General features: G+C 72.9%; 102 protein-coding genes, 1 tRNA gene and 2 pseudogenes (2 of these 105 running past the window's edge). 49 read left to right on the top strand and 56 right to left on the bottom strand.

The features are described 5' to 3' along the window. The 9 genes from hypD to ACIP4Y_RS31750 all read right to left on the bottom strand — a co-directional run. Positions 1 to 434 carry the 5' end (the start) of a hydrogenase formation protein HypD gene (gene hypD, locus ACIP4Y_RS31790; protein WP_358638773.1) on the bottom strand. Its footprint begins 712 nt before the window's first position, so 434 of the gene's 1,146 nt are visible here — the first part of the coding sequence; it begins with the start codon at positions 432 to 434; the stop codon falls past the left edge of the window. Next, a complete protein-coding gene (locus tag ACIP4Y_RS31785) occupies positions 431 to 721 on the bottom strand; it encodes a HypC/HybG/HupF family hydrogenase formation chaperone (RefSeq protein WP_358638775.1) in 291 nt (96 codons plus the stop codon). Before ACIP4Y_RS31785 ends, hypD begins: the two co-directional genes overlap by 4 nt. A 3-nt stretch (positions 722 to 724) precedes the next feature. Beyond that, the gene (gene hypF, locus ACIP4Y_RS31780; RefSeq protein ID WP_401399085.1) at positions 725 to 3,082 is read right to left on the bottom strand and encodes a carbamoyltransferase HypF; all 2,358 of its coding nucleotides are present in this window, start codon (positions 3,080 to 3,082) and stop codon (positions 725 to 727) included. Then, positions 3,079 to 3,807: a hydrogenase nickel incorporation protein HypB gene (gene hypB / locus ACIP4Y_RS31775; protein WP_401399083.1), complete on the bottom strand. Its 729-nt coding sequence runs from the start codon at positions 3,805 to 3,807 to the stop codon at positions 3,079 to 3,081. The genes hypF and hypB overlap by 4 nt, the downstream gene beginning before the upstream one ends. A gap of 76 nt (positions 3,808 to 3,883) precedes the next feature. Beyond that, positions 3,884 to 4,447, bottom strand: a complete 564-nt coding sequence (locus tag ACIP4Y_RS31770; protein ID WP_401399082.1) for a hydrogenase maturation protease — start codon at positions 4,445 to 4,447, stop codon at positions 3,884 to 3,886. After that, positions 4,444 to 6,153, bottom strand: a complete 1,710-nt coding sequence (locus ACIP4Y_RS31765) for a hydrogenase maturation protein (protein ID WP_401399081.1) — start codon at positions 6,151 to 6,153, stop codon at positions 4,444 to 4,446. The genes ACIP4Y_RS31770 and ACIP4Y_RS31765 overlap by 4 nt, the downstream gene beginning before the upstream one ends. A 65-nt stretch (positions 6,154 to 6,218) precedes the next feature. Continuing rightward, positions 6,219 to 6,587, bottom strand: a complete 369-nt coding sequence (locus ACIP4Y_RS31760) for a low affinity iron permease family protein (RefSeq protein ID WP_401399080.1) — start codon at positions 6,585 to 6,587, stop codon at positions 6,219 to 6,221. A gap of 71 nt (positions 6,588 to 6,658) precedes the next feature. Next, complete coding sequence (locus tag ACIP4Y_RS31755) at positions 6,659 to 7,183, bottom strand: hypothetical protein (RefSeq protein WP_401399079.1); 525 nt, start codon at positions 7,181 to 7,183, stop codon at positions 6,659 to 6,661. 111 nt (positions 7,184 to 7,294) lie between these two features. Beyond that, a complete protein-coding gene (locus ACIP4Y_RS31750) occupies positions 7,295 to 8,575 on the bottom strand; it encodes an FAD-dependent oxidoreductase (RefSeq protein WP_401399078.1) in 1,281 nt (426 codons plus the stop codon). 234 nt (positions 8,576 to 8,809) lie between these two features. Here ACIP4Y_RS31750 and ACIP4Y_RS31745 point away from each other — a divergent pair, with 234 nt between their 5' ends. The 3 genes from ACIP4Y_RS31745 to ACIP4Y_RS31735 all read left to right on the top strand — a co-directional run bounded on the left by ACIP4Y_RS31745 (position 8,810) and on the right by ACIP4Y_RS31735 (position 11,124). After that, a complete protein-coding gene (locus tag ACIP4Y_RS31745) occupies positions 8,810 to 9,244 on the top strand; it encodes a DUF2267 domain-containing protein (RefSeq protein ID WP_358638791.1) in 435 nt (144 codons plus the stop codon). A gap of 148 nt (positions 9,245 to 9,392) precedes the next feature. Next, entirely contained in the window at positions 9,393 to 9,785 is a 393-nt protein-coding gene (locus ACIP4Y_RS31740; protein WP_401399077.1) for an ANTAR domain-containing protein, read from the top strand. Between the two features lie 166 nt (positions 9,786 to 9,951). Then, on the top strand, positions 9,952 to 11,124 hold the full coding sequence (locus ACIP4Y_RS31735) for an AI-2E family transporter (RefSeq protein WP_401399076.1): 1,173 nt from the start codon (positions 9,952 to 9,954) through the stop codon (positions 11,122 to 11,124). Positions 11,125 to 11,151: 27 nt separating this feature from the next. Here ACIP4Y_RS31735 and ACIP4Y_RS31730 read toward each other — a convergent pair whose 3' ends face one another. After that, entirely contained in the window at positions 11,152 to 11,709 is a 558-nt protein-coding gene (locus ACIP4Y_RS31730; RefSeq protein ID WP_401399075.1) for a TetR/AcrR family transcriptional regulator, read from the bottom strand. Between the two features lie 92 nt (positions 11,710 to 11,801). Here ACIP4Y_RS31730 and ACIP4Y_RS31725 point away from each other — a divergent pair, with 92 nt between their 5' ends. Continuing rightward, a complete protein-coding gene (locus tag ACIP4Y_RS31725) occupies positions 11,802 to 12,968 on the top strand; it encodes an FAD-dependent monooxygenase (protein WP_401399074.1) in 1,167 nt (388 codons plus the stop codon). 43 nt (positions 12,969 to 13,011) lie between these two features. Here the strand turns inward: ACIP4Y_RS31725 and ACIP4Y_RS31720 are convergent. The 3 genes and pseudogenes from ACIP4Y_RS31720 to ACIP4Y_RS31710 form a co-directional block, all read right to left on the bottom strand. After that, positions 13,012 to 13,374: pseudogene (locus ACIP4Y_RS31720) on the bottom strand (IS701 family transposase); the annotation flags it as partial. Positions 13,375 to 13,398: 24 nt separating this feature from the next. Further along, a complete protein-coding gene (locus ACIP4Y_RS31715) occupies positions 13,399 to 13,938 on the bottom strand; it encodes a DUF1772 domain-containing protein (protein ID WP_401399073.1) in 540 nt (179 codons plus the stop codon). Next, a complete protein-coding gene (locus ACIP4Y_RS31710; RefSeq protein WP_401399072.1) occupies positions 13,935 to 14,597 on the bottom strand; it encodes a maleylpyruvate isomerase family mycothiol-dependent enzyme in 663 nt (220 codons plus the stop codon). Before ACIP4Y_RS31710 ends, ACIP4Y_RS31715 begins: the two co-directional genes overlap by 4 nt. Before the next feature lie 71 nt (positions 14,598 to 14,668). Between ACIP4Y_RS31710 and ACIP4Y_RS31705 the strand changes: the two genes are divergently transcribed. Together ACIP4Y_RS31705 and ACIP4Y_RS31700 are read left to right on the top strand one after the other, a co-directional pair. Then, the gene (locus tag ACIP4Y_RS31705) at positions 14,669 to 15,631 is read left to right on the top strand and encodes a LysR family transcriptional regulator (protein WP_401399071.1); all 963 of its coding nucleotides are present in this window, start codon (positions 14,669 to 14,671) and stop codon (positions 15,629 to 15,631) included. 111 nt (positions 15,632 to 15,742) lie between these two features. Next, a complete protein-coding gene (locus ACIP4Y_RS31700) occupies positions 15,743 to 16,849 on the top strand; it encodes an aromatic acid exporter family protein (RefSeq protein WP_401399220.1) in 1,107 nt (368 codons plus the stop codon). A gap of 46 nt (positions 16,850 to 16,895) precedes the next feature. On the opposite strand, the gene ACIP4Y_RS31695 is transcribed toward ACIP4Y_RS31700, so the two are convergent. Then, complete coding sequence (locus ACIP4Y_RS31695) at positions 16,896 to 17,405, bottom strand: molybdenum cofactor biosysynthesis protein (protein WP_401399070.1); 510 nt, start codon at positions 17,403 to 17,405, stop codon at positions 16,896 to 16,898. A gap of 103 nt (positions 17,406 to 17,508) precedes the next feature. Further along, positions 17,509 to 18,336 (bottom strand): alpha/beta fold hydrolase, encoded by an 828-nt coding sequence (locus tag ACIP4Y_RS31690; RefSeq protein WP_401399069.1) that lies wholly within the window; start codon positions 18,334 to 18,336, stop codon positions 17,509 to 17,511. A gap of 57 nt (positions 18,337 to 18,393) precedes the next feature. Between ACIP4Y_RS31690 and ACIP4Y_RS31685 the strand changes: the two genes are divergently transcribed. Next, positions 18,394 to 18,888 carry a MarR family winged helix-turn-helix transcriptional regulator gene (locus tag ACIP4Y_RS31685; protein ID WP_401399068.1) on the top strand — a complete coding sequence of 165 codons (495 nt, stop codon included), beginning with the start codon at positions 18,394 to 18,396 and terminating at the stop codon, positions 18,886 to 18,888. A 13-nt stretch (positions 18,889 to 18,901) separates the two neighbouring features. Here the strand turns inward: ACIP4Y_RS31685 and ACIP4Y_RS31680 are convergent, their stop codons facing one another. The 8 genes from ACIP4Y_RS31680 to ACIP4Y_RS31645 all read right to left on the bottom strand — a co-directional run bounded on the left by ACIP4Y_RS31680 (position 18,902) and on the right by ACIP4Y_RS31645 (position 28,583). Continuing rightward, entirely contained in the window at positions 18,902 to 19,741 is an 840-nt protein-coding gene (locus ACIP4Y_RS31680) for a lysozyme (RefSeq protein ID WP_401399067.1), read from the bottom strand. 85 nt (positions 19,742 to 19,826) lie between these two features. Then, positions 19,827 to 21,680, bottom strand: a complete 1,854-nt coding sequence (locus ACIP4Y_RS31675) for a M1 family aminopeptidase (RefSeq protein WP_401399066.1) — start codon at positions 21,678 to 21,680, stop codon at positions 19,827 to 19,829. A gap of 251 nt (positions 21,681 to 21,931) precedes the next feature. Beyond that, positions 21,932 to 22,588 (bottom strand): 1,4-alpha-glucan branching protein, encoded by a 657-nt coding sequence (locus ACIP4Y_RS31670; protein WP_401399065.1) that lies wholly within the window; start codon positions 22,586 to 22,588, stop codon positions 21,932 to 21,934. 147 nt (positions 22,589 to 22,735) lie between these two features. Then, positions 22,736 to 24,343 carry an adenosine deaminase gene (locus tag ACIP4Y_RS31665; RefSeq protein WP_401399064.1) on the bottom strand — a complete coding sequence of 536 codons (1,608 nt, stop codon included), beginning with the start codon at positions 24,341 to 24,343 and terminating at the stop codon, positions 22,736 to 22,738. A 199-nt stretch (positions 24,344 to 24,542) separates the two neighbouring features. Then, complete coding sequence (locus ACIP4Y_RS31660; protein WP_401399063.1) at positions 24,543 to 25,910, bottom strand: carotenoid oxygenase family protein; 1,368 nt, start codon at positions 25,908 to 25,910, stop codon at positions 24,543 to 24,545. Positions 25,911 to 25,965: 55 nt separating this feature from the next. Continuing rightward, entirely contained in the window at positions 25,966 to 26,406 is a 441-nt protein-coding gene (locus ACIP4Y_RS31655) for an SRPBCC family protein (RefSeq protein WP_401399062.1), read from the bottom strand. A 44-nt stretch (positions 26,407 to 26,450) separates the two neighbouring features. After that, on the bottom strand, positions 26,451 to 27,899 hold the full coding sequence (locus ACIP4Y_RS31650) for an MFS transporter (RefSeq protein ID WP_401399061.1): 1,449 nt from the start codon (positions 27,897 to 27,899) through the stop codon (positions 26,451 to 26,453). A 117-nt stretch (positions 27,900 to 28,016) separates the two neighbouring features. Continuing rightward, a complete protein-coding gene (locus ACIP4Y_RS31645; RefSeq protein WP_401399060.1) occupies positions 28,017 to 28,583 on the bottom strand; it encodes a TetR/AcrR family transcriptional regulator in 567 nt (188 codons plus the stop codon). Between the two features lie 121 nt (positions 28,584 to 28,704). Between ACIP4Y_RS31645 and ACIP4Y_RS31640 the strand changes: the two genes are divergently transcribed. Both ACIP4Y_RS31640 and ACIP4Y_RS31635 read left to right on the top strand, forming a co-directional pair. Beyond that, the gene (locus ACIP4Y_RS31640) at positions 28,705 to 28,977 is read left to right on the top strand and encodes a DUF5133 domain-containing protein (RefSeq protein WP_401399059.1); all 273 of its coding nucleotides are present in this window, start codon (positions 28,705 to 28,707) and stop codon (positions 28,975 to 28,977) included. 166 nt (positions 28,978 to 29,143) lie between these two features. Beyond that, positions 29,144 to 30,061, top strand: coding sequence for an SGNH/GDSL hydrolase family protein (locus ACIP4Y_RS31635; RefSeq protein WP_401399058.1), 918 nt, complete (start codon positions 29,144 to 29,146; stop codon positions 30,059 to 30,061). 45 nt (positions 30,062 to 30,106) lie between these two features. Here ACIP4Y_RS31635 and pgm read toward each other — a convergent pair whose 3' ends face one another. The 3 genes from pgm to proP all read right to left on the bottom strand — a co-directional run bounded on the left by pgm (position 30,107) and on the right by proP (position 34,380). After that, positions 30,107 to 31,747: a phosphoglucomutase (alpha-D-glucose-1,6-bisphosphate-dependent) gene (pgm, locus tag ACIP4Y_RS31630; protein WP_401399057.1), complete on the bottom strand. Its 1,641-nt coding sequence runs from the start codon at positions 31,745 to 31,747 to the stop codon at positions 30,107 to 30,109. A 163-nt stretch (positions 31,748 to 31,910) separates the two neighbouring features. Continuing rightward, on the bottom strand, positions 31,911 to 32,750 hold the full coding sequence (locus ACIP4Y_RS31625; protein ID WP_401399056.1) for a chitosanase: 840 nt from the start codon (positions 32,748 to 32,750) through the stop codon (positions 31,911 to 31,913). A gap of 142 nt (positions 32,751 to 32,892) precedes the next feature. After that, positions 32,893 to 34,380: a glycine betaine/L-proline transporter ProP gene (gene proP / locus ACIP4Y_RS31620; RefSeq protein WP_401399218.1), complete on the bottom strand. Its 1,488-nt coding sequence runs from the start codon at positions 34,378 to 34,380 to the stop codon at positions 32,893 to 32,895. A 263-nt stretch (positions 34,381 to 34,643) separates the two neighbouring features. Here proP and mgrA point away from each other — a divergent pair, with 263 nt between their 5' ends. The 5 genes from mgrA (at position 34,644) to ACIP4Y_RS31595 (ending at position 38,476) form a co-directional block, all read left to right on the top strand. Then, a complete protein-coding gene (gene mgrA, locus ACIP4Y_RS31615) occupies positions 34,644 to 35,687 on the top strand; it encodes an L-glyceraldehyde 3-phosphate reductase (RefSeq protein ID WP_401399055.1) in 1,044 nt (347 codons plus the stop codon). A 124-nt stretch (positions 35,688 to 35,811) separates the two neighbouring features. Then, a complete protein-coding gene (locus ACIP4Y_RS31610) occupies positions 35,812 to 35,994 on the top strand; it encodes a hypothetical protein (protein ID WP_358638830.1) in 183 nt (60 codons plus the stop codon). A gap of 110 nt (positions 35,995 to 36,104) precedes the next feature. Next, complete coding sequence (locus tag ACIP4Y_RS31605) at positions 36,105 to 36,590, top strand: TrkA C-terminal domain-containing protein (RefSeq protein WP_358638832.1); 486 nt, start codon at positions 36,105 to 36,107, stop codon at positions 36,588 to 36,590. A gap of 5 nt (positions 36,591 to 36,595) precedes the next feature. Then, on the top strand, positions 36,596 to 37,831 hold the full coding sequence (locus tag ACIP4Y_RS31600; protein ID WP_401399054.1) for a cation:proton antiporter: 1,236 nt from the start codon (positions 36,596 to 36,598) through the stop codon (positions 37,829 to 37,831). Between the two features lie 24 nt (positions 37,832 to 37,855). Beyond that, positions 37,856 to 38,476 (top strand): DedA family protein, encoded by a 621-nt coding sequence (locus ACIP4Y_RS31595; protein WP_358638836.1) that lies wholly within the window; start codon positions 37,856 to 37,858, stop codon positions 38,474 to 38,476. Between the two features lie 71 nt (positions 38,477 to 38,547). Here ACIP4Y_RS31595 and ACIP4Y_RS31590 read toward each other — a convergent pair whose 3' ends face one another. Then, positions 38,548 to 38,718: a DUF5670 family protein gene (locus ACIP4Y_RS31590; protein ID WP_361472186.1), complete on the bottom strand. Its 171-nt coding sequence runs from the start codon at positions 38,716 to 38,718 to the stop codon at positions 38,548 to 38,550. 157 nt (positions 38,719 to 38,875) lie between these two features. On the opposite strand from ACIP4Y_RS31590, the gene ACIP4Y_RS31585 reads away from it, so the two are divergent. Continuing rightward, positions 38,876 to 39,049 (top strand): CsbD family protein, encoded by a 174-nt coding sequence (locus ACIP4Y_RS31585; protein WP_358638838.1) that lies wholly within the window; start codon positions 38,876 to 38,878, stop codon positions 39,047 to 39,049. Between the two features lie 250 nt (positions 39,050 to 39,299). Continuing rightward, the gene (locus ACIP4Y_RS31580) at positions 39,300 to 39,749 is read left to right on the top strand and encodes an ATP-binding protein (RefSeq protein ID WP_401399053.1); all 450 of its coding nucleotides are present in this window, start codon (positions 39,300 to 39,302) and stop codon (positions 39,747 to 39,749) included. A gap of 21 nt (positions 39,750 to 39,770) precedes the next feature. Here the strand turns inward: ACIP4Y_RS31580 and ACIP4Y_RS31575 are convergent, their stop codons facing one another. Continuing rightward, positions 39,771 to 42,116, bottom strand: coding sequence for a SpoIIE family protein phosphatase (locus ACIP4Y_RS31575; RefSeq protein ID WP_401399216.1), 2,346 nt, complete (start codon positions 42,114 to 42,116; stop codon positions 39,771 to 39,773). Positions 42,117 to 42,258: 142 nt separating this feature from the next. Continuing rightward, entirely contained in the window at positions 42,259 to 46,521 is a 4,263-nt protein-coding gene (locus ACIP4Y_RS31570; RefSeq protein WP_401399052.1) for a HAMP domain-containing protein, read from the bottom strand. A 397-nt stretch (positions 46,522 to 46,918) separates the two neighbouring features. Between ACIP4Y_RS31570 and ACIP4Y_RS31565 the strand changes: the two genes are divergently transcribed. From ACIP4Y_RS31565 to fdh, 3 genes are all read left to right on the top strand, one after another. Continuing rightward, the gene (locus tag ACIP4Y_RS31565; RefSeq protein ID WP_401399051.1) at positions 46,919 to 47,860 is read left to right on the top strand and encodes a 4Fe-4S dicluster domain-containing protein; all 942 of its coding nucleotides are present in this window, start codon (positions 46,919 to 46,921) and stop codon (positions 47,858 to 47,860) included. After that, positions 47,857 to 48,870, top strand: coding sequence for an NrfD/PsrC family molybdoenzyme membrane anchor subunit (gene nrfD, locus ACIP4Y_RS31560; protein ID WP_401399050.1), 1,014 nt, complete (start codon positions 47,857 to 47,859; stop codon positions 48,868 to 48,870). Before ACIP4Y_RS31565 ends, nrfD begins: the two co-directional genes overlap by 4 nt. Positions 48,871 to 49,003: 133 nt before the next feature. After that, on the top strand, positions 49,004 to 52,273 hold the full coding sequence (gene fdh, locus ACIP4Y_RS31555; RefSeq protein WP_401399049.1) for a formate dehydrogenase: 3,270 nt from the start codon (positions 49,004 to 49,006) through the stop codon (positions 52,271 to 52,273). A 6-nt stretch (positions 52,274 to 52,279) separates the two neighbouring features. On the opposite strand, the gene selD is transcribed toward fdh, so the two are convergent. Beyond that, entirely contained in the window at positions 52,280 to 53,293 is a 1,014-nt protein-coding gene (gene selD / locus ACIP4Y_RS31550; protein ID WP_401399048.1) for a selenide, water dikinase SelD, read from the bottom strand. Between the two features lie 37 nt (positions 53,294 to 53,330). Between selD and ACIP4Y_RS31545 the strand changes: the two genes are divergently transcribed. Continuing rightward, a tRNA-Sec gene (locus tag ACIP4Y_RS31545) sits at positions 53,331 to 53,423 on the top strand. Positions 53,424 to 53,440: 17 nt separating this feature from the next. On the opposite strand, the pseudogene ACIP4Y_RS31540 reads toward ACIP4Y_RS31545, so the two are convergent. Next, positions 53,441 to 55,195 (bottom strand): annotated as a pseudogene (locus ACIP4Y_RS31540) (SelB C-terminal domain-containing protein); the annotation flags it as partial. Further along, complete coding sequence (selA, locus tag ACIP4Y_RS31535; protein ID WP_401399047.1) at positions 55,195 to 56,571, bottom strand: L-seryl-tRNA(Sec) selenium transferase; 1,377 nt, start codon at positions 56,569 to 56,571, stop codon at positions 55,195 to 55,197. The pseudogene ACIP4Y_RS31540 and the gene selA, both read right to left, overlap by 1 nt. Before the next feature lie 132 nt (positions 56,572 to 56,703). Here selA and ACIP4Y_RS31530 point away from each other — a divergent pair, with 132 nt between their 5' ends. Next, positions 56,704 to 57,054: a hypothetical protein gene (locus ACIP4Y_RS31530; protein WP_401399046.1), complete on the top strand. Its 351-nt coding sequence runs from the start codon at positions 56,704 to 56,706 to the stop codon at positions 57,052 to 57,054. A gap of 11 nt (positions 57,055 to 57,065) precedes the next feature. Here the strand turns inward: ACIP4Y_RS31530 and ACIP4Y_RS31525 are convergent, their stop codons facing one another. The 3 genes from ACIP4Y_RS31525 to ACIP4Y_RS31515 all read right to left on the bottom strand — a co-directional run bounded on the left by ACIP4Y_RS31525 (position 57,066) and on the right by ACIP4Y_RS31515 (position 59,437). Next, complete coding sequence (locus ACIP4Y_RS31525; protein WP_401399214.1) at positions 57,066 to 58,079, bottom strand: MASE1 domain-containing protein; 1,014 nt, start codon at positions 58,077 to 58,079, stop codon at positions 57,066 to 57,068. 97 nt (positions 58,080 to 58,176) lie between these two features. Next, positions 58,177 to 59,007, bottom strand: coding sequence for a PP2C family protein-serine/threonine phosphatase (locus tag ACIP4Y_RS31520; protein ID WP_401399045.1), 831 nt, complete (start codon positions 59,005 to 59,007; stop codon positions 58,177 to 58,179). Between the two features lie 109 nt (positions 59,008 to 59,116). Beyond that, complete coding sequence (locus tag ACIP4Y_RS31515; protein WP_358638859.1) at positions 59,117 to 59,437, bottom strand: hypothetical protein; 321 nt, start codon at positions 59,435 to 59,437, stop codon at positions 59,117 to 59,119. Positions 59,438 to 59,654: 217 nt separating this feature from the next. Here ACIP4Y_RS31515 and ACIP4Y_RS31510 point away from each other — a divergent pair, with 217 nt between their 5' ends. Then, positions 59,655 to 59,969 carry a hypothetical protein gene (locus ACIP4Y_RS31510; protein ID WP_358638862.1) on the top strand — a complete coding sequence of 105 codons (315 nt, stop codon included), beginning with the start codon at positions 59,655 to 59,657 and terminating at the stop codon, positions 59,967 to 59,969. 37 nt (positions 59,970 to 60,006) lie between these two features. On the opposite strand, the gene ACIP4Y_RS31505 is transcribed toward ACIP4Y_RS31510, so the two are convergent. From ACIP4Y_RS31505 to ACIP4Y_RS31495, 3 genes are all read right to left on the bottom strand, one after another. After that, positions 60,007 to 60,699: an alpha/beta fold hydrolase gene (locus tag ACIP4Y_RS31505; protein WP_401399044.1), complete on the bottom strand. Its 693-nt coding sequence runs from the start codon at positions 60,697 to 60,699 to the stop codon at positions 60,007 to 60,009. A 105-nt stretch (positions 60,700 to 60,804) separates the two neighbouring features. Beyond that, on the bottom strand, positions 60,805 to 61,422 hold the full coding sequence (locus ACIP4Y_RS31500) for a hypothetical protein (protein WP_401399043.1): 618 nt from the start codon (positions 61,420 to 61,422) through the stop codon (positions 60,805 to 60,807). Between the two features lie 310 nt (positions 61,423 to 61,732). Beyond that, positions 61,733 to 62,959: a hypothetical protein gene (locus tag ACIP4Y_RS31495; RefSeq protein WP_401399042.1), complete on the bottom strand. Its 1,227-nt coding sequence runs from the start codon at positions 62,957 to 62,959 to the stop codon at positions 61,733 to 61,735. Between the two features lie 156 nt (positions 62,960 to 63,115). Between ACIP4Y_RS31495 and ACIP4Y_RS31490 the strand changes: the two genes are divergently transcribed. Then, entirely contained in the window at positions 63,116 to 64,561 is a 1,446-nt protein-coding gene (locus tag ACIP4Y_RS31490) for a glyceraldehyde-3-phosphate dehydrogenase (RefSeq protein ID WP_401399041.1), read from the top strand. A gap of 76 nt (positions 64,562 to 64,637) precedes the next feature. Here the strand turns inward: ACIP4Y_RS31490 and ACIP4Y_RS31485 are convergent, their stop codons facing one another. From ACIP4Y_RS31485 to ACIP4Y_RS31475, 3 genes are all read right to left on the bottom strand, one after another. Then, positions 64,638 to 66,590: a collagenase gene (locus ACIP4Y_RS31485; RefSeq protein ID WP_401399040.1), complete on the bottom strand. Its 1,953-nt coding sequence runs from the start codon at positions 66,588 to 66,590 to the stop codon at positions 64,638 to 64,640. Between the two features lie 158 nt (positions 66,591 to 66,748). Then, entirely contained in the window at positions 66,749 to 67,702 is a 954-nt protein-coding gene (locus tag ACIP4Y_RS31480; protein WP_401399039.1) for a LysR family transcriptional regulator, read from the bottom strand. A 240-nt stretch (positions 67,703 to 67,942) separates the two neighbouring features. Continuing rightward, complete coding sequence (locus tag ACIP4Y_RS31475; protein ID WP_401399038.1) at positions 67,943 to 68,830, bottom strand: NAD(P)-dependent oxidoreductase; 888 nt, start codon at positions 68,828 to 68,830, stop codon at positions 67,943 to 67,945. Positions 68,831 to 68,910: 80 nt separating this feature from the next. Between ACIP4Y_RS31475 and ACIP4Y_RS31470 the strand changes: the two genes are divergently transcribed. From ACIP4Y_RS31470 to ACIP4Y_RS31455, 4 genes are all read left to right on the top strand, one after another. After that, positions 68,911 to 69,279 carry a winged helix-turn-helix transcriptional regulator gene (locus ACIP4Y_RS31470; protein WP_401399037.1) on the top strand — a complete coding sequence of 123 codons (369 nt, stop codon included), beginning with the start codon at positions 68,911 to 68,913 and terminating at the stop codon, positions 69,277 to 69,279. 103 nt (positions 69,280 to 69,382) lie between these two features. Beyond that, positions 69,383 to 69,589: a substrate-binding domain-containing protein gene (locus ACIP4Y_RS31465; protein WP_401399036.1), complete on the top strand. Its 207-nt coding sequence runs from the start codon at positions 69,383 to 69,385 to the stop codon at positions 69,587 to 69,589. An 81-nt stretch (positions 69,590 to 69,670) separates the two neighbouring features. Continuing rightward, the gene (locus ACIP4Y_RS31460) at positions 69,671 to 70,243 is read left to right on the top strand and encodes a TetR/AcrR family transcriptional regulator (protein ID WP_401399212.1); all 573 of its coding nucleotides are present in this window, start codon (positions 69,671 to 69,673) and stop codon (positions 70,241 to 70,243) included. Positions 70,244 to 70,266: 23 nt separating this feature from the next. Beyond that, on the top strand, positions 70,267 to 71,433 hold the full coding sequence (locus ACIP4Y_RS31455) for a GDSL-type esterase/lipase family protein (RefSeq protein ID WP_401399210.1): 1,167 nt from the start codon (positions 70,267 to 70,269) through the stop codon (positions 71,431 to 71,433). Between the two features lie 16 nt (positions 71,434 to 71,449). Here the strand turns inward: ACIP4Y_RS31455 and ACIP4Y_RS31450 are convergent, their stop codons facing one another. Both ACIP4Y_RS31450 and ACIP4Y_RS31445 read right to left on the bottom strand, forming a co-directional pair. After that, complete coding sequence (locus ACIP4Y_RS31450; protein ID WP_358638886.1) at positions 71,450 to 72,112, bottom strand: class F sortase; 663 nt, start codon at positions 72,110 to 72,112, stop codon at positions 71,450 to 71,452. A 154-nt stretch (positions 72,113 to 72,266) separates the two neighbouring features. After that, positions 72,267 to 72,863: a hypothetical protein gene (locus ACIP4Y_RS31445; protein ID WP_401399035.1), complete on the bottom strand. Its 597-nt coding sequence runs from the start codon at positions 72,861 to 72,863 to the stop codon at positions 72,267 to 72,269. A 618-nt stretch (positions 72,864 to 73,481) separates the two neighbouring features. Between ACIP4Y_RS31445 and ACIP4Y_RS31440 the strand changes: the two genes are divergently transcribed. Next, positions 73,482 to 74,348: a hypothetical protein gene (locus ACIP4Y_RS31440; protein WP_401399034.1), complete on the top strand. Its 867-nt coding sequence runs from the start codon at positions 73,482 to 73,484 to the stop codon at positions 74,346 to 74,348. Between the two features lie 440 nt (positions 74,349 to 74,788). Here the strand turns inward: ACIP4Y_RS31440 and ACIP4Y_RS31435 are convergent, their stop codons facing one another. Continuing rightward, positions 74,789 to 76,000: a cytochrome P450 gene (locus ACIP4Y_RS31435; protein WP_401399033.1), complete on the bottom strand. Its 1,212-nt coding sequence runs from the start codon at positions 75,998 to 76,000 to the stop codon at positions 74,789 to 74,791. Continuing rightward, positions 75,997 to 76,707, bottom strand: coding sequence for a tRNA-dependent cyclodipeptide synthase (locus ACIP4Y_RS31430; RefSeq protein WP_401399032.1), 711 nt, complete (start codon positions 76,705 to 76,707; stop codon positions 75,997 to 75,999). The genes ACIP4Y_RS31435 and ACIP4Y_RS31430 overlap by 4 nt, the downstream gene beginning before the upstream one ends. Before the next feature lie 218 nt (positions 76,708 to 76,925). Between ACIP4Y_RS31430 and ACIP4Y_RS31425 the strand changes: the two genes are divergently transcribed. The 4 genes from ACIP4Y_RS31425 to ACIP4Y_RS31410 all read left to right on the top strand — a co-directional run bounded on the left by ACIP4Y_RS31425 (position 76,926) and on the right by ACIP4Y_RS31410 (position 79,991). Further along, positions 76,926 to 77,762 carry a fructosamine kinase family protein gene (locus ACIP4Y_RS31425; protein ID WP_401399208.1) on the top strand — a complete coding sequence of 279 codons (837 nt, stop codon included), beginning with the start codon at positions 76,926 to 76,928 and terminating at the stop codon, positions 77,760 to 77,762. Positions 77,763 to 77,863: 101 nt separating this feature from the next. After that, entirely contained in the window at positions 77,864 to 78,055 is a 192-nt protein-coding gene (tgmA, locus tag ACIP4Y_RS31420) for a putative ATP-grasp-modified RiPP (RefSeq protein ID WP_358638898.1), read from the top strand. 17 nt (positions 78,056 to 78,072) lie between these two features. After that, entirely contained in the window at positions 78,073 to 79,056 is a 984-nt protein-coding gene (gene tgmB, locus ACIP4Y_RS31415) for an ATP-grasp ribosomal peptide maturase (RefSeq protein WP_401399031.1), read from the top strand. A gap of 47 nt (positions 79,057 to 79,103) precedes the next feature. Beyond that, positions 79,104 to 79,991: a Gfo/Idh/MocA family protein gene (locus ACIP4Y_RS31410; RefSeq protein WP_401399030.1), complete on the top strand. Its 888-nt coding sequence runs from the start codon at positions 79,104 to 79,106 to the stop codon at positions 79,989 to 79,991. 298 nt (positions 79,992 to 80,289) lie between these two features. On the opposite strand, the gene ACIP4Y_RS31405 is transcribed toward ACIP4Y_RS31410, so the two are convergent. Further along, on the bottom strand, positions 80,290 to 82,761 hold the full coding sequence (locus ACIP4Y_RS31405) for a SpoIIE family protein phosphatase (protein WP_401399029.1): 2,472 nt from the start codon (positions 82,759 to 82,761) through the stop codon (positions 80,290 to 80,292). Positions 82,762 to 83,048: 287 nt separating this feature from the next. On the opposite strand from ACIP4Y_RS31405, the gene ACIP4Y_RS31400 reads away from it, so the two are divergent. Then, a complete protein-coding gene (locus ACIP4Y_RS31400) occupies positions 83,049 to 85,115 on the top strand; it encodes a SpoIIE family protein phosphatase (RefSeq protein ID WP_401399028.1) in 2,067 nt (688 codons plus the stop codon). 64 nt (positions 85,116 to 85,179) lie between these two features. On the opposite strand, the gene ACIP4Y_RS31395 is transcribed toward ACIP4Y_RS31400, so the two are convergent. Continuing rightward, positions 85,180 to 85,371 (bottom strand): hypothetical protein, encoded by a 192-nt coding sequence (locus ACIP4Y_RS31395; RefSeq protein ID WP_401399027.1) that lies wholly within the window; start codon positions 85,369 to 85,371, stop codon positions 85,180 to 85,182. A gap of 206 nt (positions 85,372 to 85,577) precedes the next feature. On the opposite strand from ACIP4Y_RS31395, the gene ACIP4Y_RS31390 reads away from it, so the two are divergent. Beyond that, positions 85,578 to 86,144: a CGNR zinc finger domain-containing protein gene (locus tag ACIP4Y_RS31390; RefSeq protein ID WP_401399026.1), complete on the top strand. Its 567-nt coding sequence runs from the start codon at positions 85,578 to 85,580 to the stop codon at positions 86,142 to 86,144. Positions 86,145 to 86,241: 97 nt separating this feature from the next. Here the strand turns inward: ACIP4Y_RS31390 and ACIP4Y_RS31385 are convergent, their stop codons facing one another. Together ACIP4Y_RS31385 and ACIP4Y_RS31380 are read right to left on the bottom strand one after the other, a co-directional pair. Continuing rightward, positions 86,242 to 86,433 (bottom strand): hypothetical protein, encoded by a 192-nt coding sequence (locus ACIP4Y_RS31385; protein WP_401399025.1) that lies wholly within the window; start codon positions 86,431 to 86,433, stop codon positions 86,242 to 86,244. A 106-nt stretch (positions 86,434 to 86,539) separates the two neighbouring features. After that, positions 86,540 to 86,965, bottom strand: coding sequence for an organic hydroperoxide resistance protein (locus ACIP4Y_RS31380; RefSeq protein WP_401399024.1), 426 nt, complete (start codon positions 86,963 to 86,965; stop codon positions 86,540 to 86,542). Positions 86,966 to 87,405: 440 nt separating this feature from the next. On the opposite strand from ACIP4Y_RS31380, the gene ACIP4Y_RS31375 reads away from it, so the two are divergent. Beyond that, entirely contained in the window at positions 87,406 to 88,482 is a 1,077-nt protein-coding gene (locus tag ACIP4Y_RS31375; RefSeq protein WP_401399023.1) for an alpha/beta fold hydrolase, read from the top strand. A 76-nt stretch (positions 88,483 to 88,558) separates the two neighbouring features. Next, a complete protein-coding gene (locus ACIP4Y_RS31370; RefSeq protein ID WP_401399022.1) occupies positions 88,559 to 89,665 on the top strand; it encodes a PP2C family protein-serine/threonine phosphatase in 1,107 nt (368 codons plus the stop codon). Between the two features lie 19 nt (positions 89,666 to 89,684). Here the strand turns inward: ACIP4Y_RS31370 and ACIP4Y_RS31365 are convergent, their stop codons facing one another. Together ACIP4Y_RS31365 and ACIP4Y_RS31360 are read right to left on the bottom strand one after the other, a co-directional pair. Beyond that, entirely contained in the window at positions 89,685 to 90,125 is a 441-nt protein-coding gene (locus ACIP4Y_RS31365) for an Lrp/AsnC family transcriptional regulator (RefSeq protein WP_358639021.1), read from the bottom strand. Between the two features lie 38 nt (positions 90,126 to 90,163). Beyond that, positions 90,164 to 91,513, bottom strand: coding sequence for a transaminase (locus ACIP4Y_RS31360; RefSeq protein WP_401399021.1), 1,350 nt, complete (start codon positions 91,511 to 91,513; stop codon positions 90,164 to 90,166). Between the two features lie 337 nt (positions 91,514 to 91,850). Between ACIP4Y_RS31360 and ACIP4Y_RS31355 the strand changes: the two genes are divergently transcribed. Continuing rightward, positions 91,851 to 92,318, top strand: coding sequence for a hypothetical protein (locus tag ACIP4Y_RS31355; RefSeq protein ID WP_401399020.1), 468 nt, complete (start codon positions 91,851 to 91,853; stop codon positions 92,316 to 92,318). Positions 92,319 to 92,322: 4 nt separating this feature from the next. Here the strand turns inward: ACIP4Y_RS31355 and ACIP4Y_RS31350 are convergent, their stop codons facing one another. Then, on the bottom strand, positions 92,323 to 92,532 hold the full coding sequence (locus ACIP4Y_RS31350) for a hypothetical protein (protein WP_358638924.1): 210 nt from the start codon (positions 92,530 to 92,532) through the stop codon (positions 92,323 to 92,325). Positions 92,533 to 92,855: 323 nt separating this feature from the next. On the opposite strand from ACIP4Y_RS31350, the gene ACIP4Y_RS31345 reads away from it, so the two are divergent. The 6 genes from ACIP4Y_RS31345 (at position 92,856) to ACIP4Y_RS31320 (ending at position 99,203) form a co-directional block, all read left to right on the top strand. After that, positions 92,856 to 92,990, top strand: a complete 135-nt coding sequence (locus tag ACIP4Y_RS31345; protein ID WP_401399019.1) for a hypothetical protein — start codon at positions 92,856 to 92,858, stop codon at positions 92,988 to 92,990. Positions 92,991 to 93,158: 168 nt separating this feature from the next. Next, positions 93,159 to 94,394 (top strand): serine hydrolase domain-containing protein, encoded by a 1,236-nt coding sequence (locus tag ACIP4Y_RS31340; RefSeq protein ID WP_401399018.1) that lies wholly within the window; start codon positions 93,159 to 93,161, stop codon positions 94,392 to 94,394. A gap of 116 nt (positions 94,395 to 94,510) precedes the next feature. Beyond that, entirely contained in the window at positions 94,511 to 95,743 is a 1,233-nt protein-coding gene (locus ACIP4Y_RS31335) for a cytochrome P450 (RefSeq protein WP_401399017.1), read from the top strand. 539 nt (positions 95,744 to 96,282) lie between these two features. Next, on the top strand, positions 96,283 to 96,903 hold the full coding sequence (locus ACIP4Y_RS31330; protein WP_208030248.1) for an L-threonylcarbamoyladenylate synthase: 621 nt from the start codon (positions 96,283 to 96,285) through the stop codon (positions 96,901 to 96,903). Positions 96,904 to 97,053: 150 nt separating this feature from the next. Further along, positions 97,054 to 97,809 (top strand): dienelactone hydrolase family protein, encoded by a 756-nt coding sequence (locus ACIP4Y_RS31325; protein WP_401399016.1) that lies wholly within the window; start codon positions 97,054 to 97,056, stop codon positions 97,807 to 97,809. 194 nt (positions 97,810 to 98,003) lie between these two features. After that, positions 98,004 to 99,203 carry a glycoside hydrolase family 64 protein gene (locus ACIP4Y_RS31320; protein ID WP_401399015.1) on the top strand — a complete coding sequence of 400 codons (1,200 nt, stop codon included), beginning with the start codon at positions 98,004 to 98,006 and terminating at the stop codon, positions 99,201 to 99,203. 58 nt (positions 99,204 to 99,261) lie between these two features. Here ACIP4Y_RS31320 and ACIP4Y_RS31315 read toward each other — a convergent pair whose 3' ends face one another. Further along, positions 99,262 to 101,664, bottom strand: coding sequence for a M4 family metallopeptidase (locus ACIP4Y_RS31315; protein WP_401399014.1), 2,403 nt, complete (start codon positions 101,662 to 101,664; stop codon positions 99,262 to 99,264). Positions 101,665 to 101,952: 288 nt separating this feature from the next. Between ACIP4Y_RS31315 and ACIP4Y_RS31310 the strand changes: the two genes are divergently transcribed. Further along, positions 101,953 to 102,768, top strand: coding sequence for an SAM-dependent methyltransferase (locus tag ACIP4Y_RS31310; protein ID WP_401399013.1), 816 nt, complete (start codon positions 101,953 to 101,955; stop codon positions 102,766 to 102,768). Positions 102,769 to 102,822: 54 nt separating this feature from the next. On the opposite strand, the gene ACIP4Y_RS31305 is transcribed toward ACIP4Y_RS31310, so the two are convergent. Next, positions 102,823 to 103,077 (bottom strand): TetR-like C-terminal domain-containing protein, encoded by a 255-nt coding sequence (locus tag ACIP4Y_RS31305; protein WP_401399012.1) that lies wholly within the window; start codon positions 103,075 to 103,077, stop codon positions 102,823 to 102,825. A 382-nt stretch (positions 103,078 to 103,459) separates the two neighbouring features. Between ACIP4Y_RS31305 and ACIP4Y_RS31300 the strand changes: the two genes are divergently transcribed. After that, positions 103,460 to 104,962: a metallophosphoesterase family protein gene (locus ACIP4Y_RS31300; RefSeq protein WP_401399011.1), complete on the top strand. Its 1,503-nt coding sequence runs from the start codon at positions 103,460 to 103,462 to the stop codon at positions 104,960 to 104,962. 67 nt (positions 104,963 to 105,029) lie between these two features. Next, the gene (locus tag ACIP4Y_RS31295; RefSeq protein WP_401399010.1) at positions 105,030 to 106,061 is read left to right on the top strand and encodes an LLM class flavin-dependent oxidoreductase; all 1,032 of its coding nucleotides are present in this window, start codon (positions 105,030 to 105,032) and stop codon (positions 106,059 to 106,061) included. Positions 106,062 to 106,130: 69 nt separating this feature from the next. Here the strand turns inward: ACIP4Y_RS31295 and ACIP4Y_RS31290 are convergent, their stop codons facing one another. Next, a complete protein-coding gene (locus tag ACIP4Y_RS31290; protein WP_401399009.1) occupies positions 106,131 to 107,105 on the bottom strand; it encodes a TauD/TfdA dioxygenase family protein in 975 nt (324 codons plus the stop codon). Then, on the bottom strand, positions 107,102 to 108,715 hold the full coding sequence (locus ACIP4Y_RS31285) for a glycoside hydrolase family 32 protein (protein WP_401399008.1): 1,614 nt from the start codon (positions 108,713 to 108,715) through the stop codon (positions 107,102 to 107,104). The genes ACIP4Y_RS31290 and ACIP4Y_RS31285 overlap by 4 nt, the downstream gene beginning before the upstream one ends. A gap of 151 nt (positions 108,716 to 108,866) precedes the next feature. Between ACIP4Y_RS31285 and ACIP4Y_RS31280 the strand changes: the two genes are divergently transcribed. The 3 genes in view from ACIP4Y_RS31280 to ACIP4Y_RS31270 are tightly spaced (at most 14 nt apart) and all read left to right on the top strand, a layout consistent with a single transcriptional unit that may run on beyond the window. Then, entirely contained in the window at positions 108,867 to 110,276 is a 1,410-nt protein-coding gene (locus tag ACIP4Y_RS31280; protein WP_401399007.1) for an extracellular solute-binding protein, read from the top strand. Further along, the gene (locus tag ACIP4Y_RS31275; RefSeq protein ID WP_401399006.1) at positions 110,273 to 111,223 is read left to right on the top strand and encodes a carbohydrate ABC transporter permease; all 951 of its coding nucleotides are present in this window, start codon (positions 110,273 to 110,275) and stop codon (positions 111,221 to 111,223) included. Before ACIP4Y_RS31280 ends, ACIP4Y_RS31275 begins: the two co-directional genes overlap by 4 nt. A gap of 14 nt (positions 111,224 to 111,237) precedes the next feature. Next, a protein-coding gene (locus tag ACIP4Y_RS31270; RefSeq protein WP_401399005.1) for a carbohydrate ABC transporter permease crosses the window boundary here: on the top strand, positions 111,238 to 111,242 show its start. The gene runs 850 nt beyond the window's last position; the window shows 5 of its 855 coding nt (coding positions 1–5); it begins with the start codon at positions 111,238 to 111,240; its stop codon lies beyond the right edge, outside the window.

Here is a 111,242-nt window from a genome sequence, read left to right as displayed (position 1 = left end):
GGGGCGGTCGTCTCGAAGCCGATGGCGAAGAACACCACCTGCCGGTCGGGGTGCTTGCGGGCCAGGTCCACGGCGTCCAGCGGCGAGTAGACCACCCGGACGTCACCGCCCTCGCCCTTGACCCGGAACAGGTCCCGGCCGGTGCCGGGCACGCGCAGCATGTCCCCGAAGGAGCAGAAGATCACCTCGGGGCGTGCGGCGATCGCCAGTGCCTTGTCGATGACGTCGAGGGGGGTCACACAGACCGGACAGCCCGGGCCGTGGATCAACTCCACCTCCTCCGGGAGGAGTTGGTCGATGCCGTGGCGGATGATGGAGTGGGTCTGGCCGCCGCAGACCTCCATCAGTGCCCAGGGCCGGGTGACCGTTGACCGGATCTCGTCCAGCAGCCGGCGCGCCAGTTCCGGGTCGTTGAACTCGTCGATGTACTTCACCGGGCCTCACTTCCGCTCTCCTGCCGTGCCGCCTGCTCCCAGGCGTCGCCGAACTCCTCCTCCAGTAGCCCGAGTTGTCCGAACAGCTCCAGGGAGGCCCGGGCCGACTCCTCGTCCAGGCGCTGCAGCGCGAAGCCGACGTGGACGATGACGTACTCCCCCACCCGGATGTCGGGGAGGTACTCCAGGCAGGCCTGTTTGCGTACGCCGCCGAAGTCGATCAGGCCGGTGAGCGGGTCGGCGCGGTGGTCGATGGACACGACCTTGCCGGGCACTGCCAGACACATGGGTCACTCCGTCTCGTGGTTGACTGCTGTTCCCGCGACCATCAGCTGGCCGAGTGCCAGACCGCCGTCGTTGGGGGGGACTTCGCCGTGCCGGAGGACCGTGAAGCCGGCCGTGGTGAGCAGTGCGGCGGCCTCCTCCTCCAGCAGGGCGTTGGCGAAGACACCGCCGGTGAGGGCGACGGTGGTACGGCCGGTTTCCGCGCGGGCCCGGCAGCAGATGTCCGCCACGGCCCGCGCGACGCCCCGGTGGAAGCGGGCGGCCAGGACGGGTACGGGGGTGTGACGGGCCCGGTCGTCCAGCAGTGCGCGGAGGGTGGGGGCGGGGTTCATCTCCCACGGCAGCCGCCCGGAGGTGATCCCGAACGGGTAGGCCCCCGTGTCCGCGTCCCGCGCCTCGAGCGCCGCCGCCTCCAGTTCCAGGGCCGCCTGTGCCTCGTAGCCGGCGCGGTGGCACAGTCCCACCAGGGACGACACGGCGTCGAAGAGCCGGCCCATGCCGGAGGTCGGCACACAGGCCAGCTGGCGCGTCAACTGCCGTTGCAGGACGGTGCGTTCGCGCTCGGTGCACGCCTCCACGCTCGGCAGGCCCGGTGTCCACGGCAGTCCCGCCGCCCACAGCCGGGCCAGGGCCAGACGGCAGGGGTTGGCCACGCCGGCGTCACCGCCGGGCAGCGGGGCGGGGGTCAGGCGGGCGAGGCGCCGGTAGCCGGTGTAGTCGGCGAGCAGGACCTCGCCGCCCCACACGGTGCCGTCGTCGCCGTACCCGGTGCCGTCGAAGGCGACGCCGATCACGGGCTCGCTGCCGTCGAGGCCGTGTTCGGCCATCGCGGCGGCGATGTGGGCGTGGTGGTGCTGGACGGACACCGGCCTGCGCAGCCCGAGTTGGGTCGCCCGGCTGCGGGCCCGGCGGGTCGAGTGGTAGCCGGGGTGGCGGTCGGCGGCCACCCGCCGCGGGTTGACGCCGGTGAGGCGGGCGAGGTGCCGTTCGGCCCGCTCCGCGGCCTGCAGCGTGGCGAGGTCCGCCATGTCGCCGATGTGCGGACCGAACCAGGCCTGGTCGGCCTCGCCCAGGCAGAGGACGTTCTTCAGGTCGCCGCCGACGGCCAGGGTCGGCCGGACGGGGAGCGGGAGGCGCAGCGGGCGGGGGACGTAGCCACGGGAGCGGCGCAGGACCTGTTCGGTGCCGTCGGCGCGGACGCGCAGCAGGGAGTCGTCGCAGGGGCAGGCGATGGGCCGGTCGTGGGTGAGCCAGGCGTCGGCGATGCCGGCCAGCCGGGTCAGCGCCTCGGTGTCGTCGGTGACGATGGGCTCGCCGGAGCGGTTGCCGCTGGTCATGACCAGCAGCCGGGGACCTGGCGGATCGCCGGCCAGCCCGAACAGCAGGGTGTGCACGGGGGTGTAGGGCAGCAGCAGGCCGACGTGCGGGCTGCCCGGGCAGACCTCGCCGGCCAGACGGGGCCCGTCCCCGGGGGTGCGTCTGCGCAGCAGGACGATGGGGCGGCGGGCGCCGGTGAGCGCGGCCCGCTCCGCGGCGGAGAGCACCGCGATCCGCTCCGCCGTGCCGAGGTCGGCGCACATCACCGCGAAGGCCTTGCCGCCCCTTTCCTTGCGAGCGCGCAGGGTGGCGACGGCCCGGGCGTCGGTCGCGTCGCAGGCCAGGTGGTAGCCGCCGACACCCTTGACGGCGACGATCCGCCCGGCGGCCAGCAGCGCCCGTGCGGCGGCGAGGGCCTCGGCGTCCCGGGCCGCGCGGACGCCGAGGCCCGCGGCCGGTACGAGGGCGAGACGCGGGCCGCAGTCGGGGCAGGCGACGGGCTGGGCGTGGAAGCGGCGGTCGGCGGGGTCGCCGTACTCGCGGGCGCAGGCGGAACACATCGGGAAGCCGGCCATGGTGGTGGCCGGCCGGTCGTACGGCATGCCGGTGGCGATGGTGAACCGGGGGCCGCAGTGGGTGCAGGTGACGAAGGGGTGGCGATGCCGGCGGTCGCCCGGGTCGGCGAGTTCGCGCAGGCAGTCGGCGCAGGTCGCGGTGTCGGGCGGGAGCTGGGTGCGGCCCGCGGACCGTTCGGTGGGGCGGATGGTGAAGGGGCCGGTGGCGCCTGTGGCGGGGACGTCCTCGCAGCCGACGCCGGTCACGGACGCCAGCGGGGGCGGCTGCTCGGTCAGCAGGCCGGAGAACCGGTCCACTTCGTCCGGCGGGCCCTCGACCTCGATGAGCACGCCGTCGGCGGTGTTGCTCACGAACCCGGCCAGCGCGAGGCCGGCGGCCAGACGGTGCACGTAGGGGCGGAAGCCGACACCCTGCACCGTGCCGCGCACGGTGATCCGGCGGCGGACCGAGCCGGTGGCGGGCGCGGTCACGAGACGGGGGCGGACGCCGGGTGGTGGTCGTCGGAGTGCGGGTGCGGGGCGAGCGGCGGGCGGTGCGCCGGGGCTCGGTCGCGGGCGGCGAGGGCGTGGTCGAGGAGGGTGCCGACACCCGTGCCGGTGCGGGCGCACGACCGTACGATCTCCACGCCCGGGTTGACCTGGTGCACGTTTTCGTGGAAGAGGCTCTCGTCGAAGCCGGCCGGCCCGGCCAGGTCGGTCTTGGTGATGACGACGAGATGGGCGGAGCCGAACGCGGTGGGGTACTTCAGCGGCTTGTCCTCGCCCTCGGTGACCGCCATCAGCACGATCCGCAGGGTCTCGCCGAGGTCGTACGAGGCCGGGCAGACCAGGTTGCCGACGTTCTCCACGAAGAGCACGGAGGTGTCCGGCGGCAGCCAGTCCGCCAGGCCGGCGCGGACCTGACCGGCCTCCAGGTGGCACAGTCCGTCGGTGAGCAGCTGCCGGACGGGCGCGCCGGACCGGGCCAGCCGGACCGCGTCGTTCTCGGTGGCCAGGTCGGCGGTGAGCGCGGCCACCGGCACGCCCCGTTCCCCTGCCCGGGCCAGCACCCGGGCGAGGAGTTCGGTCTTGCCGCTGCCCGGGCTGGACAGCAGGTTGACCAGGGTCACGCCCTGCCGGGCGAGATCGTCGCGCAGGCTCGCGGCCAAGCCGTCGTTCTTGGCCAGGACGGCCTGTCTGAGGTCGGACCGGCACATGGGCGCTGCTCCTCGGGTGCGGTGACGGGGTCCCCGGCCGCGTCAGGCACGGCCCGGGGTTTCACCGATCTTCGGCTCAGCGGGGCGCCGTACGGGGCAGCGCAGCCGAGGGGGCGGTCCCGGATTCCATCGGGCGGCCCAACGAGGGCAGCGGGCCGGCGGGGTCGGCGAGCAGCGCGGGGACGAGCGCGTGCAGCGCGTCCACGGCCCGGTCGACGGCTTCCCGCACGGGTGCGCTGAGTCCGGGCAGGAGGTCGTCGTCGCCCGGCAGCACGCCGGGTTCGCAGGCCAGGACGAGGACCCGGGGCAGGGGCTCGTCGCCCAGGTGGGTGGCGAGGGCCAGGACCTTCGCCGGATCCATGCCGTGGGCTTCGGGGGGGACGGTGCCGTCGGGGGGTTCGGCCTCGATCAGGGAGAGGGTGCCGGGGCGGTGGCCGCGCGGGGCCGCGTCGACCAGGACGGCGGTGGCGTACCCGGACAGCAGGTCGTAGGCGAGGTCCAGGCCGCGGATGCCGTAGTCGCGCACCTGCGCCCCGGGCGGCAGGGGGCGGGGTTCGAGGGCGCGGATCACCTCGGGGCCGAAGGCGTCGTCGGCGAGGAAGATGTTGCCGACTCCGGCCACCAGGAGCCGGGGCGTCACCGGAGGTCTCCGGCGGGCGCGGCGAGGGGCCGGGGTGAGCCGCCCGGGGTCTTGCGGACGAAGGCCGCGCGCAGGGCGTGGTAGGGGGCCTCGGGATTGAAGAAGAGGGCGTGCATGCGGGCCAGCTCGTCCTCCCGGTAGCGGGCCAGGGGCCGCCGCTGCTCGTCCGCGGCGCGGGCCGCCGCCTTGGCGGCGAGCCGCCGGTCCAGGTCCGGGGCGGCGGCGAGTCCGGCCGCCAGGCGCTCCACCTCCGCCGCGAAGTCGCCGGGTGCGGCCGGTACGAGCCGGTCCACGAGGCCCAGCCGCTCGGCGCGGGCGGCGCTGACCGGCAGCGCTTCGGTGGTGAGCCGCTCGGCCTGCTCCGGGCCGACGCGGCGCGGCAGGGTGTACGTCCAGAACTCGGATCCGTACAGGCCCATGCGCCGGTAGTGCGGGTTGAGGACGACGCCCGTGCGGCACCACACCTGGTCGGCGGCGAGGGCCAGCATGGCGCCGCCGGCCGCCGCGTTGCCGGCGAGCGCGGCCACCACCAGCCGGTCGGTGGTGCGCAGCACGGCCTCCACGAGGTCGTCGATGGCGTTGAGGTTGGTCCAGGACTCCTGGGCGGGGTCGGGGGCCGCCTCGACGACGTTGAGGTGGATGCCGTTGGAGAAGAAGTCGCGGGTGCCGCCGAGGACGAGGACGCGGGTGGGGCGGGTGAGCGCCTCGGTGTAGGCGGCGAGGAGTCTGCGGCACTGGTCGGTGCTCATCGCGCCGCCGGGGAAGGAGAAGCCGAGGAAGCCGACGTCACCGCGCTGCCGGTAGCGGATGTCGCTCCAGGTGCGCCGGCCGGGCGGGATCTCCAGCGGGGCGGGGACCTCCGGGAGCGCGAGGCCCGGCTGGTAGGCGGCGAGGACCGCGGCGGCCGGCCGGCGGAAGGGCGCCGGGTCGCCGGAGTTCTTGCGGGGGCGCAGTTCCGGGATCCAGACGGCGCCGTCGCGGGTGGCCCGGCAGACGGCGCCCGCGCGCTGGGCCAGCAGGGCGCCGGGACGGCCGCTCAGCCGGTCCTCGGGGTGCCCGCCGTGCAGGAACATCTCGTGGCCGAGGAGTTCGTCGAGGACGCCCGGCTGGGAGTCGGCGCCGCGCAGCTTGCGCAGGACCGTCTCGGTGTCGTCCCGCTCCCAGTCGATCCGGCGCCGCTCCTGGCGGTGGAAGTCGCGCCAGACGACGGTGACGGACTCGTCGGTCTGCGGAAGCGGCTTGTGGTCGCCGGCGGCGTAGCGCCGTACGGCCGTCAGCACGGCGGTGACGGCGGCGTCGGAGGCCTCGTTGCGGTACAGGTCGCTCTTGCCGACGGGCGGTACGGGGAACGGCTCGGCCGCCCAGACCGGGCCCGCGTCCATCCCGGCCTCGGCCTGGAGGACGGTCACGCCCCACTGCGCCGCCCGGCCGTCGATGGCCCAGTCCAGCGAGGACGGGCCGCGGTCGCCGGGCGGGCCGGGGTGCACGATCAGGCAGGTGTGCTCCCGCCAGACGTCCTCGGGCAGGGCCGTCCGGAGCATCGGCGCGACGATCAGGTCCGGGCGCAGCTCGTGCACGGCGGCCCGGACCGGGTCGGGGCCGTGCGCGGCGAGTACGACGTCCACCTGGTGCCCGTGGTCCGAGAGTTCGGCGTACAGGCGCTGGGAGAGGCTGTTGAACGCGCTGGCGACGAGCAGAATGTCCATGACACGGCATGGTCGTCGCTCTGCGGGGTGCCGTGAAGAACCGCTGCGGCGTTTCGCCGCCCGGGTCAGGTCTCTTCCTCCATCCGGATCGCATTCCGCAGATCCTCGTACGCCTGGCTCCGGTCGTCCCGGTGCGCCTCCAGCAGGGCCGCGGCGATCGCGTCGAGCTTGCGCTGGATCGCGTGCTCGGCGCGCACCTCGGCGTTCTTCAGCAGTGCCAGGAGCAGCAGGGTCACCACCGTCATGGAATCGCCCGCGAGCAGCAGCAGCTCGATCGGCAGATGGGCGATGTGGGAGGCGGCGAAGAAGGCGACGAGCAGCAGGCAGAACAGGAAGAACAGCGGTGAGCTGGTGAAGTTCGAGGCGTATTCGGCGAACTGGTCGAACCGGCCGCGGTGCGGGCCGCCGCGGTGGACGGGATTCTTGAAGGTCATGGCCGAGCCTTTCCCCACGGCGAGCGCACCTCGGCCGCCGGACCCCGTACGGGGGCGTGCGGCACCGGGTCTCAGGCCGCCAGGGAGCGCCCCGGGGCGAGGCGGTCGAGGAGCTGGTCCTGATGGAGTTCGGCCACGGGGGCCAGCAGGTCCGGGTGGCGCAGCAGGGCGGCGGCGCGGTGGTCGCCGTCGTCGGGGGTGAGCAGCCGGCGGAACTCGGCCGGCCCGGCGGTGTGCTCCCCCTCGGCCAGCGCGGCGACGGCCAGCCCGGCCAGCTCGGCGTCGGTGAGCAGCGTGGCGGCCCAGCTGGCCACGACCTCGTCCACCCAGGTGCGCCAGGCCCAGTCCTCGGCCGGGTGGCCGTCGGCCGGCTCGGCGCCGGTGAGCCAGTCGAGGCGGGCCGCGCCACCGGGACCCGCCATGGTGACCAGGCCGGCGTCGATCTCGGTGGGGTACCGCAGCCAGGCGGCGACCGTCACCGCCTGCCGGGCCTGCACCTCGCACAGCGCCGAGGCCAGCGCGCCGCCGCACGGCGGGTAGGCCGCCGTCAGCCAGCGTGCCGTGGCGGCTATCAGGGGGGACAGGTCAGTGAGCACAGCCGGGCCGTCCGAGGTGCTAAGGGGTACAGGGGCTCGACGCAACGGTAGCCCGGCACCGGGCGCGGCAGGGAGGGGCTGCGAACCAGGTCATATGTGACCTGACCCACGTCAGCCGTTCCTCCCGGCGGTGCCCCCGCGCGGTGTCCCGGTCGCCTGCCGGCGGACCGCCGCTTCGGGCGGGCGTTCGCGCAGGGCGCCGTAGGCGATGAAGTACGCGGGGAGGCGGCGCAGCACGGGTGAGCCGGTGACCAGGGCGGCGAGGTGCCGGGCCCGGTCGGCGTCGCCCAGGGGCGGCCGGCCGCTCAGGACCGGGGCGATGAAGCGGGCGTGGGCGGCCCGCTGCAGGGCCTGGGTGGCGACCGTGGTGGGCCGGCGGCGGCGCTGTAGCGCGCGTACGTCGCCCAGGCGCACGGTCCCGCGGCGCAGCGGTTCGGTCAGGTGGCGGGCGGCGGCCACGGCGTCCTGCACGGCGAGGTTGATCCCGATGCCGAAGACCGGGGACATGGCGTGCGCGGCGTCGCCGATGCACAGCAGCCCGGGGCGGTGCCAGCGGCGCAGCCGGTCGAGGTGGACGTCGAGGAGCTTGACGTCGTCCCAGGAGCGCAGGGTGTGCGTCCGGTCGGCGATCCAGGGGACGGCCTCGGCGAAGGAGGCCAGGAAGCGGTCCAGGCCTGCGGCGCGGCGCTCGGCGTCGGTGCCCTTGGGGATGAGTGCGGCGCACTGCCAGTAGTCGCCCCGGTCGATCATCGCGGTGAGGAAGCCCTCGCCGGCGCCGCCGACCAGTCCGCTGGGGTCGCTTTCGTGGCGCGGCAGCCGGAACCACCAGGCGTCCATCGGGCAGGTGAAGCGGCGCAGTCCCAGTTCGGGGAGGGAGCGGGCCAGCGAGCCGCGGCCGTCGCAGGCGACGGTGAGGACGGCGCGCAGCTCGCCGGTACGGCCGTCGGAGGTGCGGTAGCGCACCCCGGTCACCCGGCCGGACTCGACGAGGAAGGAGGTCGCCTCCGTGTTCATCCGCAGCTCGAAGGACGGTTCGCGCCGGGCCTCGTCGGCGAGCAGGTCCAGCAGGTCCCACTGGGGCACCATCGCCACGTAGTTGTGGGGGCCGCGCAGGACCGACAGGTCGCCGACCGTGACCGGCGAGCGGCCGGGTCCCAGGGGCAGCTGGACGGTGCGCACCCGGCGCTGCGGCAGCCGCGCGAAGGGCTCGGCCAGCCCGAGGTCGTCCAGCAGGGCGAGGGTCGACGGGTGGACGGTGTCGCCGCGGAAGTCGCGCAGGAAATCGGCGTGTTTCTCCAGGACGGTCACCGCGATCCCGGCCCGCGCCAGCAGCAGGGCGAGCACCATGCCCGCCGGACCGCCCCCCACGACACAGCATGTGGTCTTTTCCATTGCGGTCTGCCCTTCGTCGGAGCAGTCAGCTGTACCAGCAATTCATCAACCGATGAATACTATACGCCCTCGCGTCCGTGCTCGCGGCGAGCGCCGCCCCCTCCCCAGGCGCCGGACTGGTCGAGGACTGAGCCGCCGCCGGTGACCGGGAGCGGGTGCGGGGTACTCGGCGACTGCCGCTGCGCCCGGGAATTGGGCGTACCGTCGGCACTTCGCGCGGAAGGGACCGGTCTCATGCGGCACGACGAGATGATCGGAAAGGTGCAGGCGCTGGCCCAGCTGCCCGACCGGGGGACGGCCGAGCGGGCGGCACACGCGGTCGTGAGCACGCTGTCGGAACGGCTGCCGTCCGGGCTGGCCCGGCACGTCGCCGCCCAGCTGCCACCCGACATGGCGGCGGCCATGCGGGAGGCGGCCGACGCGTCCGCCGCCCACGACTCCGGCAAGGCGGGCGAGCGGTTCGGGCTGACCGCGTTCGCCGGGCGCATCGCCGTACGGGCCGGCACCGACGAGGACACGGCGCTGCGGGAGGCCGCCGCCGTCATGGAGGTCCTGGACGCCGCCCTCGCCCCGGAACTCACCGAGCGAATGGCCCACGCGCTGCCCGCGGACATCCGCGAGCTGCTGCCGGTGGAACGCGCGGTCCAGGACACCTGGCGTTACGGCTGACACCGGGAGACGGGCGCACGGGAGTGAGGGGCGGCGCATCAGGGGGCGGCCCGGCGTGACCGGAATCAGCGATGCTGGTTCAATTCGTGTGCAAGCGCCCACCGGGGGCAGGCGTAGCAGTGACGCCCCCCACTCGAAAAGGTGCTCCATGGCCTTCTTCGCCCTCTCCCGGCATCAGCCGCTGGTCCTGCTCTCGGCCACCGACCTGGCCTCGGAGTATCACCGGCTGCAGGAGGAGAACCAGCAACTGCAGCGCGCCGTGACCTCCCACGCCGTGATCGACCAGGCCATCGGGGCCGTCGTCGTCCTCGGACGGATAGCCCCGGAGGAGGCCTGGCGGGCGCTGCGGGACGTCTCCCAGCGCACGAACGTCAAGCTGCGGACGGTCGCCGAGCACATCCTGGACTACGCGCAGGGCGGGACGCTGCCCGAGCCCGAGCGGCTCGAACTCGGAAAGGCGATCCTCCGCTACCGCCGGTGCGCCGGGGACGCCCAGGCACTGAGTGACGCCCTGCCCGCGTCGGCCGGCGGAGCCGGATGACCTGAGCGTATGCCGGTCCGGCCCGCGGGCCCGCGCCGTGCCGGTTCTGCCGCGCGCTCTGCCACGCGGGCGCTCTCCGCGCGCCGCTTCCGCGCCCTGTGCTTACGGTGCTGTGGAGGTGACCGGCCGTCAGCCGGACGGAGCGGGGCGGAGAGGAGGCGGGAGCGTGGGCGATGCGCGCCGGCGGGCGGCCGGGCGGAACGGTCCGCGCCGGGCCGGGGGTACGGTGCTGGGCAGCCGGCCGGCGTACTCCGTACGGCTGCCCGCCCCGCCCCGAACGGAGCCGCGGGTGCCGTCGGCCGAGCGGACGATGCCGTGGCTGCGGGTCGCCGCCGCCTACGCCTGGCGGCTGATCCTCGTCGGCGCCGTCGTCTACGGCGTGTTCATCGTCCTCGGCAGCTTCCAGCTCATCGCCGTCGCGCTGTTCCTCGCGCTGGTCGTGACGTCCGTGCTGCGCCCGCCGACCGACCTGCTCGCCCGGTTCCTGCCGAGGCCGCTGAGCGTGGCGGTGGCGCTGGTGGGCAGCCTGGTGCTGCTGCTGGGCCTGCTCGCGCTGGTGGCAACCTCGGTGGCCGGGGAGTCGGCCCGGCTGGCCGGTGAGTTCCGCGGCGGTGTCCACCGCATCGAGGAGTGGCTGCAACGGCCGCCGTTCCGGCTGGGGCCCGGCGCGCTCTCCGCGCTGCAACGCCAGGTGACCCACTATGTCTCCGAGCACCGGGCGTCACTGCTCACCAGCGCGGTCAACGAGCTGGGCCGAGTGGTGGAGCTGGTCACGGGAGCCGCGCTGGCGCTGTTCGCCTCGGTCTTCTTCCTGCACTCCGGCGAGCGCCTGTGGGGGTGGGCCCGCGAGCAGTTGCTCCCGAGCAGTGCCCGCCCGGTGTGGGACCGGGCGGGGCGGGCGGCCTGGCGGACCTTCGCGGGGTACACGCGCGGCATCATCATCGTGGCCGCCACCAACGCCGTACTCGTGGGCGTCGGCCTGCTGGTGCTGCGGGTGCCGCTCGCGCTCCCGCTGACGCTGCTGGAGTTCTTCGCCGCGTTCGTGCCGCTGGTGGGCTCACCGGTCGCGCTCGGGGTGGCCACGATCGTCGCGCTGGCCGGGCGGGGTCCGCTGACGGCCGTGGGCGTGCTGGTGCTGATCGTCGTGATCGGCCAGCTGGAGGGGCATGTGCTGCATCCCCTCGTGATGAGCTGGGCGGTACAGCTGCATCCGCTGGTCGTGGCCGTGTCGGTCATCGCCGGCAGCATCGTCGCGGGCGTGATCGGCGCCGTCGTCGCGGTTCCGCTGGTCTCGGTCGTCTGGGCGGTGCTGAGCGCGCTGCGCGCGGTGCCACCCTGACGTACGGCGCCGCCGTCGCCGTACACGTCAGCGCAGCGCGGCGGCGACGAGGCCGCGGATCTCCTCCTCCTGCACGCTCCCGCCGTTCACCAGGCGGTCGAAGACCAGCCCGTCCACACAGGTCAGCAGGGTCACCGTACGGTCCTCCGGGTCCGCGACGCCCTGCGTCGCGAGGAACTCGCGGACGACCCGCCGCCCCTGGTTCTCGCGCGGCACGAGGATCTCGCGCAGTTCGGGGTGGTGCGCGCTCTCGACCGCGCAGGCGTAGCGCGCGAGGGACCGCCGGCGGCCCTCCCCGGTGAGCCGCGCCCGGACCAGCGCGGCGATGCCCGCCGTCAGCTCGTCGGCGCTGCGCGGCACCGGGGTGCGGGCTCCGCCCTCCTCCAGTTCCGCCTGGTCGAGCGCCACCAGGCGGCGGACCAGTGCGGTGAGGAGGGCCTGCCGGGTGCGGAAGTAGGCGGACGTGGTGCCGGGCGGCAGCCCGGCCGCCCGGTCCACGGCGCGGTGCGTCAGCCCCCGCATGCCGGTGTCGGCGAGCACGGAGATCGCCGTGTCGGCGAGCAAGGTACGTCGGTCTGTGGCCACCCCCTCTTTCTACACCGCCTTCTACATCCGTAGAAGGCCGCGCTAAGGTGCTTCTACAGGTGTAGAAGCACGACGTACGGAGGGGGATCCGCATGGGTGGCACGGCGGTGGTGGTCGGGGGCGGTATCGGCGGGCTGGCCGCGGCCCTGGGTCTGCGCCGGATCGGCTGGGAGGTCCGGGTGGTGGAGCGGGCCGCCGTTCCGGCCGACGCGGGGGCGGGCATCTCCCTGCACGCCAACGGGCTGCGCGCGCTGGACGCCGTGGGCGTGGGCACCGCGGCCCGGGCGGCGGCACGGCCGCAGTACACCGGGGGCACCCGCACCCCCGCGGGCCGGTGGCTCTCGCGCATGGACGGCACCCTGCTGGAACGCGAGCTGGGCGCGCCCATCGTCGGCATCCCGCGCGCGGTCCTGCACGGTCTGCTGCGTGCGGCGCTGCCCGCGGAGTGCCTGCTCGTCGGCGCGACGGTGCACACCCTCGACCTGTCGGCCCCGGACCGGGTGGGCGTGCCGGTCGGGGACGACGTCCTGGAGGCGGACCTGGTGGTCGCGGCGGACGGCGTGCACAGCCGGCTGCGCGGGTTGCTGTTCCCGGACCATCCCGGCCCGGTGTACGCCGGTTCGACGGTCCTGCGCGCCATCACGGAAAACCCGCTCGAGGTGCCCACCGACTTCGAGCTGACCTGGGGTGCGGGAGCGGAGTTCGGGCACATCCTGTTCGCCGACGGCCGCGCCGAGTGGCACGCGGTGCTCAACGCACCGCCCGGCGTCCGGCACTCCGACCCGATCGGCGTGCTCCGCGACCGCTTCCGCGACTGGCACGACCAGATCCCGGCGCTGCTGGCCGCCACCCGGCCCGAGGCCGTGCTGCACCACGACATCCACGAACTGGTCACGCCCCTGCCGGCATTCACGGCGGGGCGGGTGGCCCTCCTGGGCGACGCGGCGCACGCCATGACCCCGCATCTCGGCCAGGGCGCCTGCCAGGCCCTGGAGGACGCCGCCACACTGGCCGCCGCGCTCGCCGCGGAACCCTCGGTCGACGCGGCACTCGTCCGGTACGACACCGAGCGCCGCCCCCGCGCCCAGTCGGTCGCCCGTGCCGCCCGCCGGGCCGGCCGAGTGGGCCAGCAGCTGTCCCACCCCCTGGCGGTCGCCCTACGCAACACCGGACTACGGCTCGCCCCCTCCCGGGTGACGACCCGGGCGATCCTCCGGCACGCCGACTGGACGCCACCGAGCCTGCTCGAACAGGGCTAGTACTGCAACGGTCTTTGCTGTGACGGGTGGGCAGGTTCGGGTGGAAGCACTCCTCGACTGTCCAACGGCTGCCGGCGACGTGGATCAGTTCGTCCAGGCTGGTGCCCCCAGCCGAACACTCGCGGGCCGTGGGCGCCGTTGCCGCAGGAGCGTCGCTTCCCCTTCTGCCGTGGCAGGCCGTGGAAGAGGTCATGCACGGGGTGGTCCATCGCCCAGCGGGTCACGACGGTGTCGTGGCGGGGTGGTGGCCATGACGTGGAAGACGTCAGCCCGTTCCAGCTCTGTGCGCCAGCTTTTGGAGAAGCCGTCGTATCGAAGCCGATCGCGTCGTCGATGCCGGCCCGCCGGCACCGCGGCGGTCCTCCGTCCACGAGACGGGCAGGGAGAGGCGCCGGTCGACCAAGGTGGTGCGGCACGGCTCACAGCCTCCTCATGCGGGTTGGTCAGGGCTGACGCGCCGGCCTTTTGAGGTGGTTGCGGTGAGCTCAGTGGTGTTCGCTCGCTTGCCTGCCTGGCGCAGGGCCACGTGGATCAGGATGGCGAAGGCAGCTATGGCAGTACAGGTACGGGCATCGTTGAACAGTTCCCAGCGGCTCAGGATCTTCGCATGGTCGGCCGGCGGCGTGGTGGCGGCCCACTGCTTGATGCGGCCGTTGATCGGGACGTTCCCGAACCGGGTGATCAGGAAGGACGTGACGGTCAGGAGTCCTGCCGTGGCTGTGAGGACTCGGGTCCGCCCGCGTGTCAGGGCGGCCAGGGCGAGGGTGCTGAGAGCCGCGATCGCCATCGCCCCCTGCATGGTGATTCCGTTCATTTTCATCAGCTCGGTGTGGAAGTCGAGTCTCATGTCGAGCGGCACGGCGTTGAAGGTGGGGACGAGGTTGGCGGCGCCGTATCCAAAGGCTCCGGCGAGCAGACCGGTGGAGAGCAGGGACAGGCCCTGGAGGAGGCGGGTGCGCATCTGGTTCATGCTTTCTTGGCGGGTTGGGTGAAGCGGTTGCCGGGCGCTCCTCGGAGCTTGCCCTCTGGAGGTCTGCGGCCATAGGCCAGCAGCAGGAGGTCCTGGGCAGCGCCGAACACGGGCGCGCCGGAGCCGTAGGACCAGTCGAGGTCCTCGGCGCACAGCCGCACCCCGTCGAGGTCGGCGCCGAAGAACTTCAGGGTGCTGGGCCGGATGTTGTCAAGCAGGATGCGCAGCCGGTTTTCGGGGATCCGCCGGTCGAGGCCGAGGGCAACGGTGATGTCCAGCCCGTGCACGACGTCGTGGCCGAGCGCCGCCGCGAGCCCGCCGACCGGTGGTGTCCAGGGGTGGTGGGCGTTGTCCCGCAGGAAGGCGGCGAGTGCGGTGGTGGAATGGGCTGCCGCATCCCGGCGCGCGACCCTGTCGGTCATGCGGTGAAGGTTGCCGCGCGCCTTGGCCAGCTCGCCGAGCGTCGCGGGCAAGGAGAGGCGGAAGCCCATCGTCATGTGCGCCGCGACCTCGCGAACGCGCCATCCCGCGCAGAGGCTCTGCTCATTCCACAGGTCGGTTCGCAAAGTGTCGAACAGGTCGGCCAGTTCTCGACGTTCCGCCGCGATCGCCGCCTTGACCTCGGCCTTCTTCCGCTGGCGGGTTGTCTCGTTCTCCATGTGATCAAGTCTGTGACCGGCGGATCGATAGGTCCAATAGATAGCTCTGCTGCCATCTAGAATCACTGCTTATGGAGCTTCGTCAGCTGCGCTACTTCGTCTGTGTCGTTGAGGAGGGCGGTTTCACACGTGCCGCCGACCGGCTGCATCTGGCCCAGCCCGGCCTCAGCGCCCAGATACGCCAGCTGGAGAAGGAGCTGGGGCAGCCCCTGCTCGACCGCTCCGGCCGATCGGTGACGCCGACCGAGGTGGGCCGGGCGGTCCTGCCGTACGCCCGCGCCGCACTGGCCGCGGCGGAGTCGGTGCGGCAGACGGTCGATGCGTACACGGGACTGCTGCGCGGCCGGGTCAGGCTCGGGCTGGTCTCCGGCGCCACCGGCCACGCCTTCGACCTCGCCGCTTTACTCGCTGACTTCCACGACGCCCACCCCTCGGTCGAGGTGGCCCTCACCGAGGACGCCACGGAACGGATGCAGGCCGCGCTCCTGGCCGGCGAGCTCGACATCGCCGTCCTTGGAACGGCCGAGGAGGTGCCCCCGCCCGGAGTGGCCTTCCAGACAGTGATCGACGTCCCGCTGGTTGCCGCTGTCGCGCCCGGTGACCCCGCTCTCGACCGCGTCGACGGTACGAGTGTCCCGCTCGCCGATCTGCGCGATCGGCCGCTGATCTGCCTGCCGCGCGGCACCGGGGTGCGCGCGGCGCTGGAACGCGGCTGCGCGCAGGCAGGATTCCGGCCCCGCGTCGCCTTCGAGGCGGCAGCCCCACACGTACTCTCGCAGCTTGCCGCGCGGGGCCTGGGCATTGCCGTGCTACCTGCCGGTGAGGACGAGTCCCCCCTCGACGGACAGCTTCGCACCCTGCGGATCGTCCGGCCCGAGATGCGTGCCCGCATCGCGCTCGCCTGGCAGGCCGGCGGTCCTTCGGGCCCCGCGGCCCAGGCTCTCCTCGACGGCCTACGCGAAGCCCTCCCCAAGCCGCCCGGTTCCCAGAACGAACCTGCCCACCCGTCACAGCAAAGACCGTTGCAGTACTAGGGCCTGTCGTTCGGATCAGGCCGGGCTCCGGCGGGCATGGACGCGGCCTGAGGTGGCACCCGGGTCGCCGTGTGTGGAATACGACTGACCTGGCAGAACGTACGGCGTGACCTGTCCGCCGCGGTGGAGGCGGCACGACGGGCCTGGGCGGGACCGGGCCGCGAACGGGACCTGGCCGTCCAGGCGGGGAAGGCGGCGCTGGCCGCGTGGGTGGCCTGGGCGGTGGCCGGCTGGTGGCTGCGGGCGCCCGTGGCGTTCGTCGCACCGTGGGTTGCGGTGGTCCTGGTGGAGTCGACCGTGTACCGGTCGATCGCGCGCGGCCTGCAGCAGCTCGGGGCGATCGCGGCCGGCACGGTCGCGGCCACCGCGGTCGGGCTGCTGCTGCACAGCACGGTGGGCGCGATGGCGGTGGTCCTGCCCCTCGCGATGCTGCTGGGCCAGTGGCGGCGCCTGGGCAGTCAGGGCATCTACGCGGCCACCGGCGCCCTGTTCGTCCTCACGGGCGGGTCCGTCAGCGTCGCCACCTCCGCGGCCCGGCTCGCCGAGGCACTGTTCGGGGCGGTGGTGGGGATCGCCGTGAACGCGCTGGTCCGGCCGCCGCTGTATCTGCGCGACACCCGTGCCGTGCTGCGCGACGCGACCGAGGAGGCCCACGACATCCTGCGGGACGTCGCGGACGGGCTGGCCGCGGGACGCTGGGACGCCGAGGAGGCCGGCGCCTGGCACGAGCGCGCGCTGCGGTTGCACGGGCTGGTGGAGCAGGCCCGCTCCTCCGTCGAGTGGAGCCGGGAGAGCCTGCGCGTCAACCTGCGCCGCCGCCGTACCGGCGCCGTGCCGCCGCACGACAAGGGGTACGACGACGCCATCGTGGTCCTGGACTACGCGGCCGTGCACACCGCGGGGGTGACCCGCACGGTACTGGAGGCCGCCGCCGAGGACGGCCGGGCGCCCCGGCCCCGTCCGGGACCCGCCCGGCGGTACGCGGAGTTCCTGTGCCAGACCGCTCGCGCGCTGCGCCTGTACAGCCACAGCCGGTTCGGCGACGCGTGCGAGGACCGGCTGCGCGAAGCGGTGGCGGAACTGCGCGGCACGCTCACCGACCTGCGCCGGGACCTGGTCCGTTCCACGACGGACGACCCCGACGAGGTCGCCACCTACGGCGCGCTGCTCACCCAGGCCCACCGGCTGGCCGACCAGCTGGCCGCCTCGACCGCCTGAGCGCGGCCCCGGCCGGTCGTCGTACGCGGTACGCCGTACTCGGCGCTCACTCGCCGTGCGCCGGTTTCCCCGGCTCGCCCACCCCGAACAGGGCGGTACCCACGGTGAGGACGCCGTCGGTCAGCGGGCGGCAGCGCACTCCCCCGCCGCCGCGCAGGGCGCGCTGCGCGCCGGGGCCGAGGGTGGTGTCCATCCAGGCGCAGGGCCGGGCGGCGCTGCGGACCTCCAGGTAGACCGGTCCGGTGCCGCAGTCGAGGAAGACGGTGGTGCCGATGCAGGCGTCGATGTCGACCCCGCGCAGCAGGACGTTGCGCCGGGTGCGGAGCAGGTCGGCCGGGTACGGTCCCGGCAGCCGCTCGGCCGCCATGAGGGTGAGGGAGGCGTTGCGGTGGGCGGGGTGGTTGAAGTACCGGTCCCCGACGATGCCGAGGCCCGCGCGCACCTCGGCCGTCGTCACCAGTTCGCCGGGCGGCAGCTCGGGCAGGCCGTCGCCCGGCCGGCCGGCGAGCCGGTGCACCGGGGAGACCAGCAGCTGGAGGATCTCGACGTGCGGCACGCGTCGAGCCTAACCGTAGCTCCTCGTCGCCTCCTCAGCGGTCCGCGTCCCACGGTCCCGGTACGCCCGCACGGGCCGTGCGGCACCTCCGCCGCCCCCGGCGTTACGGCAACTGTTCGAGGAAGGCGGCCAGTTCGGCGTTGAAGCGGGCCGGGTCCTCCATGTTCGGGTAGTGCCCGGTGCCGGGAATGCTGACGGTGCGGGCTCCCGGTACGAGGTCCACGAGGCGGGCGGCCATGGCGAGGTGGTCCGGGGAGTCGAGGGCGCCGTTGAGGGCGATCAGGGGGACCTCGATGCCGGACACGCGCTCCCAGGTCTCGGTGACGGGGACGTGGTGGTCGGGTTCGTCGGGCGTGTGCTTGCCCAGGGTGGCCAGGCCCATCTCCCGCACGAGGCGGGTGACGCCGGGGTCGACGTCGGAAAGGTCCCGGTGCGGGCCGACCGCCCAGCGCACGAACGCGTCGGCCCAGCCGTCCAGGTCGACGGCGGCCAGGGCCCGCTGCTGCTCGGCCACCACCTCCAGGACCCAGGGATCCTCGAAGACGGGTTCGCTGGTGCCGACCCCGCTGACGACGACCGCGCGGACCAGCTCGGGGTATTCCAGCGCGCAGTCGACCGCGATGCCCCCGCCCATGCAGAGGCCGACGAGGACCGCGGGAGCGGCGTCGAGCCCCCGGAGCAGTGCGGCGAGGTCGTCGACCTGCCGGAAGGGGCGGGTGGCGTTGTCGGAGGCACCGTGACCCCGGGCGTCCCAGGCGATGACCCGGTGGGTCGCCGCGAGGGCCGGTATCTGCTCCTCCCACATGCGGTGGTCGGTGAAGCCGCCGTGCAGCAGGACGAGGGGCTGTCCGGAACCGGCCTCGCGGTAGGCGAGGCGGCCGTCGGCGGTCTGGAGGGTGCGGACGGGCGTGGATGCCAAGTCGACAGTCATGACAACCAAGGTGTCATTCTTTGGCGATATTGGCAACCAGGGTGTCATCCTGGTTCCATGAGCGACGACCGCACCACCCCCGTCCCCGCTTCTGCCGACCCGTCACGCGACGAGCTGGCCGAACGCCTCACCGAGGTCTTCGACCTCGTCGGGCCGCTCTACCGGCGGGTGCAGCGCAAGGTGGAGGAGGCGGCCCCGATCGAGGGCCTGTCCGTCGGCGTCCGCGCGGTCCTCGATCTGCTGCGCGCGCGGGGGCCCATGACGGTCCCGCAGATGGGCCGGGCGCAGGCCCTCAGCCGGCAGTTCGTGCAGCGCATGGTGAACGACGCGGCCCGGCAGGACCTGGTGGAGAGCGTGCCGAACCCCGCGCACCGCCGGTCCTCGCTCATCCGCCTCACCGAACCGGGCCGGGCGGCGATCGAGGCCGTACGGGCCCGCGAGCACGAGCTGCTGCGCCGGGTGGGCGGCGATCTGACCATGGCGGACGTCGACGCCTGCCTGCGGGTGCTCGGCGCGATGCACACGCTCTTCGCCGACGTGGACGTGGACTGACCCCGCCCGACGCTCAACCGGTGGCGAACTCCCGCAGCTCGTCCTCCGCGCCGTTGAAGCGGTCGTGGTCGCCGACCGTCTTGCCGCTGGAGGTGTACTGCCACATCGTGTACGACGTCCAGCCCGTCGGCAGCGGCCCCACCGTGGAGGCGTAGCGCGCGATCCACAGGGGGTTGGTGGCACCGAAGCCGCCGTAGCCGCCGGTGCACTCGGTCCACCAGCTGGTGGCGGTGTAGATGACCGCCTCCCGGCCGGTGCGGGACTTGTAGCGGTTCAGGAAGTCGCGGATCCAGCTGACCATGCCGCTGTGGGACTTGCCGAAGCAGGCGTCGCCGTACGGGTTCCACTCGATGTCGAGGGCGCCGGGGAGGGTCTTGGCGTCGTTCGACCAGCCGCCGCCGTGCTGCACGAACCAGTCGGCCTGGGCGGCGCCGCCGGAGGTGTCCGGGGTGGCGAAGTGGTAGGCACCGCGGACCATGCCGGTGGCGTACGAACCGTCGTACTGCTGGGTGAAGTAGGGATTGGTGTAGGAGGTCCCCTCCGTGGCCTTCGTGTACGCCCACCTGGTGCCGCTGTCCCACAGCGTCGGCCAGTCGACGTCGAGTTGGTGGCTGGAGACGTCCACGCCCTCGGTCTGGGAGGCGCGGGCGTCCGGGGGGCGGGTGCCGGAGTCGCCGTCGTGGGCAAGGACGCCGATGCCCATGTAGGCGCTGCCGCGCACGGGTGCTCCCCCGGCCGGCACGGGCACGGCCGGGGGACTGGACAGGAACGTGAGGAGGCCGGTCAGGGCGCCGGTGAGGCACAGGCGGGACCGGCCGCGGAAACAGGCTATGGGGCTTCGCACATGGTCCATCTGACCCGGGGCCGGATCGTCCCGCACCCCGGGTACCGCCCAACGAAGGTCTCCGCGGCCGGTGTGTGACCCATCCGGGTGTCTCTCAGCCCTCGATGCGGTGCTGCGTCCAGAAGGAAGTCAGGTCCGTGCTCGTGGCGGCCTGGGCGGCCGCCTTGAACTCGGCCGTGGTGGACACGCCGTACCAGTGGGCGCTCGCGTAGTCCTTCAGCAGCTTGGCCATGGCGGTGTCCCCGAGGACGCGCCGCAGGTCGTGCAGGGCGCACTTGCCGTAGCCGTAGACGACGGTGGAGTACCGGGAGGAGTGCGCGTCCCAGTACGCCATCGAATTGGTGATCTTCTCGGCGCCGGAGGCCCAGGAGACGCTGCTCCAGCAGTTGCTCCCGGTCCTGCCCAGGGCGAGGTCGGTGGCGTAGTCGGTGAACGACTCGTCCAGCCAGGGGCTGGTGTACTCGTCGTCGCCGACGATGCCGTACCACCACTGGTGGCCGATCTCATGGGTGAGCGCGGTGGTGCTGACCAGGTCCAGGACGAACCCGGGGTACTCCATGCCGCCGAACCAGTAGTTGTTGTCGATGACCGCGTCCAGCTCGCCGTACGGGTAGGCGCCGAACCGGGCGGCGTGGGCGTCTACCGCGGTCTTGGCGGTGCTGAGCATCGACTGGGCGCTGGAGGAGCTGATCCCCGAGACGGAGTACACGTTCACCGGCACGCCGGCGGCCGAGGTGCCGGAGATCTTGGTGAAGGGGCCCGCGGCCCACGCGAAGTCACGCACCTTGGACGCGGTGGCCGTCGTCACGGTACGGCCGCTGGAGCCGGGGGTGTCCGTGGAGGTGCCGGTGGCCGGGACCAGCAGGCTGGCGGGGTGGTCGAGGGTGACTTTGAAATCGGCGGCCAGGGAGTAGAAGGACTCGCCGTTGTTGGTGTACGGGTCCAGGTGCCAGCCCGCGCTGTCGCGGACGGCGAGCAGGGGCAGGGCGTTGCCGACGAAGCTGAACGCGCCGTCGTGGCCGAAGCGGTCGGCGCCGCTGGGCACCGTGATGCCGAGGTCGAAGCCGATAGTGGCGCTCTGGCCCTGGGCGAGCGGGCTCGGCAGGTCGATTTTCAGGGCGGTGCAGGCGACGGAGAGGGCACCGGCGGTGCCGCCGGTGACGTTGCGGACCGTGACGGGCATCGCGTCGCAGCTGCCGTGGTAGTTGTCCCACAGCCGCAGGTACACCTCGCCGAGCGCGGTGGCGGAGGCGTTGGTGAAGGTCACGCTCTCGTGCCCGGTCCAGACGGTGCCGCTCGTGTCGCTGCTCAGGTTCACGGTGTACGAGGGTGTGGCCGGCGTCCGCGTGGAGTCGGTGGACGGTGGTGTGGTGCCGTCCGAGGTGTCGAGGGCGATGTCGTCCAGGACGAAGCTCGTCTGGAGGCTGGAGTCCTCGGTCCCGGTGAAGGACAGGTTGACGGTCTGGCCTGCGAACGAGGACACGTCGATCGACTTCTTCACGTAGCCGGTGTTCTTGTCCAGGTTGGAGTAGGTGGCCAGCGTCGCACTGCCGAGCTTGGCCGTGAGCTTGTCGTAGGCGGTGGACGAGGTCGTCTCGGCGGTGTCGATGTGCAGCCAGAAGGTGAGGGTGGCGGAGCCGCACCCGGAGGGGATCGTCACGCTCTGGCCGAGGGTGTCGGTGTGGGTGCCGCCGACGCCGTCCAGCCAGGCGTACGAGCTGCCGCCGTGGGCGGTCTGCCCGGAGCGGCTGGTGATCACGGTGGAGGAGGACGCGGTCCACGGCGAAGTGCCGCTCTCGAAGCCGCCGTTGGTGACCACTTGGGCCGGGGTGCAGGCGGTGGCCGTGGCCGGTCCGGCGGTGGCGGGGGTGCCGGGAAGCACGAGGGCGGCCACCGCGGCGACGGTGAGCGCACCGGCGCCGAGGGCCTTGTGGGGAGTCGGTCTCACACGCTACTCCTTTGTGGCGGCCGGGATTCCGGCCTGCTGTGGGGCCGCCCGGCCGGCTGGGGTGCGCCGGGGCGGCCGCTGGCGGGGCTCGCGCGATCACGGTGCCGGGGAGCCCGTCGCCACCTCATGGGGTCGGGGCGGCGACTGCCGAAAGAGTGACAGGTTTGACCGGTGCATGCCAGGCCCATCGGTGGGTGGCGCCGCGGACGCGGATGCCGCCCGCCGTTCTCCGCACGGCGGGCGGCATCCGGTCAGGCGGTGCGCAGCGTCATGAAGAGCGCCTGCAACCGGGTGCCGTCCGGTCCCGGCCAGCCGGTCGCGACATGACCGAGGGCGTCCTGGGGCGGCAGCGGCGGGTTCTCGGCGACGGAGGCGAGGACCCGGTGGACGTGCAGGACCGCGCCCTCGCGCACGGGGATGCGGGTGCCGTCCTCGTCGTCGGCCGGCTCGGGCGTGAACCCGGCCGCCCCGAGCGGGGAACCGGTGTAGGTGCGGATCACGTCGTGGTCGGGGGTGTCGGAGATGCTCTGGGCCACCGCCTGTGCCCTGCCCTCGATCAGCGCCAGCAGTTCGGTGACCAGCACGGGGTCGTGGCAGCCGTCGTAGACCCAGCGCTTGCCCAGCACCCCGTGCTCCATCGTGCCGATGAGGGCGTGCTCGGCCCCCTCCAGCGGCGCCCCGCGGTAGGTGAGCACCGCCAGGTAGGCCGTCCGCCCGGGGCTCGCCGTGTCGGTGGCCACCATGAACTCGATGCCGACCTCGCCCTCGGGGTCGTCCAGCCGGAACCCGCCGGACTTCTCCAGCACGGGCGCGTCCGGGCCGCCGCGGTACCAGGGGCGCGTGGGCAGCCAGTCGGTGAGCAGTTCCAGTTTGGTGGGCTTGAGGGTGGTGTTGTGGATGACGGCCATGCCGGTGGGTGCCTCCCGTGGTACGGATGCGGACCCTTTTCAGCCTTCCACACCCTCCCGACGGGTCGGCGCCGGGTGGACGCCCGGGTCGGGCACGCCCGGCGGTGGCCCGGGAAGCAGCCGCTCCGGCCCGTCGGGTGGGCGGGGTCAGCCCCTGTGGGTCTGTTCGAAGCCGGCGAAGTCGGCCTCCTGACGCCATTCCAGGCGGGCCTTGGCGCTCTGTGCGAGCAGGTGCCGGCAGGCCGCGCCGCGCACGGGCAGGCCGGGGTGTTCGCTCCGGCAGGCCGCGACCGGCCGGTAGCCCGTGGTGGTGGGGTGTTCCTGCCACAGGCTCGCGCCGGGCAGGAAGCCGTACTCCAGGGAGGCTCGGGCCAGGTCCTTCAGCTCGGGGTAGCGCAGGCCGTAGGTGGCGGCCGCGTACTGGTACTCGTGGCTGATGTCGATCCGGGAGACCCCGGGGTCGTCGGTGGACAGGACGACCGGGACGCCGTAGCGGCGGTAGGTGGTGAAGGGGTGGTCGCCGCCCTTGACGCCGAGGATCTGGGCGTTGCTGGAGAAGGGCACCTCCACGGCCACCTCGCGGTCCGCCATGGTGCGGGCGGTGCGCCGCCAGTCGTCCTCGTGGACGAGGTCGACGCCGTGTCCGACGCGCTCGGTCCGGGCGATGCCCACGGCCTGCCTGATGTGGAACGCCAGGTCCTCGGGCTTGACCAGCCCGGGCCACAGCTCCCCCGCGTGCAGGCTGACATGGGCCTTCGGGTACTCGGTACGCAGGTAGCCGACCATGCGCATCTGCAGGCCGTAGTTCCGCAGGGAGCTGTCCCAGTCCTCGGGCTGGACGAGGTTGACGGCGACGAACCGCGGATCGGCCTCGGCGAGCCGCATGCCGAGGGCCAGCTGGGTGAAGACCCGCTCCGGCGAACTGCCCCGGGAGGCCTGGGAGATCCAGCGGACGGTGAGGCCGCAGCCGGGCCGGGCATGCGGGGTCCCGCAGCGCTCGGCGGAGCGGAACTCGGCGTCGCCGTCGTCGGCCTCCCTGCGGGCCTCGGCGACCAGCTTGTCGAGTTTCCCGTCCGCGACCAGTTTGCGGTGCAGCGCGGCGAGGTCGTCGTCCCAGCCCACTTGGGCGGCGAGGTTCTTCGCACCCTCGGAGGCGGGGCTGACCATCGTCTCCAGGTAGACCTGGTTGTTGCGTACGGCGGTGTCGGCGACCTCGGCGAGCAGCTTGCCCCGGTGCCGCCAGGTGACCTCGCCGAACCTGCCGAAGGTGTCGAAGAAGTGGTCGTGCCCGTTCTCGCCGGGCGGGAAGTCCTGCATGGACCAGGCGCGGACCAGCGCGTGGTGGAACGCCTGGTCGGTGCGGGCGTCGGCGGCGGGCCGGGTGCCGGCGCCGCAGGGCGGGGCGAGGGCGGTCAGCGTCGCGGTGTCGACGCACAGCCCGTCCTCGGCGGCCAGCTCGATCAGGTACTCCGTCGACACCGCGCCGGAGAGGTGGTTGTGCAGGTCGCCGCCCTTGGGCAGCTGCCGGAAGAACGCGCGCAGGGCCGCGGGCCGGTCACGCAGGGAACGGAGACGGGCGTCCGTGCTCGCCTCGGCGGCGGTGACCGGCCGGGGCGGCGGCGCGGCGGGCCGGTGCTCCGCCGGTGCCGGCTGGGCGGCGGCGGGCAGGGCGGACAGCAGGGACAGGACACTGAGGGTGCCGAGCGCGGCCGGAACGACACGGCGGCGCAGGGCACTTCGACGTTGCAGAGTCACAGGGGCATGATCACGGAGAGATCACGGCGGCGGACCCCGATCCGGCACATACCGGCCGGGAAGCACCCGACCGGGTGATGGACCGGCGCACCCCCGGCGAACCCTGCGCCCGGCGCCGCCCCCTGGCCCTGTGGCCCGGCAATCTCCATGAACAGGCCGGCGGCACCGGGGGTCGTCCGCCCCGGTGCCGCTGGTCCGGTCAGTCCTCCCCGGCGTCCCCGTCGAGCGCGCTGTCCGGAATCCAGGAACCGTGGATGCCGGCCGTCACCCGGCGGGGCAGGTCGACGGCGGCGACCTGGCCGAGGCCGGCGGCGTCGAGGACGAGCAGGCGGGAGGCGTCCTGCTTGAGGTCGGAGACGACGGTGAGGAGGTAGCCGTCGTCCTCGCCGGTGCCGCCTGCGGCGGGCACGAAGACGGCCTCGCCGGGCAGCCGGGCGTCCCCGGTCGGACGGACCCGGCGGGCGCCGGTCCGCCGGTCGTACTTGACGATGCCGTAGCCGCCGAAGCCGTTCTCGTCGGGGAAGGAGACGGCGTACTGGTAGCGGTGCTCGGCGCCGAGGTAGTCCTCGTTGAGGGTGGGGAACTCGACGGCCAGGTCGTCGATGATCTGCTCGTCGACGCTGCCGGCCGCCAGGTCGATCACCCAGCGGCGGGTGAAGGAACGGGCGTTGGGCTCGGTCCCGCGGCCCGGGGCGCCGACCCACCAGTTCCAGGAGAGCCGGAAGCCCTCACGGTCGACGCAGGGGCCCTCCAGGACGATCCGGCCGCGCTCGTCCTCGTAGGCGTTGGCGGCGTGGAGCATGTTGCCGGGCTGGATCGGGAACCAGCGGATGCGGTCCGCCCCGTCGCCGCCGCGCGGCATGATCCCGATGCGGGCGGGCTGCGCGTCCTTCCAGCCGTACGGGATGCCGGAGTGCTCCTCCGGGTCGAAGGTGACGGTGCCCTCGATGAAGACGACGTGGTGCCGGGTGACGGCGAAGTCGTGCTTCAGGGAGGCAGTGGCGCCCGGGACCTCGGCGCTGTGGGTGATGTGCCCCTTGGCGTCCGCGACGTAGTACATCAGGTACGGCGGGAACGGCGAGGAGCCGAAGAAGTGCAGCTCGCCGGTGACCGGGTCGGTCTTGGGGTGGGCGGTCATGGCGCTGCGCAGCCTGCCCCCGAAGTCGTAGGCGCCCACGGTCTCCAGCTCGGGGGTCAGCTCGAAGGGGACATTGGCCTCGCACAGCGCCAGGAGGCGTCCGGCGTGTTCGACGACGTGGGTGCCGGCGGTGCTGGCGGTGAGGTCGGGGCCGTGTTCGGTCAGGTAGGGGGCGCCGTCCAGGGCGGGGGTGCGCACCCAGCGGTTGCGGTACCACTCGGCGCGGCCCTCGCGCAGCCGGATGCCGTGGACCATGCCGCTGCCCTTGAACCAATGGCTGGGGGTGACGCCCGGCCTGGGGTTGTGGCTGTTGCGGACGAGCCGGCCGGTCAGCTCGGGCGGCAGGGTGCCCTCGACCGGGAGCGCGGTGGCGCTGATCTCGTCGGCGACGGGCTCGTAGTGGCCGATCAGGTAGGGCTTCGTGCTCATCGTGGTGACCTCTTCCTTCGTAGGCGCTGCTGGAGAGTGGTGAGGTGCTGCCGAGTCAGTGAGCCTGCTCCGCGCGGGACTTGAGGGCGCTCAGCCAGGCCTCCAGGGACTGGTGGAGGGCCGTGCGCAGGTCGTCGGGCCGGGCCTCGACGGGTGCGCCGCTCCAGGACTCCTCGGTGCGGACGGTAACCCGGCCTCCGGTCTGCTCGAAGGCCCACACGTGGATGCCGGTGATGCCGGCGGAGGGCCCGCCCCAGACGATCCGCTCGCCGGGGACCAGTTCCCGGACGGTCGAGGTGATGTCCAGGCCGTGGGTGCGCCAGGCGAAGGTGGTGCCGGTCCGCAGTGGGCCGTCCAGCCGGGCCGACTCGACGCCGGGGTTCCAGGCGGGCCAGGCGTCGACGGCGGTGTGCAGCTCCCAGACGGTGGCGAGCGGGGCGTCGATCACGGTGGACAGCCGGACGATGACGGGGGCGTGTTCGTCGATGGTGTGCATGACGGGTGTTCCTCTCAGGTGGGCGTGACGGTGGGTGGACCGGTTCAGTGCGCGGACGGACCGGTCCCGGTCCGCGCGACCGCGCTCGGTTCCGCCCGGCGGCGGACCAGGGCGGGGACGAGGGCAGCGGTCAGAGTGAGCAGGGCGGCGGAGACGGCGAACGCGGTGCGGTAGCCGGCGGTGAGCGCTTCCGGCTGCGTCCGGCCGGTGGCCGCGTGGGCGGTGACGGAACCCGCCAGGGTGGTCAGTACGGCGAGGCCGATCGCGCCGCCGACCTGCCGGGTCGTGTTCACCAGTCCCCCGGCCAGCCCCGCGTCGGTTCGCGGGACGCCGGCCACGGCGAGGACGGTGAGCTGGACGAACGCGGCGCCCAGCCCCAGTCCGATGAGGAGCGTCGGCCCGAGGACGTCCGCGGCGTAGCTGCCGTCGGCACGGATGCGGGCCAGCCACAGCAGCCCGGCGGCCTCGGTGAGCAGGGCCGCGCCGACGGTGACCGGGGGGCCGAGGCGCCGGGCCAGGCGGGGCGCGAGGGCGGAACCGAGCATGTTGGCCGCCGCCAGGGGCAGTTGGCCCAGACCGGTGACCAGTGGGCCGTACCCCAGGACCTGTTGCTGGTACAGCGGCAGGAAGAAGAACAGCGCGATCCAGACCGAGCCGAGCAGGGCCATCAGGACGTTGCCGGCGACGACGGTGCCCGCGGCGAGGAGGCGGGGCGGCAGCAGCGGAGCGGGGTGCCGGCGCTCGACGCGGACGAAGGCCACGAGCAGGACGGCCGCGACGGCGAAGGCCGTGAGCACCTGCGGGGCGCTCCAGCCGGTGCGGCGCGCCGCCGTCAGTCCCCAGACCAGCGCGGTGAGCGCCGAGGTCACGGCGGTCGTGCCCAGGAGGTCGAACCGGCCCGGGGTGCCGCCGGGGACGCGGGGCACGAGGACCGCCACTCCCCCGGCGACCAGGGCGGTGCCGAGCGCGACCGTGTGGAAGACCCAGGCCCAGGCCAGCAGTTGGGACAGCAGTCCGCCGAGCAGCACTCCGGCCGCCGCACCGGCGCCGGACACCGCTCCCCACACCCCGAGGGCGCGTCCGCGTCCCGGCCCGGGTGGGAAGAGGTCCATCACCACCGCCAGGGCCGCGGGTGCCACCACGGCGGCGCCGGCGCCCTGCACGGCGCGGGCGGTGATGAGCAGTCCGGCGGAGGGGGCCAGTCCGGCCGCCAGGGACGCGGCGCCGAAGACGGTGAGCCCCGCGAGCAGGGTCCGCCGGCGCCCGAGCAGGTCGGCCGCCCGCCCGCCGGCGAGCAACAGGGCTCCGAAGGCGAGGCCGTAGGCGTTGACGACCCAGGGGGCGCCGGCGTCCGACAGCCTCAGGCCGGACTGGATGCGCGGCAGGGCGACATTGACGACGGAGGTGGCGAGCATGACGGTGAACTGGGCGCCGGCCAGGGCCGCGAGGGCGGCGCGCGGGCGGACCGGGCGGGTGCCGGACAGTGACTTCACGACGGTCTCCTGAACAGACAGCAGATTGTGTGGTTGACCACTCACTCTTGGGGCCGAAGAGAAGGCGAGGTGTCACACCTCGCCTCGCCGCGTTCCCGCGGCGCCCGGGGCCCCGATTCAGTAGTGCCGCACCCCGGCGGCCAGCGTCCGCGTCCAGGGCGCGTCCACCTCGTCGGCCCCCATCGAGACGATCAGGTGGCAGAGCATGCCCCGCGCGAAGAACTCCTGGACCTGCTCCTCGCTGCCGCCCGAGGCGCCGCGCACGTACTCCACCAGCCGCGCGTACCCCTGCCGTACGGCCTCCCGCACGGCGGGCTCCGAGACGGCCGCGGCCTGCGCGTGCAGCTGGATCAGCATCAGGTCGTTGTCACTGATCAGTCGAGCGTAGGCGTCCCCCATGGCGCCGAGCACCATCTCCGGCGAACTGCCCCGCGCCTCCGCGGCGGCCCGCTCCAGACAGGTCCGCACCTGCACGAAGCAGTGCTCGACCACGGCGGTGAAGAGCAGTTCCTTGTTCGGGAAGAGCCGGTAGACGTACGCCTGGGAGATGCCGGCCGCCTTGGCCACCTCGGTGGTGGTGGTGCCGAAGTAGCCCCGGGCCGCGAAGGCTCCGATCGCGGTGCGCAGGACCGTTTCGCGACGCTCCTCGGCGGTGGACAGTCGGCGGGTCCGTTCGGTCTCCATGTGAGTACTCAACCACTCACACATTCGGGCGTCAAGGCGAGACAGGGGGGCATGCACGGCGGATGCGCGGGTATCCGCGCTGCGAATTCGTTCATCGGCGATCATCAGGGAGGCGGAACGCATGCTCATGGCACACCCCGCGGTGCTGCAGGACCTCATTGCCCAGTACGAGGCTCTGACCCTGCTCGGGGCAGAGGAGAGCACGCCGCAGGCCCGGCAGCGGCTCGCTGACATCACCTACACGCTGTGCGTGGCCACCGGTACCCGCGACATCGACATGGCGCTGATCGCCGCCCGCCACCGTCTCTCCGGGGCCCGGCCGGAGGACGACTCGCTGCTCCAGGCACCGGAGCCGCAGGCGTCCGCACCGGTGGAGCAGGTGTCCGCGGTCTGAAACCGCCCCGCCCCGGAGGCCGTTGCCCGCCCCTCCCCCTCAACTCGTCGCCTCCCGCTTCTGGTCGGCGTGACCTACCGGACGGTATACAGACCCGGTCGACCGCGCGAGGGCCGCTCTCCGGTGCCGCCGCCGCGCGCTGCAGCGGAGTTGAGGGGGAGGCTTCATGGCGAAGGACACGCGTCCGGCGGGCGGGGCGGAAGGCCGGCGGCGGACCGTCGTGCTCGGGGCGGCACTGGGCGGCTGCGCCCTCGTCGCCGCCGGCACGGCACCGGCCGCGGCGCACCCCGCCGGACAGGGCCGCGAGGTCGCCTACGTCGCACTCGGCGACTCCTACACCTCGGGGCCCGGCATCCCGAGCCAGGTGGACATCGCCTGCGGACGCTCGGACCACAACTACCCCTCGCTCGTGGCCGGCCGGCGGCAGGTGACCGCGTTCACGGACGTGAGCTGCGGCGGAGCCACGACCGCCGAGATGTGGCGGGCCCAGGGCGCCAATCCGCCGCAGCTCGACGCGCTGGACCGGCACACGGACCTGGTGACGCTGCAGATCGGCGGCAACGACGTCGGCTTCGGCACCATCATCGGCACCTGCGCCCGCCTCGCCGCCCAGGACCCGGCGGGCAACCCCTGCGAGCGCTCCTACAGCGCCTCCGGGCACGACCAGCTGACCCTCACGATCGCACGGACCGCGCCGAAGGTCGACCGGGTGCTGCGGGCCGTGCACGCCCGGGCGCCGCACGCCCGGGTGGTCGTGGTCGGCTACCCCGGCCTGCTGCCCGACGACGGCAGCGGCTGCTTCCCCCAAGTCCCGTTCGCGAAGGGGGACTTCCCCTATCTGCGTGACACCGAGAAGCGGCTGAACCTGATGCTGCGGCTGGTGGCCGCCGTGAACCGTGCCGAGTACGTGGACACCTACGGCCCCACGGTCGGCCACGACATGTGCAAGGCGCCCGCGGACCGCTGGATCGAGCCGCTGCAGCCGGCCTCCCCCGCCGCCCCCGCGCACCCCAACGCCAAGGGTGAAGCGGCCATGGCGGAGGCGGTGCTGACCCGGCTGGGCGCGGGGCGCGGACGGAACTGAGCCGAGGGCGGCCGCCCGGTCCCGGGAGGCCGCCCCACCGCCCGGTCAGCCGCCGAGCGCCCCCAGCACCACCGCCTGGGCCTCCTCCTGCACCCGGGAGAGGTGGTCGGCGCCGAGGAAGGACTCCGCGTACACCTTGTAGACGTCCTCGGTGCCCGACGGGCGGGCGGCGAACCAGGCGTTCTCGGTGGTGACCTTGATGCCGCCGATCGCGGCGCCGTTGCCGGGCGCCTCGGTGAGGACGGAAGTGACCGCCTCCCCGGCCAGGGTGTCCGCGGTGACCTGCGCCGGCGACAACCTGCCGAGCAGCGCCTTCTGTTCGCGGGTGGCGGGGGCGTCGATACGGGCGTAGGCGGGTGCGCCGAAGCGGGCGGTCAGCTCGGCGTAGTGCTCCGACGGGGTCTTGCCGGTGACGGCCGTGATCTCGGAGGCGAGCAGGGCGAGGATGATGCCGTCCTTGTCGGTGGTCCACACCGAGCCGTCCCGCCGCAGGAAGGACGCCCCGGCCGACTCCTCGCCGCCGAAGCCGAGATCGCCGCCGACCAGTCCGTCCACGAACCACTTGAACCCGACCGGCACCTCGACCAGCCGCCGGCCGAGGTCGGCGGCGACCCGGTCGATCATCGTGGAGGAGACGAGGGTCTTGCCGACGCCCGCGGCGGCGGGCCACTGGTCGCGGTGGCGGTAGAGGTAGGAGATCGCGACCGCGAGGTAGTGGTTGGGGTTCATCAGGCCCGCGTCGGGGGTGACGATGCCGTGCCGGTCGGCGTCGGCGTCGTTGCCGGTGGCGATGTGGAAGCGGTCCCGCTGCTCGATCAGGGAGGCCATCGCGTACGGCGAGGAGCAGTCCATGCGGATCTGGCCGTCCCAGTCCAGCGTCATGAACCGCCAGGTGGGGTCGGTGTGCGGGTTGACCACGGTCAGGTCGATGCCGTGCTGCTCGGCGATCCGGCCCCAGTAGGCGACGGAGGCGCCGCCGAGCGGGTCGGCGCCGATGCGCACACCGGCCGCGCGGACGGCGTCCAGGTCCAGCACGCTGGGCAGGTCGCCGACGTACGTGCCGAGGAAGTCGTACCGCCGGGTGGTGTCCGCGGCGAGCGCGCGGGTGTACGGCAGCCGGCGTACGTCCTTCAGGCCCCCGGTGATGATCTGGTTGGCGCGGTCCTGGATCCAGGAGGTGGCGTCGGAGGCCGCCGGGCCGCCGCTCGGCGGGTTGTACTTGAAGCCGCCGTCGGCGGGCGGGTTGTGCGACGGGGTGACGACCACGCCGTCGGCGAGGCCGGCGGTGCGGCCCCGGTTGTACGTCAGGATGGCGTGCGAGACGGCGGGCGTGGGCGTGTAGCCGTCCGCGCTGTCGATGAGCACGGTCACGCCGTTGGCCGCGAACACCTCCAGCGCGGTGGCCCGCGCGGGCTCGGACAGCGCGTGGGTGTCGGCCCCGAGGAAGAGGGGCCCGTCGGTGCGCTGGGCGGCCCGGTACTCGCAGATGGCCTGGCTGGTGGCGGCGATGTGGTCCTCGTTGAAGGCGCTCGCCAGGGACGAACCGCGGTGCCCCGAGGTGCCGAACACCACCCGCTGTCCCGGGTCCGCCGGGTCGGGGTGCAGCGTGTAGTACGCCGTGACCAGCCGGGCCACGTCGACAAGGTCCTCGGGACCGGCCGGCCGGCCGGCGCGCTCGTGCGCCATGAGTCCGTTCCTCCGCATCAGTGGGTTCGTTCGCTCACCGCCCATCTTTCCTCGTCGGCGGCGGGCCATGCGAGTGCGCCACCAGCCGGAACGCACCGGGGCCGGCGCCGTGACCACCGCCACGCCCGCCGGCCCCGGCTCCCACTGCTCCGCGCGGCGGCGGTCAGCCGATGTGGTAGCTGTCCCCGTAGACCTTCCAGTCCAGCGGGGTGTTCAGGTCGAGGTTGCCCTTGCGCAGGAAGACCCGCTGCTCGGTGTCGACGCGGCTGGTGTCGCTGTGCGCCTCCTCCTGCTTCATGGCCCACACCCGGGCGTCCAGGAAGGCGTTGAGGTACGTCGTCTCGTTGCCGCCCTGGGCCGGCAGCCGGGCGCCGCGCAGGGCCCGCTTGCGGATGTTCCGGAAGCTCGTCGGGTCGTCGCCGTCGCCGTGCATGACGAGGGCGTCGTAGTAGACGAACTGGCCCAGCGCGCGCAGCCCGTCCGCCCTGCCCTGGGCGACGGCGGGATTGAAGTAGACGCGGTCGCGTTCGTCGTTCTGGGCCTGCTGGAAGGCGGTGTCCTGGGCGGCCTTGCGCCAGTCCCCGGGGTAGTTCGGGTCGAGGCCCTCGTGCGAGTCGGTGCCGTCGACCCTGCGCAGGGCGGGCAGGTACTTGGCGAGGACGTTGCCGGGTTTGCGGTCGGTGTACAGCTGGACGAGGTCGAGCATGTCGCCGGTGCCGGAGCAGAAGCCGATGATGCCGGCGGTGTAGCCGCGTCCGTCGCCGATGTCCTCGATGTACTTGTACTGGGCCTTCCAGTCGAGCGAGGAGTTCTCCGCGCTCGACACCAGCTTCATGGCGATCTCCTTCTTCGCCGGGTCGTCCAGGCCCGGGGCGGCGGCCGAGGCCGTGCCGGCCCGGGAGACGCCGAGCAGGACGCCGGAGCCGACGGCGCCGAGCGCGGCGACGACGGCCCGACGGGAGAGGCGGGCGGGGGCTGCTGTCTCGCGGTCTGCGTACACCACAGGGTGCTCCAAAAGGGAGTGGGGGGTGGGAAGTTGGTCCGTGCGCACACTGGTAGGAAAGTTTCCTATCAAACGCGCCCCGGGCCGGTCACCCGGCAGGCGAGAAGTTCGTACGATCGAACAAGCCCCGGTGCGGCCCGGCTCAGCCGCGCCGAACCCGCTCCCGCTCCCGCTCCTCCGTGAAGGCGTACAGCTCCTTCGACGTGGAGATCAGCTCGCGCATCTCCTCCCGCGAACCGACCATCGGCTGCGAGCCCTTGAGCGGGACCTGGGCGCTCTCGGGCAGGAACCGCACGGTGAGCAGGCCGATGACACCGGCCAGCATCAGGTAGTACGCGGGCATGAGGTCGTCGCCGGTGGCCTCGACGAGTGCGGCGGTGACCAGCGGGGTGGTGCCCCCGAACGCGGCGACGGCGAAGTTGAAGCCGATGCCCATGGCCGCGTAGCGCACGGCGGTCGGGAACAAGGCGGGCAGGGTGGCCGCGCTGGGCGCGGCGAAGCAGGCCAGCAGGGTGGCCAGGAGCAGCACGCCGAGGATCGGCGGCCAGGTGCCGTCCGCCTTGATCAGCAGGAAGGCGGGGACGGCGAGCACGATCATCGCCACGGCGGCGACGGCGTAGAGCGGTCGTCGGCCCACCCGGTCGCTCAGCCGGCCGAGGAAGGTGATCAGGACGACGATCCACAGCATGCCGACGAGCACCAGCAGGTCCGCGGAGCCGCTGGAGCGGTGCAGGGTCTCGGTCTGATAGGTCGGCAGGTAGCCGGTGACCATGTAGTTGGTGACGTTGTAGAGCAGCACCAGGCCCGTGCAGACGAGCAGAGCCGGCCAGTGGTTGCGGACGATGTCCTTGAACTCGCTGCCCGCCGACTCCTGCGCCAGGGCCTTCTCGTGGTCGTCCAGCTGCTGCTGGAAGGCCGGGGACTCCTCCAGCTTCATCCGCATGTACAGGCCGATCACGCCGAGCGGTCCGGCGATCAGGAACGGCACGCGCCAGCCCCAGGAGAGCATCTGGTCGTCCGTCAGGGCCAGGTTCAGCACGGTGACCAGCGCGGAGCCGAGGGCGTAGCCGACGAAGGTGCCGAAGTCGAGCCAGCTGGAGAGGAAACCGCGCCGGCGGTCCGGGGAGTACTCGGCGACGAAGGTGGTCGCCCCGCCGTACTCGCCGCCGGTGGAGAAGCCCTGGACCATGCGGGCCAGCAGGAGCAGCACCGGGGCGGCGATGCCGATGGTGGCGTAGCCGGGGATGACGCCGATGACGAAGGTGCCCAGCGCCATCATGATCATGGTGGTCGCGAGCACCTTCTGCCGGCCGATCCGGTCGCCGAGCGGCCCGAACACCAGCCCGCCGAGGGGCCGTACGACGAAGGCGGCGGCGAAGGTCGCGAACGAGGAGATGACCTGGGCGGCCGGCGAGGCGCCCGGGAAGAACACCTTGCCGATGGTGGCGGCGAGATAGCTGTAGACGCCGAAGTCGAACCACTCCATGCAGTTGCCGAGCGCGGAGGCGCCCACGGCGCGCCGCAGCAACGGAGGCTCCACGACCTGGACGTCGTCCGCGCGGAAGGCCCGCCGGTTGCGGCGGAGCCTGTGGGTCAGTTCCTCCCGGACCTGCTGCGGCAGCCCCGTCACCGCCTTCGGTGCCCGTGGCCTGCTCCGGTCCTGCCGGTGTTCCCGTCCTCCGGCCCGCTCTTCTCCACCGGGGCTCGCAACGCTCACGAGCGCCTCCTTCTCTCGCTCCGTTGATCACCGCTTGCCCCGGTGGCCGATTAAGAAACGGAACCGCTAAATCCGATCCGGGACGGCTGTTGGACTTGCGCGGCACCGGGGAGCAGGGTGGACGGGCCCGTGCGCACCCGCAGGGCACCCCTACGGCACCACCCGGAGAACACCCGATGACGTACGCCGCCGACCCCGCTCGCTACGACGGCACCATGCGCTACCGGCGCACCGGCCGTTCCGGACTGGACCTGCCGGTCCTGTCCCTGGGCTACTGGCACAACTTCGGCGACGACCGCCCCTTCGAGACCCAGCGCGAGATCGCGCTGCGCGCCTTCGACCTCGGGATCACCCACCACGACCTGGCCAACAACTACGGCCCGCCGTACGGCGCGGCGGAGCTGAACTTCGGGCGGCTGCTGAAGAAGGACCTGGCGCCGTACCGGGACGAGCTGGTGATCTCCACCAAGGCCGGCTGGGACATGTGGCCCGGCCCCTACGGGCAGGGCGGAGGCTCCCGGAAGTACCTGCTGGCCTCGCTGGACCAGTCGCTCGCCCGGACGGGCCTGGACTACGTCGACATCTTCTACTCCCACCGGCTGGACGCGAGCACGCCGCTGGAGGAGACCATGGGCGCGCTCGACACCGCCGTCCGCCAGGGCAAGGCCCTGTACGTCGGCATCTCCTCCTACGACGCCGAGCGCACCCGGCAGGCCGCCGCGATCCTGCGCGAGCTGGGCACCCCGCTGCTGATCCACCAGCCGTCGTACAGCATGCTCAACCGCTGGATCGAGACCGACGGCCTGCTCGACGCCGCGCGGGAGGAGGGCTTCGGGATCATCGGCTTCACGGCACTCGCCCAAGGACTGCTCACCGGGCGCTACTTGGACGGCGTCCCGCAGGACTCGCGGGCCGCGCGGGGGACCTCCCTGGACGCCTCCTGGCTGACGGACGACCTGCGGAACCGGCTCCGCGCCCTGAACGGCATCGCGGCCCGCCGCGGACAGACCCTGGCCCAGCTGGCGCTGGCCTGGGCGCTGCGGGACGAGCGGGTGACCTCGCTCGTCATCGGCGCCTCCCGGGTCGAGCAGCTGGAGCAGAACGTCGCCGCGCTGGAGAAGCTCGACTTCACCGACGAGGAGCTGGCCGAGATCGACCGGTACGCGACCGAGGGCGGCGTCGACCTGTGGCGGGACGCCCGGCTGGGCAAGCTCGATTAGGCGCGAGGAATGTGACGTGCGTCACAGACGTAAGGGAAAAGTAGGACATAATGGAAGCCGTTCGGACAGCGTTGTCATCCTCCCCCTCGCGACACCTGCGCACTTCCAAGGAGCCGCTCACCGCATGGCGTACGGAGCCCACCGCAGTCCCCTGCTGCCTCCCCACCCCGACCTGAGCCTCGCCCGCGACTGCGAGCAGTGTCTCGGCTGGGGCACCGTCGTCACCCGCGACGGGGATCACGAGCTGTGCCACGTCTGCCAGCCCGACCCCGCCGACGGCGAGAGCCCGGCACCCTCCGGCTCATAGCGCTCAGCCCCCCTGCCCGCTGCGACCCACCCTCGGACGATCATCCGTCAGGGTAGGGTTCGGATAAAGGTTTCACCAAGAAACGTTCAAGTCCGGGCAGGGGGGCAGCCATGAGCGCCGCACGCACCAGCAGGACACCGCTGCCGGGCATCGGCGTCCGGTACGACCTGACGACACGCGAACACCGCCACCTGTCGGTGGTGGCCCACCGGGACGGCTCGCGCACGTTCAGCGCCTACCGGCGCGACGATCCGGACGCCTGCGCGCTGTCGGTCCACCTCACCGGGCCGGAGGCGGAGGCGCTGGTGGACGCCCTGAAGCCGACCCACCACAGCCCCACCCTGCTGTCCACCACGGAACTGGGCCTGGTGGCCGAGCGGATCGAGCTGTCCGCGGCCTCGCACTGGAACGGACGGCTGCTCGGCGACACCCGGATGCGCACCGAGACCGGCGTGTCCATCGTGGCCGTGCTGCGCCGCGCCGAGGCGATCCCCTCCCCCGACCCCGGCTTCCGGCTGGCCGGCGGGGACACACTGATCGTCATCGGCACCCGCGAGGGCGTCGACGCCGCCGCCGCGATACTCGGCCGGGAGTGATACGGATGCACTCCTCCGCGGTCTTCCTGATCGAGTTCGGCGGGATCATCCTGGCCCTCGGTCTGCTGGGCCGGCTCGCCGCGCGCCTGCGCTTCTCCCCCATCCCGCTCTATCTGCTGGCCGGACTGGCCTTCGGCGAGGGCGGGCTGCTGCCGCTCGGCACCAGCGAGGAGTTCGTGGCCATCGGCGCCGAGATCGGCGTGGTCCTGCTGCTGCTCATGCTGGGCCTCGAGTACACGGCCGGCGACCTGGTCTCCAACCTGAAGACGCAGTACCCGGCCGGCCTCGTCGACGCCACCCTCAACGCCCTGCCCGGCGCCGCCACGGCCCTGCTGCTGGGCTGGGGCCCGATCGCCGCCGTCGTGCTGGCCGGCATCACCTGGATCTCCTCCTCCGGCGTCATCGCCAAGGTCCTCGGCGACCTGGGCCGGATCGGCAACCGGGAGACGCCGGTCATCCTCAGCATCCTGGTGCTGGAGGACCTGTCCATGGCGGTCTACCTGCCCGTGGTCACGGCCCTGCTGGCCGGTACCGGCTTCGCCGCCGGCAGCGTCACGCTGGCCATCGCGCTCGGGGTGGCGGGCATAGTGCTGCTGGCGGCGGTGCGCTACGGCCGGCACATCTCCCGGTTCGTCTCCACCGACGACCCCGAGAAGCTGCTGCTGGTGGTGCTCGGGCTGACGCTGGTGGTGGCCGGTGTCGCCCAGCAGCTCCAGGTCTCGGCCGCGGTCGGCGCGTTCCTGGTCGGCATAGCCCTGTCCGGGGAGGTCGCCGAGGGCGCCCACCACCTCCTCGCCCCGCTGCGCGACCTGTTCGCGGCGGTGTTCTTCGTCTTCTTCGGCCTGCACACCGATCCGGCGAGCATCCCGCCGGTGCTGCTGCCCGCGCTCGCCCTGGCCGTCGTCACCACCCTGACGAAGATCGCCACCGGCTACTGGGCGGCCCGCCGCGCGGGCATCTCGGCCCGGGGCCGGTGGCGGGCCGGCGGCACCCTGGTCGCCCGCGGCGAGTTCTCCATCGTCATCGCGGGGCTCGCCGTCACCTCCGGCATCGACTCCGACCTCGGCCCGCTGGCCACCGCCTACGTGCTGCTCCTGGTCGTGCTCGGCCCGCTGACCGCCCGGTACACCGAGCCGCTCGCCCGGCGCCTGACCGGCCGCCGGGACCGGCGTACGGCACCGGAGACCCAGACCGGACCGGACGCCGTCACGCCCGACCAGACCCCCGCCACCCGCCCCTGACCACCGCCGACGTACGGTGGAGGCATGTCCCCACCCCTTCCGGGGCCGCTGGCGCATCTGGCGCCGCTGCTCGGCCACTACGGCTACTGGGCCGTGGGGGCCGTGATCTTCGTGGAGGACTTCGGCGTCCCCGCGCCCGGCGAGACGATCCTCCTCGCCGCGGGGGTGTACGCCGGGGCGGGCCGGCTGAACGTGGTGGCCGTGGGGGTCATCGCCTTCGTCGCGGCCGTCGCCGGGGACAACGTCGGCTACCTGATCGGCCGGGCCGGCGGACGCGCCTTCGTGCACCGCTGGGGCAAGTACGTCTTCCTGACCCCGAAGCGGTTCGAGGCCGCCGAGCAGTTCTTCGCCCGGCACGGCGGCAAGATCGTGACGGTGGCCCGGTTCGTCGAGGGCCTGCGCCAGGCCAACGGCATCATCGCGGGCACGACCGGCATGCGCTGGCGCCGCTTCCTCGCCTTCAACGCCCTCGGCGCGGCCCTGTGGGTCGGCCTGTGGACCACCCTGGCCTACCTGGCGGGCAGCCACATCACGGCGATCTATCACGAGATCAGCCGCTACCAGCTGTACGTCCTGCTCGCCGTCGGCCTCGCCGTCGCGGCGTTCGTCGTACGGCACCTCGTACGACGGCGCCGCCGGCGCTGAGGGAACACCCTGCGCGCAGCGGCGGGCCCCGGCTGGAGCCGGGGCCCGTTCCGTCTGGCCGGGTGCCGCGCCTACCAGCGGTACCAGCGACCGCGCCGGCCTCCGGTGCCGGCCGGGCGGACGAAGAAGCCCACGAGCCACAGCACGAGCACGATGACCGCGATCCACCACAGCGCCTTCAGGGCGAAGCCCGCGCCGAAAAGAATCAGGGCCAGCAGGAGAACCAACAGCAAAGGAACCATGTTTGTGCACCTCCGCAACGGCGGGTGCCCGGAAATTCGGCGGTCAGGCCACGGGATTGCCGCCGGGCACCGGATCCGGATTCCGGGTTTGGACCTCGGCGGAGCGGCAATCCGAATGTCGACCACAGACCGCTTCGACGTGGGGATGTGACACGCGATGGCTGGCAACAAGAAGGCCAAGGGCAAGGTCGAGCAGGCCAAGGGCAAGCTCAAGGAAGCCGCGGGCCGCGCCGTCGGAAACGAGCGCCTGGAGGCCGAGGGCCGCATGGAGGGCGCTCGCGGAGACGCCCAGCAGGCCAAGGAGAAGGCCAAGGACGTCTTCAAGCACTGAGACGTCTGCAAACACCGAGGCGTTGCGCCGATTCGGTTGCGGAACGGGTCCGGAACTCAGCGGAAGCTGATTTCCGGACCCGTTCCGCTGTGTCCGGCCGACCCGCCCCTCAGCAGGCGTTCGTGTGCATCCGGAGGATTCCTCGCGAACGCCCCTTTGACCCGCGGCCCAGCGGGTAGCCGAGCAGGGACGAAACGACCCCCTGTGCACAGGAAGGGCCCCTGATCCCAGAGGAAAAGGGCAACGAGGTATGGACATCCCGCTCAGGACCCACGCGACGACGCAGGACCGCCCCGCGTCCCTGCGCTACAGCCGCACCTGGGCCACCGGCGTCTCCGCCATCTCCGAGGCCAGAGACGCCGTCGCCGCCCTGCTGGCGAGGGCGCGGCCCCTGCCCGGGCGACGGCCGGTGCAGGATGCCCAGCTCGTCGTGAGCGAACTGGTCACCAACGCGGCCAAGCACGCGCCCGGCCCCTGCGCCCTGCGCCTGGAGCTGCTGCCCGGCGCGACCGCGCTGCGCATCACCGTCACGGACACCTCCCCGGAGCCACCGCAGCGCCGCCCGCCGGACCCCCGGCGGGTCGGCGGCCACGGCCTGCATCTCGTGGCCATGCTGACGCGCGGCCTGGAGGTGACGTGGCTGTCCCGCGGCAAGCGGGTCAGCGCGACCGTGCCGCTCGGCCCCGCGGCGGCCGGCTGAGCCGCTCGGGGGCCGGGCGGCTCAGGCGACCCGGATACCGACGATGCACGTGTCGTCGTCGGTGTCCGACCTGCTGTAGGTCAGCAGCCGGTCCAGTTGCTGGTCCAGGGTGCTGGGCGCCGCCCGCGCCGTGTCCAGCAGATGGGTCAGGGACTCCTCCACCGAGCGGTCCCGGCGTTCGATCAGGCCGTCGGTGTACATCAGCAGGGTGTCCCCCGCGGCCAGCTGCAGCTCCGTCTCCTCGTAGCGCGCCTCCGGCACGGCACCCAGCAGCAGCCCGCTGACCGCGGGCAGCGCGGTCGCGTCCGCCTCCCGCACCAGGACCGGCGGCAGGTGGCCCGCCCGCGCCCAGCGCAGGGTGCGCCGCTCGCCGTCGTACAGGCCGCACACCGCGGTCGCGGTCACGGCGCCCGTCAGATGGTGGGCGACGATGTTCAGCCAGGACAGCAGCTGGGCCGGGCCGGCGCCGGTCACCGCGAGGCCGCGCAGCGCGTTGCGCAGGACGACCATGCTGGTCGCCGCCTCTATGCCGTGCCCGGCGACGTCGCCGACGCACAGCAGCACCAGTCCGGAGGGCAGCACCACGGCGTCGTACCAGTCGCCGCCGACCAGGTGCTCGGTCTCGGCGGGCCGGTAGCGCACCGCCACCTGGAGGCCGGGCACCCGCAGCGGGGCCTGGGCCGGGGGCATGATGGCGTGCTGGAGCTGGAGCGCCAGCCGGTTGCGTTCCACGGCCTGCTGCTCGGTGTGGGCGAGCTGGTCACGGGTGGCGGCGAGGGCGACCTCGGTCCAGTGCTGGGCGGAGATGTCCTGGTAGGCGCCGCGCAACCCGAAGAGCTGGCCCTCGGTGTCGAGGACGGGTTCGGCGACCACCCGGGTGTGCCGGGTCACCCCGTCCGGGCGCAGCAGCCGGAAGGCGGCCGAGGCGGGCCGGCGGTGGTGCAGCAGGGTGCGCAGGAAGCGGCCCAGGGTGACGGAGTCGTCGGGGTGCGCGTGGGCCGGCAGGTCCTGCAGGGCGACCGGGGGGCTGGTGGGCGGGCGGCCGTACAGGCTGAACAGCTGGCCGTTCCAGGTGATCTCGCCGGTGAGCAGGTTCTCCTCGAAGCCGCCGATCCGGCCGAGCCGCTGGGCGTGCTGGAGCAGGCTGGCCAGGCGGGCCGTCTCGTCCTCGATGCGCCAGATCAGCAGCACGCTGGAGCCGTGCCGGCTGATGCTGATGTCGGCGACGGCCGACAGGGGCACCTGGTCGACCAGGGCGGTCAGCCGCATCCGGCGGGCGCGGAACGGCTCGCCGGTGGCGTAGACCCGTTCCACCCGCTGGAACAGCTCGCTGTCGCCGGCGGCCATCGGGTAGGCCTCCAGGAGCAGGGCGCCGTTCACGACGGCCCGGGGCCGGCCCGCCGGGTCGAGGAAGCGGTCGTTGGCGTGCTGGATGCGGAAGTCGACCAGCTGTCCGGTGTCGTCGAGGTGCGGCACGAGCACCAGGGCCGGGTCGTGCAGCCCGTCCGCGAGGTCCATCAGCTCGACCACGTCGGGCAGCAACCGGGGTTCCGGATCGGTGCCGGACGGCGGGGCAGAGGTCTCCAGACTGTGCGCGCACAGCTCGGCGAGTGCTTCGACCTGCCGGACGACGGGGCGCGGCAGCGGATCCTCGGGCTTGGGCCAGGCGATCTCCAGAACGCCGTGGATCCGGCCCCCCGCCCCGGCGGGTACGGCGATGCGGGCGCCGTCGGCGTACTCCCGGCGGCCGATCGTGGGCAGCCCCGAGTCGGCGAGCGAAGACAGCCACTGGTCCTGGAGCTCGGTCAGGCCGCGCCGGGCCACGGTGACGACGTCGGGCGGGACATAGCGCCAGCGGGCCGCCTCGCCGGGCGGGAAGCCGGCGCTGCCCGCGAGGGTGAGCGAGCCGTCCGAGCCGGCCGCCCAGATGGCGACGGCGACCGCGCCCAGCGGGCGCAGGGCGTGATCGAGCAGCGAGTCGGCCATGGCCTGGGTGTCGTGGGCGGCCAGGACACCGCTCTCGGCGGCGCGCAGCCGGACGGCGGCGGACTCCGCGGCCGACTCCGCCGGGTCCGAGGCGACGGACAGGAACGCCTCGGTGACCTCCGTGACGCGGTCCCGGGCGGCCTGGTTGATGACGTCCACCGCGAACTCGAGCGGGGTCAGCTGCGCCTGCTCCGCCAGTTCGGCGAGCTGGCGGGCGGCCTGGGCGGGGCCGCAGGCGAGGCGCTCGACCAGGATGCCCTTGGCGAGTTCGATCAACGCCCGGCCCTCGGCCTCGGCCTGGGCCGCGCGCACCTCCTGGCGCAGCCGTTCCACGGTCGCGGCGAGCCGGCCGACCGGTGAGGTGGCAGGCACGTCCGGCATCGCCACCTCGGCGGGGATGTCGGGCACCACCACCCCGGCGGCGGGCAGCCACTCAGGCGTGCCGGGTTCTGCGGGCGGTTCGTGGGTGGTCACCGGGTCGGTACTCCTCGGCCTGCGGACGGGCGGGCGCGGTGGGGCGGCCTCATGCGGGGAGCCAGCGCCGGACGCAGGCGATGAGGTCATGGGTGTCCACCGGTTTCGTGACGTAGTCGCTGGCGCCGGAGGCCAGGCTCTTCTCCCGGTCGCCCTGCATGGCCTTGGCGGTCACGGCGATGACCGGCAGGTCGGCGTACTGCGGCATCTTACGGATTTCGGCCGTGGCCGTGTACCCGTCCATCTCGGGCATCATCACGTCCATCAGAACGAGTTCGACGTCCGGGTTGTCCAGCAGCGTCTCGATGCCCTTGCGGCCGTTCTCCGCGTGCAGGACGCGGAAGCCGTGCAGTTCCAGGATGCCGCTGAGCGCGAACAGGTTGCGGGCGTCGTCGTCGACGACGAGGACGGTACGGCCGCGGGTGTGCTCGTCGACCAGATGGGGTTCCGTGAGCTGGGGCTCGTCCCCGCGGACCAGGGTCAGCACCTCGCCGGGCTCCTCGGCCGACAGGTGCAGCGCGATCCGCTCGCGCAGCTCGTCCAGGCTGTAGAGGTACTCCGGCGAGCCGCCCGCGGTGCCCTCGGTGAGGGGCTCGGCGCGGTGGGAGCCGTGCACCAGCACCGGGACACTGGTCAGGGCGGAGTCGCCGCGAAGGGCGTCCAGGAAGCGGGCCGACTCCCCGTCGGGCATGCCGAGTTCGACCACGACGCAGTGGCAGGCCTCGGCGGCCAGGGCGCCGGCGGCCTCCTGGGCGCCGACCGCCGTGATGATGTCGACGGGGGTGCCGGCGCCGTCGGGGCGGCTGTGCTCCAGGTCCCTGACCACGCTCTCCGCGACCAGCGTCAGCAGTCCGCGCGGGCGTTCCTCCACGACGAGCAGCCGGCGCGGGCGCTGCCGCTTCGTCGTGACCGTCGGCACCACCGGGGTGAGGTCGTGCCCGGGCGTGCCCTCCGTCCGCTCGTGCTCGGCAGGCCTCGGGACGGGCCGGCTGCGCATGGCCTCCTCGAAGTCCTCCCGGGCGACGGGCAGGAAGAGGGTGAAGGTGCTGCCCCGGCCGGGGGTGCTGTCCACGGTGACGGCACCACCGAGCAGGTGGGCGATCTCCCGGGTGATGGACAGGCCGAGCCCGGTGCCGCCGTACTTGCGGCTGGTGGTGCCGTCGGCCTGCTGGAACGCGCCGAAGATGGTCTCCAGTTGCTGCTCGGGGATGCCGATGCCGGTGTCCTTCACACGGAAGGCGACGATGGTGCCGCCGCGGAGCACGCCGCCGGGCACCTCGTCGTCGGGCGCGGGCTCGACGCGCAGTTCGACGCCGCCCTGCTCGGTGAACTTCACCGCGTTGGAGAGAAGGTTGCGCAGGATCTGCCGCAGCCGGGAGTCGTCGGTGAGCAGGTCCGCGGGGGCGCCGGGGGCCGTGGTGACGGTGAAGTCCAGGCCCTTCTGCGTGGTCATCGGCCGGAAGGTGGCCTCGACGTAGTCGATGAGCTGCCGCAGCGGGACACGTTCGGGCGTCACGTCCATCTTGCCCGCCTCGACCTTGGACAGGTCGAGGATGTCGTTGATCAGCTGGAGCAGGTCGGAGCCGGCGGAGTGGATGATGCCCGCGTACTCGACCTGCTTGGGGGTGAGGTTGCGGGAGGGGTTCTGGGCCAGCAGCTGGGCGAGGATGAGCAGACTGTTGAGCGGGGTGCGCAGCTCGTGGCTCATGTTGGCGAGGAACTCGGACTTGTACTTCGACGCGAGCGACAACTGCTGGGCGCGCGCCTCCAGTTCCTGCCGGGCCTGCTCGATCTGCAGGTTCTTCGCCTCGATGTCCCGGTTCTGCTCGGCCAGCAGGGACGCCTTCTCCTCCAGTTCCGCGTTGGAGCTCTGGAGCTCCTCCTGCCTGGCCTGCAACTCGGCGGAGCGGGACTGCAGTTCGCGGGTCAGGCGCTGCGACTCCTCCAGCAGCTCGTCGGTGCGGGCGTTGGCGACGATGGTGTTGACGTTGACGCCGATGGTGTCGACCAGCTGCTGCAGGAAGTCCCGGTGGACGGGTGTGAACGTGGTGACCGAGGCCAGTTCGATCACGCCCAGGACCTGCTCCTCGAAGACGATGGGCAGCAGCAGCAGCGCGGTGGGCTCGATCTGCCCGAGTCCGGAGGAGATGGTGACGTAACCGGGCGGCAGCTCGTCCACGGCGATGGTACGGCGGCTGCGCGCGGCCTGGCCGACCAGGGACCGGCCGAAGGCGATGCGGACAGGCCGGGCGTCCTCCTCGGGCCGGCCGTAGGAGCCGACGAGCCGCAGCTCGGGTTGGGGCTGGCCCTCCTCGGCGAGGTAGAACGCGCCGTACTGGGCGGAGACGAGGGGGACCAGCTCGTCCATGATGAGTTCGGCGACGACCGGCAGGTCCCGGTGGCCCTGCATGAGGCCGGAGAGCCGCGCGAGGTTGGTCTTCAGCCAGTCCTGTTCCTGGTTGGCCCGGGTGGTCTCACGCAGCGACTCCACCATGGAGTTGATGTTGTCCTTGAGGTCGGCGACCTCGCCGGAGGCGTCGACGGTGATCGACCGGGTCAGATCGCCCTCGGCGACCGCGCTGGCCACGTCGGCGATGGCGCGAACCTGCCGGGTGAGGTTGCCGGCGAGTTCGTTGACGTTCTCGGTGAGCCGCTTCCAGGTGCCGGAGACTCCCTCGACCTCCGCCTGCCCGCCGAGCCGGCCCTCGGTACCCACCTCCCGGGCCACGCGGGTGACCTCGTCGGCGAACGCCGACAACTGGTCCACCATCGTGTTGATGGTGGTCTTCAGCTCCAGGATCTCCCCTCGGGCGTCGACGTCGATCTTCTTCGACAGGTCGCCCTTGGCCACGGCCGTCGTCACGAGCGCGATGTTGCGCACCTGACCGGTGAGGTTGTTGGCCATGGAGTTGACGTTGTCGGTGAGGTCCTTCCAGGTGCCGGCCACGTTGGGCACGTGCGCCTGCCCGCCGAGCCGGCCCTCGGTACCCACCTCCCGGGCCACCCGGGTGACCTCGTCGGCGAACGCCGACAGGGTGTCGACCATGGTGTTGATGACGTCGGCGAGGGCGGCGACCTCGCCCTTGGCCTCGACGGTGATCTTCTGCGAGAGGTCGCCCTTGGCCACGGCGGTGGCGACCTGGGCGATGGAGCGGACCTGGCCGGTGAGGTTGGAGGCCATCACGTTGACGTTGTCGGTGAGGTCCTTCCAGGTGCCGGCGACTCCGCGCACCTGCGCCTGGCCGCCGAGCCGGCCCTCGGTACCGACCTCCCGGGCCACCCGGGTCACCTCGTCGGCGAACGCCGACAGCTGGTCCACCATCGTGTTGATGGTGTTCTTCAGCTCCAGGATCTCGCCCCGCGCGTCCACCGTGATCTTCTGCGACAGATCACCCTGCGCCACCGCGGTGGCCACCTGGGCCACGTTGCGCACCTGGGCCGTCAGGTTCCCGGCCATGAAGTTCACCGAGTCCGTCAGGTCCCGCCAGGTGCCCTTGACGCCCTTGACGTCCGCCTGCCCGCCGAGCCGGCCCTCGGTACCCACCTCCCGGGCCACCCGGGTCACCTCGTCGGCGAACGCCGACAGCTGATCGACCATCGTGTTGATGGTGCTCTTCAGCTCCAGGATCTCGCCCCGCGCGTCCACCGTGATCTTCTGCGACAGATCACCCTGCGCCACCGCGGTCGTCACCTGGGCCACATTGCGCACCTGCGCCGTCAGGTTCCCGGCCATGAAGTTCACCGAGTCCGTCAGGTCCCGCCAGACCCCGGCGACCCCCGGCACCTGGGCCTGCCCGCCGAGCCGGCCCTCGGTGCCGACCTCACGGGCCACGCGGGTGACCTCGTCGGCGAACGCCGACAACTGGTCCACCATCGTGTTGACGGTTTCCTTCAGCTGGAGGATCTCGCCCCGCGCGGGCACGTCGATCTTCTGGGACAGGTCGCCCTTGGCCACGGCGGTGGCGACCTGCGCGATGTCGCGGACCTGGGTGGTCAGGTTGCCCGCCATCGCGTTGACGGAGTCCGTCAGGTCGGCCCAGGTGCCGGAGACGCCGGGTACCTGCGCCTGTCCGCCGAGGGTGCCCTCGGTGCCGACCTCGCGGGCCACCCGGGTGACTTCGGAGGTGAACACGGACAACTGGTCGACCATGCCGTTGAAGACGGTGGCGATGTCGCCCATCAGCCCGCTGGAGTCGTCCGGCAGCCGGGTACCGAAGTCCCCGTCGCGCACGGCGGTCAGTCCCGCGAGCAGCCTTCTCAGTTCGTGGTCACCCGGGACCGTGTCGGTCGTCCCGGTCGCCTTGCCGGCCATGCGCACCCTCGATCCGCTCCCCAAGAGTCCTCACCCCGAGGACTCGGAACCGCGGCCGGGGAGCGTCCTGCCGCCCGGCCGTTGGCGTGTGCATTTCCGCAGTTCACGGATTTGCATGATGAGAAAAATACGCCGCAGGCTAACCCACCTTCACCGCCTGAGTCACACCATTCGGCCAACCCTCGTCGCTCGCGGAATTGGTGCCCGCACAGCAGGTGTGAGGGGCCGCCGTCCGGGTACCCGTCTCGGTTTGGCCAGGGGTTTCGGGGGCGGTGCAGGGCTGGGAGGCCGGTTCGGGCGCGCGGAGCGAGGGGACCCGTGCCAGGCTCGAAGCAGGGCACCGGGAGTGCGGGATCCGGCGGCCGGGCGGTGGTGGGTCGTGGGTGAGGAGGACGGCATGGGCGACGGCACCCAGGACCGCGGGAACGCACTGTACGGCCCGCAGCCGGACGTGTCCGGGGCCTCCGGCTGGCCGGACGCCCCGCCGCGAGTGGGCTTCTTCACAGACACCTCCGTGTGCATCGGCTGCAAGGCCTGCGAGGTGGCCTGCAAGGAGTGGAACGCGATCCCGGAGGACGGCCTGGCGCTGACCGGCATGTCCTACGACAACACGCGCGGCCTCGGCGCCGACACCTGGCGGCACGTGGCCTTCGTGGAGCAGCGGTGGCCGTACGGCGGGCCGGAGCCGGAGGCCGCGCACGACGACACGGCCGATGTCGACGTCTTCGCCGCCGCCGGGCGGATCTCCCCGGTCTCCCCCGAGGGCCGGCCGGAACTGCGCTGGCTGATGGCCTCGGACGTGTGCAAGCACTGCACGCACGCCGCCTGCCTGGACGTCTGCCCCACGGGCTCGCTGTTCCGCACCGAGTTCGGCTCGGTCGTCGTCCAGGAGGACATCTGCAACGGCTGCGGCTACTGCGTGCCGGCCTGCCCGTTCGGCGTCATCGACCAGCGCAAGGAGGACGGCCGGGCGTGGAAGTGCACCCTGTGCTACGACCGCCTCGGCGTCGGCATGGAGCCCGCCTGCGCCAAGTCCTGCCCGACGGACTCCATCCAGTTCGGCCCGCTGGAGGAACTGCGGGAACGGGCGCAGGCCCGGGTGGCGCAGCTGCACGCGGCCGGCGTGACCGACGCCCGCCTCTACGGCGAGAGCCCCGACGACGGGGTCGGCGGCGCCGGCGCGTTCTTCCTGCTGCTGGACGAGCCGGAGGTGTACGGCCTGCCCCCGGACCCGGTGGTCACCACCCGGGACCTGCCCGCCATGTGGCGGCAGGCGGCCCTGGCCGCCGTCTCGCTGGCCGCGCTCGCGGTCGGGAGTTTCGTGAGGAGGCCGCGATGAGCGAGTCGGACGTCACCCGGGACGGCGTGCGGGGTGCGCGGCCCGGCCGGGAGGTTGTGACCGGCGCCCACGCGGGCCGCCGCAGGGGCCGGCGGGGCCGGGGCGAACAGCCGATGGTGCCGGAGGCCGAGTTCTCGTCGTACTACGGCACACCGGTGCTGAACAAACCGACGTGGAAGCCGCTGGACATCGCCGGATACCTGTACCTCGGCGGGCTGGCCGGAGCGTCCTCGCTGCTGGCGGCCGGCGGCCGGCTGACCGGGCGGCCGGGGCTCGCGGCGCCGGCGACGTTCAGCGCGGCCGGGGCGATCTCGCTCTCCCTGGCGGCGCTCGTGCACGACCTGGGACGGCCGACCCGGTTCCTGAACATGCTCAGGGTGTTCAAGCCCACCTCACCCATGAGCGTCGGCTCCTGGCTGCTGGCGGCCTACGCGCCGCTGACCCTGACCGCCGCGGCCACCGAGGTGGCGGGCCGGTACCGGCTGCTGGGCTCGGCCGCGACGGCGGGCTCCGCCGTGCTGGGGCCGGCCGTGGCGACGTACACCGCGGTGCTGCTCTCGGACACGGCGGTGCCGTCCTGGCACGAGGGGCACCGGCAGCTGCCGTTCGTCTTCGCGGGCTCCGCCGCGACCGCGGCCGCCGGCCTGGCGCTGACCGCGGCCCCGGTGGCCGAGGCGGGTCCCGCCCGTCGGCTGGCCGCGCTCGGGGCCGCGCTGGAACTGGGCTCCTTCCAGCTCATGAAGCGGCGCATGGGCCTGGCCGCCGAGCCCTACGACCAGGGCAGGGCGCGCCTGCTGCTGCGGGCGGCGGAGGCACTCACGGCGGGCGGCGCCGCCCTGGCGCTGTGCTCCGGGCGGCGCCGGAGGCTCGCCGCGGCGGCCGGCGCGGCGCTGCTGACCGGTTCGGCGGCCCTGCGCTTCGGCGTGTTCGACGCCGGTGTGGCCTCCGCCGAGGACCCGAAGTACACGGTCGTACCCCAGCGGGACCGCCTGCCGGCCCCCACCGGCTGACCGTCGGCCCGGCGCGGTTCCGCGGGGGCCGTTCGGCCCCGGCCGGCCGGGTACTCCGCGCCCGGTCGCGGCCGGAGATGCCGTGATCGTGCGGCGGGGGGAAAATCGAGGGGGCGAGCGGAAGGAGCATGTCATGGGCGTACGCACCTGGATCGGCTCCTGGCCCGTCTACCGGCAGCTCACGGGCACGGACCCGCTCGGCCGGGGTGCCGCCGCCCGGAGCGGGCGCACCGCGCGCCTGACCCCGCGGGTGGCCGAAGCCGACCGGGTGGTGAAGTCCGTCTGCCCGTACTGCGCGGTCGGCTGCGGCCAGAACGTGTACGTCCGGGACGGCGAGGTCACCCAGATCGAGGGCGACCCGGACTCCCCGATCTCGCGCGGCCGGCTCTGCCCGAAGGGCGCGGCGAGCCTCCAGCTGACCACCGGGGACGCCCGCGAGCACCAGGTCCTCTACCGGCGTCCGCACGGCACCGGGTGGGAGCGGCTGGATCTGGACCGGGCGATGGACATGATCGCCGACCGGGTGATCGCGGCCCGCCGGGCCGGCTGGCAGTGGGAGGTCGAGGAGACCCGCACCCGGCGCACCCTGGGCATCGCGAGCCTGGGCGGAGCCACCCTCGACAACGAGGAGAACTACCTTCTCAAGAAGCTGTTCACCGCGCTGGGAGCGATCCAGATCGAGAACCAGGCGCGTGTTTGACACTCCTCCACCGTTCCCGGTCTGGGAACCTCGTTCGGCCGCGGCGGCGCGACCACCTTCCAGCAGGACCTGCAGAACGCGGACTGCATCGTCATCCAGGGCTCGAACATGGCCGAGTGCCATCCGGTCGGGTTCCAGTGGGTGATGGAGGCCAAGGCCCGCGGTGCCAAGGTGATCCACGTCGATCCGCGCTTCACCCGCACCAGCGCGCTCGCCGACGTGCACGTGCCGCTGCGCGCGGGCACGGACATCGCCTTCCTCGGCGGGATCGTCAACCACGTGCTCCGGCACGAGAAGTACTTCCGCGAGTACATCGTGGCGTACAGCAACGCGCCGGTGATCCTGCGGGAGGACTTCCGGGACACCGAGGATCTCGCCGGCGTCTTCTCCGGCCTGGACGCCGGCACCCGCAGCTACGACAACGCCAGCTGGCAGTACGAGGGCACCGAGGCGCAGGCGGCCTCCGGCGAGCGCGACCAGGAGTACGAGGACCGCACCGGCGGCGGCAGCTCGGTGGCCGAGGCGGCGCGCGGCGAGGCGCACGGCTCCGGCGGCGCGGACATCGGCGAGGGCGAGCCGGAACGGGACGAGACGCTGTCCCACCCGCGCTGTGTGTTCCAGGTGCTGAAGCGGCACTACGCCCGCTACACGCCGGAGCTGGTCGAGCAGGTCTGCGGGGTGCCGCAGGAGCTGTTCCGCCGGGTGTGCGAACTGGTCACGGAGAACTCCGGACGCGACCGGACGACGGCCTTCGCCTACGCCGTCGGCTGGACGCAGCACACGGTGGGGGTGCAGAACATCCGGGCGGCCTCCGTCCTGCAGACCCTGCTCGGCAACATCGGCCGGCCCGGCGGCGGCATCCTCGCGCTGCGCGGGCACGCGTCCATCCAGGGGTCCACGGACATCCCGACCCTGTTCAACCTGCTGCCCGGCTACATCCCGATGCCGCACGCCCACCAGAACCAGGACCTGGAGGCGTTCGTCGCGGCGGAGGCTGCCCGCAAGGGCTACTGGGGCAACATGCGCGCGTACGTGGTGAGCCTGCTCAAGGCGTACTGGGGTGACGCGGCGACGCCGGAGAACGACTTCTGCTTCGACTACCTGCCCCGGCTGACCGGCTCGCACTCGACGTACGAGACGACGATGGCCCAGCTGGACGGCGTCTGCAAAGGCTACTTCCTGCTCGGCGAGAACCCGGCGGTGGGCAACGCCGACTCCAAGCTGATGCGGCTGGGCATGGCCGCCCTGGACTGGCTGGTCGTCCGTGACTTCTCGCTCATCGAGTCGGCGACCTGGTGGCAGGACGGGCCGGAGATCGAGACCGGGGAGCTGCGCACCGAGGACATCGGCACCGAGGTGTTCTTCCTTCCGGCCGCCGCGCACACCGAGAAGGACGGCAGTTTCACCAACACCCAGCGGCTGCTCCAGTGGCACCACCAGGCGGTCGAACCGGCCGGCGAGGCGCGCAGCGAGCTGTGGTTCGCCTACCACCTGGGCCGGATCATCCGGGAGAAGCTCGCCGGGTCCACGGACGAGATGGACCGGCCGGTGCTCGACCTGGCCTGGGACTACCCGACGAAGGGCCGGCACGCCGAACCGGACGCGGAAGCCGTTCTCGCCGAGATCAACGGCCGGGACGCCGAGGGGAATCCGCTCTCCTCGTCCGAGCAGTTGAAGCCCGACGGCTCGACGGCGTGCGGCTGCTGGATCTACTGCGGTGTGTACGCCGACGGCGTCAACCAGGCGGCCCGCCGCAAGCCGGGCCGGGAGCAGGACTGGGTGGCGGCCGAGTGGGCGTGGGCCTGGCCGGCCAACCGGCGGATCCTGTACAACCGTGCCTCCGCCGACCCCGAGGGCAGGCCGTGGAGCGAGCGCAAGGCGCTGGTGTGGTGGGACCCGGACAAGGGTGAGCAGGGCGAGTGGACCGGGCACGACGTGCCCGACTTCAAGAAGGACAAGGCGCCGGACCACGAGCCGCCCGCGGAGGCGACCGGGCCGGAGGCCCTGTCCGGCACGGACCCGTTCATCATGCAGGCCGACGGCAAGGCGTGGCTGTACGTGCCGTCCGGGCTCACCGACGGCCCGCTGCCGGCGCACTACGAGCCGCAGGACTCCCCGTTCCCGAACCTGCTTTACGACCAGCAGCGCAACCCGGTACGGCACTTGCTGCCGCCGCACCCGGACAACCGCTACCAGCCGAGCGGCGACGAACCCGGCTCCGGGGTGTTTCCGTACGTGGCCACCACGTACCGGCTGACCGAGCACCACACGGCGGGCGGCATGTCCCGCTGGCAGCCGTACCTGGCGGAGCTGCAGCCGGAGTTCTTCTGCGAGGTCTCTCCGGAGCTGGCCGCCGAGCGGGGCCTCGCGCACACCGGGTGGGCGACGATCGTCAGCGCGCGGGGCGTGATCGAGGCGCGGGTGCTGGTCACCGACCGGATGGCCACGCTCACCGTGCACGGCCGCCGGCTGCACCAGGTGGGGCTGCCCTACCACTGGGGTCCGAACGGCTACAGCACGGGGGACGCGGCCAACGAGCTGCTGCATCTGTCCCTGGATCCGAACACGCACATCCAGGAGACGAAGGCGTTCGCCGTCGACATCCGCCCGGGACGGCGCCCTCGCGGCCCGGCGGCCGTGCAGCTGGTGCGGACGTACCGGATCCGGGCGGGCATCGACGAGCACACCGGCACGGAGCCGTGAGCGGCCCTATCCGAGGACGAGGGAGTGGGTGCCGCGCGGCACGAGTTCTCCGATCACCGGTGCGCCGGGCACTTCTCCGGCGACGAGCAGCCCGCCGGAGGTCTGCGCGTCGGCGAGCAGCAGCCGGGTGTCCTCGTCGGTGGTCCCGAAGTCGGTGTGCGGCGCGACCCACTCCAGATTGCGCCGGGTGCCGCCGCTGACGTAGCCGTCCCGCACGGCCTCCCGGGCGCCCTCCAGGTACGGGACGGCGGCGGTGTCGACCACGGCGGTCACCCCGGAGGCGCGGGCCAGCTTGTGCAGGTGGCCGAGGAGGCCGAAGCCGGTGACGTCCGTGGCGCATGCGGCGCCGGCGGCCAGCGCGGCCTCGGCGGCCTCCCGGTTGAGGGCGGCCATCGTGGCGACGGCGTGCGCGAACCGCTCGCCGGTGGCCTTGTGCCGGTTGTTCAGGACGCCGGTGCCCAGCGGTTTGGTCAGGGACAGCGGCAGTCCGGGCCGGCCGGCGTCGTTGCGCAGCAGCCGGTCGGGGTCGGCGATGCCGGTGACGGCCATGCCGTACTTGGGTTCCGGGTCGTCGACGCTGTGCCCGCCGCCGACGTGGCAGCCGGCCTCGGTGGCGATGTCCAGTCCGCCGCGCAGCACCTCGCGGGCGAGGTCGAACGGGAGCCGGTCGCGGGGCCAGGCGAGCAGGTTGACGGCGAGGACGGGCCGGCCGCCCATCGCGTAGACGTCGGACAGGGCGTTGGCGGCGGCGATCCGGCCCCAGTCGTAGGGGTCGTCCACGACCGGGGTGAAGAAGTCGGCCGTGCACACCAGGGCGGTCCCCCGGTGGGTGACCACGGCCGCGTCGTCACCGGTGGCGAGACCGACGAGCAGCGGGGTGTCGCCGCCGGCGAGCGGCGCGGCGGTCAGCCCGGCGACCACCTCCTCCAGCTCTCCGGGCGGGATCTTGCAGGCGCAGCCGCCGCCGTGCGCGAACTGCGTGAGCCGTACGGGTGTCTGAGGGGCCGGTGTCGTTGTCATACCGGTGGTCTCCTGGGGCAGTAGCCTGACGGGCGGTGGAGGCGTGTGGGTGCCTGGTGGCCCTCCCGGTCTTCAAAACCGAGGTGCCCGAGGATCTCGGGCAGGCGGGTTCGATTCCCGTCCGCCTCCGTTCCCCGCCCCCGTACAGCAGCGCCGGTGCTGGTCGTCGACCCGCTCGGTGAGTCCCCGGGCGTCCAGGAACTCCAGCAGCGGTACGGCCACCCGGCGGGTGGTGTCGAGCGCGCGCCGGGCCTCGCTGAGCGTGAACGGCTGGGGCAGCGTGCGCAGGACGGCGGCGGCGTCGGCGTCCGCGCCGGGCAGCAGCACGATCCCGTCGGCGATCCGCAGCAGCGCCCCGGCGGCCGCTGCCGCGGCCACCGCCCTGCGGTCCAGGCCCAGTTCGGCGAGCCGCCCGGCCTCGGGGGCCCGGAACGGAGTGCGGGCGAGGTCCCGGCGCAGGGCGTCCACGGCCGCGCGGACGGGTGCGGGCAGGGCGGGGCGGAGGCTGTCGGCGGTGTGCAGCCTGCCCTGTCGGGCGTGGATCCCGGGCTGTGCCGCGGCCAGCGCGTCGACCAGGGCGCGGTCGGGCAGGCCGAGCAGCCGACGGGCCGCCTCGGTGGGCAGGCCGGGCTCCAGCGGATGGGTGCGGGCGTGCTCCACGACCTGACCGGCCAGCCGGTCCTTGAGCGCGTTCCAGTGCGCGGTGTCGGCCAGCCAGTCGCCGGCGACGGGCTCGCCGGGCACCGGGACGCCCATCGCCCGCAGGTCGGCGCGCCGGACCAGCTTGCGGCGGCGCAGCTCGGCGGCGCCGTCCGGGCGGCCGGTCATCGTGTCCAGTTCGGCCGCGCGGGCCCGGCCGGCGCCGCGCCGGGTCAGCCGGGGCGGCCGTACGTCCAGCACGGTGACCCCGCAGGGCGTACGGGTGCCGCCGGGCTCCCGCAGGACGGCGCGGTCGCCGGCCCGCAGGGGCAGCCCCCGGCGCAGGGTGAGCCGGGCGGTGTCCGGGCCGAGCGGGCGGACGGTCACCGGCACGGCGGCCGTCCCGATGTGCAGGGTGACGCACCGGGGCAGGTCGGCCGCCGGCTCCCCGGTGACCCGTACGTCGGCGACCTCGGTGGACAGCCAGCGGTCCGGGGTGAGCAGCACCTGTCCGCGGCCCAGGGTGGTGTCGCCCTGGCCGTGCACGTTGACGGCGACGCGGGCCACCGCGGGGACGGCCGTCCGCTCCTCGTGCAGGCTCTGCAGGCCGCGGACCCGCACGACGGCCGATCCGTCCGCGGTGACCAGCCGGTCGCCGACGCGCAGGGTGCCCGCGCCGAGGGTGCCGGTGACCACGGTGCCGTGGCCGCGGACGGTGAACGCCCGGTCGAGCCAGAGGCGTACGTCGGCCTCGGTGTCGGGCCGGGGCAGGGCGTCCGCCAGCCGTGCCAGTTCGGCGCGCAGTGCGTCGAGTCCCGCACCGGTGACGGCGCTGACGGCGGCATGGGGCACCTTGCCGAGGGAGGTCGCGGCCAGCCGCTCCACGGCGTCGGCGCACACCGGCTCCGGGTCGGCGAGGTCGCTGCGGGTCACCGCGAGGGCGGTGTGCCGCACCCCGAGCGCGTCGAGGATGGCCAGGTGCTCTTCGGACTGGGGCTGCCAGCCCTGGTCGGCGGCGACGACGAACAGCACGGCGGGGACGGGTCCGACACCGGCCAGCATGGTCGGCACGAACCGCTCGTGCCCGGGCACGTCCACGAAGGCGAGGTGGTCGCCGCCGAGGCGGGTCCACACGAAGCCCAGGTCCAGGGTGAGACCCCGGCGGCGCTCCTCCTCGTACCGGTCGGGCTCCATGCCGGTGAGGGCGCGGACCAGCGCGGACTTGCCGTGGTCGACATGGCCGGCGGTGGCGAGGACCCGCATCACGCCCGCCCTTCCGCGGTGGCCCGGGCGGACCGTACGGCCTCGGCCAGCCGGTCGTCGTCCTCCGGCGGCACCGCTCTCAGGTCCAGCAGGCAGCGGCCCGCCTCCAGGCGGCCGACGACCGGCACCAGGCCGGTGCGCAGGGCGGCGGCGTACGGCTCGGGCAGGGACAGCGCCGCGCTGGGCAGGGTGACGCCGGGCGCGCCTCCGCCGCCGACTGTGGCCGCGCTCTCGACGGCCCGTACGTCGATCCCGTCGGCGGCCAGCGCGGTGGCGAGCCGGTCGGCGCGGGCCCGGAGCGCGGCCGGGCCGGCGGTGAGGGCGAGGGCGGTCGGGGTGGGCGGGCCGGTGAGGGTGGCCTCCAGGGCGGCCAGGGTCAGCTTGTCGACGCGCAGGGCGCGGGCCAGCGGATGCCGGGCGAGGGCGCGGACCAGGTCCGCCCGGCCGAGCAGGAGCCCGCACTGGGGTCCGCCGAGCAGTTTGTCGCCGCTGGCGGTGACGAGCGCGGCGCCGGCGCGCAGCTGGGTGCCGGCGTCGGGCTCCTGGGGCAGGGCCGGGTGCGGGGCGAGCAGCCCGGAGCCGATGTCGACGACGACCGGGACACCGAGGCCGGTGAGTTCGGCGACCTCGGCGGACCGGGTGAAGCCGGTGATCCGGAAGTTGGACGGGTGGACCTTGAGCACGAAGCCGGTGTCCGGCCCGATCACGGCCGCGTAGTCGGCGGGGGCCGTGCGGTTGGTCGTACCGACCTCGCGGAGCCGGGCGCCGGTGGAGACGAGCAGGTCGGGCAGGCGGAAGCCGTCGCCGATCTCCACCATCTCGCCCCGGCTGACGACGATCTCCTTGCCGGCCGCGAGCGCGGTGGCGGCCAGGACGAGCGCGGCGGCCCCGTTGTTGACGACGTGCGCGGCGCCGGCGGCGGGCACCCGGGCGCGCAGCGCGGCCAGCGCGGAGCGCCCCCGGCGCGCCCGTACGCCGGTCGTCAGGTCGAGTTCGACGTCCGTGGGACCGGCCGCCTCCCGGACCGCCTGCCGGGCGGCGGCGGACAGCGCGGCCCGTCCGAGGTTGGTGTGCAGCAGCACCCCGGTGGCATTGATCACCGGGCGCAGGCCGCTCGCGGTGCCGGGCAGCAGGTCCAGAGCGGTCTGCGGGACCTGTTCGGGCGGGATGGCGCCCGCGCGGGCCCGCTCCTGCGCCTGCCGTACGGCGGCCTTCACCGGGTGCGCGCCGAGCCGCTCCACGGCCGCGGCCAGCCGGGGGTCGCGCAGCAGGGTGTCGGTCCGCGGGATGCGGCGGCGTACATCGGCCGACGGCTCCCCCGGGGCGCTGCGCGGGGCGGCCTCGCCCGTCCTTCCTGGTACCGGCCGCTGTTCCATGCCGCCCCTGTCCCTCCGGTCCGGCCCTGTGCCCGTAGGGCTCGGCCCATCGTCTCCCAGTGCCCCCGGCGGGCCGCCCGACACGCCGGGACGGACGTTGGCGGCGGCCCTCGCCCGGGTACCCGGCGGCGCATGAAGGACCACGAGCGCAAGCGACAGGACGAGAACGCGACGGCGGCCGAGCGGGCCGCGCGCCGGCAGCGCGAGGCGGACCGCGAGCGCGCCGGCTCCGAGCCGTTTGACTACCCGTACCCGGAGCGCCGGGCGGGGGTCCGGGCCCGGCGCCGCATCAGCGAGGCCGCGGCCGCCGCGGACACCCCGCCGGGGATCCCGGGGGGCTACGGCACGACCGGCGGCGGACAGCCGGGCGGCACCGGTGCCGCCCATCCACCGAACCCCGAGCACCGTGGCACGGCGGCGGGGACGCCGGCCGCGGAGCCTGGCAGTGACGACGAGGGGCCGGTGAACCGCTCGGACCGCTGACCGCGCGGGGTTCACGGGGCTCCGGTCGGCCATGACCGGTCGCCGAGGCCGTCGGTGTCCGTCGGCGGCCGGGGCGGCGGGGCCTCGCCGGCGGTGAGGTGTTCCAGCACCTCCGCCAGCTCCCGGCAGGCCTGCTCGACCGAACGCCGGGTCTGCCGCTGTTCGGTGATCACGGCGGACAGCAGCAGCGCGGTCAACGCCATGGCGCCGTTGAACGCCTGGAGCTTCACCATGACCTCGACCCGGTTCAGCCCGGCGAACGCGCCGGCGCCGTCCGTGGCGGCGACGGTGGCCACCACTGAGGTCAGCAGCGCGCAGAGCACGCTGCCCACCAGCTGGAAGCGCAAGGCCGCCCAGATGATGAGCGGGTAGACCAGGAAGAGCATGCTCACCGAGGTGTAGACGGCGAGCGGTACCAGCGCGCAGGCGACGACGGCCAGCGCGCTCGCCTCCTTCCAGCGGCCCAGCGGCAGCGGCCTGCGGGCCTGGTGCAGCAACAGCAGCAGCGGGGTGACGATGAGGACGCCCATCGCGTCGCCCACCCACCAGGCGAGCCAGACGGGCCAGAAGCTGTGGGCGTCCAGGCTGCCCTTGAGGACGAGGATGCCCACGCCGACGGTCGCGCTGATCACCATGGCGCCCAGCGCGGCCAGGAACACCAGGGCGAGGCCGTCGCGCAGCCGGCTGAGGCGGGTGCGGAAGCGGGCCCTGCGCAGCAGCAGGACCGCGCACACGGGGGCGGCGGTGTTGCCGACGAGGACGCCGAGCACCTCGGGGCCGGGTGTGGTCAGGGACAGGACGGAGAAGAAGGCGCCGAGGGTGATGCCGGGCCAGCAGCCCAGGCCGAGGATCAGCAGCGCGGCGACGGCGATGCCGGTCGGCGGCCAGATCGGGGTGACGACGGCGCCCTCGACGGTCAGCTCGCGCAGCAGGCCGAGCCGGGCCGCCGCGTAGTAACAGGCGGCGACGGCCAGCGTCTGGACGGCGTAGCCGACCGGCCGGCGCAGCTCCTCGATACCCACCACAGCAGCCATCTCACACCGGTGGCCGTCGGTCGGCGAGGCGAGGCATGGTTCCGTCCGGCTCTCCGGCTGAAAACGGCGGCTGCGCCACTGCGCCGGTTCAGGGCGGGGTGCCGGGGCCGTCCACGCCCACGACCAGGACGGCGGCGTCGTCCTCGTGTCCGACGCTCTCGGCGCCCTTGATCACGGCCGCGGCGAGCGCGCGGGCCTCCAGACCGGCGACGGCGGCGATGCCGGCGAGCCGCACCACCTGGTCGAGGCCGTCCTCGATGGTCAGCGACGGCCCCTCCACGACCCCGTCGGTGAGCAGGACGAACACTCCGCCGGTGGTGAGCCGGTGCCGGGTCACCGGGAACTCGATGCCCCGCTCGATGCCGAGCGGCGGCCCGCCCTCGTCGTCGACGACGCCGGACTTTCCGTCCGCCGTGGCCCACACGCAGGGTATGTGGCCGGCCCGGGCGCTCTCCAGCACTCCGGTGGCCGGGTCGAGCCGCATGAACGTGCAGGTGGCGAAGAGCTCGCTGCCCAGCGAGAGCAGCAGGTCGTTGGTGCGGGCCAGGAGTTCGCCGGGGTCGCCGGTGACGGAGGCGAGCGCCCGCAGTCCGGCCCTGACCTGGCCCATGAAGGCCGCGGCCTCGATGTTGTGGCCCTGTACGTCACCGATGGACAGCCCGATCCGGCCGTCCGGCATGGTGAAGGCGTCGTACCAGTCGCCACCCACGTTGAGACCGAGGTTGGCGGGCGTGTAGCGCACCGCGAGATGCAGGCCGGGGGCGGTCGGCAGGTCTCTCGGCAGCATGCCGCGCTGCAGGGCGAGGGCCAGCTCGACCTGGGTGCGCTGCACCTCCGCCCGCTGACGCGCCTGGGCGGTGAGCGAACCGAGTCTGGCCAGCAGCTCGTCGCCTTCGTCCGTGGAGCGCTTGCGGGGCATCGATCACTTCCGGCGGGGCGGTGGCTCGGGGGCGGGCCGGTCGCCTGCCTTTCTGGCAAACGTCTAGATTTTACCGAAACAGCATGATCGTGCCCTGGGGCGAGGCTCGTCAGCGGACCTCGGAGTCGATGCCGGTGATCACCGCGGGGCCGAGCGGCGCGGTCCGCTCGTCCAGTCCCGCGTCCCGCAGCGCCGAGTCCGCGAGCCGGCGCGCCTCCTCCTCGGCGTGCGGGCCGGTGTCCGCCTCGACGGTCAGGCGGAGGGTGAAGGTGTTGTCGTCGTTGACGCTCAGCACGTCCAGGTCCTCGGCGTTGCCCATGCGGGTGCCGTGCGGATCGGCGGGCCGGAGCGCCTGGGCCAGCCGGGTCCGGGTACCGGCCTCGACCCCGGTGGTGAAGGTGCCGGGGACGCTGATCACGTAGGTCGTCATGAGACGGGTCCTTTCCTCGGGCGTCCCCTCGACTACCCCGATTCGCGCGCTTCGCACCGGGGGCGCCGGGAACGGCACCGTCAGCGGAGGTCCGCCGCCGTCCCCCGGACGGTGGACCTGCCCGTGTGGGCTGCGGGGCCGGACGGAACCGGAGTGGGAGATTACGGGTGCGGCATCGGTCCGCTCCTCACCCGTCACCGTTCGCGAAGGACACCCCATGCGCCTGCGCCGTCCGCTCGCCGCCGTACTCGGCGGTCTCGCCCTCGCCCTGACCACCGCGGGTTCCGCACTCGCCGCCGACGGCACGTTCCTCTGGATCGGGCCCCAGGGCAAGGTGTACGCCATCGACAGCCCGCCGGATCACAAGTGCTTCGACATGGCCCAGGAGGCACGCGCCGCCCGCAACGCGACGAAGAAGCCGCTGGTCATCTACACCAAGAAGAAGTGCAAGGGGTCCGCCCTGCGGCTCGCCCCCGGCCACTCGGCGCCCGGCGGTACCCGCTTCGCCAGCGTGATCTTCAACCCCCGCTGACCGTACGACAGTCGTCCCGCGGGGGCTTGAGCCCCCCTCAGATCCAGCCGTCCAGCGCGCCCATGAAACCGTCGAAGTCGTCGCGGTACAGGGTGTGCCCGGCACCCTCGACGGTCCGGACCTCGAAACCCCGCCGCACCAGCTCCGCGCCGAGGCCGGGCCGTACGAGGTCGCTCGCACCGGCCAGCAGCACCAGCGAGGGCACCACCGGGCGCGCCGGCGTGCGGCTGACCGAGTAGACGTCCGGGAGGACGAGGGCCGTGGCGGGGTCCCAGTCGGCGAGCGTGGCCAGCTCGATGTCCACGTCGGTGTCGTCCCAGCGCGGATTGAGGCTGCCGATCATCGTGCGGTTCGCGGTCTTGAACACGGTGAAGTACACGGACGCCTCGACCAGTTCCTTGCGCAGCTCCCAGGCCGGGTCGCAGTAGACGGCCCGGGCGGGTGCCAGCCGTTCGACGGCACCGGCCAGCGCCATCGCCCCGAGCGAGTGGCCGATCGCCAACTCCGGCCGCGCGGGGAGGGTTTCGACGAGGTCGCCGGCCCAGGTCTCGGGGCTGTACTCGCCCCGCCCGCTCGCGCCGTGCCCGCGCAGGTCCACGCCGATGACGCGGTACCCCTTGGCCGCGAGGACGGGGGCGACCCGGTGCCAGGTGCGGTGGTCGGACATGATTCCGTGGACGAGGACGGCGATCCGGTCGCCGGTCCCCCACTCGTGCGTGTGCAGTCTCATCGGCGCCACCTTCCCCGTCGGCTCCGGCCGATCATGTCACCGCGGCCGATGCCCGATCCACTTCCGGCGCGGCGAAGCGGACTCCTCCAGCACGCGGGCGAGGCTTCAGAACGGGTGCTCGGCTGCGCCCAGGACGATGAGTTCCGTACGGTCCAGCGCGTTCGCGACCATCTGCGGCGCGCGGCACATGTGGCAGTAGTCCCACCGCGCGCGGTCGATCACCCGGTCCGGATGGCCCAGCGCGCACAGCACGTCCCGGTGCAGGGCCTGGGCCCAGACGTACCCCGGCTCGCCGTCGACGTCCATGTCCTCCATGTCGATCGGGGTGTCCGCGAGCGCGGAGGCCAGGCGGTGGCCGTCGACGGGCCCCGCGGCGAAGGCCAGGAACGCAGCGGGGTCCGCGCCCACGGGAGTGTCGTTGGCGTCCTCGTCGTCCCGGCCAGGCCAGGAGTCGTAGCGGTGGGCGCGAACCCCGTCACGCCAGACCTCCAACTCCAGCCGGTCACCGTCGTACTGGAAAGCCGCCAGCACCGGAGCGCCCACTGCGGCGCTGATCGGCCCGGCCAGCGCGAACACGTCGTTCTCATCGACGAACCGGTCCGGATGGACGAGGCAGAATCCCGGCCCGGCGGGGGTCGCGTAGCCGGCCGCGCAGACCTCGCGCAGGACGGGGGCCGCCTGTTCGAGCGGCACGGGAATCAATATCGTGCCGTACGTGGCCACCGGCCCTCACCTCCTGGGTTGCGGGGACACTATGCGGCGACGGCGCCGCGAGGCCAACGAAATACGCATACGGGCCCGCTGAGCCGGCCGACCGTGATCGATCCCGGCCGCTCCAGGGTGCGCGCCGCGCATCGTGTGAGCGACGACGAGGCGCCCTTGACAGGCGACACGGGCCGAAGACCGAACCAGCGGGCGGCCCCGGCCGTCGACCTCAGTGCGGGACGCGGCGCCGTCGGTGCTGCCGCGTGCGCCGAGCGCGGGCGCCCCGCTCGGTCCGGCCCGGAACAGCCCGCGTGAGCCGGGCGGTGGCTCACAGTGGGGAGTGGGCCACCGCCGTCACGTAGGCGCCGGTCAGGAGGGAGACCAGGGCGAGGGCGCCGTACACCACCACCGCCGGGGACCGGCGCAGCCACCAGGTCCGGGCGAGGCCCCGTGCCATCGGGATGAGCAGCGGGAAGGCCGGCAGCAGGAACCGCGGCTTGGAGGAGAAGGAGCCGGCACCGCCGAGCACGAGCAGGACCAGGACGCCGGAGAAGACCACCAGGGCCAGCGGGGCGCGTTCCAGGCACAGCAGCACGAACAGCAGCACGCTCGCCGCGACGATCAGGAGGGCCGCGGGGTAGACGACGCCGCCTCCGTGCAGGAGCAGGGCCTTGAGGAAGCGCACCGAGCCGACACCGAAGTCGAAGCGGGAGCCCCAGGCGCTCTGGACCGAGAAGTAGCCGCCGAGGACGTCTCCCGTGCGGCTGCCCACCCACAGCACATAGCCCAGCCAGCCGAGCGGGGCCAGGAGCGCGCCGGCCCACAGCCGCGCCGGGGCCCGGCCGCGCCGGCGCAGCGCCTCGTACCCGGCGGTGAGGGAGACGGCCACCGCCACCGCGAAGCCGCTGGGCCGGGACAGGCCCGCGAGCGCGGCCAGGGTGCCGGCCCACAGCCAGCGGCCCCTGAGCACGCAGTACAGGGACCAGGCGGCGAGGGCGGCGAACAGCGACTCGGTGTAGGCGAGGGTGAGTTCGACCGCGTGCGGCAGGGCGGCCCAGAGGGCGACCAGCACGGTGGCGACGCCCCGTCCGTACAGGAGGTGCCCGACGCGGTAGACGCCGTACGCGGCCACGCCCGCGGCCGTCCAGGCGATGAGCAGGCCGGCCTGGCCGGGGGTGAGCGGCAGGACGGTGGTGAGCGCCCGGATCAGCGCGGGATAGAGCGGGAAGAACGCCCAGTCGGTCTGGACGGCACCCGTGGGAGTGACATAGATGAGGTGGCCGTACCCGTGCGTGGCGATGTGCAGGTACCAGCGCGAGTCCCAGGAGTGGGCCAGGTTCCTGACCAGCGGGTGCCCGCGGAGCTCGTTCGTGAGGATCACCGCGAGGATCCCGGCGAGCCGCAGGCACGCGAACAGGGCGAGGGCCGGCAGAAATCCCTGTGGCGAGCCGGCCGCGGCCGGCCGCGGCAGCCGGGGGCGGCGCAGGGGCCCGGCGGGGGCCGTCGGCTCGGGCCGCGGCACGGAGGAGGTACTCACGTTGTCGACCTTGGTCACGGCTACGAGCAGGTGCAATTCACGACCCGGGTTTCCTACGCAGTTCCACCCCTATTCACGAATCCGGACGCACCCGGGGTGACGGCCACCCCCAGCTCAGAGCCTGATCAGGGTGTGGTTATCATATGAGCGCTGCCTAGCTCGAAAGATGGACCTGTGACTGTCAACGACGACTCGTTCACCAACTGGAAGATCCGCGAGGAGATCGCGGAGTCGATGATCCCGCTCATCGGGAAGCTGCACCGCGAGCGGGACGTGACCGTCCTGCTGCACAGCCGCTCCCTGGTGAACAAGTCGGTGGTCAGCATCCTCAAGACGCACCGCTTCGCCCGGCAGATCGCCGGCGCCGAGCTGTCCGTCACCGAGACCATGCCGTTCCTCGAGGCCCTGACCGCCCTCGACCTCGGACCTTCCCAGATCGACCTCGGCATGCTGGCCACCACCTACAAGGCCGACGACCGCGGCCTGAGCGTGGCCGAGTTCACCGCCGAGGCGGTCGCCGGCGCCACCGGTGCCAACAAGATCGAGCGCCGCGAACCGCGCGACGTCGTCCTGTACGGCTTCGGCCGCATCGGCCGCCTCGTCGCCCGCCTGCTGATCGAGAAGGCCGGCTCCGGCAACGGCCTGCGCCTGCGCGCCATCGTCGTGCGCGGCGGCGGCGCCCAGGACATCGTCAAGCGCGCCTCGCTGCTGCGCCGCGACTCCATCCACGGCCAGTTCCAGGGCACCATCACCGTGGACGAGGACAGCAGCACGATCGTCGCCAACGGCAACGCCATCAAGGTGATCTACGCCGACGACCCGTCGCACGTGGACTACACCGAGTACGGCATCCGCGACGCCATCCTCATCGACAACACCGGCAAGTGGCGCGACCGCGAGGGCCTGTCGAAGCACCTGCGCCCCGGCATCGAGAAGGTCGTGCTGACCGCGCCGGGCAAGGGCGACGTCCCGAACATCGTGCACGGCGTCAACCACGACACCATCAAGCCGGACGAGCAGATCCTGTCCTGCGCCTCCTGCACCACCAACGCGATCGTCCCGCCGCTGAAGGCCATGGACGACGAGTACGGCGTGCTGCGCGGCCACGTGGAGACCGTCCACTCGTTCACGAACGACCAGAACCTGCTGGACAACTACCACAAGTCCGAGCGCCGGGGCCGTTCCGCGCCGCTCAACATGGTGATCACCGAGACCGGCGCCGCCTCCGCGGTCGCCAAGGCGCTTCCCGACCTCAAGGCGAAGATCAGCGGCAGCTCGATCCGCGTCCCGGTGCCGGACGTCTCGATCGCGATCCTCAACCTCCAGCTGGCCCGCGAGACCACCCGCGAGGAGGTCCACGACTACCTGCGCGAGGTGTCGCTGACCTCGCCGCTCAAGCGCCAGATCGACTTCATCACGGCGCCCGACGCGGTCTCCAGCGACTTCATCGGCTCCCGCCACGCCTCGATCGTGGACGCCGGCGCCCTGAAGGTCGACGGCGACAACGCGATCCTCTACCTCTGGTACGACAACGAGTTCGGCTACTCCTGCCAGGTCGTCCGGGTCGTCCAGCACGTCTCGGGCGTGGAGTACCCGACGTTCCCGGTGACGGCGGTCTGATCCGCCGGGCCCAGCGCACGCGTACGGCCGCCGACCGGGGTCTCCGGTCGGCGGCCGCTCCGCCGGGTGCGTGCGGTCAGGCCGCGGCCGGCCGGGCGCAGGCGCCCGCGGCACACGCCGTGAGCCACTGGTCGAAGTCGGCGTCGTAGCGGGTGCCGATGCCGTCGTGGTAGACGGCGTATCCGCTGGCGTAGTCACCGACGCGGAAGCGGGCGAGCATGCGCTGGACGTCGTCGGGATGCTTCTCGAGCATGTAGCGCACGGCGAGGTAGCCCCACGGGTAGGTACGGGTCACGTCGCTGTTGTCGTAGGTGTTCTCGAACAGGGTGCTGAGCTTGTACGTGTGCTTGCCGGCCTCCTGGACCGCCTGGTCGTCGGCGAGGCCGCGGTAGCTGTAGGAGACGTACTCGGCGATGCCCTCGATCCACCACACGTCCGGCACGGAGATCTGCCGCCCGAAGTCGCCCTTCATGTCGTCGCGGGCGTCCAGGAAGTGCGTGTACTCGTGGTTGAGGTTCCAGATCCGGGCCGGGAAGCCGTCGTCGTAGTTCTTCTGGTACATGATCGACATCGGCTGGTTGGCCGGGTCCGACGGGTCGCCGCCCAGCGTCATGCCGCCGTTGTCGGTGCTGATGCCGTACATCGCGCCGGCGTAGGTCTGGTAGTCGGTGCGGCCGGCGAAGACCACGAGCCGGAGGGTGGAGGCGTACTGCCCGGGTATCCGGCCGTCGGCCCTGACGACCGAGCCGAAGTAGGCGTCCTGGCGGAGCACGCTGGCGCAGGCTGCGTCGAGGTCGGGCGCGGTGAGTGCCTGGGCCCGGACGGTCACGTTCGCGTCGCAGTGGCGCGTGACGGGCAGGACGGCCTTGTCGAGCTTGTCCGGCAGGTTGCAGACGTCGTAGTAGGCGCAGTTGTCCTGGTCGTAGGCGGCGGCCTGCGTGGCCACGGCGACCCACAGCCCGGCCGTCGGACCGGTGATTGCGGTCCGGTCCAGCAGGTCCTTGGTCAACGGCCGTACGTCCTCCCGCAGTTCGGGGTGCTCGGTGTAACGGGCCAGGTTCATCCCGGCGTTGGAGTCCAGGAAGGCCAGGGCGGTGCCGAGCTGGTCGGTGTTGGCCAGCGCGAAGTCGTACAGGGTGTCGATGACGCGCGGGTCAGCCTCGACGGCCCGGACGTACCGCGGGTTCCAGTTGCCGCGCCACAGGGGCGTGTAGACGTCGTTGACGGCTCTGATCATGCTGTCGATCGAGTCGTAGGAGCTGTCGTAGGCGTTCAGCAACCGCCGGTAGACGTACAGGTAGCGGTCCTGCTGGTCGGCGCTGTCGGTGAGGATGACGGTCTCGCCGAGGATGTCGCCGTTGGCCGCCGAGACGTCACGGGAGTGGGAGCGGGCGAAGAAGGCGTCCATGCCGCTCGTGACGGCGGTGGTGAGGCGCGAGGTGTACGCACCCACGTCTGCGGGGTGGTTGAACTGCACGTAGTAGCCGGCGCGCAGGAACAGGACCAGTTGCAGCAGGCTGCCGGTGTTGTCGCCGCGGTACTGCCCGGCGGTGCGCGTGAACGCGTTCGCCACGGTCAGCATCTGGGCCTGGCGGAAGACGGCGCGCGCGTCCGTTCCGGTGACCGAGAAGAGGGTGTTGACGCAGTCCGGGGTCGCCGCCTTGACGTAGGCGACGAGGGCGGAGCCGGTACGGCTGCCGAAGTCGGCCGGGGTGCAGGCGGCGGCCTTCGCCGCGCTTCCGGCCGACTTGGTGGACATCGGCTGCCGCGGCGGGAGTTGGACCGGGCTCAGGCGCCTGGCCTGAGTCGCGGGGTGCTCGGTCGCGGCGGTGGACGCTGCGGCGGGCGACGGCACGGCGAGGTGCGCGCGGGGCGCGGTGGCGGTGGCCGTGCCGGGGTGCGGCCGGGGTGCCGCCAGCGCCGGCGTGGACAGCAGGCCGGCCAGGGTGACGCAGACGGCGGCGGCGCCGGCGATGCGGCCGGCCGTGCCTCTCGGCGTGCGTCCGGGCAGCGCGAAGCGATAGCGCATCTGGATTCCTCCACGAAGGGATGCGCCTCTGTGGGGTGTTGAGGCGTGTGAGGCACTGTCCCAGCGCACTGCCCGCGCCAACAATGGCGTGTGACATAGCACATGGCACTGGCCGCTCATAACATCGCGGCACGCCCGTGACCTGCTCGGCCCCGTTCCTAGGCCCCGGTGGTGCTCCAGGTGCGCGAGGCCCAGGTGCGCAGGTGCGGTGCCTGGGCGACGAGATCGCGGTACGCGGCGGTGGCGGACTGGAACACCGTCTCCACGACGTCGTCGGCGACGGTGTCCGGCCGCCAGGCCAGCACATAGCGGCACCACAGCGGGGAGCCGGCCAGCGGCTTGACCGCGACGTGCGGGATCGGCCGCAGCGTCGGCTGTACCAGGGACACCCCGAGACCGTCGGCGATCATGCTCTGCAGCTGGGTCTGGTCGCCGAGCCACTCGTGCACGGTCATCGGCGTGAACCCGGCCGCCGCGCAGGCGTCGTAGAACACCCCGGGCCAGCCGGCTCCGTCGTCCGGGGTCACGAACCAGGCGTCGTCGGCGAGATCGGCGAGCTGCACCTGGGCGCTCTGCCGGAGCCGGTGCCGGGCGGGCAGGGCGACGAAGGTGGGTTCGGTGACGATGCCGCGGTGCCGTACGGCGGTCGAGTGCCGTAGCTCCATGCCCGGGTAGTCGGCGGCGATCGCGGCGTCCACCGCGCCCTCCTCCAGCAGCTCCACGATCCGCGAGGACGCGTAGACGCTGGTGACCGAGAGGGTCAGTTCGGGCAGCCGGGTGCGGACGCGGGAGACCGTGCCGGACAGCACCGGCGAGTTGGTCGCGGCCACGCGCAGGGTCCGGCGAGGGCGGGCGGCGGGCGGGCGGTGCCCGATCGCGGCTGCCCGTACGAGGACGTCCCGGGCCTGTGCGACGACCTCGGCGCCGTAGCGGGTCGGCCGGACCCCGCTCGGTCCGCGCTCGAAGAGCGGCTCGCCCAGGTGGCGTTCGATGCGCCGGAGCTGGGTGCTCACGGCGGGCTGCGAGTAGCCCAGCTGCGCTGCGGCGCGGCCCACACTGCCCGCGTCGGCGATCGCGCACAGCACCCGCAGATGCCGCAGCTCCAGCTCCATCGGTCCCCTTCCCGTCCCCACCCGCGCCCGGCGGACCGAAGCGTTCCATCGCTCCGCCCCGGGCACAAGTCGCAGCTGCGCCAGGGTACGGCCGCGGGGGCGCGGGCCCGGACCTGGACCTTCCCCCGCTCGTGGTGGTCTGCCGGGCTGGTCCGGGGCCGTGCGGCGAGCGGCTACATTTCGGTCTCGGCCCACCCACGGGCCCGTCACCGCTCGCCCCGCCGGCCCCCGTGCGAGGGCTCAGTGGCGGCCCAGTACCTCCGCCGCCCGCATGAACCCGTCCGTGCCGTGGCCGAGGCCGATGACCCGGCGGGCCAGACCCTCCACCGAGCGCATCACGCCCGCGTCGATGCCGTGGGACTCGGAGACGTCGACCACGTGGGCCATGGTGGAGGCGGCCGAGGTGATGGGGTTGATCTCGCCGGAGTAGGTGCCGTCGTCGGCGTCCGTGGCGAACTGGTCGAACAGCGGCGGCAGGATCGCGGCGATGCCCTGGGCGAAGGGGGCCAGTTCCCGGGCGGTGACGCCCTCCGCCCGGGCGATCGCCACGGCGTGCGCGTACCCGGCCATCGCGGTCCAGAAGATGTCGAGCAGCGCGATGTCGAAGGTGGCGGCGCGCCCGATCTCCTCGCCCAGGTGGGTGTGCGTCCCGCCGAGCCGCTCCAGCACCGGCCGGTGCTGCTCGTAGAGGTCGCGCGGGCCGCTGTGCAGGAAGACGGCCTGCGGGGTGCCGATGCTGGGCGCCGGCGTCATGATCGCCCCGTCCAGGTAGCCGATGCCGTGCTCCGCCGCCCACCGGGCGGTGTCCCTGGCCCGCTCCGGCGTGTCGGCGGTCAGGCTCACCACCGTACGGCCCTTCAGCGCGCGGGTGACGTCGGCACGGCGCAGGATCGCGTCGGCGGCTTCCTGGTTCACCACGCAGACCACGGTCAACTCCGAGGCGGCGACGGCTTTTTCGGCCGAGGCGGCGCCGGTCGCCCCCAGTGCGGCCAGCTCACTGTCCTTGCCGGGCGTGCGGTTCCAGACCGTGGTGCGCAGGCCGGCCGTGAGGAACGCGCCGGCCAGCGACCGGCCCATGGGGCCGAGACCGAGCACGGTGACGGCAGGAAGATTCGACGAGGTGGACATGTTGCAACTCCCGTACGTGGTGAGCGTATGCGGTGTGGACGAGGCGGCCGAGCGGCCGTGAGGAATCGAAGAGGACGACGATGACGCGCAGCCGTGCCCAGGACCCGAACGTCTGCGGAGTGACCGCCGCGATCGCCGTGATCGAAGGCAAGTGGAAGACGTCGCTGCTGTGGCTGCTGGAGTCGGGCCCGCGCCGGCCCGGCGAACTGCGCCGCCGGCTGCCCGGGTTGACCGAGAAGGTGCTGACCCAGGCGCTGCGCGAGATGGCGGAGGACGGCGTGGTGCACCGGGAGGTGCACGACGTGCTGCCGCCGAAGACCGTGTACTCGCTGACCGCGTTCGGCCGCGACCTGGCCACCGCGCTGAACCCGGTGGCCGAGTGGGGCCACCGCCGTCTGGAGCGGCTGCGGGAACGCGAGGGCGAGCACGAACGCGAGGCGGCGTCCTGAGGCGCCGCCGCTGTCACCTCCTTCTGTCCCGCGGCAGCCCCTGACCTCGGTGAACAGACTCTCCCGGGCGGCCGGGAGCTGCCAAGTACCCACAAAAAAGTGGGTGTCCCCCGTGCCGCCGGAGGACCGGGCAGCCGCCGTCCGCCCCCTCGTGCCCTCGCCGTCCACGGTGGATCCGGACCACGACCTGATGGCCGGACGGGTGGTGGAGCTGCTGGTCGCGCGGATGGGCCGCGGGGGCCCGCCGGCGGACCAGGAGGAGTTCGTCGGCCCGTTCTCCCTCGTCGTCCGCGAGTCCACGGGCGGCTGATCACGACCTACATACTGATCCCGTTTGCCTAAACCCTTTAGGAAGTTACATAATCCTTTCCGACAGACGGGAGAAGCGATGATGGCGCGTGCGGGCCTGACCACCGAACGCCTGGTCCACGCCGGCGCGGAGCTGGCCGACGAGGTCGGCTTCGACCAGGTGACGGTGTCCGCGCTGGCCCGGCGGTTCGACGTCAAGGTCGCGAGCCTGTACTCGCACCTGCGGAACTCGCAGGACCTGAAGACCCGGATCGCGCTGCTCGCCCTGGAGGAGCTGGCCGACCGTGCCGCCGAGGCGCTGGCGGGCCGGTCCGGGAAGGACGCCCTCGCCGCCTTCGCGCACGTCTACCGGGACTACGCCCGCACCCACCCCGGCCGCTACGCGGCGGCCCGGCACCCGCTGGACCCCGCGACCGCGGCCGGCAGCGCGGGCGTCCGGATCGCGCAGCTGACCCGGGCGATCCTGCGCGGCTACGACCTGGCCGAGCCGGACCAGACCCACGCGGTCCGCCTCCTCGGCAGCGTCTTCCACGGTTACGTCAGCCTGGAGGCGGCCGGCGGCTTCAGTCACAGCGCGCCCGACTCGCAGGAGTCGTGGACCCGGATCCTGGATGCCCTCGACTCCCTGCTGCGCAACTGGCCCGCCCACCCCTGAGCCCCTGGACGCAGGCAGACATGATGCACACCACCCCCCTCACCGCCGCCCTGATACGCGGCGCCCTCGAACTGGAGCGCACCGCGCACGGCCTGCTGCCGCACCGGCTGCCCGCCCGGGCCCGCGCCCAGTGCGCCGACCCGCAGCTGGCCCTGGTGGAGTCCCAGCCCGCCGGCGTACGGCTGGTCTTCCGCACCCACGCCACCACCGTCGAACTGGACACCCTGCCGACCAAGCGGGTCTACGTCGGCGCACCGCCCCGCCCGGACGGCGTGTACGACCTGCTCGTCGACGGACGCCCGGCCGGCAGCGCCTCCCTCGCCGAGGGCAGCACCCTCACCATCGACCTGGGCACCGGCTCGGCCGAGCACCGGCCCGGGCCGGTCGGCACCGTGCGGTTCACCGGCCTGCCGGACACCGCCAAGGACGTGGAGATCTGGCTGCCGCACAACGAGACGACCGAACTCGTCGCGCTGCGCACCGACGCCCCCGTCGAGCCCGTACCGGACCGGGGCCGGCGGGTGTGGCTGCACCACGGCAGTTCGATCAGCCACGGCTCCGACGCGGCGACCCCCACCACCACCTGGCCGGCGCTGGCCGCGTCCCTGGGCGGGGTGGAGCTGGTCAACCTCGGGCTGGGCGGCAGCGCGCTGCTCGACCCGTTCACCGCCCGCGCGCTGCGCGACACGCCCGCCGACCTGATCAGCGTCAAGCTCGGCATCAACCTGGTGAACACCGACCTGATGCGGCTGCGCGCCTTCGGGCCCGCCGTGCACGGCTTCCTCGACACCGTCCGCGAGGGCCACCCCGACACCCCGCTGCTCGTCGTATCCCCGGTCGTGTGCCCGCTGCACGAGGACACGCCCGGCCCCACCGCGATCGACCTGGCAACCCTGAGCGAGGGGCGGCTGCGGTACCGGGCCACGGGGGATCCGGCGGAGCGGGCGGCCGGGAAGCTCACCCTGGAGGCGGTCCGGGAGGAGCTGGCCAGGATCGTGCGCGAGCGGGCCGCCGAGGATCCGGCTCTGCACTACCTGGACGGCCGGGAGCTGTACGGCGAGGCCGACTTCGCCGAACTGCCGCTGCCCGACGGCCTCCACCCGGACACCGCCGGCCACCGTCGGATCGGCGAACGGTTCGCGGCGCTGGCGTTCTCTCCGGACGGCCCCTTCGCCGGCCGTGCCGCCTGACCGTACCCCCGGCGGCTCATACCAGGTGGGCGAAGACCACCAGGTTGTCGGTGTAGTCCCGCACCGTGTGGTCGTAATCCCCGGCGCAGGTGATGAGCCGGACCTCGGGGCGCGAGGCGTCCGCGTACACCCGTTTGCTGGGGAAGTCGTCCTTGGCGAAGGTCTCGGCGCTGTCCACGACGAACTCGGCCGTGCGCCCGTCGGCCCGCTCCACGGAGAACCGGTCGCCGCGCTCCAGCTCGTAGAGGCCGGCGAAGACGGCAGCGGAGGTCACCGTGTCGACGTGCCCGGCGATGATCGCGGTGCCCTCCTCGCCTGGCGAGGCGCCGCCGGCGTACCAGCCGACGAGGTTGGTGTCGGCGGCGGGCGGCGGCTGCAACTGGCCCGAGGCGCCGATGGACAGGGTGGTGAAGGGGGCGTCCACGGAGATCTTCGGGATGCGCAGCCGGGTCGGTGCGGACCGGGGCAGTGACTCGCCGACGTCCCGCGGGCCGACCGGTGCCGAGGCGCCGGTGCCCGAGGCCCGGGGCGCCTGCGGCGTGTCGTCCGGCTGGTGATGACCGCCGAACATGCTGACGGCGAGGAAGGCGGCCGCCACGCCCCACAGCGTGAGCCGCCCGCCGCGGCCGGCGGCCGCTGCCGGTCCTGAGGGGGTCGGGGAGGAGGGATCTGCTGCCATCGGACACCACCTCGCTCGAGCAGGGCAGCACGGGGGTCGGGACGGGAACGGGACGCGGCCGGGGCCGGCATCCGGGGCGGGGCGCAGGGGGCGCGGGCCGCCGACGCGGTGCGCGCGCCGACGGCGTCCGCAGCCCCTGGGACGTACCGGCCCGTCAGGACACCGGCTCGGCGGCCTTCTTGCGGCGCAGCGTGTACGCGCCGGCGGCGCCTACGGCGAGCACGGCGAGGCCGCCCGCGGTGACACCCGGCGTGGCGAGCGCGCCGCCGCCGGTGTGCATGCCACCACGCGGCTTCCCGTGGTCGTCACCCCACTCGCTCTTGTCGCCCTTGTCACCCCTCTCGCCTCTCTCGCCCTTCTCGCTCTTGTCACCCTTCTCGCTCTTGTCGCCCCTTTCCTCACCGCTGTCGCGGCCCTTGTCCTTGTAGCTCTCGGGGTCGAAGCGGCTGTCGTCGCCCGAGCCCCAGTCGTCGCTGCGCACCGCGGCGAGGGCTCCGCCACCCGTGTGCATTCCGCCGCGCGGCCCGTCGTGTTCCCGCCCGGAGCCGCGCTTGTTGCCGTAGTCCTTGTCGTGGTCGCTGTCGGATCCCTTGTCCTCACGGTCGGAGTCGCTGTCGTGCTCCTTGCTGTACGAGGAGTCGTCCCCGCCTCCGTCGCGCTCGGCCGGTACGGCGAACGCGGCGCCGGGTGTGGCGAAGGCCAGGGCGGCGGCGGCAGCCGCCGTTGCCAGGAACATGCGGGCAGAGCGCATAGTGATGTCCTTCCGCCGTGACCGGGCAGCGGATACCTCATCAGCTGGGTGGACCCGGCCCCGACATGAACCACCGTCAGTGAGGCCCCTGACTCCCACCATCCGAGCCGCCCAGCCGGGTCACCACGCCACCCGTCTGCCCCAGCGCGCCGGGTCCGGGACCCCTCGAACGGGCCAATCGCCGAAGCGGTCGTACGCCTGCCGGAGTGATCGCGCGAAGGAGGTGCGCCCTGGCCGTGACCGTCCGGTACGGACGACGCCTCCGGCGACCGGCCGCCGCGTGGGCCGGTGCTCTGGTCGCCGTCGCCGTGGTCGCCGTTCCCGCGCGCGCCGGGGCGGAGACGGTGACGGAGTATCCGGTCACCACGGCGGCCGGTGCCGCGCCCTTCGGCTCACCACCTTCCCGGTGCCGGACGGCGCCGACAAGATGCCGCTGCGACTGACGGCCGGGCCCGCCGGGGCCGGGTGGCTCACCGAGCTGCTCGGAAACGCCGTGGGCCGCGTCCGGGCCGGGTGACGCCGAGCCCCCCGCCCTCTTGTTATGACCGCTGTCATAACGCAGGCTGGTGCCGACAGCACGGCAGGCCGAAGCGGCGGGAGCAAGCAGTGGCGGACGGAATGGCACGGCCCCTGTGGGAGCGGTACGAACCGGTGCACCAGCTCGTGTACTTCGCACCGGAGGCGCACCGGGCGGCGGACGGGCTCGGACTGCGCGGATTCTGGATGGGCTACTTCGCGCTGCGCGCCGCCCCGCTCGGCGCGGCGCCCCCGTCCGTGGTGACGAGCTGTTTCTACGTCTTCCACCCCGCGCGGGTGGCCCGGGCACTGCCGGACGCCTGGGCGTACGCCGCTCCGGCGGACGCGCTGGCGGCCCGCCGGGAGGCGGTGGACGCGGCGATGACCCGGCTGTTCGGGGCGGACACCGTCGCATCGGCCGCGTTCGCGGAGGCCGCGGACCTCGCCTGGGAGGCCGCCGCCGGCGCGGACACCGCGGGCCGGGTGCTGGGCGCCGCCAACCAGGCGCTGGAGCGCCCGGACCGGCCCACCGCACGCCTGTGGCAGGCGCTGACGACCCTGCGCGAGCACCGGGGCGACTCCCATATGGCGGTGCTGGTCGGCCTGGGGATCGGGCCCGTCGAGGCCATGGTGCTCAAGGCGGCGGCCGGCGAGTCCGACGGGTCCTTCCTGCGCGAGACGCGGACGTGGCCGGAGGACGACTGGGCGGCGGCCGTGGAGCGGCTGCGCGCGGACGGCCGGCTCGCGGCGGACGGTTCGCTCACGCCCGCGGGGGCGGCCCTGCGCGCGGAGGCCGAGGCGCGCACCGACGCGGCGGCGGAGGGACCGTGGAACACGCTCGGCGCCGAACGGAGCGAACGCCTGGCCGCACTGCTGCAACCGCTGGCCCGCACGGTCGGCGACTCGGGACTGCTGCCGGCCGGGAACCCGGTGGGACTGACCGGGGGAACGTACCCCGTCGCCCGCTGAGGCGGACGGTTCCCTCCCGCCCCCGAGGGCAGGCCACGCGCGGAAGCCGAGGAGCCGTGAAACACGCACGGACCGGACGCCTGGCCGCACTGCTGCAACCGCCGGCCCGCACGGTGGGCGACTCGGGACTGCTGCCAGCCGGGAACCCGGTGGGACTGACCGGGGGAACGTACCCCGTCGGCCGCTGAGGCGGACGGTTCCCTCCCGCCCCCGAGGGCAGGCCACGCGCGGAAGCCGAGGAGCCGTGGAACACGCACGGACCGGACGCCTGGCCGCACTGCTGGAACCGCGGGCCCGCACGGTCGGCGACTCGGGACTGCTGCCGGCCGGGAGTCCGACCGGGGGGACCTACCCGTCGGCCGCTGAGGGGGCTCCGGCCCCGGCGCTCCCGCCCGGGGTGCCGGGCCGGGGACGCCGTACGGTGGGCGGGGTGCCGCGGGCTACCAGGTCACCGGCAGCCGCTCGGGGATCCGCTTCATGAACCCGGTGCGCCACACCAGTTGGCTCGTCGGGACCGCGAGGGCGAGGTCCGGCAGCCGGTCGAGCAGGACCTCCAGGGCGATGCGGGCGTGCGCGCGGCCGAGCGCGGTGGCGGGGCAGTAGTGGGCGCCGCCGCCGAAGGAGAGGTGGTCGGCGGTGTTGTCGCGGTGTACGTCGAAGCGGTGCGGTTCGGGGAACTTCTCCGGGTCGAGGTTGGCGCCCTCCACCAGGACGAGGACGAGTTCGCCCGCGCGGACGTCGACGTCGCCGAGCCGGACGTCCTCCAGGGCGAGGCGGGGCAGGGCGTCGCCGATGGAGAGGTTCACCCGCAGCAGTTCCTCCACGCCCGGGCCGATCAGGTCGGGGCGGTCCCGCAGCAGGTCGCGGGCGATGGGATGGGTGAGCAGGTAGACCAGGGCCATGGCGAGGAAGCCCGAGGTGGAGATGACACCGGCGCCGAACAGGGTGACGCCGACGGTGGCCAGCATCTCGTCGCTCAGGTGCGCGTAGTCGGGGTCGTCGCGCAGGGCGGCGAGTTCGCCCATCAGGCCGTGCGTCGCCGGGTCGTCGAGCAGGGCCGTCATCCGGGCGATGTCCCGGTCCCAGTTGAGCCGCGCGCCGGTGATCGGACACGGCGAGTTCATGAAGGCGATGTCCAGGCTGCGCAGGAAGGCGGGGGCCTCGGTCTGCGGGATACCGAGGATGCGGCAGTGCATCCCGGCCGAGTACGGCTCGCAGAACGCCCCGCGCAGGTCGGCCGTCGGCCCGTCGGCGACGATCAGGTCCACCAGGCGGTGGGCCTCGGCGCGCAGCCAGTCGGTCAGCCCCGGTGCCTTGGGGTTGAGCGCCTTCATCACCGCGCGGCGCAGCCCCGCCCCGGTGATGTTGCCCATGTTGTTGACGACCTCGGGCGGGATCGTGAGCGCGTACTGGCGGGGAACGCCGGGTGCGGAGGTGTCCTTGAGGGAGAACCGGTCGTCCTTGAGTACCTGCGCGCACAGTTCGTAGGAGGAGACCAGCCAGGCCTCGTCGCCGGCGATGGTCCGCACGCGCCGCACCGGGGTGGCCTCGCGCAGCTCCGCGACCTCGGCGGGCACCCGGGTGCCGTCCCAGGAGAACGGGAATGCGGGCAAAGGGGGGTGGTCGGTGCGGGTGTCGGGGGCGGTGGTCATACCGCTGCTCCTTCCAGGGCGGTGGGCGTGACGATGGCGTGGCCCTGGTTGCGGGAGGCACGCAGGCCGGCGCCGCGGGAGTACAACAGCTCGGCCATCGGCAGGAGTTGGTGGTAGCAGTTGAGCGAGGACGGCACCTTGAGGATGGCCGGGGTGTCCAGGAACAGCGGGGCCTCGGCGCACACGTACTCCAGGCACACGTCGCGCTGCCGCTCGGTCGGCGTCTCGCCGCGCGCTGCGAGGAAACGATTCACCAGGGTCTCGCAGACGGACCGGAAGGCACCGTCGGAGACCAGCCGCTCCTTCAGCTGCCGGTGGATCTCCTGGTAGGCGGGGTTGGTACGGAATTCGGACATCGGATGCCAGTCCAGCCGGACGCCGTCCGGGTCGGCCGCCGACACCGCGTCACGGACCTTGGCGCGCACTCCGCGCAGGTTCTTCACGGCCTTGCGGCGGGCCTCGTCCGGCGGATAGCCGGAGGCCTCGTACATCTCGGCGACGTACAGGTCGGTGTAGACGAAGTCGACCCGGTCGAAGTGGTCCAGCCCCCAGCGGGCGAGGTCGTGCAGGCGCCGGGCGGAGAAGTAGCTGTTGCCCGGGGACACACCGATCACGGCGTGCGCACCCTCGCTGAGGATGACCTCGCAGTGGGAGGTGTACGGCTGGACTTCGAAGACGTCGGCCATCAGCACGGATGCTGTGGTCACGGGGGAGATCCTCCGCCGCGCGCTAGTCCCTGGGGGGCCCTGTGCCCCCGGTGTGGCGACGCGGCGCCCTCACGCTAGCGGTACGAGATCAATACGGGTAGTTACCGCCTGGGTTTGGCTGAAAACAGTCGTATCAACGGTTGAAGTGCCCGGCGAGCGGCCTTGATTGCGGGTCGTACCCTGGGGCCGTGGTCAACCGAGACGAGGATCCAGGACAGGTGGCGGCCCGGCTCACCGGGCGGCCGGTCACCGGGGCCCGGCGGGGGTCGGGGTCACCTGCCGAAGTACTGCTGGACGGCGGAACGCCGGTGATGGTCAAGCGTGGCGACGGTCCGCGGGCGGTGCGCGCCGAAGTGGCGGGGCTGCGCTGGCTGGCGGCCGCGGACGCGGTGCGGGTGCCGGCGGTGCTCGGGCACGACGAGCACTGGATGGTGACCGAACGGGTGCCGACCGGCTCCCCCGACCCCGCGGCGGCGATGCTTTTCGGCCAGGCCCTGGCCGCCTTGCACGCGTCCGGCGCGCCCCACCTCGGAGCACCGCCGCCCGACGGTCCGGAGGACGCCTGGATCGGCCGCGCCCCCATGCGGAACGCACCGGGCACCGACTGGCCCCGCTGGTACGCCGAGCACCGGGTACTGCCCTATGTGCGCGCCGGGGTGGACAGCGGCACGCTCCGGCCGGGCGAGGCGGCCGTGTTCGAGCAGGTCTGCGCCCGGCTGCCGGAGCTTGCGGGTCCGCCGGAGCCGCCCGCCCGGCTGCACGGCGACCTGTGGAACGGGAACGTGCTGTGGGGCGCCGACGGCGAGGTCCGGCTCATCGACCCGGCCGCGCACGGCGGTCACCGCGAGACCGACCTGGCGATGCTCCGGTTGTTCGGCTGTCCCCACCTGGACCGGGTACTCGCCGGCTACCAGCAGACGGCGCCGCTGGCCGACGGCTGGCGGGACCGGGTGGGGCTGCACCAGCTCTTCCCGCTGCTGGTGCACGCGGTGTTGTTCGGACGGGGATACGCCGAACAGGCCCTGGCGGCGGCGCGGAACGCGCTCGCGGGATGACCCCGCCGGGCCACCCTTCCGAGCTGCGATCACGGAGCGTAAGGAAACCAATCACCCGTTCGACTCGTATAAGGACGTGAAAGCCTAATCAGGGAGAGACCATGCAACCGTTCACGCTCAACTACGCGCGCCCCGTTGTGCAGTTGGACGTCACCGCACCGTACGCGTACGACTCCGGACTGCAGTTGAACGTCCTCCCGGACGGGCGGATCGCCGCCACCGACCACGTGACTCTGAGAGCGCTGGGAACCACGACCTCGACGGCCGGTTCCAAGACGCACTTCGACGACTGAACCGCGGGCTTCGACAGATGACCGTGCTCATCCTGACCAGTGAAGAGGACGTGACGGCGGACATGGTGGTCCTCCGGCTGGGCGAGGCCGGGGTGCCCGTCGTCCGGCTCGATCCCGCCGATCTGACCAACGGGGTGGCGCTGTCGGGCGAGTACGTGCAGGGCGCCTGCCGGGGACATCTGTCCGTCGGCGGGCGCCTGGTGAGCATGAACGGCCTGCGCTCCATCTGGGTGCGCAGGCCGGGAGCCCCGGCCGCCCGCGCCGCCCAGCCGTCCGCCTGGCTGACGGAGGAGTCGGCGCAGGCGCTGTACGGCATGCTGCGGTGGAGCGACGCCCGCTGGATGAACCATCCGGACGCCGCCCGCCGTGCCCGGCACAAGCCCTGGCAGCTGCACCTGGCCCAGCGCAGCGGCCTGCCGGTGCCGGCCACCCTCATCACGACGTTCCCGCAGGCCGCGCGGGAGTTCGCGGAACGCTTCCCGGAGCTGGTGGTCAAACCGGTCTCCGGCGCGCATCCGCAGGAGCCGCCCCGGGCGGTGCCGACCAGCCGGGTGGCACCGGACGCCGACTTCACCGCGGTGGCCTTCGGGCCGACGCTGCTGCAACGGCGGGTCGCCAAGCGGGCCGACATCCGGCTCACCGTCGTCGGAGGCACCCTGCTGGCCGCGCGCAAGCCCGCCGATCCGGACGCCCATCCGGACGACGTGGACGTGCGTTTCGCCCCGTCGGTCTCCCCCTGGCTGCCCGCGGACGTGCCGCCGCGCGTCGCCGAGGGCGTGCTGCGCTACATGGCCGGCGCGGAACTGGCGTACGGCGCCTTCGACTTCGCGGAGGACGCCGACGGGATCTGGTGGTTCCTGGAGTGCAACCAGTCCGGCCAGTTCGGCTTCGTGGAGATGGACACCGGCCAGCCGATCGCCGCCACCATCGCCGACTGGCTCGCGGGGCAGGCCGCTCCGGGCCGCAGGTGTGCGGAGGGCGACCGGAGCGCAACCTCTTGAGGGTGCGGGGAACGGCACTAAGAACGGTTCGTGGAAGGGAACGCGACATGCGCATCGGACTGCTGGGGACGGGGCCGTGGGCGCGGGCGGCGTACGCACCCGCCCTCGCCGGGCACACCGGTCTGGAGTTCGCCGGGCTGTGGGGCCGCCGGCCGGAGGCGGCCACGGCGCTCGCGGAGCAGTACGGCGTCGCCGCGTACGCCGACGTGGACGCGCTGCTGGCCGACGTGGACGCGGTGGCGGTGGCCCTGCCGCCGTCCGCGCAGGCCGAGTTGGCGGTGCGGGCGGCCCAGGCGGGCCGTCATCTGCTGCTGGACAAGCCGCTGGCCCTGTCGGTCGCCGAGGGGCGGGCCGTGGCGGAGGCGGTGGAGCGGGCCGGGGTGGCGTCCGTGGTGTTCCTCACCGCGCGCTTCCAGAAGGAGCCGGAGGCCTGGATCGAGGAACAGGCCGCCGTCGCGGGCTGGTTCACGGCGCGGGCCCAGTGGCTGGGGGCGGTGTTCACCAGCGACAGCCCGTTCGCGGACTCGCCGTGGCGGCGGGAGAAGGGCGCGCTGTGGGACGTCGGCCCGCACGCCCTGTCGGTGCTGCTGCCGGTCCTCGGCGACGTACGGCACGTGGTGGCGGCGGCGCACGGTCCGGCGGACACCGTGCACCTGGTCCTCGACCACGCCACCGGCGCGTCGAGCACCCTCACGCTCAGCCTGTCGGCCCCGCCGGCGGCGGCCGGGGCCGACGTGGAGCTGCGCGGCGAGGCCGGGGTGACGGTTCTGCCGGGGAGCTCGGAGGGAGCGGTCCCCGCGCTCGCCCGGGCCGCGGACGCGCTGGTGCGGGCGGCCCGCACCGGCCGGCCGCACTCCTGCGACGCCGCGTTCGGCCTCCGGGTCACCGAGATCCTGGCCGCGGCGGAGGCCCGCCTGGTCAACGGGACGGACTAGGCGGCCGGGGCGGGGGCGAACCCGGTGCCCCCGCCCCGGCCGGGAAGTGGGCCCCTCCCACTCGGCGGGCAGGCCGTAGGGGTGGCCGTGACCTCGCTGGTCCGGCACCACGCCGATGAAGCCGACCCCTGCCTGGGCGACGGGAACCCGTGGAAGACGTCCAGGCCCCCTGGGCCGCACCGTCGACGCCGCCTTGCTGGACGGCCAGGCGGGAGTGCGCGTCGAGCGTGGCGGAGTCGGGGCGGCGCAGGAGGCCGTCGGTCGAGCCCCTTGGGCCCCCTCAGAGGTGAACTTCCGCTCACGGAACTTCCAGTTCCGCCCAGATGATCTTCCCGTCGGATGTGTACCGGGCTCCCCAGCGATGGGCCAGCTGGGCCACCAGGAACAGACCCCGGCCGCCCTCGTCCGTGACGCGGGCGTGCCGCAGCCGTGGGGCGGTGCTGCTGCCGTCGGCGACCTCGCAGGTCAGGCGGGCGTCACGGAGGAGACGCAGGCGGATCGGTGGGGCGGCGTAGCGGATCGCGTTGGTGACCAGCTCGCTGACGATCAGTTCCGTCGTCATGGCCAGTTCCCCGAAGCCCCATGCCTCCACCTGGCGGGTGGCGCGGGCTCGGACCTCGGCGACAGTGGCCGGGTCCGGGGAGACGTCCCACGAGGCGACGTGGCCGGGCCGTACGGCGTGGGTGCGGGCCAGGAGCAGGGCGATGTCGTCGGTCTGGGGGCCGGACACCTGGCGCTGGACGGCGGTCCGGCACAGGGTGTCCAGGTCGGTGCCGGACCGGGCCAGGGTCTCGCCGAGCCGGGCCATGCCCACCTCCATGTCGCGGTCGGCCGCCGCGATCAGGCCGTCGGTGTAGAGGCCGAAGAGGCTGCCCGGGGGCAGTTCGATCTCGCCGGCCTCGAACCCGATCCCGCCCAGCCCGAGCGGCGGACCGGCGGGCGGTGTGGGGAAGTCGGCGTGTCCCTCCGGGGTGACGACGACGGGCGGCGGATGACCGGCCCGGGCCATGGCGCACCGCCGGGTGACGGGGTCGTAGACGGCGTACAGGCAGGTCGCGCCGAGGAACGCGCTCGCGCCGTCGTCGGCCGCTTCCTCGGAGGTCGTCTCCTCGCTGAGCCGCAGCACGAGGTCGTCGAGATGGGCCAGCAGGTCGTCGGGCGGCAGCTCCATGTCGGCGAGGGTCTGTACGGCGGTGCGCAGCCGGCCCATGGCCGCCGCGGCGGTGATGCCGTGGCCGACCACGTCGCCGATCACGAGGCCCACGCGGGCGCCGGACAGCGGGATCACGTCGAACCAGTCACCGCCGACTCCGCCCGTCGGGTCCGCGGGCAGATAGTGCGAGGCCACCTCCAGCGCGGTGCCGCCGCTCAGGGCGTGGGGCAGCAGACTGCGCTGCAGGGTGACGGCCGCCGCGTGCTCGCGGGTGTAGCGGCGGGCGTTGTCGACGCACAGCGCCGCCCGCGCCACCAGTTCCCGGGCCACCAGGACGTCGTCGGGCTGGAACGAGACGGGGTTGACCGAGCGGACGAAGGTGGTGAGGCCCAGGACGGTGTTCCGGGCGCGCATCGGCACGGAGATGAGGGAGTGCAGTCCGAACTCACGGATGCGGTCGACCCAGGCCGGCTGTTCCGCGATCCAGAGACCGTCGGTCGGGTCGAGCACCGGAACCAGCGTCGGCTCGCCTCTGATGAGCATGCCCGGGTCGCGCGGCGGAGGCAGGAAGTCCACCCGGTCCCCGATCCGCGCCACGGCCTCCGGGCAGCCCTCCCGCACCGAACTCATCCCGGCGCGGCGCATCACCGGCCGCGCCGACGCCGGTCCCGCGTCGGTCAGCCACGCTCCGTGTCCCACCGTACTGAGGACGGGTTCCAGGAGGTCGACGATGACGAAGTCCGCGAGGCGGGGCACGGCGAAGTCCGCCAGCTCCTGGGCCGTGCGGATCACGTCCAGCGTCCTGCCGATGCTGGTGCCGGCCTCGTTGACCAGCGACAGCAACTGGCGGGCGTTCCACCGCTCGGTGACGTCAAGAACCATGTAGCAGACGCCGGTGACCGACTCGTCCGCGTCCACCAAGGGGAAGAACGAGGTGGAGTAGGCGTGCTGGCGGTGGGGGTCGGACCAGCTCCATCCCACGTACTCGTAGTCGGTGACCGGGGCCCCGGTCGCCAGGACCTTCCGCATCAGCCCTTCGAGGGTGTCGGTCTGGAGCCCGGGCAGCAGCTCGCTCAGCCGGCGCCCCAGCCGCTGTTCCCGGGGCACACCGCCCAGGCGTTCCAGTGTGTCGTTCAGCCACACGTAGCGCAGCTGCCGGTCCACCACCGCCATGCCGACCGGCGAGCGGGTCAGGAACCCGTCGAGGACCGACTCGCCCACCGTCCACCGCTGCCGCCGCTCGCGCGCCGAGAGCAGAAAGCACTCGTCGCCGCCGATGCGGAAGACGGCGGACACCCTCAGGTCGACCTCGATCCGGTGGCCGTCGCGGTGCCGTACGGGGATGAGGCCGCTCCACCCCATGCCGGTGCGGCAGCGTTCGGCGATCGCGGCGATGCGTACGGGGTCCTCCGGCATGGCCGCCAGGGGCGCGGCGGGCCGGCCGACGACCTCCCGTGCCGGATAGCCGAGCAGGTCCTCGGCGCCCCGGGTCCAGCCGAGCACGATGCCGCGGCCGGAGAGCACCACGGCCGCGTCGGTGGACGCGTCGAACAGCTCGCGCGCGTCGGAGGACGTGGCGGACGCGAGGGGATCCGGGCCGCTTCGCACAGAATCCATGGGTTCCGTCCTTTTACATGACTATGGTGCTGCTTGTTCGGCTGTTGCGCACGGTCCGGGAGTGGGGGTTCGCGAAGCTGTGTCGCCCTCGCGCGGGACCGGAGGGAGCATGGAAGGAACCGGACCCGGGCCGGGCACCGGGGACGGGCGCCGGGGGCTGTGGCCGGGTGCGGGCGCCGGACTCACCGCCGTACGACGGACGCCGACGGGGGCCGGGCTCGCCGCCGTACGGCCGGTGGCGGTGAGGTGGTCGGCGCGCGCCGCCGGCCGGTACAGGAGGCTCAGGGATGACAGCCGAACCCTTCCCGCCCCACGAGGATCCGTACGAGTCCGAGCCGCCCCGGCGGACCAGCCTGCTGGACGTCCTGAGCGTGGCCGCGCTGGTCCTCGACACCGACGGGCGCATCGTGTTCTGGACCCCGCAGGCCGAGGAGCTGTTCGGCTACTCAGCGGGCGAAGCACTCGGCAGACCGGCGGCCCGCCTGATCATCCACCCCGAGCACCTGCAAGCGGTCGTCAAGCTGTTCGCGGAGGTCATGCAGACGGGCCGGAGCTGGGCCGGCGCGTTCCCCATCCGGCACAAGGACGGCAGCACGCGCGTGATGGAGTTCCGCAACATGCGGCTCCTCGACGACCTCGGGGACGTCTACGCTCTCGGCCTCGCCGCGGACCACAGCCTGCTCCAGCGCGTCGAGACCGACCTCGCCCTGTGCGAGCGGCTGATCAACCAGTCCCCCATCGGTCTTGCCCTCATGGACCCCGAACTCCGGTATCTGCTGGTCAACCCCGCGCTGGAGCGGATCGACGGCATCCCCGCCGAGGACCACCTCGGTCGCCGGCTGCGCGAGACCCTGCCCTTCCCCGACGTCGACACCGTCGAGTCCGCGCTGCGTCAGGTGCTCACCACCGGCACTCCGCTGCTCGACCAGTACCACGTGGGCCGCCCCCGCTCCGACCCCGAGCACGAGCACGCCTGGTCCTTGTCGTTCTACCGCCTGGAGGACCCGAGCGGGCGGGTGCTCGGCGCCGCCACGTCGGTCGTCGACGTCACCGAACGGCACCGCGCGGCGGCCGAGGCGGACCGGGCCAGGCGCCGGCTGGCCCTGATCGCCCACGCCTCCATCCGCGTCGGCACCAGTCTCGAGGTGGAGCAGACCGCCGCCGAGCTGGCCGAGGTCGCCGCCGGCGAACTCGCCGACGTGGTCGCGGTGGACATTCTCGACGCCGCTCTGGCCTGCCGCCGCGTGCGCGAGCCGGACAACGGGCCGGAGCTGTTCCGCGCGCTCGCCCTGAGGGCGGCCCACCCGACCGTGGCGCTGCGTGCGGCCGACGCCCCCGGCGACCTCGCCTCCTACGAAGGGGACCGCCTGGTCACGCTGTGCGTGCACACGGGCCGTCCGGTCCTGGTGAAGCACGTCGGCGAACACGATCTGCGGCGGATCGCCCGGGACGCCGAGGCCGCGGCGCTGCTCGCGCGCTCCGGTGTCCACTCGTACCTCGCCGTACCGCTGATCGCCCACGGCGAGGTGCTGGGTGCCCTCGACCTCAAACGCACCCGCAATCCGGCCCCGTTCGACGAGGACGACGTCGTCCTGGCCGGTGAGCTGGCGAGCCGTGCCGCCATCGCCATCGACAACGCCCGCTGGTTCCAGAGCGTGCGCAACACCGCCCTGACCCTCCAGCGCAGCCTGCTCCCCGACCATCCGCCGCACCACACCGGCCTGCAGCTGGCCTCTCGCTACCAGCCGGCGCAGGCCACCAGCGAGGTGGGCGGCGACTGGTACGACGTCATCCCCCTGACCGGCGACAAGACCGCCCTGGTCGTCGGGGACGTCATGGGCAACGGCATCGACGCCGCCGCCACGATGGGCCGGCTGCGCACGGCCACCTGCGCCTACGCGGACCTGGACCTCGATCCGGGCGAGGTGCTGCAGCATCTGGACAAGATCACCTGCGATCTGGAGCACTACATCGTGACCTGTCTCTACGTTGTGTTCGACCCGCACACGAGACAGTGCCGCATGGCCAACGCGGGACACATGCCGCCCGCGCTGGCCCGCACCGGCGAGGCCCCGATGCTGCTCGACCTGCCCTCCGGGGCGCCGCTCGGTGTCGGCGGCATCCGGTTCGAAACCGCCACGGCCGGACTGGGGCCCGGCGACCTGCTCGTGCTCTACACCGACGGTCTCGTCGAGACCCGGCAGCACTCGATCGACGACCGGTTGCACACCCTCCTCGGCTTCCTCGACGCACCCGAGCGGCCCCTGGAGGAGACCTGCGACCTCCTGCTGTACGGCCTGAGGCACCCGGACGACCACGACGACGTCGCCCTGCTCGTGGCCCGGTCCTTGTAGACACCGCGTCCGTGGGCGCGGCAAGGGGTCCGGGTGCATCCCACACCGGGCGGCGTCCGGGGGGCTACAGGCCGAGGTCGAGCGCCAGGCACGAGTAGTACGTCCACGAGCCTTCGGGGTCGTAGGCGCTCTTCACTGCGCTCGGCGCGGCCTCGGTCTCCACCGTCATGTCCTCGAAGCGGATGCGCTCGGGAAGCCGGCCGTAGCGGGCGTGCCGGGCTGCGGCCGCGGCGTCCGACATGGATTCCTCGCTCATACCCTTCTCCGCTCCCTCGGTCGTGCACGGTGTCCTGAGGCAGCGTGCACTTTCCCGCGTCACCTGTCAAGACGGTGATGCGCGGATGTCCGGATGAACCACGCACCTTGGGGACTGGCAGTACGAGCGCGAGCACCCCGATGCTTCACCGGTCCGGACGGTGACGATGCTTGCGTGCAACGTCAGTCACCTGTCAAGATGGTGATGTGAATCTTGACCATGTCTTCGTGTGCGGACATCCGGCCCTGGACTTCGTGGCGACCCTTCGCGCCCGGCGCTCGACCCGGTTCGAGATGTTCGTGACGCCGGAGCGGCTCAACGCCTGGTACGTGGAGTGCGGACTCGTGGACTCGATCACGCCCGGCGACGAGGACGACATCCGGGAGGCGATCGCCGTGCGCGAGGCCCTCTACCGGCTCGTCACCAACCGCCGGCTCGATGAGGAGTTCGACCGCGAGGCACTCGCCGTCGTCAACGGTGCCGCGCGCAAGACCCCCGCGACACCGCAGCTCACCATGGCCGGGCGGCACACCGAGGCCACCCCCGGGCAGGCCTTGGCGACCGTCGCCCGGCAAGCCGTCGAACTCCTGAGCGGGCCGGACGTCCCGCTCCTCAAGGAGTGCGGCAACCCGGAGTGCACGCGGGTCTACATCGACCGCTCCCGGGGCATGCGGCGGCAATGGTGCGGCATGGAGTCCTGCGGCAACAAGATCAAGGCCGCCGCCTACCGGGCCCGTAAGAAGACCGCGCCCGCCGCCAGGGTGCACGGCTAGCGCCACCGCGAGGCCGGAGGCCGCTCCAGCCCCAGCCGGGGAGGCCCCCAGGGCACGGCAGACGGCTTCCCGGCACCGCACGCGGGCCGGACCGCCGTCAGAGGAAGCTGGATCCCGACGGGCCGTACCCCGACAGCATCACGCTCTCCACCCAGTTCCACATCTGCGTGTCGGCGGGCCGTGCGCGCCCTTCGGGGCGTGCGGCGTCCCGAGCCGGGCGCTCGCCGGGGACGGCGGCGGGACGGCGGTGTTCGGCGTTCCCTACGTGTGTGCACGCCATCCAGGCCATGACCTGCGCTCCTCTCCGGTCGGCGGTGTGGGATGCGGTGAGGGCGGGTCCCGTGCGGGAGGGGGCATGGAGGGGGCACGGGACCCGCGGTCGCGGAGGGGACGCGTCAGGCGGCTGCGACGTTGATGGTGACGGGGATGTTGTCGCGCGTCGCCTTGGAGTACGGGCAGATCCGGTGGGCCGCGTGCGCGAGTTCCTCGGCGGTGGCCTGGTCGACGCCGCCGAGGACCGGGTTGAGGACCGCGGAGAGGGAGAACTCCCCGTCGTCGCCGTGGGTGAGGGTGATCTCGGCCGTGATGGTGGTGCTGGTCAGCCGGATCTTTCGGAGGGTGGCGGCGCGGCGGAGGGCACCGAGGAAACAGGCGGCCCAGCCGGCGGCGAGGAGCTGCTCGGGGTTGGTCGCGGTGCCGGCGCCGCCCAGCTCCTCGGGAAGGGCGAGGCTCGTCTCCAGCAGGCCGTCGGAGGAGCGGACGTGGCCGCCGTTGCGGCCCTCTCCGTCGACGTCGACGACGGCGGTGTAGCTGACTGCCATGACTGCGCTCCCGATCTGGGTCGAGTGGTCTTCGGTGCGCCTGCCGACCAGGACATGTGCGCGTCACCGGTTCAGGCGGTGACGCAATCATGGCAGCGCCCTTCGTCACCCGTCAAGGTGGTGACTATCGCCGTCGCGCGACGCGTGCGCCCGCACCCGTCGGGGCAGGCGGGGCGCGAGGCGCGCACTGCGGAGGTGAGGAAGGGGTCGAGGCCGGCGTCGCCGTCGCCGCGGACAACCCTGGGTAGGCGCGCCGACCAACCAGTCGCCACGGGGCAGCGCCGCGCGTCACTTGTTTGACAGGTGACGTACCGCGTGCGAGAGTCGGCGCGCCGCCAGCCGCAGTCATCTCTCACCGTGGAGGGGAGCGGGAGTCTCCCGGGCGCGGAGTCTCCCGGGTGCGGACCGGTCACCGGAGAACACACGACGGAGGGGTTCAGATGATCAACAGGCGTACCTTCGGCAAGGCCGTCGGCCTGGGCACCGGCGCGGCCGCCGTCTCACTGTCCGGCCCGCAGAGCAGCGCGTCCGCCGCCACGGGCGCTACCGCGGCCCGGCAACCGGGCGGCACACCCGCCCCCACCGTGCCCGGCGTCACCCCCGGCACCCACACCGGCTTCCGCACGCTCAAGCAGGTCAAGGCCGGCGTCCTCGACATCGGCTACGCCGAGGCCGGACCCGCGCACGGCCCGGTGGTCATCCTCCTGCACGGCTGGCCCTACGACATCCACAGCTACGTCGACGTCGCCCCGCTCCTCGCCGACCTGGGCTACCGCGTCATCGTCCCCTACCTGCGCGGCCACGGCAGCACCCGCTTCGTGTCCCGGCACACTCCGCGCAACGCCGAGCAGTCCGCCATCGCCCTCGACATCATCGCGCTGATGGACGCTCTCAAGATCGGCGAAGCCGCGCTCGCCGGCTTCGACTGGGGCTCGCGCACCGCCGACATCATCGCCGCACTGTGGCCGGACCGCGTCACGTCCCTGGTCTCCACCACCGGCTACGTCATCACCAACCTCAAGGCGCAGCTGACGCCCGCCGCCCCGGCTGTCGAGCACAACTGGTGGTACCAGTGGTACTTCGCCACCGATCGCGGCAAGCAGGCCATGGAGAACGTCGACGAGCGCATCGCCCTGTGCCGCTACGTGTGGACCCTCGTCTCCCCCACCTGGGACTTCGACGACGCCACCTTCCAACGCACCGCCCAGGCCTTCCGCAACCCCGACTACGCCGCCATCGTCCTCTACAACTACCGCTGGCGCATCGGCCTCGTCGAGGGCGAACGCCGCTACGACCGCTACGAGAAGCAGCTCGCGGCGCAGCCCCCCATCCACGTTCCGACCATCACCCTCGACCCCGCCCTCGACCCCTTCACCCCGCCCGGCGAGGGCTCCACCTACCGCAGCCACTTCACCGGCCCCTACGAACACCGCACCATCGCGGACATCGGCCACAACCTGCCGCAGGAAGCACCCAGCACCTTCGCCCAGGCCGTCGTCGACGCCGCCCACCTCTGATCAGGCCGCAGCACAGGCGCCGGCGGCCGACCGGTTCTCCGCGCGGAGCGTTCCGTCGGCGGCGTAGCTTGGGGATGTGGCATCGGTGCGCGGCTGGTGGTCGCGCGGGCACCTGGAGGATCGCGGCTGGCTGCGGGGCGCGCCACCGCCGTGGTGGGTACGGGTGCTGCCCGTGCTGCTGCTCGTGGCCGTCGGCGCGGCCACGCTGGTCACGCCCCACGCGCGCGATCTCGGTTTCCTGCTGGGTGCCATCCCGCCGCTGGCGGTCCTGTCGTACGGCCCGGCGGCGACCGGTGCGCTCGGGGTGGGCGTGGTCGTGGTGCTGAACGTGCCGGCCACGCATCTGAACCGCCCCGGAGACACCGATCTGCTCACCATCGTGTTCGTGGCCGCGCTGAGCGTGTTCGTGTCCTATGTGCGCAGTCACCGGGACGCCCAGCTGAACACCGAGCGGGCGATCGGCGAGGCGGTGCAGCGGGCCGTGCTGCCGCCCCTGCCGGAGCGGGTCGGACGGGTCGGCTGCGCGGCCTTCTACCGGGCCGCGCAGGACGGGACGCTGGTGGGCGGCGACTTCTTCGACGTGCGGCACGGGCCGCACGGGGTGCGCGCGGTGATGGGGGACGTGCAGGGGCACGGGCTGTCGGCGGTCGCGACGGTGGTGTCGCTGCTGGGCGCGTTCCGGGAGGCGGCCCTGGACCAGCCCGACCTGGAGTCGGTGGCGGCCCGGCTGGACCGCCGGCTGGCGGTGGACTCGGCGGACGTACGGCACGCGGAGCTGTTCGCGACGGCCCTCCTGCTGGAGTTCGCCGCCGGTTCGACCTCGATGCGGGTGGTGGCCTGTGGTCATCCGGCGCCGGTGCTGCTGCACGGGGACCAGGCGCGGGAGGTGACCGTCGCGCCCGGTCCGCCGCTGGGCATCGGGCTCCTCGACGTCGACCGGCCGAAGGAGGTCACCGTGCCGCTCGGTCCGGGCGACCGGGTCTTCCTGGCCTCCGACGGCGTGTGGGAGGCGCGGGACGCCGCCGGCACCTTCTATCCGCTGCCGGAGCGGCTGGCCGCCCTGGCCCGCACCCCGTCCGCCGAGCTGCCCGCCGCGGTGTGGGCGGACCTGCTGCGGCAGCGTTACACGGTCCGCGACGACGCGACCATCCTGGTGCTGGCGCCCGAACCGTCGGCCCGCTGACCCGGCCCTGCCCCGCCGGTCAGCCCACGTCCCAGAGGAAGCGATGGGTGTGGATGCCGAAGTACGGGAAGGAGCGGATCTCGCGGACGCCGTCGATGGGGCGGACCACGTCGTTGACGAAGTCGAGCAGCGCCTTCGGGCCGGGAGCGACCACCTCGGCGAAGAGGTCGAAGCCGCCCGAGGTGAGCACCGAGTAGACGACCTCCGGGCGCTCGGCGAGGGTGTCGGCGACGGTCCGCGGGTCGCCGTCGACACCGATGCCGAGCAGCGCCATCGCCTGTCCGCCCATGGCCATCGGGTCGGTGACCCCGACCACCTGCACCGCCTTGGAGTCCAGCAGGCGCTGCAGGCGCTGCCGGGCCGCGGAGGCGGACAGGCCGACTCTGGGTCCGAGGTCGGCGTAGGCGATACGGCCGTCGGTCTGCAGCTCGCGCAGGATGGCCCGGTCGATGTCGTCCATGTCCTTCACGTCTCGCGGCTCCTTCCCCCGGCCGGTTCTCAGCCGGCCAGTTCGGCGAGCGCGGCGGCGAACACCTCGGTGTGGGTGTCGACGTCCCGCTCGGTGGTGTCCGGGCACATCAGCGCCATGTTGTGGAACGGGGTGAGCAGGATGCCCCGGTTGGCGAGGTAGAGGTGCAGGAAGTCCTCCAGCTCGGGGTCGGAGGCCGCCGCGGACTCGGTGCCGGTGCGCGGGGCCGGGGAGGTGAAACGGTACTCGGTGCGGGCGCCGAGCCGGCTGACCGACCAGGGCAGCCCGTGCGCCTGGAGGCCGGCCCGGACGCCGGCCTCGAAGCGCTCGGCGAGGGTGCCCATCCGGGTGAACGCCTCGTCGGTCAGCACGTGTTCGAGGGTGGCCCGGGTGGCCGCGACCGACAGGGCGTTGCCGGCGAGGGTGCCGCCGACGCCGCCCATGTCGACGAGGTCGAGGTCGCCGCGGGCCAGCAGCCGCTCGGCGAGTTCGGCGGAGAGCCCGTAGGCGCCGGCCGGGATGCCGCCGCCGATCGCCTTGCCGATGGTGAGCAGGTCGGGTGCCAGGCCCCAGGCGCCGGTGCAGCCACCGGGGCCGGCGGAGAAGGTGTGCGTCTCGTCGTTGATGAGCAGGGTGCCGTACCGCCTGGTCAGTTCGCGGACGCCCGTGAGGTAGCCGGGTTCGGGCAGCACGATGCCGATGTTGGTGAGGGCGGGCTCCATCAGCACGGCGGCGACGTCGCCGTGGGCCAGTTCCCGCTCCAGCCCGGCCAGGTCGTTGAACTCGGCGACCCTGCTGGTCAGGGTCACGTCGCAGGGTGCGCCGACGTTTCCGGGGCGGGGCACCCCGGAGCCGTCGGGGCCTGTGACGATGAGCGACTCGTCCACGCTGCCGTGGTAGCAGTAGCTGTTGACCAGGATCTTCGGCCGGCCGGTGACGGCGCGGGCGAGCCGGATCGCCCAGCGGTTGGCGTCGGTCGCGGTGAGCGAGAAGCTCCAGCGCGCCGGCCCGAACCGGCGGGTCAGTTCGGCGCCGACCCACTCGGCGTCCTCGGTGGGCAGCATGGCGGTGGCCCCGCCGAGTTCGGCGTACCGGCGGTGGACCGCCTCGGTGACGGGCGCGGGCGAGTGGCCGGCCATCGCGCCCGTGTCGCCGAGGCAGAAGTCGATGTACGTGTGCCCGTCGACGTCGGTGACGCGGGCACCGCGGGCCTCGGCCAGGTAGCGCGGGAAGCCGCCGGCGGTCTTGTTCATCCAGGTCATCGGCACCCGGCCGAAGAGATGCTCGGCGCGTGTGTAGGCCGCCCGGGAGCGCGGGTTCCGGCGTTCGGCCTCGGCGCTCTCGCGGGCCAGAAGGGCGTGCAGACGCGTGCGGTCCATGGAACACCTCGACAGAACGGCGACGGAATGTCGTGAGACTACGACTGGAAGGCGGATGTTTTCAATGTCTCACGCTTGATTCGAGCGTACGAGCAGCGGAATCGAGCGTCATCGCCTTGATCGACCACGGACGGGTGACGCGCGCCCGTCTTCAACTGACGAACCGGCACACGGAGTTCGAACGTCCCGGCTCAAACGCCAGGGTTCGCCACCCCTTCCGTCACGTAGAAATATCTACAACGATGCATTTGCCGGGTTGGCGTGTGGACGCGCGAAGTGCCCGGCCACGGCCGTTCCCTGCGCTCGGGCAGGCGAGCGAGGACACCCGGAGCAGTGCATGACGAACACGATGTGGATGCGGGGCGTGGAGTGGCTGGCCGCGGCGTCGGCCGACCCGCGCGCCTGCAAATGGGAATGGGACCACGGCGAGGGCTTCGCACTGCTGGAGGCGGGCCGCTTCTGGGACGTCCTGAGCGTCCCCGACCGGCTGGGACTGCTCACCCTGGACCTGCTGTGGCGGCCGGCCCTGCCGGTGCCGGGGCCGACGCTGGTGGACACGGCGGCGGGCCGGGTCGGGTTCTTCCTGCCGCCGGACCCGTCGGGGGGCTGGGTGGGCGCCGGACTGCGGTACGCGACCAAGGGCTCCTGGGTCGCCGTACCGCCGCCGTACCGGCCCGCCCGCTCCCTGGAGTGGCTCGTCCCGCCCGACGGCACCGGCACGCTCCACGGGCCCGGCCTCCTGGAGGACGCGTTGCAGCAGGCCAACGGCACGCTGGCGGTGCTCGCGCCGCTGTGCGGGAGGTGACCGGTCAGAGGTGCCCGGGCCCGCGCCGGGCGTCGAGAGCGGGGCCGGAGAAGGCGGACCACAGGGCGTCGGGCTCCGCCGGGACGGTCCGCCCCTGCGCCCGCCACTCCGCGACGAGCCCGGCGTAGATCGGCTCCCGGGTGCGGTCCACCCGGTGCAGCCCGCGCATCCGGTCCAGTCGCTCCATCCGGTCCATCCAGTCCAAGCGGTTCATGCCGGGGCAACGTGCGGAACCCGCCGCCGGTACGCCCCGCACCGCCCGCTCACCGGGTCGGGTGAGGCCATCGCCCGAACGGGGCGTTCCGCCCGTCGGACAAGCATTTCGCTCCGCTCCGGGGGCGGCGGACGGACATGTCGCGCCGGCTCACCACGGCATCTCGGACGTGCCGTCGCCGTCGATCCCGGTACTGCGGGTGCAGCCGCCACCCGGCCCCTGTATGGGGGCCTCCCCCGCCGCCCCGCCACCCGCCCCCCGGCACCGTTGAAGCCCCCCCGGCACCGTGGAAGCCCCCACCCGCCCGGTCCCGCCACCCTTGTGTGCCCGACCAGTCGACCCGGCGCCTCGGGCAGACCCCGCCGCTCAACGCCGCCCGCGCGGACCAGCCCCACCAGCCGAACTCCGGTGCCGGGGCCCGCCCCGCCACCCCGGTCCCGGCCCGGCTCCGCTGGTGACGGGCGGTGCCCTCGGGCCGACGCGCGCCGCGTGCATCCCGCTCCTATGCTGGGAAGGTCCTGCCGGAAAGGGCCTGCTCGAAGGCCTGCTGGAACGGTCCTGCGGGCACGGTCCGGGCTCCGACGTCCGCCCCGCGCACGGTCGCCCTCACGTGCTGGAGTCAGCCCATGTCGCCTACGTCCGTACGCCTTCGCCGCGGGGCCATGGTCGCCGTACTGGCCGGCACGCTGCTCACGCCGGTCACGGCAGGGGCGGCACCGGCCGCCGTACCGGCCGCGTTCGCCGCCGGCCCGCCCAGCCCGTCGCCGTCGGACGTCCGTTCCCTCTCCCCCGACGTGACACGCCAACTCGACGCGTCCGTGCGGCGGGTGATGCGCGAGGCGCACGTGCCGGGCGTGACCGTCGGCATCTGGACGCCGGGACAGCGCAGTTACGTCCGTTCGTTCGGCGTCGCCGACAAGGCGACCGGACGGAGGATGACCCCGGACCTGTACACGCGCATCGGCAGCGAGACGAAGACGTTCACCGTGACGGCGCTGCTGCAACTGGTGGACCAGGGGAAGGTCGGCCTCGACGACACGATCGACAAGTACGTCGACGGCGTACCGAACGGCCACGAGATCACCCTGCGCCAACTGGCCGGCATGCGCAGCGGACTGTTCAACTACTCCGAGGACGACGACTTCTTCAAGGCGCTCACCTCCGACCCCCGGCGCCCGTTCACCCCGCAGCAGTTGCTCGCCTACTCCTTCCGGCATCCGGTGCTGTTCCAGCCCGGCCAGAAGTTCTCCTACTGCAACACCAACCTGATCCTGCTCGGCCTGGTCGTGGAGAAGGAGAGCGGTCAGCGGCTCGGGGACTACCTCAAGCAGCACATCCTCGACCCGGCCGGCATGAAGGACACGTCCCTGCCGAGCGGCAGCCAGTTCCCCCGCCCGCACGCACAGGGCTACACCGACCAGACGGCGAACGGCAAGGTCGCCGAGACCGCCGGCTGGAACCCGTCCTGGGGCTGGGCGGCCGGGGCGATGTTCTCCACCCTGGACGACCTGCGCATCTGGGCGCCCACGGTGGCGACCGGCGAACTGCCCGACGGCAAGCGGATGATCAGCCGCGCCACGCAGCGGCAGCGCCTCATCACGCCGGCTACGCCGATCCCGGGCGTCGGGTACGGCCTGGGCATCTTCAACGTGCACGGCTGGATCGGCCACAACGGCTCCCTGCCCGGCTACGAGTCGCTGACCGTCTACCTCCCGGCGACGCGGACGGCCCTCGTGGTGGTCCTCAACACCGACACCGACCACGACAACCAGGAACCCAGCACGCTGTTCGGCCAGGCCATCACCCGGATCATCTCCCCGCGGCACGTGTTCGACCTGCCGGCCGAGCCGGCGGCCAGGTGAGGTGCCGATTCGGCCGGTTTCGCGGCGAGTTGGGCCCACACCGGGTGCGCACAGCCGCTGACGCGGTGTAATGGACGGGAACCGACTCGTGAGAGGCCGACCGTCTGGAGACCGTCGTGACCGTCACCGACCGTATCGCCCTGGACCCCTTCGGCTCCGACCTCGTGGCTGAGAGCGCCCGGCTGCGCGCTCTCGGCCCCGTCGTCCCGGTGGAACTGCCCGGCGGCATCCCCGCCTGGGCGCCCACGGGTTACGACGCTCTCCGGGAGCTGATCCTCGACCCCCGCGTCAGCAAGGACGCCCGTCTGCACTGGCGGCTGTGGCCGGAGCTGGACCGGCACCCGTCCTGGCACTGGATGGCGAACTGGGTGGGCGTGGTCAGCATGCTCTCCACCTACGGCGCCGACCACACCCGGCTGCGCAAGCTGGTGGCGCCGAGCTTCACCCGCCGGCGTACCGAGGCGATGCGGCCCCGCGTGGCCGCCCTGACGGCCGAGTTGCTGGCCGCGCTGGAGGCCGAGGGAGCCGAGGGCCGCACCGTCGATCTGCGCAGCGGACTCGCGCATCCGCTGCCGATGCGGATGATCTGCGAACTCCTGGGTGTTCCGGAGGAGTTACGTCCCGACGCGGCCCGGCTCATCGCCGACGTCATGGACACCTCCGACCCGGGCCCCGAGTACGCGGCGTCGGTGCATGAGCGGATCGGCACGGTGCTGGGGGCCCTGATCGAGCACCGGCGGGCGCACCCCGGCGACGACATCACGACGGAACTGATCCGGGTGCGGGACGAGGACGGCGACCGGCTCTCGGACGAGGAGTTGCTGCACACACTGCTGTTGGTGGTCGGCGCCGGGTTCGAGACCACCGTCAATCTCATCGGCAACGCCGTGGTCGCGCTGCTCACCGGCCCGGAGCAGCTGGCGGCGGTGCGCGCGGGAGCGGTGGGCTGGGAGGCGGTGGTCGAGGAGACGCTGCGGGTGCATCCGTCCATCGCCGCGCTGCCGCTGCGGTTCGCGGTGGCGGAGCTGACGGTCGGGGGCGTGACGATCCCGGCGGGGGACGCGATCATCACGACGTACGCCGCCGCGGGCCTCGACCCGGCGCACTACGGTCCCGACGCGGCCGTCTTCGACGCGGCCCGGGCGGCCGAGGACCATCTGGCGTTCGGCGTAGGCGTGCACCGCTGCGTCGGCGCTCCGCTGGCCCGCCTGGAGGCACTGACCGCGCTGCCCGCCCTGTTCTCCCGCTTCCCTGCGATGCGGCTGGCCGTCCCGGGCGGGGAACTGCGCCACGTGCCGTCGTTCATCGCCCACGGCTGGCAGGAGATCCCGGTACGGCTGGAGGGCTGAAGTCCGTCGGAGTCCGGGCCCTGCGGGGCCGGTACCGGCGGACAAGGCTCCGCCGGCGGCCTGGGGGGGATCGGCCGCCGGCGGAGACGCCGCGCCCGGGGCGGGGGGAGGGCCCTGGGCGGCTCAGAGGTCGGATGCCCTGCAATCCGGACCGTACACCGACGAAATCCAGCCGATCCGAGAAACGGCGGGGGTACCGCGACGAGAGGGGTTTGACCCGGTGGAGAGGGTACGGCAGGGCGGGCCGACCGACAGCGATGGCAGATTTCAGCCGACCCGACAGGCTCGCACCGTAGGCAGACCGGCCAGACGGGCCAGCACGGCGGACACAACCCACTCGGCAGACACGCCCCTGCCGGGCCGGCCCGGCAGGCGCGCGATGCCGGTGGCCCCGTCGGCCCGGTGCACGCGGCCCGCCGCGCAGGCGCCCGCGCCCGGCACCCGCCGTACTCTTTCACTCCGTATGAAGTCACAGGTGCCCCCGGGCGGGAGCGCTGCGGGTGCGCGCCTCGCGGCTCCGGACGGCATAAGCTCGGCGGATGGCGAAGTACTTCGACGTGCACCCCGACAACCCGCAGCCGCGCAGCATCGGCCAGGTCGCCGACGCGGTCCGCTCGGGAGCGCTCATCGCATACCCGACCGACTCCTGTTACGCGCTCGGCTGCCGGCTGGGCAGCCGGGACGGCATGGACCGGATCCGCTCCATCCGCCGGCTGGACGACCGGCACCACTTCACGCTGATGTGCCGGGACTTCGCGCAGCTCGGCCAGTTCGTCCGGGTGGACAACGACGTGTTCCGGGCCGTGAAGGCCTCGACACCGGGCAGCTACACGTTCATCCTGCCGGCCACCCGCGAGGTGCCGCGGATGCTCCAGCACCCGAAGAAGAAGACCGTGGGCGTGCGCATCCCCGACCACGTGGTCACCCAGGCGCTGCTGGAGGAGCTGGGAGAGCCGCTGGTGTCCAGCACGCTGCTGCTGCCGGACGAGGAGGAGCCGATGACCCAGGGCTGGGAGATCAAGGACCGGCTCGACCACGTGGTGGACGCGGTGGTCGACTCCGGGGACTGCGGCACCGAGCCGACGACGGTGGTCGACTTCTCCGGCGGCGAGGCGGAGATCGTCCGACGGGGCGCCGGGGACACCGACCGCTTCGAGTAGCCGGGCCGCCGGGGACACCGGCCGCTTCGGGTGACCAGGCGGGACGCCGGATGCGATCGCCCGCGCGGCGCGTGGCAGCATGGCCGCAGCCGAGGCGCCGGGCGGGCACCCGCCGCCCGCCGCCCATTCCCGAGGGAGGGCCTACTCACGATGACCGATGTCCAGGCGAGCGCCGTCGACATCCCCACCGAGGACGGCGTCGCCGACGCCTACCTCGCCCACCCGGCCGACGGCCGCCCCCGTCCGGCCGTCCTGCTCTACCAGGACGCCTACGGCCTGCGCCCGCACCTGCGTGCGATGGCCGACCGGCTCGCGGGCGCCGGTTACACGGTGCTGGTCCCTAACGTGTTCTACCGCCACGGCCGGGCGCCGGTCGTGGAACTGCCCGAGTTCATCGACCCGGGCGCCGACCCGACCATCTGGGAGCGGATCGGCCCGATCCTGGCCGCCCTGACCCCGGACCTGGTCAAGCGGGACTCGGACGCCTATCTGCGGTGGCTGGCCGACAGCCCGCTCGTGGCCGCCGGCCCGGTGGCGCTGACCGGCTACTGCATGGGCGCCCGGCTCGCACTGTGGACCGCGGGCGCCCACCCGGACCGGGTCGCGGCGGCGGCCGGCTTCCACGGCGGGCGCCTGGCCACCGACGACCTGGACAGTCCGCACCTGGAGGCCCGCAACATCACCGCGGAGCTGTACTTCGGGCACGCGGACGACGACCCGTCGCTGCCCCCGGAGCAGATCGCGTGCTTCGAGGAGGCCCTGACCGCCGCCGGCGTACGGCACACCTGCGAGGTCTACCCCGGCGCCGCGCACGGCTACACCCAGGCGGACACCCCCGCCTACCACCCGGAGGCCGCCGAGCGGCACTGGGCCGCGCTGCTCGACCTGCTCGAGCGCACCTTCTGACGCCGGGCCCCGGCGCCCGCCCAGCGGTGCGCGCCGGGCCGACCCGTGCCCGCCTCCTCCCGTTCACGCCCTCCTGTCGCCGGCATTTCCTGTCCATGTCATTGACATGAACTCGCCCCGGCATGAATCTGAGAGCGCTCTCAAACAGGTACGGACCAATTCCGTACGACCCCGACCCCACACGGAGGTGGAGAGTGCCTCACAGGCTCACCCGCCGCGCGCTGCCCCTGACCGCCGCCACGGCGCTGCTCGGCGGCCTGCTCGCCCTCGGCGCGCCGGACCATGCCGATGCCGCCGTCCCCGACACCATTCCCCTGAAGATCACCAACAACTCGGGCCGTTCCGAGCCCGTCTACGTCTACGACCTCGGCACCCAGCTGTCCTCGGGACAGCAGGGCTGGGCCGACGCGAACGGCGTCTTCCACGCCTGGCCGGCGGGCGGGAACCCGCCGACGCCCGCGCCGGACGCGGCGATACCCGGCCCGGCCGCCGGCCAGTCCAAGACGATCCGCATCCCCAAGTTCTCCGGCCGGATCTACTTCTCCTACGGCCGGAAGCTGGACTTCAGACTCACCACCGGCGGACTGGTCCAGCCGGCCGTGCAGAACCCCTCCGACCCCAACCGGAACATCCTCTTCAACTGGTCGGAGTACACACTCAACGACTCCGGACTGTGGCTCAACAGCACGCAGGTGGACATGTTCTCGGCGCCGTACGCGGTCGGGGTGCAGCGGGCCGACGGCAGTGTGAGCAGCACCGGGCACCTGAAACCCGGTGGCTGGACCGGCTTCTTCAACGCGCTGCGCGGACAGCCGGGCGGCTGGGCCGGCCTGATCCAGACCCGCTCCGACGGCACCGTGCTGCGCGCGCTGTCCCCGCTGTACGGCGTGGAGACCGGCGCGCTGCCGGCGAACGTGATGGACGACTACGTCAACCGGGTCTGGCAGAAGTACACGACCTCGACGCTGACCGTCACGCCGTTCGCTGACCAGCCGAACACGAAGTACTACGGCCGTGTCTCCGGGAACGTCATGAACTTCACCAACGCCTCCGGTGCGGTCGTCACCAGCTTCCAGAAGCCCGACGCGGCCAGCATCTTCGGCTGCCACAAGCTGCTGGACGCGCCCAACGACAACGTCCGCGGGCCCATCTCCCGCACGCTGTGCGCCGGTTTCAACCGGTCGACCCTGCTGGTGAACCCCAACCAGCCGGACACCACGACGGCGAACTTCTACCAGGACACGGTGACCAACCACTACGCGCGCAAGATCCACGCGCAGATGGCCGACGGGAAGGCGTACGCGTTCGCCTTCGATGACGTCGGCAACCAGGAGTCCCTGGTCCACGACGGCAGCCCGCAGCAGGCGTACCTGACGCTGGATCCGCTCAGCTGACACGGCGCGGTCCCGCACCCCGGGGAACGGGGTGCGGGACCGCGGCGGTCCGAGGACCTCAGCCGGTCGTCAGGGCCGTGTCGTCCACGACGAAGCTGGTCTGCAGCGAGGAGTCCTCCACGCCGTTGAACTTCAGCGTGACCGTCGAGCCCGCCAGCGAGGACAGGTCGAAGGTCTTCTGGCTGTAGCCGGAGGCCGCGTTGAGGTTCGAGTAGGTGGCGAGGGTCTTCGAACCGGCGGTCACCGTCAGCTTGTCGTACTGGGTGCCGGCGGTGGTCTCGGCGGTGTCGACGTGCAGGTAGAAGGTCAGGGTCGCCTTGCAGCCCGCGGGGATCGTCACCGACTGGGACACCGTGTCGGTGTGCGAGGAGCCGTACCCGTCCAGCCAGGCCTTGTACGAGCCGCTGTGGGCCGCCTCACCGCTGTCGGTGGTGATGACGCCGCTGGTCGCGGTCCAGCCGGTGCTGCCCGACTCGAAACCGGGGTTGCTCAGCAGCTGCTTGGCGGTGCAGCCGCCGCCGGTCGCGCTGACCGTCCAGCTGAAGGTGGCGGTGCCGGTCGCGCCGGTGGAGTCGGTCACCGTGACGGTCGTGCCGGACGTGCCCGCCGAGGTGGGGGTGCCGGTGATCAGGCCGGTCGAGCTGTTGATCGACAGGCCGGCGGGCAGACCGGAGGCGCTGTACGTCAGCGCGCCGCTGTTGGTGCTGCTCGCCTGGATCTGCAGGCTCACGGCGGTGCCCACGGTGGCGGACTGGCTGCCCGGGTTGGTGACCGTCACACCGCTGCTCGGCGGGTTGATGTGGCTGCCGACGTTGATGCCGGCGAACGCGTTGCCCACTCCCGCGTACTGCGTGGAGTTGGTGCCGTACAGCGCGGCCGCGGCGTTGAGGGCGGCGGTGCGGGCGCCGGCGTAGTTGGTGCTGGACGTCATGTACGACGTCAGCGCCTTGTACCAGATCTTCAGGGCCGCGTCGCGGCCGATGCCGGCGACGGCGACGCCGTCGGAGGTCGGGCTGTTGTAGGTCACGCCGTTGATGACCTTGGTGCCGCTGCCCTCGGACAGCAGGTAGAACATGTGGTTCGCCGGGCCCGAGGAGTAGTGCACGTCCAGGTTGCCGACGCCGGAGTACCAGCTGTCGGCCGAGCCGCCGTCCTTGCTCGGCTTGTCCATGTACCGCAGCGGCGAGCCGTCGCCGTTGATGTCGATCTTCTCGCCGATGAGGTAGTCGCCGACGTCCTTGGAGTTGTTCGCGTAGAACTCCACGCCGGTGCCGAAGATGTCGGAGGTCGCCTCGTTCAGGCCTCCCGACTCACCGCTGTACTCCAGGCCGGCGGTGTTGGAGGTGACGCCGTGGCTCATCTCGTGGCCGGCGACGTCCAGCGAGGTCAGGGCGTGGGTGTTGCCCGAGCCGTCGCCGTAGGTCATGCAGAAGCAGTCGTCGTCCCAGAAGGCGTTGACGTAGCCGCTGCTGTAGTGGACGCGGCTGTAGGCGGCGACACCGTCATTCTTGATGCCGCTGCGGCCGAAGGTGTTCTTGTAGAAGTCCCAGGTCTCCTGCGCGCCGTAGGCTGCGTCGGCGCCCGCGGTCTGCGTGTTGGAGCCGGTCCCGTCGCCCCAGACGTCGTCCGCGTCGGTCATCAGGGTGCCGGTGCCGGAGGTGCCCTTGTTGAGGCTGTACGTCTTGTGACCGCCGCGCGTGGTGTCGTACAGCTGGTACGTCGAGCCCGACAGCGTGGTGTTCAGGGTGACGGTGCCGCTGTACTGGGTGTTGCCGGTGCCGGTCTTGACCGCCTGGTACCGGTACAGCTCCTTGCCCGTGGTGGCGTCGGTGATGACGTGCAACTGGCTGGGCGTGCCGTCGTCCTGGAAGCCGCCGACCACCGTCTCCCAGGCGAGCTTCGGGGTGCCGTTGCCGGCCCAGATCACCTTGCGGGCGCTGTCGGTGGTGGGCTTCTCGGCGCGCAGGGCCTTCGCGGCCTTCAGGGCCGTGGTCGCGGCGGCGGCCTTGCTGACGGTCGCGGTGGTGGAACGCACCCTGATCGTGCGCTTGTTGTTGAAGGTGGTGCTCACCGTCCCCTTGGCCAGCGAGGCGGGCGGGGTGTGCACGACGAGGTCGCCGCCGAGGACGGGCAGCCCGGCGTAGGTGCGCTCGTACCGGGTGTGCAGGGTGCCGTCGTTGTCCTTGACGACGTCCTTGACGACCAGCTTCTCCTGTGTGCCGAGGCCGAGGCTGCGGGCGGTCGTGGCGGTCTGCTGCCGGGCGCTCTTGATCAGGGCCTGGTGCTGGGCCGGGCTGAGCTTGGCCTCCAGGCCGCCGGCGCGCAGCGGGCCGGGGTGGGCAGCGGCCGGGGCGGCGGTCGCCGGGACCGCCTGGAGGCCGACGGCGAGGAAGGCCGCGGTGGAGACCAGGGCGGCTCCGACCGTGGCTCTCTTGTGGGGAAGGGGTCTGTGGGGTCTCACTCGTACTCCTCCTGCTGCGGCCGCCGGTCGGCGGCCGGTGACAGACGGGCAGAGGGGTCTGCTGCCCGGGTGAGCTGAGCTGTGCGGGACCGTGATCCGTGCTCCGGTGGGGTGGATCAGCGTGCGGCGAGAATGACAGCATTGACCGAGTCATGTCACCTTGTGGCGGGTCAATCGAGGGTTTTCCCTATCGGTCCGAGGACCCGAACAGGGGGCTGCGATGCGGGGGTTCGGCATAGGTTGTGCCGTGGCTGACTTCACGCCTTGGCTGAAAGAAGGACACGACTCATGACCGATCCGGCCACGACGCCCGAGCGGGCCGCGCTCCAGAAGATCGACACGTCGGTGCCGCACTCGGCCCGCATCTGGAACTACTGGCTCGGCGGCAAGGACAACTACCCGGTCGACGAGCAGGCGGGCGACGCCTACACCGCCGTCTTCCCCGGCATCGTCGCCATCGCCCGCGGCAGTCGTGCCTTCCTGCGCCGCAGTATCGGGTACCTCGTCTCGGAGGCGGGCATCCGGCAGTTCCTGGACATCGGCACCGGCCTGCCGACCGCCGAGAACACCCATGAGGTGGCCCAGCGACTCGCCCCCGAGGCGCGGATCGTGTACGTCGACAACGACCCGATGGTCCTCGCCCACGCCCGGGCCCTGCTCTACTCCTCCGCCGAAGGCGCGACCGCCTACATCGACGCCGACGTGACGGACCCGGACCGCATCCTCGCCGCCGCCGCGGAGACGCTGGACCTCACCCGGCCCACCGCGCTCATCCTGAGCAACATCCTCGGCCATGTCGCCGACCACGACCAGGCCCGCGCCATCGTGGATCGGCTGATGGGCGCGCTGCCGTCGGGCAGTTACCTCTCCGTCAACGACGGGTCGCTCGGCATCGACCCGGTCTTCGAGCAGGCCCAGGAGACCTACAACAAGAGCGGTGCCGTCCCGTACAACCTGCGCACCGTCGAGGCGATCACCTCGTTCTTCGACGGCCTGGACCTCGTCGAACCCGGCGTCGTGCCGGTCACCCGGTGGCGCCCGGAACCCGGTTCCCCCACCCCGGAGATCGTCGCCGAACACGGGGGCCTGGCGCGGAAGCCGTAACGCACCGCTGGATCAACGGCGATCACTCCGTGCCGGCGCGCGGCAGACCGCCGTTCAGCGCCGGTGCGGGAGGTCCAGCGTCCGGGTGAGCTGGGCGATCTCCTCCCGGAAGAGCTTGTCCGGACTGCTGGTCTGCGTGCGCAGGTGGCCGTAGACCTCCAGGGACACCAGGCCGTGCGGATGCCCCCAGATCCGCAGGGCGAGGGCGACGGCCGCCGGGGGCAGGTCGGGGAGGGCGGGCGGACCTTGTCGAGGAGCGTGCTGATCAGCATTCCAGCCGGGCAACGCGGCCAGGGAGTTCGCGGACACGGACGGCGCTCGATCGCCGACCCGACCGTCTGCGCCACGGCGGCACGGGCCCTGCCGAAGGCACTGGAGAGCCACCCGCGGACCCGGCTCGTCGTGATCGGCGGCGCCGGCAGCCTCGAGACAGCGCCGGGTGTGGTGCGCGCCGACTCCGGCTGTGGACCTACTTCAGCCCCGCTGAGGAGAGCGCGTCCGGCGAGCGCACCGGACGGTTCCGGATCGGCGGCGACCAGCCCGTCCCCGACGCCGACGGCCACAGCCGCATCTCGGTGGAGGACGCGGCGGTGGCCCTGGCCGACGAGGCGGAGCTGCCCCGCCTCGGCACGCGCGTTGCGTGAGACCCCGGGAGCCCGTTCCTGACCGGCGCGTTGTTACCGTGCACCGCGTGTCTGACTCCTCACGCGATACCGCACAGGGCGCCGGCTGGGGCGCGGCCGAACCCGGCTCCTACAAACGGCTGATGCCCGGCCACGTCGAGAAGCTGTCCTGGCTGAACCCCCGGATCCTGTGGGCCGCCCGCAACGGCGTACTGGCGTCCTGGTTCGGGGACCCGACCGGCCGTACCCGCAGCCGCTGGGTGGCCCGGCGCGCGGCGGCCGGGGTGCCCGCCGACAAGGTGATCCGGCGGGACGTGCCGGAGCGGTTCTCCTTCATGGTCATCGGGGACACCGGCGAAGGGGACGACTCCCAGTACTCCGTCGTACCGGGCTTCCTGAAAGAAAGCCGGGGCACCGACTTCGCGGTGATCGCCAGCGACGTCATCTATCCCGTCGGCGCCGCCGACGACTACGGCAGCAAGTTCTTCCGCCCCTACCAGGACTATCCCGCGCCGATCTACGCCATTCCGGGCAACCACGACTGGTACGAGGATCTCGGCGCCTTCATGCGCGTCTTCTGCGCCGACACCCCGCCGCTCGACCCGGAGCCCCGGTCCCGCCCGCTCACCCCCGCCTGGTGGCGCTCCCTGCTGTGGCACCGGCCGCGCCCCACCGACGAACGACGGCTCGCGGAGGCACGGACGCTGCGGTCGGCGCCGGGTCAGCAGGCCGAACAGCCGGGCCCCTACTGGGCGATCGACGCGGGCCCGGTGCGGATCGTCGGGATCGACACCGGTCTGCTGGGCACGCTCGACGCCGAACAGGGCGCCTGGCTGCGGGAGGTCTCGCAGGGGCCCCGGCCGAAGATCCTCGTCACCGGATCCCCGTTGTACGTCGACGGCGAGCACCACCCCTGCCCCATCGAGGGCGGCGGCACGGTGGACGACATCGTCCGGGCCCCCGAGCACCACTACGTGGCCGCGATCGGCGGCGACATCCACAACTACCAGCGCTACCCGGTCGACGTGGACGGCCGCACCGTCCAGTACGTCGTCGCGGGCGGCGGCGGCGCGTTCATGCACGCCACGCACACCATCCCGCGGGTGTCGGTCGGCGGCGTCACCGAGCGCGAGTTCCGCTGCTACCCGCTGCGCGGCGACTCGCTCGCCTTCTACAGCCGGCTCTACGGCCGCCGGCTCCGGCTGCGCCGCTTCTTCACCCTGACCGAGGCGCAGGCGACGGCCGTGATCGCCGAACGCCTCGGCATCGAGCCGACCCGCGCGCCCGCCCCCGGCACCCGGGTCACCCGCCGTGTCCGCCTGGTCGCGGGCCTGCTCGGGGCCGGCCGCCGCCCGGACCGCCCCGCCCGGTTCCGGCTGCCCGTGCGGAAGATCTACACCCAGTTGTTCTCGCCGTCGTCGGCCACCTACAGCCCGCCGTTCTTCAAGTGCTTCCTGCGGCTGGACGTCGGCCCGGACGCGGTCCGGCTGCGCTGTTTCGCCGCGACCGGCAATCGCGCGCAGGAACTCGACCCGCCGGTCGAGGACGAGGTCGTCATCCCGCTGAAGTGATCACACGGTTGTCACACTCGCCTGCGAGAATCGGGGCGGAGCCGACGTACGACCGCTGGAGGAGCGCGTGCCGTCCACCCCTCGCCCGCTGCGCAAGCTGGGTTTCCTCACCATCGGCCTGTTCGACGCGGCGGACCCGGGCCGGGGCCACGAGTCCACGCTGGAGATCATCGAGCTGGGCGAGCGGCTGGGCTTCGACAGCGCCTGGGTCCGCCACCGGCATCTGCAGTTCGGCATCTCGTCCCCGGTCGCCGTCCTGGCCGCCGCCTCGCAGCGCACCCGCCGGATCGAGCTGGGCACGGCCGTGACCCCGCTCGGCTGGGAGAACCCGCTGCGGCTCGCCGAGGACCTGGCGACGGTCGACATCCTGTCCGGCGGCCGCCTGAACCCGGGCGTCAGCGTGGGCCCGCCGATGCACTACACGCGGGTCAAGGACGCCCTCTACCCGGACACCGCCGACGCGGAGGACTTCGGGTACGAGCGGGTACGGCGGCTGCTGGACCTGGTCCGCGGCAAGCCCGCCACCGACTTCAGCGGGGTGGAGGGCTTCGAGGTGTTCAGTGATGTCGTCCAGCCGCACTCTCCCGGGCTCGGCCGGCGGCTGTGGTACGGCGGCGGCAGCCTCGGCTCGGCCCGCTGGGCCGGCGAGCACGGCATGAACTTCCTGACCAGCAGTGTCGTCAAGGCCGGGGACGGCGACGGGCCGCCGGACTTCGCCGAGATCCAGCTGTCCCACATCCGGGAGTTCCGGGCCCACCACCCCGACGGCGAGGCGGCCCGCGTCTCCCAGGGCCTGGTGGTGGTCCCCACCGACTCGGCGAGCCCGGAGCAGCGCGCCAAGTACGAGGCGTACGCGGCCGGGCGCCTGCCCCGCACGGCGTCCCCGCAGGGACCGGCGCGCCTGCTGTTCGCCCCGGACCTGGTCGGCACCTCCGAGGAGATCGCCGAACGCCTCCACGCGCACGCCGCCTTCCGCGAGGTCGACGAGGTGGCGTTCGCACTGCCGTTCACCTTCGCGTACGAGGACTACGTCCAGATCCTCACGGACATGGCGACGAAGCTGGGTCCGGCGCTGGGGTGGCGGCCGACGGCGAGCTGATCGTCACATGTCCCCCGCGCCGGCAGCCGGGACGCTGACACCCGTCGTCGTACGAAGGGCCGCCGCCGGTCACCAGCGTCCCGGCTCCGTGCCCACGACCGCCTCCGAGGGCCTGCCATCCACGCCGACAGGCACCTCCCCCGCGAGCATCACCCGGTGCATGATCCGCGGGGCGCCCACGTGGGCGTGGTCGCTCGGGGCCAGGTGCATGGTGGCCCGGTTGTCCCAGAAGGCGACACTTCCGGGCTCCCAGCGGAAGCGGACGGTGTACTCGGGGCGGACCGCCTGCTCCAGCAGCATCTCCAGGAGGGCCGCGCTCTCGGGGCGGGAGACGCCGGTGATCCGCTCCAGGTAGTAGCCGTTGACGAACAGCACCCGCTCCCCCGTCTCCGGGTGGACCCGCACCAGCGGATGGACCGAGGCCACCTGATGGTCCAGCAGATGGCGGACGTACGCGTCGTCGCCGGGCCGGGGCTGGTAGCCGACGCCGAGGCGGTGCTCGGCGCGCAGTCCGTCCACGAAGGCGCGGACCGGGGCGGACAGTCCGGCGTAGGCGGCGGCCAGGTTGGCCCAGGTGGTGTCGCCGCCGTAGGGCGGGACGGTCTCGGCGCGCAGGATCGTCGCGGCCGGCGGGTCGATCCGGGCGCCGTGGTCGCAGTGCCAGCCGCGCAGCAGGGTGTGCCGCCGCCGGTCCAGCCACTCGGCGTGCTCCATGCCGAACCGGCTACCCAGCTCCAGACGGTCCGCCGTCGTCTCCACCTCGGGGAAGCCGGCCGGCGAGACACTGCCCCGCCGGCCGAGGACGACGGGTTCGCCGAAGCGGCGGGCGAGGGCGACGTGCCCGGCGTGGTCCAGGCGCTGTCCCCGGAAGAAGACCACCTTCCAGCGCAGCACGGCCTGCCGGATGAGGGCCGCCACCGCGTCCTCCAGCGGCCCGGCGAGGTCGACGCCGGTGATCTCGGCGCCGATGTGCCCGGCGACCGGTGTCACCGCCACGCCCCCGACGCGCTCCGTTCCGTCCCCGGCCGCCCTGTCGGTCGTCATGCGCCCTCCGGTGCTCGTCCGTATCGCTCCCTGGAAGATCGTGACACCCGCGGGCCTCCGACGGCGAACTCCCGTATGACCGTGTTCCGGAACACGGCGGGGCCGCCGATGCTGAACAGGGCCAGGCGGTTGTCGACGAGATACGGGAACACCTCGGCGGAGTGCACGTACCGGCCGTCGTCCACGAACATCTCGACCGAGGTCCGGTCCACCAGGATGCGCAACCGGACCCGGCCCGCCGACGGGTCGAACGGTGTGCGGCTCTCCTGCCGGGTGCCGCCGGTGTCCGGGTTGGCGGTGCCGCGCCGGTTGACGAAGGCGTAGTCGCCGTAGACCCCGGCGTCGATGTGGCGTCCGCCGTCCGGGGAGCGGCGCAGCTGTACGCCCGCGCCGGTGAGGTGGGACCAGGTGATCTCCGTGGTCAGCTCGTAGGAGATGCCGGTGTGGTCCAGCAGGCGGGTGCCGTCGACCGTCAGGTCGCCGAGCCGCACGGTGCGGGAGACGTACGCGTCGAGCGCGGCGACCGGGCGCGAGGCGAGGTAGTAGTCGCCGGCGGCGGACTTCTTCAGGGTGATCTCGCGGACGATCGCGTCGGTGCCGTTGAAACCGTCGCAGTCGATGGTGGGTGTGGTGTGCGCGTAGGCCCAGTTGTTCAGCCAGCCCAGGGCGTGGCGTGCGGCGGGGTCCGGGGCGCCGGCCGCGTCCCGCTTCTCGAAGGTGACGGCCGCGTACCAGTCCCAGCCGTGGTCGAGCCACTGCGGGTCGGCGGAGTCGGCGGTGAACGCATGGCCGTCGAACGAACCGGTCCAGTACGCGTAGGTGTTGGGCTGCCCGGAGCCGGTGCCGTCCGCGCTCGCGCCCAGCACCCACTTCCGGGTGCCGTCGTCGGCGGTGATGCGGAACAGGTCGGGGCATTCGAGCACGCCGATGCCGTCCTTGACGAAGCCGCCCGCGTAGGTCCAGGACCTGAGGTCGGCGGAGTGGTAGAAGCCGATCTTGTTGCCTTCGGCGAGGGCCATCACCCAGCGGTCGTGGTCGTCGTCGCGGATCACCTTCGGGTCGCGGAAGTCGGCCACGCCCGGGTTGGCGAGGACCGGATCGGTGCCGTGGCTCGTGAAGGTACGGCCGCCGTCGGTCGAGTAGTACAGGAACTGCTCCTGGCGGTCGGTGCCGCCGCCGGGCGACATGGTGACGACCGCGACGACCGCGCCCGCGCCGAAGCCGGCCGTGTTGCCGGTGTCGACGACCGCCGAGCCCGACCACACGTCTGAGTTGACGGTGGTGTCCTTGGGTACGGCGATGCCCCGGTCGGTGAAGGAGACGAGGTCGGTGCTGGTGGCCAGCCGCCACGCGGTGCCGACCTGCCCGTCCAGGTAGTCGGCGTTGTAGAGGTAGTAGCAGTGGTACTCGCCGTCGATCCAGACCGGGCGCTGCGGGTCGTTCTTCCACTGGTCGGGCACGGTGAAGTGGTAGTCGGCGCGGTACCGCGCGCATCCGGTCGCCGGCTCGGGCCCCGGCTTCGCCCGGGCGGGCACCGTGGGCAGCAGCGCCGCGCCTGCACCGGCTGCCGAGGAGGCGAACAGGGCTCTTCTGCTCAGGCCCCATGTCATGGACCGTCCCCTTCCTGACGGGTCGTCGGCTTCCAGGACTGTAGACCTAACTCGTTAAAGGTCAAGCGGTCCCGCACCTTGACACGGCTCCGGCCCGCTTCTCATCATCTGGGGCATCACCCCTCGACTAACACGAGTTAGGCACGTTTGGATGACCGACTCGCTCCTCTCCCGCCGCGCCCTGCTGCGGTACGGCGCCTACGGCGCGGGGGCCGCCGCGCTCGCCGGCACCGCCGCAAGCTGGGACCGGCTCACCGGGGCCGACATACCCGGCCGTGACGACGGCTCGCTGGTCGTCGCGACCCTGGGTTCCGCGTTCGCCCCGGCCGGGGTCCGCGCCCTGGTCGACGGCTTCCGCCGGCTGCACCCCGACATCAAGGTCCGGATCAACGCGGTGCAGGCCGTGGACTGGTCGGACTTCTTCGCCAAGATCCTCACGCAGATCGCCGCCGGCACCGCGCCCGACCTGGTCTACGTGGCCACCGAGGGCGTGCAGTTGTTCGCCCGGCACCTGGGCGTCCCGCTGGACCGCTGGGTGCGGCGGGACGCGGGCGAACTGAAGGAGTACTTCGCCGACGTCCACCCCTCGCTGGTGGAGTCGATGATGTACGAGGGCAGCCTGTTCCAGCTGCCGATCGAGTTCAACGCCGCCGACATGTACCTCAACACCCGGGTGCTGCGGCGGGCCGGCGCGGACTTCCCGGCCGGCGACTGGACGCGGGACGACTTCACCGCGCTGCTGCGCCGGATGAAGAAGGCGAGCGACTCCCACTTCACGCCGTACTTCTGGACCAACCGGCTGTGGGGCGGGGTGGTCCCCTGGCTGTTCGCCAACGGCACCAATCTGCTCGCCGAGTCCAGGGCACCGGGCGGCTCCTGGCTGTGGGACAGCTTCTATCCGGCGGACCGGCGGCAGGGCCGCGGGGGCGGTTTCCGCTGGACGACCCCGCAGGCCACGGCCGACGGGGTGGCGGAGGCGTACGACTATCTCGCTTCCCTGGTCCACGACGGGCTGTGCACCCGCCCCGAGGGCGGCAACGGCCAGAACCTCATCGGGGTGTTCTCCACCGGCCGGGTCGGGGTCACCCCGGCCGGCGGTTTCTGGGCGGGCGGTCTGCATCTGGCCGGGATGCGCGCCGACGGCTTCGACGTGCAGTACTTCCCGCGCCGGCACACCCAGCGGCACCAGTTCGGCGCGGCCGGGTACGCGCTGCTGCGCACCTCGAAGAAGCAGGACGCGGCCTGGGAGTTCATCAAGTACTCGGCCCGGCGGGACACCCTGGCCGAGCTGTTCACCACCAACCAGACGACCCCGGCCCGCCGTTCGATGCTGACCGCGGCCCGCTACCGGGAGACCGGCCCGGCGCACTGGCGGGTCTTCTACGACACCCTCGACAAGTTCCCCGACACCGGGCCGATCCCGGCCCCTCCGCAGGTCGCGGAGGTGACCCAGGTGCTGCTGAAGCACACCGGGACGGCGCTGTCGAGCCCGGGCGCGGTCGGGCCGGCGCTGCGCCGGATGCAGGGAGATCTGGAGAAGGCCATGGAGCGTGACGTATGACGGACACCCGGATACCCGCCGTCCGGCCGCGGGCCGCGGGCCCGGCCGTGGCGGCCGTGCGGCCCGGTGCGCGCGAGCGGGGGACGCGGCTGCTGGCGGCGCTGTTCCTGGCGCCGACCGTGGTCGGGATCGTGGTCTTCACGGTCGTACCGATCATCGGTTCGGTCGTGCTGAGCCTCTTCCACTGGAACGTGATCGACTCGCCCGAGTTCGCCGGGACGGCCAACTACCGGGAAACGTTCAGCGATTCCACCGTCCTGGTGTCCTTCCGCAACACGCTGGTCTTCATGATCCTGGCGGTCGCCGCGCAGCTCCTGATCGCCCTGGCGCTCGCCCTCACACTGAACGGCCGGATGCCGGCGTGGCTGCGCTCGGTGTTCCGGTCGGCGTTCTTCTTCCCGCTGGTGCTCTCCGCCGCGTCCATCTCGGTCGTGATGAAGTACCTGTTCAACCAGGACTTCGGCGTGGTCAACTGGCTGATCGGTCTGTTCGGACTGGCTCCCGTGCCCTGGCTGACCTCCGAGCACGGCGCGATGGCCACGGTGGTCATCGTGTACGTGTGGCAGCAGTTCGGGTTCTCGTTCCTGCTGTTCGTGGGCGGACTGAACAACATCCCCAAGGAGATCCACGAGGCCGCCGCGCTCGACGGCGCGACCGGCCTGCGCAAGCACCTGGCCGTCACACTGCCGCTGCTCTCCCCCACCCTGCTGGTGGCCTCGGTGGTCGGCATCATCAACGCCCTCCAGGTCTTCGAGCAGCCCTACGTCCTCACCGACGGCGGGCCCGGCGACTCCACCCGCACGGTGGTGATGGTCATCTACGAGCGGGCGTTCGAGCAGCTGCGGTTCGGCGAGGCGTCCGCGGTGGGCGTGCTGCTGTTCGTGCTGATCATGGCGGTCACCGCCGTCCAGTTCCGGCTCAGCCGGCGTTTCGTCCACTACCAGTGAGCCGGGTGAGTCCCATGAG

This window comes from Streptomyces sp. NPDC088810 (assembly GCF_044750305.1).
In the GTDB taxonomy this organism is placed as follows: Bacteria; Actinomycetota; Actinomycetes; order Streptomycetales; family Streptomycetaceae; genus Streptomyces.
The sequence above is the reverse complement of the archived record's forward strand: the minus strand, read 5'-3'. Positions and strand labels throughout refer to the sequence as shown.

Bases quoted from the DNA above. Each gene is read 5' to 3' on its own strand.
- ACIP4Y_RS31785 (WP_358638775.1), bottom strand. From the start codon at position 721: ATGTGTCTGGCAGTGCCCGGCAAGGTCGTGTCCATCGACCACCGCGCC.
- hypB (WP_401399083.1), bottom strand. From the start codon at position 3,807: ATGTGCCGGTCCGACCTCAGACAGGCCGTCCTGGCCAAGAACGACGGC.
- ACIP4Y_RS31765 (WP_401399081.1), bottom strand. From the start codon at position 6,153: ATGGACATTCTGCTCGTCGCCAGCGCGTTCAACAGCCTCTCCCAGCGC.
- ACIP4Y_RS31760 (WP_401399080.1), bottom strand. From the start codon at position 6,587: ATGACCTTCAAGAATCCCGTCCACCGCGGCGGCCCGCACCGCGGCCGG.
- ACIP4Y_RS31750 (WP_401399078.1), bottom strand. From the start codon at position 8,575: ATGGAAAAGACCACATGCTGTGTCGTGGGGGGCGGTCCGGCGGGCATG.
- ACIP4Y_RS31745 (WP_358638791.1), top strand. From the start codon at position 8,810: ATGCGGCACGACGAGATGATCGGAAAGGTGCAGGCGCTGGCCCAGCTG.
- ACIP4Y_RS31740 (WP_401399077.1), top strand. From the start codon at position 9,393: ATGGCCTTCTTCGCCCTCTCCCGGCATCAGCCGCTGGTCCTGCTCTCG.
- ACIP4Y_RS31725 (WP_401399074.1), top strand. From the start codon at position 11,802: ATGGGTGGCACGGCGGTGGTGGTCGGGGGCGGTATCGGCGGGCTGGCC.
- ACIP4Y_RS31715 (WP_401399073.1), bottom strand. From the start codon at position 13,938: ATGAACCAGATGCGCACCCGCCTCCTCCAGGGCCTGTCCCTGCTCTCC.
- ACIP4Y_RS31710 (WP_401399072.1), bottom strand. From the start codon at position 14,597: ATGGAGAACGAGACAACCCGCCAGCGGAAGAAGGCCGAGGTCAAGGCG.
- ACIP4Y_RS31705 (WP_401399071.1), top strand. From the start codon at position 14,669: ATGGAGCTTCGTCAGCTGCGCTACTTCGTCTGTGTCGTTGAGGAGGGC.
- ACIP4Y_RS31690 (WP_401399069.1), bottom strand. From the start codon at position 18,336: ATGACTGTCGACTTGGCATCCACGCCCGTCCGCACCCTCCAGACCGCC.
- ACIP4Y_RS31685 (WP_401399068.1), top strand. From the start codon at position 18,394: ATGAGCGACGACCGCACCACCCCCGTCCCCGCTTCTGCCGACCCGTCA.
- ACIP4Y_RS31680 (WP_401399067.1), bottom strand. From the start codon at position 19,741: ATGGACCATGTGCGAAGCCCCATAGCCTGTTTCCGCGGCCGGTCCCGC.
- ACIP4Y_RS31670 (WP_401399065.1), bottom strand. From the start codon at position 22,588: ATGGCCGTCATCCACAACACCACCCTCAAGCCCACCAAACTGGAACTG.
- ACIP4Y_RS31660 (WP_401399063.1), bottom strand. From the start codon at position 25,910: ATGAGCACGAAGCCCTACCTGATCGGCCACTACGAGCCCGTCGCCGAC.
- ACIP4Y_RS31655 (WP_401399062.1), bottom strand. From the start codon at position 26,406: ATGCACACCATCGACGAACACGCCCCCGTCATCGTCCGGCTGTCCACC.
- ACIP4Y_RS31645 (WP_401399060.1), bottom strand. From the start codon at position 28,583: ATGGAGACCGAACGGACCCGCCGACTGTCCACCGCCGAGGAGCGTCGC.
- ACIP4Y_RS31640 (WP_401399059.1), top strand. From the start codon at position 28,705: ATGCTCATGGCACACCCCGCGGTGCTGCAGGACCTCATTGCCCAGTAC.
- ACIP4Y_RS31635 (WP_401399058.1), top strand. From the start codon at position 29,144: ATGGCGAAGGACACGCGTCCGGCGGGCGGGGCGGAAGGCCGGCGGCGG.
- pgm (WP_401399057.1), bottom strand. From the start codon at position 31,747: ATGGCGCACGAGCGCGCCGGCCGGCCGGCCGGTCCCGAGGACCTTGTC.
- mgrA (WP_401399055.1), top strand. From the start codon at position 34,644: ATGACGTACGCCGCCGACCCCGCTCGCTACGACGGCACCATGCGCTAC.
- ACIP4Y_RS31610 (WP_358638830.1), top strand. From the start codon at position 35,812: ATGGCGTACGGAGCCCACCGCAGTCCCCTGCTGCCTCCCCACCCCGAC.
- ACIP4Y_RS31605 (WP_358638832.1), top strand. From the start codon at position 36,105: ATGAGCGCCGCACGCACCAGCAGGACACCGCTGCCGGGCATCGGCGTC.
- ACIP4Y_RS31600 (WP_401399054.1), top strand. From the start codon at position 36,596: ATGCACTCCTCCGCGGTCTTCCTGATCGAGTTCGGCGGGATCATCCTG.
- ACIP4Y_RS31595 (WP_358638836.1), top strand. From the start codon at position 37,856: ATGTCCCCACCCCTTCCGGGGCCGCTGGCGCATCTGGCGCCGCTGCTC.
- ACIP4Y_RS31590 (WP_361472186.1), bottom strand. From the start codon at position 38,718: ATGGTTCCTTTGCTGTTGGTTCTCCTGCTGGCCCTGATTCTTTTCGGC.
- ACIP4Y_RS31585 (WP_358638838.1), top strand. From the start codon at position 38,876: ATGGCTGGCAACAAGAAGGCCAAGGGCAAGGTCGAGCAGGCCAAGGGC.
- ACIP4Y_RS31580 (WP_401399053.1), top strand. From the start codon at position 39,300: ATGGACATCCCGCTCAGGACCCACGCGACGACGCAGGACCGCCCCGCG.
- ACIP4Y_RS31575 (WP_401399216.1), bottom strand. From the start codon at position 42,116: ATGCCGGACGTGCCTGCCACCTCACCGGTCGGCCGGCTCGCCGCGACC.
- ACIP4Y_RS31570 (WP_401399052.1), bottom strand. From the start codon at position 46,521: ATGGCCGGCAAGGCGACCGGGACGACCGACACGGTCCCGGGTGACCAC.
- ACIP4Y_RS31565 (WP_401399051.1), top strand. From the start codon at position 46,919: ATGGGCGACGGCACCCAGGACCGCGGGAACGCACTGTACGGCCCGCAG.
- nrfD (WP_401399050.1), top strand. From the start codon at position 47,857: ATGAGCGAGTCGGACGTCACCCGGGACGGCGTGCGGGGTGCGCGGCCC.
- selD (WP_401399048.1), bottom strand. From the start codon at position 53,293: ATGACAACGACACCGGCCCCTCAGACACCCGTACGGCTCACGCAGTTC.
- selA (WP_401399047.1), bottom strand. From the start codon at position 56,571: ATGGAACAGCGGCCGGTACCAGGAAGGACGGGCGAGGCCGCCCCGCGC.
- ACIP4Y_RS31530 (WP_401399046.1), top strand. From the start codon at position 56,704: ATGAAGGACCACGAGCGCAAGCGACAGGACGAGAACGCGACGGCGGCC.
- ACIP4Y_RS31520 (WP_401399045.1), bottom strand. From the start codon at position 59,007: ATGCCCCGCAAGCGCTCCACGGACGAAGGCGACGAGCTGCTGGCCAGA.
- ACIP4Y_RS31515 (WP_358638859.1), bottom strand. From the start codon at position 59,437: ATGACGACCTACGTGATCAGCGTCCCCGGCACCTTCACCACCGGGGTC.
- ACIP4Y_RS31510 (WP_358638862.1), top strand. From the start codon at position 59,655: ATGCGCCTGCGCCGTCCGCTCGCCGCCGTACTCGGCGGTCTCGCCCTC.
- ACIP4Y_RS31505 (WP_401399044.1), bottom strand. From the start codon at position 60,699: ATGAGACTGCACACGCACGAGTGGGGGACCGGCGACCGGATCGCCGTC.
- ACIP4Y_RS31485 (WP_401399040.1), bottom strand. From the start codon at position 66,590: ATGCGCTATCGCTTCGCGCTGCCCGGACGCACGCCGAGAGGCACGGCC.
- ACIP4Y_RS31480 (WP_401399039.1), bottom strand. From the start codon at position 67,702: ATGGAGCTGGAGCTGCGGCATCTGCGGGTGCTGTGCGCGATCGCCGAC.
- ACIP4Y_RS31475 (WP_401399038.1), bottom strand. From the start codon at position 68,830: ATGTCCACCTCGTCGAATCTTCCTGCCGTCACCGTGCTCGGTCTCGGC.
- ACIP4Y_RS31470 (WP_401399037.1), top strand. From the start codon at position 68,911: ATGACGCGCAGCCGTGCCCAGGACCCGAACGTCTGCGGAGTGACCGCC.
- ACIP4Y_RS31460 (WP_401399212.1), top strand. From the start codon at position 69,671: ATGGCGCGTGCGGGCCTGACCACCGAACGCCTGGTCCACGCCGGCGCG.
- ACIP4Y_RS31455 (WP_401399210.1), top strand. From the start codon at position 70,267: ATGCACACCACCCCCCTCACCGCCGCCCTGATACGCGGCGCCCTCGAA.
- ACIP4Y_RS31450 (WP_358638886.1), bottom strand. From the start codon at position 72,112: ATGGCAGCAGATCCCTCCTCCCCGACCCCCTCAGGACCGGCAGCGGCC.
- ACIP4Y_RS31445 (WP_401399035.1), bottom strand. From the start codon at position 72,863: ATGCGCTCTGCCCGCATGTTCCTGGCAACGGCGGCTGCCGCCGCCGCC.
- ACIP4Y_RS31440 (WP_401399034.1), top strand. From the start codon at position 73,482: ATGGCACGGCCCCTGTGGGAGCGGTACGAACCGGTGCACCAGCTCGTG.
- ACIP4Y_RS31435 (WP_401399033.1), bottom strand. From the start codon at position 76,000: ATGACCACCGCCCCCGACACCCGCACCGACCACCCCCCTTTGCCCGCA.
- tgmA (WP_358638898.1), top strand. From the start codon at position 77,864: ATGCAACCGTTCACGCTCAACTACGCGCGCCCCGTTGTGCAGTTGGAC.
- tgmB (WP_401399031.1), top strand. From the start codon at position 78,073: ATGACCGTGCTCATCCTGACCAGTGAAGAGGACGTGACGGCGGACATG.
- ACIP4Y_RS31410 (WP_401399030.1), top strand. From the start codon at position 79,104: ATGCGCATCGGACTGCTGGGGACGGGGCCGTGGGCGCGGGCGGCGTAC.
- ACIP4Y_RS31405 (WP_401399029.1), bottom strand. From the start codon at position 82,761: ATGGATTCTGTGCGAAGCGGCCCGGATCCCCTCGCGTCCGCCACGTCC.
- ACIP4Y_RS31400 (WP_401399028.1), top strand. From the start codon at position 83,049: ATGACAGCCGAACCCTTCCCGCCCCACGAGGATCCGTACGAGTCCGAG.
- ACIP4Y_RS31395 (WP_401399027.1), bottom strand. From the start codon at position 85,371: ATGAGCGAGGAATCCATGTCGGACGCCGCGGCCGCAGCCCGGCACGCC.
- ACIP4Y_RS31385 (WP_401399025.1), bottom strand. From the start codon at position 86,433: ATGGCCTGGATGGCGTGCACACACGTAGGGAACGCCGAACACCGCCGT.
- ACIP4Y_RS31380 (WP_401399024.1), bottom strand. From the start codon at position 86,965: ATGGCAGTCAGCTACACCGCCGTCGTCGACGTCGACGGAGAGGGCCGC.
- ACIP4Y_RS31375 (WP_401399023.1), top strand. From the start codon at position 87,406: ATGATCAACAGGCGTACCTTCGGCAAGGCCGTCGGCCTGGGCACCGGC.
- ACIP4Y_RS31365 (WP_358639021.1), bottom strand. From the start codon at position 90,125: ATGGACGACATCGACCGGGCCATCCTGCGCGAGCTGCAGACCGACGGC.
- ACIP4Y_RS31360 (WP_401399021.1), bottom strand. From the start codon at position 91,513: ATGGACCGCACGCGTCTGCACGCCCTTCTGGCCCGCGAGAGCGCCGAG.
- ACIP4Y_RS31355 (WP_401399020.1), top strand. From the start codon at position 91,851: ATGACGAACACGATGTGGATGCGGGGCGTGGAGTGGCTGGCCGCGGCG.
- ACIP4Y_RS31350 (WP_358638924.1), bottom strand. From the start codon at position 92,532: ATGAACCGCTTGGACTGGATGGACCGGATGGAGCGACTGGACCGGATG.
- ACIP4Y_RS31340 (WP_401399018.1), top strand. From the start codon at position 93,159: ATGTCGCCTACGTCCGTACGCCTTCGCCGCGGGGCCATGGTCGCCGTA.
- ACIP4Y_RS31330 (WP_208030248.1), top strand. From the start codon at position 96,283: ATGGCGAAGTACTTCGACGTGCACCCCGACAACCCGCAGCCGCGCAGC.
- ACIP4Y_RS31325 (WP_401399016.1), top strand. From the start codon at position 97,054: ATGACCGATGTCCAGGCGAGCGCCGTCGACATCCCCACCGAGGACGGC.
- ACIP4Y_RS31310 (WP_401399013.1), top strand. From the start codon at position 101,953: ATGACCGATCCGGCCACGACGCCCGAGCGGGCCGCGCTCCAGAAGATC.
- ACIP4Y_RS31290 (WP_401399009.1), bottom strand. From the start codon at position 107,105: ATGACGACCGACAGGGCGGCCGGGGACGGAACGGAGCGCGTCGGGGGC.
- ACIP4Y_RS31285 (WP_401399008.1), bottom strand. From the start codon at position 108,715: ATGACATGGGGCCTGAGCAGAAGAGCCCTGTTCGCCTCCTCGGCAGCC.
- ACIP4Y_RS31280 (WP_401399007.1), top strand. From the start codon at position 108,867: ATGACCGACTCGCTCCTCTCCCGCCGCGCCCTGCTGCGGTACGGCGCC.
- ACIP4Y_RS31275 (WP_401399006.1), top strand. From the start codon at position 110,273: ATGACGGACACCCGGATACCCGCCGTCCGGCCGCGGGCCGCGGGCCCG.